The sequence below is a fragment of the Glycomyces paridis genome, assembly GCF_004912155.1.
GTDB classification, from domain to species: Bacteria; Actinomycetota; Actinomycetes; order Mycobacteriales; family Micromonosporaceae; genus Glycomyces; species Glycomyces paridis.
This window is the reverse complement of record NZ_STGX01000016.1, coordinates 56,384-145,198: the sequence shown is the minus strand read 5'-3', so window position 1 is coordinate 145,198 and position 88,815 is coordinate 56,384. Positions and strand designations below refer to the sequence as shown.

116 protein-coding genes and 2 pseudogenes (1 of these 118 running past the window's edge) are annotated in these 88,815 nt (G+C 70.8%); 31 read left to right on the top strand and 87 right to left on the bottom strand.

Going from position 1 to position 88,815, the window contains the following annotated elements:
- From E9998_RS20205 to E9998_RS20195, 3 genes are all read right to left on the bottom strand, one after another.
- Nucleotides 1-324 (bottom strand): glycosyl hydrolase 53 family protein (locus E9998_RS20205; protein WP_192907127.1); only part of this gene is annotated, 324 nt, incomplete at its 3' end.
- A 75-nt stretch (nucleotides 325-399) separates the two neighbouring features.
- Nucleotides 400-1,515 carry a glycoside hydrolase family 53 protein gene (locus E9998_RS20200; protein ID WP_136531499.1) on the bottom strand — a complete coding sequence of 372 codons (1,116 nt, stop codon included), beginning with the start codon at nucleotides 1,513-1,515 and terminating at the stop codon, nucleotides 400-402.
- An 18-nt stretch (nucleotides 1,516-1,533) separates the two neighbouring features.
- Nucleotides 1,534-3,537 carry a beta-galactosidase gene (locus E9998_RS20195; protein ID WP_204745560.1) on the bottom strand — a complete coding sequence of 668 codons (2,004 nt, stop codon included), beginning with the start codon at nucleotides 3,535-3,537 and terminating at the stop codon, nucleotides 1,534-1,536.
- Nucleotides 3,538-3,811: 274 nt separating this feature from the next.
- On the opposite strand from E9998_RS20195, the gene E9998_RS20190 reads away from it, so the two are divergent.
- The 5 genes from E9998_RS20190 (at nucleotide 3,812) to E9998_RS20170 (ending at nucleotide 9,751) form a co-directional block, all read left to right on the top strand.
- The gene (locus E9998_RS20190; RefSeq protein ID WP_136531498.1) at nucleotides 3,812-5,167 is read left to right on the top strand and encodes an extracellular solute-binding protein; all 1,356 of its coding nucleotides are present in this window, start codon (nucleotides 3,812-3,814) and stop codon (nucleotides 5,165-5,167) included.
- 14 nt (nucleotides 5,168-5,181) lie between these two features.
- Complete coding sequence (locus E9998_RS20185) at nucleotides 5,182-6,549, top strand: carbohydrate ABC transporter permease (RefSeq protein WP_136531497.1); 1,368 nt, start codon at nucleotides 5,182-5,184, stop codon at nucleotides 6,547-6,549.
- A gap of 4 nt (nucleotides 6,550-6,553) precedes the next feature.
- On the top strand, nucleotides 6,554-7,453 hold the full coding sequence (locus E9998_RS20180) for a sugar ABC transporter permease (RefSeq protein WP_204745559.1): 900 nt from the start codon (nucleotides 6,554-6,556) through the stop codon (nucleotides 7,451-7,453).
- Between the two features lie 7 nt (nucleotides 7,454-7,460).
- Nucleotides 7,461-8,621, top strand: coding sequence for a glycoside hydrolase family 53 protein (locus E9998_RS20175; protein WP_136531496.1), 1,161 nt, complete (start codon nucleotides 7,461-7,463; stop codon nucleotides 8,619-8,621).
- A gap of 128 nt (nucleotides 8,622-8,749) precedes the next feature.
- Complete coding sequence (locus tag E9998_RS20170; protein ID WP_240037690.1) at nucleotides 8,750-9,751, top strand: LacI family DNA-binding transcriptional regulator; 1,002 nt, start codon at nucleotides 8,750-8,752, stop codon at nucleotides 9,749-9,751.
- A gap of 4 nt (nucleotides 9,752-9,755) precedes the next feature.
- Here E9998_RS20170 and E9998_RS20165 read toward each other — a convergent pair whose 3' ends face one another.
- Both E9998_RS20165 and E9998_RS20160 read right to left on the bottom strand, forming a co-directional pair.
- Nucleotides 9,756-10,697 (bottom strand): SDR family NAD(P)-dependent oxidoreductase, encoded by a 942-nt coding sequence (locus E9998_RS20165; protein WP_136531495.1) that lies wholly within the window; start codon nucleotides 10,695-10,697, stop codon nucleotides 9,756-9,758.
- A gap of 57 nt (nucleotides 10,698-10,754) precedes the next feature.
- A complete protein-coding gene (locus tag E9998_RS20160; protein ID WP_204745558.1) occupies nucleotides 10,755-11,129 on the bottom strand; it encodes an MTH938/NDUFAF3 family protein in 375 nt (124 codons plus the stop codon).
- A 73-nt stretch (nucleotides 11,130-11,202) separates the two neighbouring features.
- On the opposite strand from E9998_RS20160, the gene E9998_RS20155 reads away from it, so the two are divergent.
- A complete protein-coding gene (locus E9998_RS20155) occupies nucleotides 11,203-12,153 on the top strand; it encodes an NAD(P)-dependent alcohol dehydrogenase (RefSeq protein ID WP_158299899.1) in 951 nt (316 codons plus the stop codon).
- 61 nt (nucleotides 12,154-12,214) lie between these two features.
- On the opposite strand, the gene E9998_RS20150 is transcribed toward E9998_RS20155, so the two are convergent.
- The 4 genes from E9998_RS20150 to E9998_RS20140 are packed head-to-tail and all read right to left on the bottom strand — an operon-like array spanning nucleotide 12,215 to nucleotide 16,056.
- Nucleotides 12,215-12,673: a hypothetical protein gene (locus E9998_RS20150; protein WP_136531492.1), complete on the bottom strand. Its 459-nt coding sequence runs from the start codon at nucleotides 12,671-12,673 to the stop codon at nucleotides 12,215-12,217.
- A 59-nt stretch (nucleotides 12,674-12,732) separates the two neighbouring features.
- Nucleotides 12,733-13,383, bottom strand: a complete 651-nt coding sequence (locus E9998_RS20145) for an exonuclease domain-containing protein (protein WP_158299898.1) — start codon at nucleotides 13,381-13,383, stop codon at nucleotides 12,733-12,735.
- 44 nt (nucleotides 13,384-13,427) lie between these two features.
- The gene (locus E9998_RS25515) at nucleotides 13,428-14,234 is read right to left on the bottom strand and encodes a DUF6999 family protein (RefSeq protein ID WP_158299897.1); all 807 of its coding nucleotides are present in this window, start codon (nucleotides 14,232-14,234) and stop codon (nucleotides 13,428-13,430) included.
- A complete protein-coding gene (locus tag E9998_RS20140) occupies nucleotides 14,227-16,056 on the bottom strand; it encodes a 3-oxoacyl-[acyl-carrier-protein] synthase III C-terminal domain-containing protein (RefSeq protein WP_136531490.1) in 1,830 nt (609 codons plus the stop codon). Before E9998_RS20140 ends, E9998_RS25515 begins: the two co-directional genes overlap by 8 nt.
- Before the next feature lie 110 nt (nucleotides 16,057-16,166).
- Between E9998_RS20140 and E9998_RS20135 the strand changes: the two genes are divergently transcribed.
- Together E9998_RS20135 and E9998_RS20130 are read left to right on the top strand one after the other, a co-directional pair.
- Nucleotides 16,167-18,722: an Hsp70 family protein gene (locus E9998_RS20135; protein ID WP_136531489.1), complete on the top strand. Its 2,556-nt coding sequence runs from the start codon at nucleotides 16,167-16,169 to the stop codon at nucleotides 18,720-18,722.
- A gap of 90 nt (nucleotides 18,723-18,812) precedes the next feature.
- Complete coding sequence (locus E9998_RS20130) at nucleotides 18,813-19,802, top strand: DMT family transporter (RefSeq protein WP_204745557.1); 990 nt, start codon at nucleotides 18,813-18,815, stop codon at nucleotides 19,800-19,802.
- Here the strand turns inward: E9998_RS20130 and E9998_RS20125 are convergent.
- Together E9998_RS20125 and E9998_RS20120 are read right to left on the bottom strand one after the other, a co-directional pair.
- Entirely contained in the window at nucleotides 19,781-20,128 is a 348-nt protein-coding gene (locus E9998_RS20125; protein ID WP_136531488.1) for an MmcQ/YjbR family DNA-binding protein, read from the bottom strand. The genes E9998_RS20130 and E9998_RS20125 overlap by 22 nt on opposite strands.
- A gap of 101 nt (nucleotides 20,129-20,229) precedes the next feature.
- Nucleotides 20,230-21,219 carry a DUF4349 domain-containing protein gene (locus E9998_RS20120; RefSeq protein ID WP_136531487.1) on the bottom strand — a complete coding sequence of 330 codons (990 nt, stop codon included), beginning with the start codon at nucleotides 21,217-21,219 and terminating at the stop codon, nucleotides 20,230-20,232.
- Between the two features lie 202 nt (nucleotides 21,220-21,421).
- On the opposite strand from E9998_RS20120, the gene def reads away from it, so the two are divergent.
- The 3 genes from def (at nucleotide 21,422) to E9998_RS20105 (ending at nucleotide 23,889) form a co-directional block, all read left to right on the top strand.
- Nucleotides 21,422-21,955 carry a peptide deformylase gene (def, locus tag E9998_RS20115; RefSeq protein WP_136531486.1) on the top strand — a complete coding sequence of 178 codons (534 nt, stop codon included), beginning with the start codon at nucleotides 21,422-21,424 and terminating at the stop codon, nucleotides 21,953-21,955.
- Nucleotides 21,956-21,981: 26 nt separating this feature from the next.
- Nucleotides 21,982-22,599: a class I SAM-dependent methyltransferase gene (locus tag E9998_RS20110; protein ID WP_192907126.1), complete on the top strand. Its 618-nt coding sequence runs from the start codon at nucleotides 21,982-21,984 to the stop codon at nucleotides 22,597-22,599.
- A gap of 90 nt (nucleotides 22,600-22,689) precedes the next feature.
- Complete coding sequence (locus E9998_RS20105; protein ID WP_136531484.1) at nucleotides 22,690-23,889, top strand: NUDIX hydrolase; 1,200 nt, start codon at nucleotides 22,690-22,692, stop codon at nucleotides 23,887-23,889.
- 25 nt (nucleotides 23,890-23,914) lie between these two features.
- Here the strand turns inward: E9998_RS20105 and E9998_RS20100 are convergent, their stop codons facing one another.
- The 3 genes from E9998_RS20100 to E9998_RS20090 form a co-directional block, all read right to left on the bottom strand.
- The gene (locus tag E9998_RS20100) at nucleotides 23,915-24,445 is read right to left on the bottom strand and encodes a hypothetical protein (protein ID WP_136531483.1); all 531 of its coding nucleotides are present in this window, start codon (nucleotides 24,443-24,445) and stop codon (nucleotides 23,915-23,917) included.
- A 301-nt stretch (nucleotides 24,446-24,746) separates the two neighbouring features.
- Nucleotides 24,747-25,535 carry an SDR family oxidoreductase gene (locus tag E9998_RS20095; protein WP_136531482.1) on the bottom strand — a complete coding sequence of 263 codons (789 nt, stop codon included), beginning with the start codon at nucleotides 25,533-25,535 and terminating at the stop codon, nucleotides 24,747-24,749.
- Nucleotides 25,536-25,627: 92 nt separating this feature from the next.
- Nucleotides 25,628-26,203: a TetR/AcrR family transcriptional regulator gene (locus tag E9998_RS20090; RefSeq protein WP_136531481.1), complete on the bottom strand. Its 576-nt coding sequence runs from the start codon at nucleotides 26,201-26,203 to the stop codon at nucleotides 25,628-25,630.
- 160 nt (nucleotides 26,204-26,363) lie between these two features.
- Here E9998_RS20090 and E9998_RS20085 point away from each other — a divergent pair, with 160 nt between their 5' ends.
- From E9998_RS20085 to E9998_RS20075, 4 genes are all read left to right on the top strand, one after another.
- Nucleotides 26,364-27,218 (top strand): HAD family hydrolase, encoded by an 855-nt coding sequence (locus E9998_RS20085; RefSeq protein WP_136531480.1) that lies wholly within the window; start codon nucleotides 26,364-26,366, stop codon nucleotides 27,216-27,218.
- A gap of 199 nt (nucleotides 27,219-27,417) precedes the next feature.
- The gene (locus tag E9998_RS20080; protein WP_136531479.1) at nucleotides 27,418-28,770 is read left to right on the top strand and encodes a M14 family zinc carboxypeptidase; all 1,353 of its coding nucleotides are present in this window, start codon (nucleotides 27,418-27,420) and stop codon (nucleotides 28,768-28,770) included.
- Between the two features lie 125 nt (nucleotides 28,771-28,895).
- Nucleotides 28,896-29,132: a lipopolysaccharide assembly protein LapA domain-containing protein gene (locus tag E9998_RS25510; protein WP_158299896.1), complete on the top strand. Its 237-nt coding sequence runs from the start codon at nucleotides 28,896-28,898 to the stop codon at nucleotides 29,130-29,132.
- A 47-nt stretch (nucleotides 29,133-29,179) separates the two neighbouring features.
- Nucleotides 29,180-29,989 (top strand): HAD family hydrolase, encoded by an 810-nt coding sequence (locus tag E9998_RS20075; protein WP_158299895.1) that lies wholly within the window; start codon nucleotides 29,180-29,182, stop codon nucleotides 29,987-29,989.
- On the opposite strand, the gene E9998_RS20070 is transcribed toward E9998_RS20075, so the two are convergent.
- The gene (locus E9998_RS20070) at nucleotides 29,986-30,534 is read right to left on the bottom strand and encodes an AAA family ATPase (RefSeq protein ID WP_136531477.1); all 549 of its coding nucleotides are present in this window, start codon (nucleotides 30,532-30,534) and stop codon (nucleotides 29,986-29,988) included. The two genes, E9998_RS20075 and E9998_RS20070, sit on opposite strands and share 4 nt — an antisense overlap.
- The gene (locus E9998_RS20065) at nucleotides 30,531-31,313 is read right to left on the bottom strand and encodes a class I SAM-dependent methyltransferase (protein ID WP_158299894.1); all 783 of its coding nucleotides are present in this window, start codon (nucleotides 31,311-31,313) and stop codon (nucleotides 30,531-30,533) included. The genes E9998_RS20070 and E9998_RS20065 overlap by 4 nt, the downstream gene beginning before the upstream one ends.
- Nucleotides 31,314-31,568: 255 nt before the next feature.
- On the opposite strand from E9998_RS20065, the gene E9998_RS20060 reads away from it, so the two are divergent.
- A complete protein-coding gene (locus E9998_RS20060; RefSeq protein ID WP_136531475.1) occupies nucleotides 31,569-32,240 on the top strand; it encodes an SDR family oxidoreductase in 672 nt (223 codons plus the stop codon).
- 68 nt (nucleotides 32,241-32,308) lie between these two features.
- Nucleotides 32,309-33,235, top strand: coding sequence for an aminoglycoside phosphotransferase family protein (locus E9998_RS20055; RefSeq protein ID WP_136531474.1), 927 nt, complete (start codon nucleotides 32,309-32,311; stop codon nucleotides 33,233-33,235).
- Here E9998_RS20055 and E9998_RS20050 read toward each other — a convergent pair.
- The 4 genes and pseudogenes from E9998_RS20050 to E9998_RS20035 form a co-directional block, all read right to left on the bottom strand.
- Complete coding sequence (locus tag E9998_RS20050; protein WP_136531473.1) at nucleotides 33,232-34,032, bottom strand: nucleotidyltransferase domain-containing protein; 801 nt, start codon at nucleotides 34,030-34,032, stop codon at nucleotides 33,232-33,234. The two genes, E9998_RS20055 and E9998_RS20050, sit on opposite strands and share 4 nt — an antisense overlap.
- Nucleotides 34,033-34,180: 148 nt before the next feature.
- A pseudogene (locus E9998_RS20045) lies at nucleotides 34,181-34,363 on the bottom strand (SCO4848 family membrane protein); the annotation flags it as partial.
- Nucleotides 34,364-34,784: 421 nt separating this feature from the next.
- The gene (locus tag E9998_RS20040; RefSeq protein WP_136531472.1) at nucleotides 34,785-35,027 is read right to left on the bottom strand and encodes a hypothetical protein; all 243 of its coding nucleotides are present in this window, start codon (nucleotides 35,025-35,027) and stop codon (nucleotides 34,785-34,787) included.
- The gene (locus E9998_RS20035; RefSeq protein ID WP_136531471.1) at nucleotides 35,024-35,308 is read right to left on the bottom strand and encodes a hypothetical protein; all 285 of its coding nucleotides are present in this window, start codon (nucleotides 35,306-35,308) and stop codon (nucleotides 35,024-35,026) included. Before E9998_RS20035 ends, E9998_RS20040 begins: the two co-directional genes overlap by 4 nt.
- A gap of 85 nt (nucleotides 35,309-35,393) precedes the next feature.
- On the opposite strand from E9998_RS20035, the gene E9998_RS20030 reads away from it, so the two are divergent.
- The 4 genes from E9998_RS20030 to E9998_RS25505 all read left to right on the top strand — a co-directional run bounded on the left by E9998_RS20030 (nucleotide 35,394) and on the right by E9998_RS25505 (nucleotide 36,901).
- Nucleotides 35,394-35,576, top strand: coding sequence for a hypothetical protein (locus tag E9998_RS20030; protein ID WP_136531470.1), 183 nt, complete (start codon nucleotides 35,394-35,396; stop codon nucleotides 35,574-35,576).
- 89 nt (nucleotides 35,577-35,665) lie between these two features.
- Nucleotides 35,666-36,397, top strand: coding sequence for a helix-turn-helix domain-containing protein (locus E9998_RS20025; protein ID WP_136531469.1), 732 nt, complete (start codon nucleotides 35,666-35,668; stop codon nucleotides 36,395-36,397).
- Nucleotides 36,381-36,743: a PCC domain-containing protein gene (locus tag E9998_RS20020; RefSeq protein WP_204745555.1), complete on the top strand. Its 363-nt coding sequence runs from the start codon at nucleotides 36,381-36,383 to the stop codon at nucleotides 36,741-36,743. The genes E9998_RS20025 and E9998_RS20020 overlap by 17 nt, the downstream gene beginning before the upstream one ends.
- Nucleotides 36,743-36,901: a hypothetical protein gene (locus E9998_RS25505; protein WP_158299892.1), complete on the top strand. Its 159-nt coding sequence runs from the start codon at nucleotides 36,743-36,745 to the stop codon at nucleotides 36,899-36,901. The genes E9998_RS20020 and E9998_RS25505 overlap by 1 nt, the downstream gene beginning before the upstream one ends.
- Here the strand turns inward: E9998_RS25505 and E9998_RS20015 are convergent.
- The gene (locus tag E9998_RS20015; RefSeq protein ID WP_136531468.1) at nucleotides 36,898-37,125 is read right to left on the bottom strand and encodes a helix-turn-helix domain-containing protein; all 228 of its coding nucleotides are present in this window, start codon (nucleotides 37,123-37,125) and stop codon (nucleotides 36,898-36,900) included. The two genes, E9998_RS25505 and E9998_RS20015, sit on opposite strands and share 4 nt — an antisense overlap.
- A 52-nt stretch (nucleotides 37,126-37,177) precedes the next feature.
- On the opposite strand from E9998_RS20015, the gene E9998_RS20010 reads away from it, so the two are divergent.
- The gene (locus E9998_RS20010; protein ID WP_136531467.1) at nucleotides 37,178-37,699 is read left to right on the top strand and encodes a hypothetical protein; all 522 of its coding nucleotides are present in this window, start codon (nucleotides 37,178-37,180) and stop codon (nucleotides 37,697-37,699) included.
- A 49-nt stretch (nucleotides 37,700-37,748) separates the two neighbouring features.
- Complete coding sequence (locus E9998_RS20005) at nucleotides 37,749-37,979, top strand: hypothetical protein (RefSeq protein WP_136531466.1); 231 nt, start codon at nucleotides 37,749-37,751, stop codon at nucleotides 37,977-37,979.
- 145 nt (nucleotides 37,980-38,124) lie between these two features.
- On the opposite strand, the gene E9998_RS25500 is transcribed toward E9998_RS20005, so the two are convergent.
- A complete protein-coding gene (locus E9998_RS25500) occupies nucleotides 38,125-38,262 on the bottom strand; it encodes a hypothetical protein (RefSeq protein WP_158299891.1) in 138 nt (45 codons plus the stop codon).
- Between the two features lie 72 nt (nucleotides 38,263-38,334).
- On the opposite strand from E9998_RS25500, the gene E9998_RS25495 reads away from it, so the two are divergent.
- Nucleotides 38,335-38,490 carry a hypothetical protein gene (locus tag E9998_RS25495; protein WP_158299890.1) on the top strand — a complete coding sequence of 52 codons (156 nt, stop codon included), beginning with the start codon at nucleotides 38,335-38,337 and terminating at the stop codon, nucleotides 38,488-38,490.
- A gap of 46 nt (nucleotides 38,491-38,536) precedes the next feature.
- On the opposite strand, the gene E9998_RS20000 is transcribed toward E9998_RS25495, so the two are convergent.
- The 56 genes from E9998_RS20000 to E9998_RS19725 all read right to left on the bottom strand — a co-directional run bounded on the left by E9998_RS20000 (nucleotide 38,537) and on the right by E9998_RS19725 (nucleotide 73,765).
- Entirely contained in the window at nucleotides 38,537-38,776 is a 240-nt protein-coding gene (locus E9998_RS20000) for a hypothetical protein (protein ID WP_136531465.1), read from the bottom strand.
- 10 nt (nucleotides 38,777-38,786) lie between these two features.
- The gene (locus E9998_RS19995) at nucleotides 38,787-39,035 is read right to left on the bottom strand and encodes a hypothetical protein (protein ID WP_136531464.1); all 249 of its coding nucleotides are present in this window, start codon (nucleotides 39,033-39,035) and stop codon (nucleotides 38,787-38,789) included.
- Nucleotides 39,035-39,871: a peptidoglycan-binding domain-containing protein gene (locus tag E9998_RS25960; protein WP_204745554.1), complete on the bottom strand. Its 837-nt coding sequence runs from the start codon at nucleotides 39,869-39,871 to the stop codon at nucleotides 39,035-39,037. Before E9998_RS25960 ends, E9998_RS19995 begins: the two co-directional genes overlap by 1 nt.
- 52 nt (nucleotides 39,872-39,923) lie before the next feature.
- Entirely contained in the window at nucleotides 39,924-40,496 is a 573-nt protein-coding gene (locus E9998_RS19985) for a hypothetical protein (RefSeq protein ID WP_136531463.1), read from the bottom strand.
- A 12-nt stretch (nucleotides 40,497-40,508) separates the two neighbouring features.
- Nucleotides 40,509-41,333, bottom strand: coding sequence for a hypothetical protein (locus tag E9998_RS19980; RefSeq protein ID WP_136531462.1), 825 nt, complete (start codon nucleotides 41,331-41,333; stop codon nucleotides 40,509-40,511).
- Nucleotides 41,333-43,726: a DUF5047 domain-containing protein gene (locus tag E9998_RS19975; protein ID WP_136531461.1), complete on the bottom strand. Its 2,394-nt coding sequence runs from the start codon at nucleotides 43,724-43,726 to the stop codon at nucleotides 41,333-41,335. Before E9998_RS19975 ends, E9998_RS19980 begins: the two co-directional genes overlap by 1 nt.
- The gene (locus E9998_RS26855) at nucleotides 43,727-45,169 is read right to left on the bottom strand and encodes a hypothetical protein (RefSeq protein WP_136531460.1); all 1,443 of its coding nucleotides are present in this window, start codon (nucleotides 45,167-45,169) and stop codon (nucleotides 43,727-43,729) included.
- Entirely contained in the window at nucleotides 45,166-47,382 is a 2,217-nt protein-coding gene (locus E9998_RS19965) for a phage tail protein (RefSeq protein ID WP_136531459.1), read from the bottom strand. The genes E9998_RS26855 and E9998_RS19965 overlap by 4 nt, the downstream gene beginning before the upstream one ends.
- Before the next feature lie 235 nt (nucleotides 47,383-47,617).
- Entirely contained in the window at nucleotides 47,618-48,133 is a 516-nt protein-coding gene (locus E9998_RS25490; RefSeq protein WP_158299889.1) for a DUF7426 family protein, read from the bottom strand.
- Between the two features lie 12 nt (nucleotides 48,134-48,145).
- On the bottom strand, nucleotides 48,146-48,883 hold the full coding sequence (locus tag E9998_RS19955) for a phage tail tube protein (RefSeq protein WP_136531458.1): 738 nt from the start codon (nucleotides 48,881-48,883) through the stop codon (nucleotides 48,146-48,148).
- Nucleotides 48,884-48,893: 10 nt separating this feature from the next.
- A complete protein-coding gene (locus tag E9998_RS19950) occupies nucleotides 48,894-49,346 on the bottom strand; it encodes a minor capsid protein (RefSeq protein ID WP_136531457.1) in 453 nt (150 codons plus the stop codon).
- Nucleotides 49,347-49,404: 58 nt separating this feature from the next.
- Nucleotides 49,405-50,097 (bottom strand): HNH endonuclease, encoded by a 693-nt coding sequence (locus E9998_RS25955; protein WP_204745553.1) that lies wholly within the window; start codon nucleotides 50,095-50,097, stop codon nucleotides 49,405-49,407.
- Between the two features lie 498 nt (nucleotides 50,098-50,595).
- Nucleotides 50,596-50,913, bottom strand: a complete 318-nt coding sequence (locus E9998_RS19935; RefSeq protein ID WP_136531456.1) for a hypothetical protein — start codon at nucleotides 50,911-50,913, stop codon at nucleotides 50,596-50,598.
- Entirely contained in the window at nucleotides 50,910-51,317 is a 408-nt protein-coding gene (locus tag E9998_RS19930) for a hypothetical protein (protein ID WP_136531455.1), read from the bottom strand. The genes E9998_RS19935 and E9998_RS19930 overlap by 4 nt, the downstream gene beginning before the upstream one ends.
- Nucleotides 51,318-51,320: 3 nt before the next feature.
- On the bottom strand, nucleotides 51,321-51,524 hold the full coding sequence (locus E9998_RS19925; protein WP_136531454.1) for a hypothetical protein: 204 nt from the start codon (nucleotides 51,522-51,524) through the stop codon (nucleotides 51,321-51,323).
- A gap of 3 nt (nucleotides 51,525-51,527) precedes the next feature.
- Entirely contained in the window at nucleotides 51,528-52,757 is a 1,230-nt protein-coding gene (locus E9998_RS19920; protein WP_136531453.1) for an SU10 major capsid protein, read from the bottom strand.
- 39 nt (nucleotides 52,758-52,796) lie between these two features.
- A complete protein-coding gene (locus tag E9998_RS19915; protein WP_136531452.1) occupies nucleotides 52,797-53,360 on the bottom strand; it encodes a hypothetical protein in 564 nt (187 codons plus the stop codon).
- Between the two features lie 115 nt (nucleotides 53,361-53,475).
- A complete protein-coding gene (locus E9998_RS19910; RefSeq protein WP_136531451.1) occupies nucleotides 53,476-54,675 on the bottom strand; it encodes a phage minor capsid protein in 1,200 nt (399 codons plus the stop codon).
- Nucleotides 54,675-56,270: a phage portal protein gene (locus E9998_RS19905; RefSeq protein ID WP_158299888.1), complete on the bottom strand. Its 1,596-nt coding sequence runs from the start codon at nucleotides 56,268-56,270 to the stop codon at nucleotides 54,675-54,677. The genes E9998_RS19910 and E9998_RS19905 overlap by 1 nt, the downstream gene beginning before the upstream one ends.
- A gap of 8 nt (nucleotides 56,271-56,278) precedes the next feature.
- On the bottom strand, nucleotides 56,279-57,553 hold the full coding sequence (locus E9998_RS19900; protein WP_136531449.1) for a PBSX family phage terminase large subunit: 1,275 nt from the start codon (nucleotides 57,551-57,553) through the stop codon (nucleotides 56,279-56,281).
- On the bottom strand, nucleotides 57,519-58,040 hold the full coding sequence (locus E9998_RS19895; protein WP_136531448.1) for a helix-turn-helix domain-containing protein: 522 nt from the start codon (nucleotides 58,038-58,040) through the stop codon (nucleotides 57,519-57,521). Before E9998_RS19895 ends, E9998_RS19900 begins: the two co-directional genes overlap by 35 nt.
- Nucleotides 58,041-58,212: 172 nt before the next feature.
- On the bottom strand, nucleotides 58,213-58,599 hold the full coding sequence (locus tag E9998_RS19890) for a hypothetical protein (protein WP_136531447.1): 387 nt from the start codon (nucleotides 58,597-58,599) through the stop codon (nucleotides 58,213-58,215).
- Entirely contained in the window at nucleotides 58,596-58,988 is a 393-nt protein-coding gene (locus tag E9998_RS19885; RefSeq protein ID WP_136531446.1) for a DUF6221 family protein, read from the bottom strand. Before E9998_RS19885 ends, E9998_RS19890 begins: the two co-directional genes overlap by 4 nt.
- Complete coding sequence (locus E9998_RS25485) at nucleotides 58,985-59,152, bottom strand: hypothetical protein (protein WP_158299887.1); 168 nt, start codon at nucleotides 59,150-59,152, stop codon at nucleotides 58,985-58,987. The genes E9998_RS19885 and E9998_RS25485 overlap by 4 nt, the downstream gene beginning before the upstream one ends.
- Nucleotides 59,153-59,188: 36 nt before the next feature.
- The gene (locus tag E9998_RS19880) at nucleotides 59,189-60,139 is read right to left on the bottom strand and encodes a hypothetical protein (RefSeq protein WP_136531445.1); all 951 of its coding nucleotides are present in this window, start codon (nucleotides 60,137-60,139) and stop codon (nucleotides 59,189-59,191) included.
- A gap of 120 nt (nucleotides 60,140-60,259) precedes the next feature.
- The gene (locus tag E9998_RS19875) at nucleotides 60,260-60,607 is read right to left on the bottom strand and encodes a hypothetical protein (protein WP_136531444.1); all 348 of its coding nucleotides are present in this window, start codon (nucleotides 60,605-60,607) and stop codon (nucleotides 60,260-60,262) included.
- Nucleotides 60,604-60,798, bottom strand: coding sequence for a hypothetical protein (locus tag E9998_RS19870; RefSeq protein ID WP_136531443.1), 195 nt, complete (start codon nucleotides 60,796-60,798; stop codon nucleotides 60,604-60,606). The genes E9998_RS19875 and E9998_RS19870 overlap by 4 nt, the downstream gene beginning before the upstream one ends.
- A complete protein-coding gene (locus E9998_RS19865) occupies nucleotides 60,795-61,094 on the bottom strand; it encodes a nicotinamide mononucleotide transporter (RefSeq protein ID WP_136531442.1) in 300 nt (99 codons plus the stop codon). The genes E9998_RS19870 and E9998_RS19865 overlap by 4 nt, the downstream gene beginning before the upstream one ends.
- Nucleotides 61,087-61,581: a hypothetical protein gene (locus E9998_RS19860; RefSeq protein WP_136531441.1), complete on the bottom strand. Its 495-nt coding sequence runs from the start codon at nucleotides 61,579-61,581 to the stop codon at nucleotides 61,087-61,089. Before E9998_RS19860 ends, E9998_RS19865 begins: the two co-directional genes overlap by 8 nt.
- A 16-nt stretch (nucleotides 61,582-61,597) precedes the next feature.
- Nucleotides 61,598-61,900 carry a hypothetical protein gene (locus E9998_RS19855; protein WP_136531440.1) on the bottom strand — a complete coding sequence of 101 codons (303 nt, stop codon included), beginning with the start codon at nucleotides 61,898-61,900 and terminating at the stop codon, nucleotides 61,598-61,600.
- A complete protein-coding gene (locus E9998_RS19850) occupies nucleotides 61,890-62,237 on the bottom strand; it encodes a hypothetical protein (protein ID WP_136531439.1) in 348 nt (115 codons plus the stop codon). Before E9998_RS19850 ends, E9998_RS19855 begins: the two co-directional genes overlap by 11 nt.
- Nucleotides 62,230-63,036, bottom strand: a complete 807-nt coding sequence (locus E9998_RS19845; RefSeq protein ID WP_136531438.1) for a DNA-methyltransferase — start codon at nucleotides 63,034-63,036, stop codon at nucleotides 62,230-62,232. Before E9998_RS19845 ends, E9998_RS19850 begins: the two co-directional genes overlap by 8 nt.
- A complete protein-coding gene (locus E9998_RS19840; RefSeq protein ID WP_136531437.1) occupies nucleotides 63,033-63,719 on the bottom strand; it encodes a hypothetical protein in 687 nt (228 codons plus the stop codon). Before E9998_RS19840 ends, E9998_RS19845 begins: the two co-directional genes overlap by 4 nt.
- Nucleotides 63,712-63,951 (bottom strand): hypothetical protein, encoded by a 240-nt coding sequence (locus E9998_RS19835; RefSeq protein ID WP_136531436.1) that lies wholly within the window; start codon nucleotides 63,949-63,951, stop codon nucleotides 63,712-63,714. The genes E9998_RS19840 and E9998_RS19835 overlap by 8 nt, the downstream gene beginning before the upstream one ends.
- A complete protein-coding gene (locus E9998_RS19830; protein WP_136531435.1) occupies nucleotides 63,948-64,190 on the bottom strand; it encodes a hypothetical protein in 243 nt (80 codons plus the stop codon). Before E9998_RS19830 ends, E9998_RS19835 begins: the two co-directional genes overlap by 4 nt.
- Nucleotides 64,191-64,212: 22 nt before the next feature.
- Nucleotides 64,213-64,701: a hypothetical protein gene (locus E9998_RS19825; protein ID WP_136531434.1), complete on the bottom strand. Its 489-nt coding sequence runs from the start codon at nucleotides 64,699-64,701 to the stop codon at nucleotides 64,213-64,215.
- Nucleotides 64,698-64,991, bottom strand: a complete 294-nt coding sequence (locus E9998_RS19820) for a hypothetical protein (RefSeq protein ID WP_136531433.1) — start codon at nucleotides 64,989-64,991, stop codon at nucleotides 64,698-64,700. Before E9998_RS19820 ends, E9998_RS19825 begins: the two co-directional genes overlap by 4 nt.
- Before the next feature lies 1 nt (nucleotide 64,992).
- A complete protein-coding gene (locus E9998_RS19815; protein ID WP_136531432.1) occupies nucleotides 64,993-65,406 on the bottom strand; it encodes a hypothetical protein in 414 nt (137 codons plus the stop codon).
- A complete protein-coding gene (locus tag E9998_RS19810; RefSeq protein WP_136531431.1) occupies nucleotides 65,406-65,912 on the bottom strand; it encodes a hypothetical protein in 507 nt (168 codons plus the stop codon). The genes E9998_RS19815 and E9998_RS19810 overlap by 1 nt, the downstream gene beginning before the upstream one ends.
- Entirely contained in the window at nucleotides 65,909-66,421 is a 513-nt protein-coding gene (locus E9998_RS19805) for a hypothetical protein (protein ID WP_136531430.1), read from the bottom strand. The genes E9998_RS19810 and E9998_RS19805 overlap by 4 nt, the downstream gene beginning before the upstream one ends.
- Complete coding sequence (locus tag E9998_RS19800) at nucleotides 66,418-67,605, bottom strand: hypothetical protein (protein ID WP_136531429.1); 1,188 nt, start codon at nucleotides 67,603-67,605, stop codon at nucleotides 66,418-66,420. The genes E9998_RS19805 and E9998_RS19800 overlap by 4 nt, the downstream gene beginning before the upstream one ends.
- 29 nt (nucleotides 67,606-67,634) lie before the next feature.
- Nucleotides 67,635-68,132, bottom strand: a complete 498-nt coding sequence (locus E9998_RS19795) for a hypothetical protein (RefSeq protein ID WP_136531428.1) — start codon at nucleotides 68,130-68,132, stop codon at nucleotides 67,635-67,637.
- Entirely contained in the window at nucleotides 68,120-68,455 is a 336-nt protein-coding gene (locus tag E9998_RS19790) for an HNH endonuclease (protein ID WP_136531427.1), read from the bottom strand. Before E9998_RS19790 ends, E9998_RS19795 begins: the two co-directional genes overlap by 13 nt.
- Nucleotides 68,452-68,634: a hypothetical protein gene (locus E9998_RS19785; protein WP_136531426.1), complete on the bottom strand. Its 183-nt coding sequence runs from the start codon at nucleotides 68,632-68,634 to the stop codon at nucleotides 68,452-68,454. The genes E9998_RS19790 and E9998_RS19785 overlap by 4 nt, the downstream gene beginning before the upstream one ends.
- The gene (locus E9998_RS19780; RefSeq protein WP_136531425.1) at nucleotides 68,627-69,094 is read right to left on the bottom strand and encodes a hypothetical protein; all 468 of its coding nucleotides are present in this window, start codon (nucleotides 69,092-69,094) and stop codon (nucleotides 68,627-68,629) included. Before E9998_RS19780 ends, E9998_RS19785 begins: the two co-directional genes overlap by 8 nt.
- Nucleotides 69,091-69,627 (bottom strand): Rad52/Rad22 family DNA repair protein, encoded by a 537-nt coding sequence (locus E9998_RS19775; protein ID WP_136531424.1) that lies wholly within the window; start codon nucleotides 69,625-69,627, stop codon nucleotides 69,091-69,093. Before E9998_RS19775 ends, E9998_RS19780 begins: the two co-directional genes overlap by 4 nt.
- Nucleotides 69,627-70,013: a hypothetical protein gene (locus tag E9998_RS19770; RefSeq protein WP_136531423.1), complete on the bottom strand. Its 387-nt coding sequence runs from the start codon at nucleotides 70,011-70,013 to the stop codon at nucleotides 69,627-69,629. Before E9998_RS19770 ends, E9998_RS19775 begins: the two co-directional genes overlap by 1 nt.
- 2 nt (nucleotides 70,014-70,015) lie before the next feature.
- A complete protein-coding gene (locus E9998_RS19765) occupies nucleotides 70,016-70,369 on the bottom strand; it encodes a hypothetical protein (RefSeq protein ID WP_136531422.1) in 354 nt (117 codons plus the stop codon).
- Nucleotides 70,366-71,187 carry a phage antirepressor KilAC domain-containing protein gene (locus tag E9998_RS19760; RefSeq protein WP_136531421.1) on the bottom strand — a complete coding sequence of 274 codons (822 nt, stop codon included), beginning with the start codon at nucleotides 71,185-71,187 and terminating at the stop codon, nucleotides 70,366-70,368. The genes E9998_RS19765 and E9998_RS19760 overlap by 4 nt, the downstream gene beginning before the upstream one ends.
- A complete protein-coding gene (locus E9998_RS19755; protein WP_136531420.1) occupies nucleotides 71,188-71,541 on the bottom strand; it encodes a hypothetical protein in 354 nt (117 codons plus the stop codon).
- A gap of 180 nt (nucleotides 71,542-71,721) precedes the next feature.
- Nucleotides 71,722-72,015: a hypothetical protein gene (locus tag E9998_RS19750; protein ID WP_136531419.1), complete on the bottom strand. Its 294-nt coding sequence runs from the start codon at nucleotides 72,013-72,015 to the stop codon at nucleotides 71,722-71,724.
- Nucleotides 72,012-72,245: a hypothetical protein gene (locus tag E9998_RS19745; RefSeq protein WP_136531418.1), complete on the bottom strand. Its 234-nt coding sequence runs from the start codon at nucleotides 72,243-72,245 to the stop codon at nucleotides 72,012-72,014. The genes E9998_RS19750 and E9998_RS19745 overlap by 4 nt, the downstream gene beginning before the upstream one ends.
- A complete protein-coding gene (locus E9998_RS19740; RefSeq protein WP_136531417.1) occupies nucleotides 72,242-72,442 on the bottom strand; it encodes a hypothetical protein in 201 nt (66 codons plus the stop codon). The genes E9998_RS19745 and E9998_RS19740 overlap by 4 nt, the downstream gene beginning before the upstream one ends.
- Complete coding sequence (locus tag E9998_RS19735) at nucleotides 72,439-73,056, bottom strand: hypothetical protein (protein WP_136531416.1); 618 nt, start codon at nucleotides 73,054-73,056, stop codon at nucleotides 72,439-72,441. Before E9998_RS19735 ends, E9998_RS19740 begins: the two co-directional genes overlap by 4 nt.
- 291 nt (nucleotides 73,057-73,347) lie before the next feature.
- On the bottom strand, nucleotides 73,348-73,545 hold the full coding sequence (locus E9998_RS19730) for a hypothetical protein (protein ID WP_136531415.1): 198 nt from the start codon (nucleotides 73,543-73,545) through the stop codon (nucleotides 73,348-73,350).
- Nucleotides 73,535-73,765 (bottom strand): hypothetical protein, encoded by a 231-nt coding sequence (locus E9998_RS19725; RefSeq protein ID WP_136531414.1) that lies wholly within the window; start codon nucleotides 73,763-73,765, stop codon nucleotides 73,535-73,537. The genes E9998_RS19730 and E9998_RS19725 overlap by 11 nt, the downstream gene beginning before the upstream one ends.
- Before the next feature lie 117 nt (nucleotides 73,766-73,882).
- Here E9998_RS19725 and E9998_RS19720 point away from each other — a divergent pair, with 117 nt between their 5' ends.
- Both E9998_RS19720 and E9998_RS19715 read left to right on the top strand, forming a co-directional pair.
- Complete coding sequence (locus E9998_RS19720; protein WP_136531413.1) at nucleotides 73,883-74,470, top strand: helix-turn-helix domain-containing protein; 588 nt, start codon at nucleotides 73,883-73,885, stop codon at nucleotides 74,468-74,470.
- A 161-nt stretch (nucleotides 74,471-74,631) separates the two neighbouring features.
- Nucleotides 74,632-75,039, top strand: a complete 408-nt coding sequence (locus E9998_RS19715; RefSeq protein WP_136531412.1) for a hypothetical protein — start codon at nucleotides 74,632-74,634, stop codon at nucleotides 75,037-75,039.
- Between the two features lie 43 nt (nucleotides 75,040-75,082).
- Here E9998_RS19715 and E9998_RS19710 read toward each other — a convergent pair whose 3' ends face one another.
- Both E9998_RS19710 and E9998_RS27240 read right to left on the bottom strand, forming a co-directional pair.
- The gene (locus E9998_RS19710) at nucleotides 75,083-76,615 is read right to left on the bottom strand and encodes a recombinase family protein (RefSeq protein WP_136531411.1); all 1,533 of its coding nucleotides are present in this window, start codon (nucleotides 76,613-76,615) and stop codon (nucleotides 75,083-75,085) included.
- Nucleotides 76,616-76,644: 29 nt separating this feature from the next.
- A pseudogene (locus E9998_RS27240) lies at nucleotides 76,645-76,719 on the bottom strand (SCO4848 family membrane protein); the annotation flags it as partial.
- A 242-nt stretch (nucleotides 76,720-76,961) separates the two neighbouring features.
- Between E9998_RS27240 and E9998_RS19705 the strand changes: the two are divergent.
- Nucleotides 76,962-77,264, top strand: a complete 303-nt coding sequence (locus E9998_RS19705) for a hypothetical protein (protein WP_136531410.1) — start codon at nucleotides 76,962-76,964, stop codon at nucleotides 77,262-77,264.
- Nucleotides 77,265-77,268: 4 nt separating this feature from the next.
- Here E9998_RS19705 and E9998_RS19700 read toward each other — a convergent pair whose 3' ends face one another.
- Together E9998_RS19700 and E9998_RS19695 are read right to left on the bottom strand one after the other, a co-directional pair.
- Nucleotides 77,269-77,757 (bottom strand): AAA family ATPase, encoded by a 489-nt coding sequence (locus E9998_RS19700; RefSeq protein WP_136531409.1) that lies wholly within the window; start codon nucleotides 77,755-77,757, stop codon nucleotides 77,269-77,271.
- 25 nt (nucleotides 77,758-77,782) lie between these two features.
- Nucleotides 77,783-78,232 carry a MarR family winged helix-turn-helix transcriptional regulator gene (locus E9998_RS19695; RefSeq protein WP_136531408.1) on the bottom strand — a complete coding sequence of 150 codons (450 nt, stop codon included), beginning with the start codon at nucleotides 78,230-78,232 and terminating at the stop codon, nucleotides 77,783-77,785.
- A 276-nt stretch (nucleotides 78,233-78,508) separates the two neighbouring features.
- On the opposite strand from E9998_RS19695, the gene E9998_RS19690 reads away from it, so the two are divergent.
- Nucleotides 78,509-79,519, top strand: coding sequence for an NADH:flavin oxidoreductase/NADH oxidase (locus E9998_RS19690; RefSeq protein WP_420842458.1), 1,011 nt, complete (start codon nucleotides 78,509-78,511; stop codon nucleotides 79,517-79,519).
- A gap of 252 nt (nucleotides 79,520-79,771) precedes the next feature.
- Here E9998_RS19690 and E9998_RS19685 read toward each other — a convergent pair whose 3' ends face one another.
- Both E9998_RS19685 and E9998_RS19680 read right to left on the bottom strand, forming a co-directional pair.
- On the bottom strand, nucleotides 79,772-80,542 hold the full coding sequence (locus tag E9998_RS19685; RefSeq protein WP_136531406.1) for an NAD(P)-binding domain-containing protein: 771 nt from the start codon (nucleotides 80,540-80,542) through the stop codon (nucleotides 79,772-79,774).
- 138 nt (nucleotides 80,543-80,680) lie between these two features.
- Complete coding sequence (locus E9998_RS19680) at nucleotides 80,681-82,735, bottom strand: MDR family MFS transporter (protein WP_136531405.1); 2,055 nt, start codon at nucleotides 82,733-82,735, stop codon at nucleotides 80,681-80,683.
- 121 nt (nucleotides 82,736-82,856) lie between these two features.
- Here E9998_RS19680 and E9998_RS19675 point away from each other — a divergent pair, with 121 nt between their 5' ends.
- Nucleotides 82,857-84,443 carry a cation:proton antiporter gene (locus tag E9998_RS19675; protein WP_136531404.1) on the top strand — a complete coding sequence of 529 codons (1,587 nt, stop codon included), beginning with the start codon at nucleotides 82,857-82,859 and terminating at the stop codon, nucleotides 84,441-84,443.
- A gap of 97 nt (nucleotides 84,444-84,540) precedes the next feature.
- The gene (locus E9998_RS19670; protein WP_136531403.1) at nucleotides 84,541-85,266 is read left to right on the top strand and encodes a hypothetical protein; all 726 of its coding nucleotides are present in this window, start codon (nucleotides 84,541-84,543) and stop codon (nucleotides 85,264-85,266) included.
- Between the two features lie 57 nt (nucleotides 85,267-85,323).
- Here E9998_RS19670 and E9998_RS19665 read toward each other — a convergent pair whose 3' ends face one another.
- From E9998_RS19665 to E9998_RS19655, 3 genes are all read right to left on the bottom strand, one after another.
- Nucleotides 85,324-86,277, bottom strand: coding sequence for a DUF4232 domain-containing protein (locus tag E9998_RS19665; protein WP_136531402.1), 954 nt, complete (start codon nucleotides 86,275-86,277; stop codon nucleotides 85,324-85,326).
- A gap of 88 nt (nucleotides 86,278-86,365) precedes the next feature.
- The gene (locus E9998_RS19660) at nucleotides 86,366-87,526 is read right to left on the bottom strand and encodes a PP2C family protein-serine/threonine phosphatase (protein WP_136531401.1); all 1,161 of its coding nucleotides are present in this window, start codon (nucleotides 87,524-87,526) and stop codon (nucleotides 86,366-86,368) included.
- An 88-nt stretch (nucleotides 87,527-87,614) separates the two neighbouring features.
- Entirely contained in the window at nucleotides 87,615-88,115 is a 501-nt protein-coding gene (locus E9998_RS19655) for a DUF1269 domain-containing protein (RefSeq protein WP_136531400.1), read from the bottom strand.
- Nucleotides 88,116-88,327: 212 nt separating this feature from the next.
- Here E9998_RS19655 and E9998_RS19650 point away from each other — a divergent pair, with 212 nt between their 5' ends.
- On the top strand, nucleotides 88,328-88,815 hold the 5' portion of the coding sequence (locus E9998_RS19650; protein WP_136531399.1) for a sulfite exporter TauE/SafE family protein. The gene runs 475 nt beyond the window's last position; 488 of the gene's 963 nt are visible here — the first part of the coding sequence; its start codon is at nucleotides 88,328-88,330; its stop codon lies off the right edge, out of view.

Genomic DNA, 88,815 nt, shown 5'->3' with positions numbered 1-88,815 from the left:
GCGCTTGCCGAGTTCGACGACCTGCGCCTTGGCATTGTAGCCGTCGACGGGGTCGACCCAGACCTTGACGCGTATGCAGTCGACGCCGGCGGCGGCGAGGATCTTGATCGCGTCGCCCTTGCGGCCCTTGGCGTCGCGGTAGACCGCGCCGTAGTCCTCGTTCTTGATCAGGCCCGAGACGTCGGCGCCGCCGATGAAGCGGTCCTTGCCGGGCTTGTGCTTCTCGTCGCCGAGGGCCCCGGCGAGGGCCGGGGTGGCGGCGGCCGCGGCGGCGAGGCCGAGGGCTCCGGCTCCGGCGGCGGTGAGTGCGGTTCTGCGTTTCATGTCGCTCCAGTTGTGAGAGGGGATTCAGGGGCCGGCCCCTGCGATGGGTGAGGCCGGCCCCGACCGGGGGAGGTCCTAAAGCGTCCCGAGGGTCTTCAAAGCAGGGGTGACCTTCCAGGCGAAGTCGAACAGCGCCTGGTTCTCCCAGGCGTTGCCGCTGTTCGGGTCGGTGGGGTCCCAGCCGTTGCCGTCGACTGCGGTCCAGGTGGCCTCCCACCAGAACACGCCGCCGCCGCGGCCGTTCGGCACGTTCTTGACGACGTTGGCGATGGCGGTGAGCATGTTGGACTGCCCCGTGTAGCTGGAGGGGTAGCCCGACACGGGCGTCGAGGCGCTGACGAGGTTCGCGTAGCCGTCCCGGTCGCCGGGGTTGAAGGGGTAGGCGGTCTCGACGACGTACACGGGTTTGCCGTAGCGCGAGGCCATGTCGTTGAGGTTCGACTGGAGCCCGGAGAGCGAGCCGTGCCAGTACGGGTAGTACGAGGCGCCGATCGCGTCGAAGGGCACGCCGCGGCCCTTCATGGCGTCGAAGAACCAGCGGAACAGCGAGTTGTTGCCGCCTTCGGCGAGGTGCAGCATGACCTTGGTCGAGGAGGCGTTGTCGTAGACGGCGTCGGCGCCGGAGATGAGCAGCTGCGCGAGCTGGTCGAGCCGGTCGTAGCGGCCGTCGGGCCACAGCATCCCGCCGTTGAGCTCGTTGCCGACCTGCACCATCGCGGGGGTGACCCCGGCGGCCTTGAGGCCGCCGAGCACGTCGGCGGTGTGGTCGTAGACGGCGTCGCGGAGGGCGCTGAAGCCCAGGCCGGTCCAGGCGGCGGGCTTGGCCTGCTTGCCGGGGTCGGTCCAGAAGTCGGAGTAGTGGAAGTCGACCAGGACGTTCATCCCGGCCGCCTTGGCGCGGGCGGCGAGTTCGACCACCTGGGTCTTGGTGTTGTAGCCGTCGGCGGGGTCGACCCAGACCTTGAGCCGGACCCAGTTGACGCCGCTCTTGGAGAGGATCCAGATCGCGTCCTCGCGCCAGCCGTCGGTCCACATGTAGACCCCGCCGTAGTCCTCGGACTTGGCGAGGCTGGAGATGTCGGCGCCGCGCGCGAACGCGGTCTGCGCCTGGGCCGGGGTGGCCGCGGCGCCGGTGACCGCGGCGGCGGCGCCGATGGCGCCGGCCGCGGTGAGGGCGGTTCGTCTCTTCATTGAAACTGTCACTCCCTGTCAGTCTTGCAGGATGACGACCTCTCCGGCGCGTACCGGGACGCTGCCGTCGTGAACGGCGCCGGTGAGGACGTCGGTGCCCCGGAGGTCGGGGACGGTGACGTCCTGGTCGGTGTGGTTGATCAGGAAAATCATGGGTCCGCGGCGGACCAGCTCGACGTGCTCGGGGACGCCCGCGGGCCGCTCGACCCCGGCGGCGTCGAGCGCCGCGCGCAGCAGCACGTCGAGGCCGCCGCCCTCGTCGAGGGCGGTCGCGGCGTACCAGGCGGTGCCGCGGCCGAGGTCGTGGCGGGTGACGGCGGGGCGGCCGGCGTCGGGTCCGGCGGCGAACCGGGCGACGGCGCGGGCGCCGTCGAGCCGCAGGTGCTCCGACCAGATCCGGCCGCCCGCGCCGCCCTCCAGGCAGGGCCTGCCGCCGGCGTCGACCCCGGCGCCGGGGTCGGCCTCCAGGGCGAGGCGCTCGTCCTCGTGGAGGGGGTGGAACTCCTCTATCCACAGGCCGAGCGTGTCGCGCAGCGCGCCGGGGTGGGCCCCGGGGTGCACGGTGTCGTGCTCGTCGACGATCCCCGAGAAGTAGGAGACGACGAGGTGGCCGCCGTTCTCGACGTAGCCGCGCAGGTTCTTCGAGGCCGCGTCGCTGAGCGCGTAGGAGGAGGGCGCGACGACGAGCCGGTAGCCGGAGAGGTCGGCCTCGGGGTGGGCGAAGTCGACGGTGACGTGCTGCTTCCACAGGCTCGCGTAGTAGGCCTCGACGCGTTCGCGGAAGCGCAGGTCGACCGAGGGGCGCCATTCGAGTTCGAGCGCCCACCACGACTCCCAGTCCCACAGGACCGCCACGTCGGCGGCGACGTCGGCGCCGGTCACGCCCGAGAGGGCCTTGAGGTCGGCGCCGAGGGCGGCGACGTCGCGCCACACCTCGGTGTCGGTGCCGCCGTGGGGGAGCATCGCGGAGTGGAACTTCTCGGCGCCGGCCCGGGAGGCGCGCCACTGGAAGAACATGAGGCCGTCGGCGCCGCGCGCGAGGTGGGCGAGGGAGTTGCGGCGCAGCTCGCCGGGGGTCTTGGCGATGTTGCGCGGCTGCCAGTTCACCGCGGAGGTGGAGTGCTCCATGATCATCCACGGCCCGCCCGCGACCGAGCGGGTCAGGTCGGCGCTCATGGACAGTTCGATGTGGTGGTCCTCGCGCTCGGCGATGAGGTAGTGGTTGTTGGAGACGACGTCCACTTCGCCGGCCCAGCGCCAGTAGTCCATGCCCTCGCAGTTGGGGATCATGAAGTTCGTGGTCGCCGGAGCCTGGGAGTGGCGGGCGAGCAGGTCGCGCTGCATCGCGTAGTTGGCGATGTGGGCGTCGTTGGAGAACCGCTTCCAGTCGAGCTGGAGCGCGGGGTTGACGCCCGGCGGCGCGGCGGCGGGGGCCTCGACCTGGTCGAAGGACCGGTAGACCAGGCCCCAGAAGGCGGTGCCCCAGGCCTCGTTGAGGCGGTCGACGTCCTCGTACTGCTCGGCGAGCCAGCCCTGGAAGGCCCGAGTGGAGGCCGCGCAGTAGCACTCGACGTTGGCCCAGCCGTACTCGTTGTGCACGTGCCACATCTCGACGGCCGGGTGGTTCCCGTAGCGCACGGCGAGTTGCTCCACAATGGATGCACAGGCCTCGCGGTAGGCGGGGGCGGAGGGGCACACGCCGTGGCGCGAGCCGCCCGCGAGGGTGCGGCCGTCGGCGTCGACGAGCCGGATCTCGGGGTGCTCCTTGCGCAGCCACGCCGGGGGCGAGGAGGTGGGGGTGCCCATGTTGACGCCGATGCCGTGCTCGTGGAGCAGCGCGACGATCCCGTCGAGGCCGCTCCAGTCGTACTCGCCGCGGGCGGGCTCGATGATGCCCCAGTTGAAGACGCCGAGGCTGACGAGGTTGACGCCGGCCTCGTTCATGAGGCGCACGTCCTCCAGCCAGGTCTCCTCGGGCCACTGTTCGGGGTTGTAGTCGCCTCCGTAGCGAATGGTCTGCACCGCGTCTCCTGTGAGGTTCCTTGCACAAATGCCTGTGAACGTGCACAGTACTCCATGACCATCGCTCACGCAACCTGCACTGCACTCGGGAGCCGTTTCAAAATTGTGACCGTTCCCTTGAGAATTTTTGCCGCGTAAACGACCATTAGGTGCAAAACTTGGTTGCTAACCGAGGCGTGAGTCGCTAGATTCGTGTAAACGTTCACAGTCTGGAAGTGCGCTCCATTACAGCCAGCGCGACGCCGGACTCCCTCACCTGAGACAAGGACTTGACATGCGCAGCAATGGTGCTAACGCGGGACCCTCGATGAACCGGCGGAACCTCCTGGCGCTCGGCGGCGGCGTCGCCGCGGCCGGGACGCTCGCGGCCTGCGGCGGTCCCGAGGAGGAGGCCACCGAGGGCGGCGGCCTGGAATGGGACGCCGACGCCCGCCAGTACGTGATCGAGGAGGAGATCGCCTCCGGCGAGGTGCCCCTCAAGCTCTGGTTCGAGAACGAGGACCTCGCCAAGGCGCAGATCGAGGCGTTCAAGACCGCGTTCAAGGACGTCTACCCCGACATCCAGTTCGAGTACGAGCTCGTCGCCCAGAACGACGCCGTCGGCGAGATGTCCCTCGCGGGCGAGGCCGGCAACGGCGGCGACGTCTTCATGAGCTTCTACGACCAGGTCGCCCGCGCGATCGAAGAGGGCACCGCCGCGCCCCTCGGCGAGTACGAGACCGTCCTGAAGGAGCGCCTGGCCGAGAACTTCGTCAGCGCCGTCTCCGGCGAGGACGGCCAGATGTACGCCGTGCCCGTGACCACCGAGTCCATCGCGCTCATGTACAACAAGACCCTCCTCAAGACCATCACCGGCTCCGAGGAGCCCGCCGCGACCTGGGAGGACGTCAAGGCCGTCGCCGCCGAGTACAACGACCCGGCCGCGAACACCTGGACCATCCGCTGGGTGCCCGGCGAGATCTACTACTCCTACTCCGTCCTGTCCTCCATGGGCTGGCAGGCCTACCCGGGCGGTGACGTCGCGGCGCCCGGCTTCGACGACCCCGCCCTGGTCGAGGCCCTCGACTACTACAAGGGCCTGCGCGAGGTCTGGGACGTGCCCAGCGCCGACGCGACCGCCGAGACCGTCGAGGCCGAGTTCGCCTCGGGCGTCACCCCGTACATCATCACCGGCCCGTGGGCCTTCTCCGCCTTCAACACCGGCGCGGCCGACAACGGCTTCGAGTACGGCGTCACCACCATCCCCGCGGCCGCCTCGGGCGACCCGGCCTCCTCGTTCGCGGGCATGCACGTCATCGCCGTCTCCGCGTACACCAAGTACCCCGCCGCCGCCCGCGTCTTCGCGAACTTCCTCGCCTCCGACGCCGGCGCCGCCGCGCTCTACGCCACCACCGGCCAGATCCCCGCCCTCAACGCCGACCTCCTCGGGAGCATCTCCGGGCTCTCCGAGGACCCGCACGTCGCCGGGATCGTCGCCCAGTCCACGCAGGCCGACCTCTTCCCGCAGCTGCCGGAGTACTTCTGGTCCACGGCCAACGAGATGACCGTCGCCGTCTGGGACGACCTGTCCTCCTCCGCCGACGCGGCCTCGGCCGCCGTCGCCGGGTACGACGAGCTCGCCGGACTGTAGGGACGACACCGCTGATGAGCACCGCTCAGCGCAGCCTCCCCGCACCGGTGCCGGGCATCGCCTCGGCACTGGTGTGGGGGGCCGGCCAACTGATCAACCGCCAGGCGGGCAAGGCCGCCTTCTTCTTCGTCTTCTTCGCCGCACTCATCGGCTGGGAGATGGGGACCGGCAACTACTACGCCGGGATGGACTACACGCCGCGAAGCAACGGCGGGTTCTTCGTCAAGGGACTGTGGGGCCTGGTCACGCTCGGCACGCAGCCGCGCCAGATGACCGTCACCGGCCTCACCGACGGCGACAACTCGATCGTCCTCATGGCGAACGGGCTCATCAGCCTCCTCACGCTCGGGCTCCTGGCGATCGTGTGGGTCTGGAGCGTCCGCGACGCCGCCCGCTACCGCGCCGCGCTCAACGGCGGCGCCCCCCGCGAGACCTCCCGCGCCTACTTCCGGCGCCTGTGGGAGGGCTCGTTCGCCTACATCGTGCTCTCCCCGGGCCTGCTCCTCATCGTCTTCATGTCGGTCCTGCCGGTGCTCTTCGGCATCCTGGTGGCCTTCACCGACTACAACCGGGACAACCTCCCGCCCAAGAACCTCGTCAACTGGGTCGGCTTCGAGAACTTCGCGACGATCTTCGCCGTCCCCTCCTGGACTGCGACCTTCGTCGGCGTCCTCGGCTGGACCTTCGTGTGGGCCATCATCGCCACGTTCACCACCTACGCGGCCGGGTTCCTCCAGGCCGTGCTCCTGGCGAACAAGAAGGTCAAGTTCCCCCGCGTCTGGCGCTCGGTCTTCCTGCTCCCGTGGGCCGTCCCCGGCATCGTCTCGGCCCTGGTCTTCCGCTCCATGTTCAACGGCCAGTTCGGACCCATCAGCCAGTGGTTCATGGACGTCGGCCTCACCGACGAGCGCATCTACTGGTTCACCGACCCCTCGCATCCCAACCTCGCCCGCGCCGTCGCCCTCCTGGTCAACCTGTGGCTCGGCTTCCCGTTCTTCATGGCCCTCGTCGGCGGCGTCCTCACCAACATCCCCGACAGCTACTACGAGGCCGCCCGCATGGACGGCGCCGGCCCGCTCCAGCAGCTGCGCCACATCACCCTCCCGGTCGTGCACCGGACCGTCGCGCCCCTGCTCATCCTCGCGTTCGTCTCCAACTTCAACAACTTCGGCGTCATCTACTTCCTCACCCAGGGCGGCCCCGACAACGCCGACTACCGCTTCGCCGGGAGCACCGACCTGCTCATCACCTGGCTGTTCAACCTCACCCTCGACAACCGCCTCTACAACATCGGCGCCGTCATGAGCATGCTCATCTTCGTCATCGTCGGCACCATCTCGGTGTGGAACCTCAACCGCTCCAAAGCGATCAGGGAGCTGTGATCCAATGACCGCGCAACAGCCGCTCATCGCCCCCTCCCCGGACCCCGCGCCGCGGACCCGCAGGCGCCGCACCATGCCCAAGGCCGACCGCGTCGCCAGCGCCTTCCTCCACCTCGAACTGCTCGTCGTCGCCGTCATCGTGATCTTCCCGCTCATGTGGATCGTCGGCGCCTCATTCAGCCCCGGCACCGGCCTCGCCAACGCCAGCCCCATCCCCGAGGACGCCACCCTCGACCACTACGTCAGCCTCTTCACCGAGACCGACTACGGCCGCTGGTACCTCAACTCGCTGTACGTCGCCACCCTCAACATGATCGGCTCGGTCGTCCTGTCGGCCCTGTGCGGCTACGTGTTCTCCCGCATCAGGTTCAAGGGCCGCAAGGCCGGGCTCCTGGGCATCCTCATCCTCCAGATGTTCCCGACCTTCCTCACCGCCATCGCCGTCTACATGCTGTTCCTCAACTTCGGGCTGCTCGACTCCCTCACCGGCCTCGCCCTCGTGAGCATCGCCGCCGCCCTGCCCTACAACACCTGGCTCATGAAGGGCTACACCGACAACCTGCCCTCCAGCCTCGACGAGGCCGCCGCCATCGACGGCGCCAGCCGCTGGACCATCTTCATGAAGATCGTCCTGCCGCTCATGCGCCCCATGCTCACCTTCGTGGCGATCACGCAGTTCACCATGCCGTGGATGGACTTCATCCTCCCGCGGCTGCTGCTCCAGAGCCCCGAGAAGCAGACCGTGGCACTCGGCCTGTTCGCCATGATCGAGGACGTCTACCAGAACGCCTTCACGACCTTCGCCGCCGGCGCGGTCCTCCTGGCCGTCCCGATCACCATCCTCTACATCGTCCTCCAGCGCTACCTGGTGACCGGCGCGAGCGCCGGCGCCGAGAAGGGATAACGGAGCCATGACGACCACAGGAACGAGCGCGCACGGGCGCCTGCCCGTCCGCGGCGCCGACGTCTCCATGACCGCCGAGATCGAAGAGCGCGGCGCGGTCTTCAGATCCGACGGCACCGAGCGGGACCTCTTCGAACTCCTCGCCGAGAGCGGCGTCAACTGGACCCGCCTGCGGCTGTGGGTCGACCCCCGCGACGAGGCCGGCGAACCCTACATGGGCGGCACCAACGACCTCGAACGCACCATCGCGCTCGCCAGGCGCGCCAAGGCCGCCGGGCAGGCGCTCCTGCTCGACCTCCACTACTCCGACTTCTGGACCGACCCGAAAAAGCAGTCCACCCCGAAGGCCTGGCGTGGCCTCACCGGCGCCGGCCTCCAGGAGCGCGTCCACGACTGGACCGCCGAGGTCCTCGCGGCGCTGGCCGCCGCGGGCGCGGCCCCCGACATGGTCCAGGTCGGCAACGAGATCACCAACGGGATGCTGTGGCCCGAGGGCCGCACGCCGAAGTTCGACGACCGCGAGCGGCGCTTCGAGACGGCGGGGGAGGAGGCCGACGCGGCCGCCTACGACCGCCTGACCGGGCTGCTGCGGGCGGGCGCGCGGGCCGTGCGCGAGGCCGGGGACGCGAAGGTGATGATCCACCTCGACTTCGGCGGCGCGAACGAGCTGTACCGCGGCTGGTTCGACCGCATGGTCTCCCGCGACCTCGACTTCGACATCATCGGGCTCTCGTACTACCCGTACTGGCACGGGACCCTCAAGGAGCTGGCCGCCAACCTCGACGACATCGCCGCGCGCTACGGCAAGGACCTCGTGGTCGTCGAGACCGCGTACGCGTGGACCGGCGCCCAGCCCGAGGGCCACCACCAGGTCTTCCAGAGCGAGATGGCCGAGGTCGGCGGCTACCCGGCCTCCCCTGAGGGCCAGATCGCGTTCCTGCGCGACCTCTACTCGACGGTCGCGGCCGTCCCGGGCGGGCGCGGCCTGGGGATCGTGTACTGGGAGCCGGCCTGGCTGCCGGTGCACGGCACCACCTGGGCCTCGCGCGCGGGCATGGAGTACGGCGACGACGTCGTCGACGAGGCGGGCAACTCATGGGCGAACCAGGGGCTGTTCGACTTCGACGGGAACGCGCTGCCGTCGCTGCGGGCGCTCGGAGGCGCCTGACCGGGCAGTACCGGCGAGGAGGTCGCCGTCCCCTTGGGCGGCCTCCCCGCGCCGCCGCCCCTCGGCGGGACCGGCCGCTGGGCGGCCGGGGGCGATAATGAGTGCGACACAAGGGAGAGCTGAGCAACTTGGCACGGAAACGACCGACGATCCACGACGTCGCCGAGGCCGCGGGGGTCTCGCGCGGCACGGTCTCGCGGGTCCTCAACGGCAAGTCGAACGTCTCGCTGTCCGCCGAGACGGCGGTGCGGCGGGCGGTCGCGGAGACCGGATACGTCGTCAACCGGGCCGCGCGGAGCCTCGTGACGAGCCGGACCGGCTCGATCGTCATGGTGCTCTCCGAGCCCCAGGAGCGCCTGTTCGAGGACCCGAACTTCTCGGTCCTCATGCGGGTCGCCACGAACCAGCTCGCCGACCTCGACATGTCCCTGGTGCTCATGATCGCCGGGGACGACGGCGGGCGCGAGCGCGTCGCCCGCTACCTGCGCGGCGGCCACGCCGACGGGGCGCTCCTGGTCTCCACGCACGCGGGCGACCCGCTGCTGGAGGAGATCGAGCGCGCGGGCGTCCCGGCCGTGGCCTGCGGCGCGGTGCTCGGCCGCGAGTCGGTCATCCCCTACGCCGCTGCCGACGACCGCGGCGGGGCCCGCGCCATGACCGAGTACCTGGTCCAGCAGGGCCGCAAGAAGATCGGCATGATCACCGGCCCGCTCGACACGCCAGGCGGGTCGCTGCGCCTGGAGGGCTTCACGAGCGTGCTCGGCCGCAAGGCCGGCAAGCAGATGATCGTCCACGGCGACTACACGCAGGCCGGCGGCGAGGCCGCGATGGAGCGGCTGCTCGCCACCGTGCCCGACCTCGACGCGGTGTTCGTGGCCTCGGACCTCATGGCCGCCGGGGCGCTCCAGGCGCTGCACGCCGCCGGGCGCCGCGTGCCCGAGGACGTGGCGGTCGGCGGCTTCGACGACTCCGCGATCGCCTCGGCGACCCGCCCCGCCCTCACCACCGTGCGCCAGCCGCTCGCCCAGGTCGCCGAGGAGACGGTCCGCCTCCTCATCGCCCTGCTGGACGAGCGGGAGGCGGACCCGGTGGTGCTCCCGACCGACCTGGTCGTGCGCGGGAGCGCTTGAGCGCCTAAGCGAACGCGTCGACGCCGGTGGCTTCGGCCGAGTACTTCCACAGCCGCTCGGCGCTGTCGGGGTCGATCGCGTACGCGCGCACACCCTCCCCTTCGGTGACGATGTCGGCGACGTCGCAGTCCTGGAGGTAGACCCCGCCTTCGCCGTCGAGGAGCGGCGAGGTCACGGCCCAGGTCTGGGTCGCGGCGCCCTGCTCGGTGGTCTTGAAGTAGTCGGCGGGGTTGCCCTCCTCGTCCATCCATCCGGCCGCCAGCATCTCCTCGCGCGGCAGGTGCCGCTGGAGCGGCGTGAGGATCGCCCCGGGGTGCAGCGCGAACGCGCGCACGCCGCGGTCCGCGGCGAGGCGGTCGAGGTGGACGGCGAAGAGCACGTTGGCGGTCTTGGACTGCGAGTAAGCCGTCCACCGCTCGTACCCGCCCTCGAAGTGCATGTCGTCCCAGCGGATGTCGGAGCCGCCGTGGCCGCCCGAGGAGACCGAGGCGAGGCGCGCGCCCTCGGCCAGGAGCGGGAAGATCCGGTTCACGAGCGCGAAGTGCCCGAGGTGGTTGACCGCGAACTGGAGTTCCCAGCCGGGGCCCACGCGGGTCTCGGGGCAGGCCATGACGCCCGCGCTGTCGATCATGTAGTGGTAGCGCTCCCCGATGGCGAGTCGCCGTTCGGCGAAGGACTTGACGCTCGCGAGGTCGGCGAGGTCGAGTTCGTCCACGGTGACCCCTTCGATCCCCGCCAGCGCCTTCGCGGCGACCTCGGGCCGCCGCGCGGGCACCAGGACCCGCGCCCCGGCGGCCGCCAGTGCGCGTGTCGTCTCCAGGCCGATCCCGGAGTACCCGCCGGTGACGAGCGCGGACTTCCCAGAGAGGTCCAGGCCCGCAAGGACATCGGTGGCAGTAGAGGAGGCGTCGAATCCTGAGTGGATAGATTGCTGCTTCGTTGTCATGGGCAGAACTGTAGGACCTGGAGTGCACTCCAAGGCAAATCCCGAGTTCAGCGGCGGTCAGCAGGTCGAGTGGAAGAGCCCGCCCACCGGTTCCTCTGCGATGAGCGCGTTGTAGATCCGCACGGCCTCGCGCGTCTCGGCGACGCGGAAGGGGACCGCGAGCTCTTCGAGGAGCGCGAAGGTCTCGTCGGCGACGCCCAGTTGCAGGTCCATGCCCTGCGAGAGCACCACGGTCCGCGCCCCGCGGTCGAGGAGGTATCGCACGTCCGCCGGGAGGATGCCGGGCCGGTGGTGCGTGCCCGACTCGGTCCAGTCCCACTCCCGCCCGCCGCCGGGGTGGAGCATGAAGTCCCTTCCGGAGCCGAGTCCCGCGACTTCCATGGCGCCCCATGCGATCGCGAGGATCCTCGGTGAGAGTTCGGGGTTCGTCACGACCGCATCCTACCGCCGCCGCGCGCGACCTGGGAGGATCGAGGTCCGGTACCCGTCCCCTTGGAGCCGCCCCGTGAGCACCCCTTTGATGCGCGCCGTCCGCTACGACCGCTATGGTCCGCCCGAGGTCATGGGAGTTCGCGAGATTCCCAGGCCCGTGCCGGGCGTCGGGGAGGGGCTGGTGCGCGTCCATGCGACCGGCGTCAACGCGGTGGAGGCGCGCGTGCGGGCCGGGGGACTGCGGGTGCTCACCGGGCGCGGGTTCCCGCGGCCGGTCGGCGCGGACTTCGCCGGGCGGATCGCCGAGATCGGCCCCGGCGGGGACCCCGGCCTGGTCGGGCGGGCCGTCTGGGGCGCCCTCGACCCGCTCAAGAGCGGCGCCACCCAGGAGTACCTGGCCGTGGGCGCCGACTCGTACGCCGAAGCGCCCTCGGGCCTCGACCTCGTGGAGGCCGCCGCGCTCCCCACGGCGGGCATCACCGCCGAACTCATGCTCGACACCGTGAACCTCCGCGAAGGCGAACGGGCGCTCGTGGTCGGCGCGAGCGGCGGCGTCGGCAACGCCGCCCTCCAGCTCGCCGCCGCGCGCGGCGCGCACGTGGCCGCCGTCTGCGGCTGCGTGAACCTCGACTTCTGCCGCGAGTGGGGCGCCGCCGAGGCCTACGCGCACGAGGACGGCCTCGATGCCGACCCGTTCGACGCGATCCTCGACGTCCACGGAACCGGCCTCCGGTCCCTCCGGCGGCGACTTCGCCCCGGCGGGCGCATCGTCACCGTGGCCGCCAAGGGGATCGGCGCCGTCGTCGCCTCGGCGCTCACTCCCGGGCCGCGGATCGCGATGGTCCAGACCCGGACCACGCGTGCCCGCCTCGAACGCCTCACCGAGCTGGTCGAACGGGGCGAACTGCGCCCCGCCGTCGACCGCGTCTACGACATGGAGGGCCTCCCCGAGGCCCACGCCGCCATCGCCACCGGCCACAGCCGCGGCAAACGCGTCATCCGCGTCGCGTCCGAGGAGTCCTGAGGGCGGGCGAACGCGTCCGCCCGCCGTGCGGGGCGGCGGTCGTGGACACCGCCGCCCGTTCCTAGACCGGCCGGACCGCCGCCGGGCGCGGTTCGGGCACGTTCGCCGCGAGCGCCAAGACGCAACCGGCCGCCAAGGCGATGAGGCCCACGGTCGCCACGATCTCGCCGAGCCCGAAGGCGTCGGCGGGCAGTTCCGCGCTGATGCGCAGGTCGCCGCCGTACAGGAGCATGGCCCCGGCGAAGCCGCCGAAGGCCCACACCATCCGGGCCTCGTGGCTGCGCCACGCGAAGTACAGGGCGCACCATACGACCAGGAGCGGCACGAGCGTCAGCGACAGCCCGTAGGCGCCCCGGTCGGCGTCGACGGCGTCGACCGCGCCGAGGTGCAGGTAGTCGACCGCGGCGCCCGCGTCGGGGTCGAGCCACGGCATGAACATCGAGACGGCCACGAGCACCGAGCCGCCGAGGGCGACGAGACCGCCGGCGCGGGAACACCGGGTCGAGGGCGTGCGCTCCATCTTCCACCTCCAGGTGAGTACCGCTGATCTCTCAAGGGCACCACCGCGGGAGGCCCGCGTCAACGACCTTGACGGGTTCTTGACACCGATGTGGTGACGCCCGCGCCCGGGGCGCGCGGCGCCCTGCGGCACCCGTCGAAGCCGTCGTCGTGCAGGCGGCCCCAGGAGACCCCGGCCGCCGTCAGGAGCGCGTCGAGCGATGCGGCCCCGTGCTCGCGGTGCTCGGCCACGAGCACTTGCGCGGCGGCCCGCGCGTCCGCCTCGGCCCGGTGGTGGTCGCCGAAGGCGATCCCGGCCGCCCGCGCCACGCGCGGCAGCGTGTACGAGTCGAGGGTCCACGTCTGGCGGGCGATGACGAGCGTGCACGCGTACCGCAGCCGCGGCGGGGCGATGCCGACCGCGCTGTTCGCCCCGCGGATCACGGAGGTGTCGAACGCGGCGTTGTGCGCCACGACCGGCGACTCGCCGATGAACTCCCGCAGCTGCGACCACACGACCGGCCACCTGGGCGCGCGCGTGACGTCGGTGCGCCGGATGCCGTGGATCGCGGTGTTGCGCGCCTCGAACCGGTCGTGCCCGTCGGGCGGGCGGATGAGGGTCGCGAACGAGCCGCGCTCCTCGCCGCCGCTGACGCGCACCGCCGCGACCGAGCACGCGCTCGCGCGGCTGCCGTTCGCCGTCTCGAAGTCGATCGCCACCCAGGAGTCCACAGGCCCGCCCTTCACCGTCCGCCGCCGCGACGGTAGCAGAGCGCTCAGGCCCGTTCGGCCGCGAGCGCGACGAGGCGCGCGTGCGCGTACTCGCAGACGACGGCGTGCCGGTAGACCGCGCGCGGCACGTCGGTGTTCGAGTCGGCGCGCACCGACAGGTCCCCGTTGAGCCAGCGCAGGAACGTCGGGTCGCCGGTGAGGTCGGCCAGGAGGCACAGGATCGAGTCGTCGAACCGCATGGAGTGCACGGCCCTGCGGTACTCGTCGGGCGTCAGGCACGCGGCGAACGGCAGGTTCATGAGGCACAGCGCGGTCTGGATGTCGAGCCGCATGAGGCGCCGCCGCCCCCGCTCGGGATCCAGCGGCGGGATGTCGAGGCCGGAGAAGTCGAGCGGGCCGGTCCGGGCCATGTCCAGGGCGGCGAGGACGTCGTAGACGTTGACGTCGTGCTCGATCACGGCGTTGTCGCCCAGGCCCGCGAGCGTGGTGGGGCGCAGCGTGACCGGGTCGATCGGCGTGGCGGTGTTGCGGACGATGAAGTTGAGCAGGTTCGTCTCGACCACGAAGTGGCGGATGAGCAGTTCGACGGCGAGCGGGTCGACGAAGCGGCGCAGGAACCAGATGCAGAGCCGGTCCATGAGCCGGTGGGCGGTCCAGCGCACCGGCGTCAGGCGCTTGAGGGCGACGATCACGAGCGCGAGGACCCGCGAGACTGGCCGGGCGACCGGGTAGAGCCAGGTGCGGGTCCAGCGGCGCTGGTCGTCGGCGATCATCCGGGCGGTCTCGCGGTCGAGCGGGATCGCCGGGTCGGCGACGACGGCCTCCCACATCGAAGGGTCGGGTTCAGACATTGTCGAGCTCTTCGAGCTGGAGTGCGTACAGGCGGGCGACGACCTTGGCGGTCTTGACGATCGCGTCGGCGGCGGCCGCGTCGATCCACGGCTGGGCGAGGATCGCCTGGAGGTTCGCGAAGTGGTCGTCGTCGGCCTCGCCGTGGTAGGCGAGGAAGCTGACCTGGTCGTCGGCCAGGCCCAGGACCTCCCTGAACCGGGCCGCCCACCCGGCGGCCTTGCCGGTGCCGAGGCCTTCGATGATGAACATGGCGCCGAGGAGCCCGACCGGGTCGGGCTGGCTCGCGGTGTGGAACATGTACGCCGACAGCGCCTCCGAGCCGATGTTCTTCTCTCCCGCGCGGATGTCCTCCATGGACCCGCCACAGGCGGCGTAGTTGCGTTCCAGAAGCATGAAGTCGCGGTGCTCCTCGGCGGCGTGGCCGATCGCGGCGCTGCGCAGGTCGAACAGGTCCACCGAGAAGTTCGAGGCGGCCCGCGAGATCCAGCGGGCGCCGTCGGCGACCTGCTGGCGCAGGTTGAACAGCAGCCGCCGGTAGTCCTCGATCGTCACGGTCCCCTCCGCGAGGCGCCGCATGACCGGGACCTCGTCGAGCCGCTCCTCGAAGTCGCCCCACACCGCCTCCAGGCGGGCGTTCACGTCCCCGGAGTCGGTAGCCACGGCCCGCCGCGGCGCGGGCGTGTACCGCACCGGCGCCTCGGCCTCCTCGGCGTCCACGCACGTCAGGTGCGCGAACCCGAACGTGAACCGCCCCGATTCGGGGACGGCCAGCAGCACCGTCTGCCCCGGCTCGAACCGCCCGGTGCGCCAGCACTCCTCCAACGCGATGAAGATCGAGGCGGCCCCGGTGTTGCCCTTCGTCTCCAGGTTGGAGAACCACCGGTCGGTGTCCAGCGCCCCGCCCGAGGCCTCGCCGAGCCGCTCGAACACGATGTCGCGGAACGCGTTCGTCGAGTAGTGGCACAGCACGTGGTCGAGCCGCTTGAGGTCCACCAGGCCCTCGCGGGTGAGCGACTGGAACTCGCGCAGTCCCGCCTCGGCGAGGTCTCCGAGCGCGCTCGTGTCCTGGCGCAGCAGCATCATCCCGGCCTGTTCGGCGGCCGCGGCGCCGCCGAGGTCCTGCCAGGTCCGCCCGGCCTGCGGCGCGGCCCCGTCGTCCATGCCCGCCCTCATGCACACCGCGTGCTCGTGGGCGAGCGACACCGTCCGCACCCAGTCCACGCGCAGCGACGGCCGGTCCGCGCGCGGCCGGTCCTCGACCAGGACCGCCCCGGCCCCGTCGGAGAGCATCCACCGCAGGAAGTGCGCGTCGCCGTCCCCGCCCGAGCCGTTGAACCGCGAGCCGCGCAGCCACCGGCTCGACAGCTCGCTGCCGACCACCGCGGCGCGGCGCCGGTCGCCCAGGCGCACCTTCGCCACGGCAGCGTCCAGCGCCGCCAGGCTCGACGCGCACACGCCCGCGGCCGAGAGCAGCTGCATCGGCCCGCCGCCGACGCGGCCGTGGACCATCGAGGCGAACCCCGGCACCAGCAGGTCGCCCTGCGTCGTCGCGGTCGCGAGCATGTCCAGGTCGGCGGCGCTCGCGCCCCGGTCCGCGAGGGCCGCGCCGACCGCGGCCGCCGCCAGCTCCTCGTTCAGCTCCGTGGTCCGGCCCTTCGCGTCGATCGCGTAATGGCGCCCGACGATGCCGTTGGCGGCCAGGACGCGGCGGCGCAGCCGGTCGCCGCGCGGGTCGACCCCGCCGAGACGGGCGGCGATCTCGTCGTTGCCGACCGGATCGCCGGGGAGGTACGCGCCGGCGGCGGTGATGTAGGCGTTCATGCCTCCATTCGATCACCAGTCCGAGCCTCCCGCAACGCCTCGGCACGACCCGTCCACACCCGACCCGGCCGGTGCCCGCTCCTCTGGAACGCGGAAACTACAGTGGCCCCATGTCCTTCAGCAACCCCCGGCCCGCCTCGATCAGCATCGACTTCGGCACCTCGCACACCGTCGCAACCATCCGCCGCGCCGACGGGCGGGTCCACCAGCAGCTGTTCGACGGCTCGCCGCAACTGCCCTCCGCGGTCTTCATGAACGACGACGGCGGCCCCGTCGTCGGCGCCGACGCCGTCCACTCCGGACGCCGCAAGCCCGAACGGTACGAGCCCAACCCCAAACGGCGCATCGACGACGCCGCGATCCTCCTCGGCGAGACCGAGATCCCCGTGACCAGCGTCTTCGCCGCCGTCCTCAGCCGCGTCGCCCGCGAGTGCACCCAGACCCTCGGCTCGCTCGGACCCGTCACCGTCACCGTCCCCGCCGCCTGGGGCCCCACCCGCCGCCACGTCATCGCCGACGCCGCCTCGGCCGCCGGCCTCGGCCGCGTCGACCTCGTCGCCGAACCCGTCGCCGCCGCCAGCTACTTCGTCCAGACCCTCGGCACCAACGTCCCGCCCGGAGGCGGCGTCGTCGTCTACGACCTCGGCGGCGGCACCTTCGACGCCACCGTCCTGCGCCAGGGCCCGAACGGCTTCGACGTCATCGCCGTCGACGGCGCCGACGACCTCGGCGGCCTCGACTTCGACCAGGCCCTCGCCGAGCACCTCGCCTCCAGCGTCCAGCCCGACGACGAGCGCTGGCAGCGGCTCACCGCCCCGACCGACACCGCCGACCTGCGCCACCGCGCCGCCTTCATGGACGAGGTCCGCCAGGCCAAGGAGCGCCTCTCTCGCAGCGCCTCGACCGAGCTGACCATCCCGCTCCTCGACGTCGACGCCCACCTCACCCGCGACGAGGTCGAGCAGGTCTGCGCGCCCCTGGTCATGCGCACCGTCCGCGTCACCCAAGGCGTCATCCGCGAGTCCGGCCTCGCCAAAGAGCAGGTCGCCGCGGTCTTCCTCGTCGGCGCCGCCAGCCGGATGCCGCTCGTGGCGACCCTCCTGCACCGCGAGCTCGGCCTCGCCCCGGCCGCGATCGAGCAGCCCGAACTCGCCGTCTCCGAAGGCGGCCTCGTCGCCAGGCACACCGTCAGCTCGCCCGCCCCGGTCCCCAGCCCGGCCCTCCCGCCGCAGACCGCCGCGACCCCGCAGCCCGCCCCGGTCCTCCCGCCCGCCCCGGCCCCGACCAGCCAGACCATGCAGCTGCCGAGCCCGTCCCAGCCACGGGCCCAGACCCAGTCCCAGCCGACCCCGCAGGCGGTCTCCGCCCCGCCGCCCGGCCCGATGACCCAGCCCCACCCGACCTCGCCGGTCCAGCAGAGCCACATGACCGGCCCCATGCAGCCGCCCCACCAGACCGGCCCGATCCCGGGCGGTCCCCAGCCGCCCGCCGAGAACGGCCCCTGGATCAAGTCCAAGGCGGGCGTCATCACCCTCGCTACGGTCGCGATCGTCATCGTCATCGCGTTCGCCGCAATCGCCATCCCCGTGGCCCTCAGCGGACGCGACGACGGCGACGGCAACGGCGCCAACGAACAGGACATCACCGAAACCGCCGCCGACGACGGCGCCGAGACCGCCGGCGAAGAAGGCGAGGACAGCGCCGGACCCGCGGGCGCCGGCGACGACAGCGCCTTCGTGCCCCTCGCCGAAGCCGTGCAGGGCGACCTCGTCGCCGCCGTCAACAGCGCCCACGTCGGCGGAGTCAACCAGGTCCGCACCGGCTTCATCGACGGCGTCCCCGTGGCAGTCAGCGGCGGCGAAGACGGGCTCGTCCGCGTCTGGGACCTCGCCACCGGCAAGGACATCGCGACCTTCCGAGGCCACGACGAGGCCATCGACCACCTCTCCGTCTTCGAGTTCGAAGGCCGCTCCGTGGTCTTCTCCCGCGACTACTCCACCGAGGCCGTCTGGTACCTCGACGACCCCGAGAACCCCATCGTCACCCGCGAGACCAGCTGGAACGACGTCTACTGGGCCGGCGTCCAGGGCGACATCCCCGTATACATCTCCGGCAGCGACACGATCCAGCTGTTCAACGGCGAACCCATCGCCGACATCAGCCTCGCCTACAGCGACTCCAGCGTCCTGACCGAACTCGACGGCACCCTCCGACAGACCGGCGTCTACGAGAGCCGCGTCTTCGTGGCCGACCTCGAAACCGGCGAGACCGTCGGCAGCACCTTCGACCAACTCGGCAGCGACGTCTACGCCTACACCGCGGGCACCGCCGCAGGGAAGGCCCTCGGCGTCACCGTCACCTCCGAAGGCTCCGTGCAGGCCTGGGACCTCGCCACCGCCGAGCCCTACGGCACCGCCGGCATCGAGCTCTACCAGGCCGCGACCAGCGTGATCCTGACCGAACTCGACGGCAAGGCCGTCGCGCTCGTCCGCGGCGACAAGGGCCTGAGCCTGTTCGACCTCGAAACCGGCGAGCAGATCGGCGAGGCCTTCGCCCCGCACTCCGGCGACGAGGCCCTCACGACCGCCGCCGTCGCCGAGATCGACGGCCACCCCGTCGTCGTCACCGGCACCGCCACCGGCCTCGTTGAGGTCTGGAGCCTGTGAGACCCGATCGCCGCGCCGGCCCCGCCGGCGCGGCGATCACACCGGCCCCTCGCACACCACCCGCCGGACCGCCTGGGCCACAATGAGAACGTGAACGACACCCGGATCGAAGCCGCCCCGCCCGCCGATCCGCCCCGACCCGGCCGCCGCGCCCTCTGGTCCGCCGTCGCCGCACTCCTCGGCGCCACCCTCTTCTGGGCCGGCAACTACGTCATCGGCGCGATCGCCGTCGCGACCATCGACCCGCTCTCGCTCACCCTCCTGCGCTGGAGCCTCGCCCTCGTGCCGCTCGTGGTGATCGCCCTCGCCACCGAGCGCCCCGACCCGCGCGCGGTCCTGCGCGCCTGGCCCTGGCTCCTCGCCCTCAGCGTCCTGGGGATGCTCGCCTACAACCTCTTCCTCTACGCCGCGCTCGAACACACCGACGCCTTCAGCGCCTCCCTCGTCAACGCCTTCAACCCCGCCATGATCACCCTCGCCGCCGCAGTGTTCCTCCGTGAACGACTCACGCCCCTCGCCGTCGGCGGCGTCGCCCTCGCACTACTCGGCGTCCTCATAGTCCTCGGCGACGGCGACCCGCGCACCCTCCTCGACTCCGGCTTCGGCACCGGCTTCGGCACCGGCGAACTCCTCATGATCGGCGCCATCGCCGCCTGGACCGCCTACACCGTCATCGGACGCCGCGCCCCGCGCCTGCCCCCGGTCACCGCCACCGCCGCGCAGGCCGCCCTCGCCGTCGTCCTCCTCGCCCCGATCAGCCTCGCCACCGGCGGCCCCGCCCTGCCCGGCACGGGCACCGCGCTGGCCTCGCTGCTGTTCATCGCGGTGTTCCCGTCGGTGCTCTCGTACCTGCTGTGGAACCGGGCCCTGACCGTGATCCCGCCGGGCCGCGCGGGCGTGTTCCTCAACCTCATCACCGTGTTCACCGCGGCGTTCACGATCCTGGCCGGGCAGGCGTACACCGCGGCCCAGGTGGCGGGCGGGCTGACGGTGATCGTCGGCGTCGTCCTCGCCAACGCCCGCGCCCTGCGCCGCACCCGGGCCGCCCGGGGAGCGGCTCAGCCCTCCGAGGCTTCGTAGGCCTTTCGCACGCGCACGGGCGCCTTGATGAGCCACGCGTCCTCGACCAGCTCTGCGAGCCGCACCTCGTCGATCCGGTCGAGGTGCACCAGCACCATCGGATAGCCGTCGTAGTGCGCGGTGGTGAAGAACGCCGGGTCCTTCGACGCGAGCAGCGCGGCCTTCTCGCCCGGATCGCACACGATCGCGAGCCCGCCCTCGGCCTCGGTGCGCAGCCGCGCGAAGAACTTGCCCTTCACCTTCAGCGACGGCGTCTGCCAGCTGGTGGTCTCCTCGACCTCCGGAAAGCGCCTGGCGATCGCCACCACGTCGTCCCATGTCGGCATGTGTGCTCCTCTCGACCCCACGATCGTCCCTCGCGGGTCCGACAACCGGGCCGGTTCCGCCGCGGCGGAAGGAGGCGGGCCCGCCCCGCCTCCTCCGAACCTCAGCCGCGCGGCGGCGGCTCCTCCTCGCCCCCGAACGCCGCCGGGCCGGGAGGGCCGACCGGGCCCGCCTGCTGGAGGACCGGAGCGGCCGGGAACGGGAACCTCGCGGGCGCCGGGTCGGCGCGCAGACGCTCCCTGCGGCGACGCGAGAGCCGGATCGGCACGACGATCGCGGCGGCCACGAGCGCGGCGATCGGGAGGAACGGCAGCAGCACGCCGAGGACCACCGACACGGCGACGAGCACGTTCAGCGCGCCCCCGGTCCCGGCCACCAGGCCGTCCCAGAAGTTCTCCGGCCCCTGGTAGCCCGCGGGCTCCGGTTCGGCCTCGGTCGCGGGCGGCGCGGTCACCGTGAACTCGATGGTGGAGAAGGCGACCCGGTCCTGGAGGTCGGCCAGCTGCGACTCCAGCGCGGCTAGGTCGCCCTCGCGGTTCGCCAGCTCCGTCTCCAGGTCCAGGATCGCCTGCACCGAGTCGGCCTCGGCCAGCAGCTCCCGGACTCGTTCGACGCTCGCCCGCTTGGTCTCGATGTGGGAGGCCAGGTCCACGGCCGCCTCGGTGACGTCCTCGGTGGTCACGGTCCGGTCCAGCTCGTCGTCGGCCAGCGCGACCAGCGCGTCCATCGCCTCGGCGAACGAGGCCGAGGGGATGCGCAGGACCATTCGGGCGCTCGAGGAGGCGGTCTCCTCGTCGCCGGTGCGCTCGCGCCGGTCCTCGGTGACGAAGCCGCCGAGGGACTCGGTGAGGTCCCAGGCGTCCTCGGCGACCTTCTCGGGGTCCTCGTCGCGGACGCCGAGGGTCGCCTCGTAGATGACGGCGCGCTCCTCGGCGGGGACCTGGGCGTCGGCGGGGGCGTTCGTCTCGACGGCGCCCTGCTCGTCCGCCGCCTCGGGCGCGGCCTCGCCGCCGCCGTCGCCGGCCGAGGAGGAGCAGCCCGCCAGGAGCAGTGCGGCCGAAACGGCCACAATGGATTTTCTGAACAGCCTCATGCATTGCCTCGCAAGGGGTGGGAAGGGTCGGGGGTGCGCGAGTACTCGTTCTCGTCAATGATGGGCCGCGAGCGTAACGACGGGGATACAGACGACTATCGATCGGATCAGGACCGCGGTCCGCTCCCGCCGCGAGCGGGTATTATTGCCATGAACTTGCAATAGTGGTGCGGCTTCGGCCGATGCGAACGGGGGAGCGGCAGTGGCGGACGAGCGGCAACCGGGGGCGGGCGGCGAGGCGCGCCTGATCGTCCACTACGGCGACCCGGTCCTGCACCGGCCCTGCGCCCCGGTCGAGGAGTTCGGCCCGGACCTCGCGAAGCTCGTCGAGGACATGTTCGCGAGCATGTACGCCGCGAACGGGGTCGGCCTGGCCGCCAACCAGCTCGGGATCGGCTCCCGCGTGTTCGTGCTCGACTGCGAGGACGCCGACGGCGAACGTACCGTCGCCGCCCTCGTCAACCCCGTCCTCGTGCTGCCCGAGCCGCCGCGCGAGCTCATGGTGGGCTCCGAGGGCTGCCTCTCGGTGCCCGGCTCCTTCGAGGAGACCCCCCGCGCGGCCACGGCCGTCGTGGAGGGCTTCGACCCCGCGGGCCGCCCGATCCGCATCGAGGGCACCGGCACCCTCGCCCGCTGCCTCCAGCACGAGACCGACCACCTCGACGGGACCCTCTACGTCGACCGCCTCCCGCGCAAGGCCCGCAACCGGGCGCTCGCGGGCGCCGGCCTGCGCTGAATCGGGCCTCTGGCACCATGTGCCACATGGATTACGAGGCTTTGAAGCAGGATCTGCGCCGCGCCTACGACGCCGACGCGGAGGCCCGCGGGGCGATGGACGACGCCGAGTGGAAGCCGGTGGAGCGGGCGCGCTTCATCGACCGCCTGCGCGAGGCGGGCGCGGTCCGCCTGCTGGAGATCGGCGCGGGCCACGGCGTGAGCGGGCGCCGCTTCGCCGACGAGGGCTTCGAGGTGACCTGCGTCGACCTCTCCCCGGAGCTGGTGGCGCTGTGCTGTGCCAAGGGACTGGACGCCCGGGTCATGGACTTCGCCGACCTCGACTTCCCCGACGGCTCCTTCGACGCGGTCTGGGGCATGAACTGCCTCCTGCACGTCCCGCGCGCCGCCCTGCCGGGCGTGCTCGACGAGGTGCGCCGCGTCCTCGCCCCGGGCGGGCTGTTCTACTGGGGCCAGTACGGCGGCCAGGACCACGAAGGGATCTGGGAGACCGACCGGTACGAGCCCAAGCGGTTCTTCTCCTTCTTCACCGCCGACCGCATCCAGGCGATCGCGGCCGAGCGCTTCGACACCGTCGAGGTGACCCTCACTGCCCTGGACAGCGCGATCGACCAGTACCAGGGACTCATCCTGAAGCGGCGCTGACCGCCCAGGAGGCCGCGACATCGGTTCGGAGTCGTCTGGGCCGCAGCGGGACGGCGTACGATCTGACGTCCCGACGAGCGAAGGAGCGCCATGGAAGCCGACCGGAACGCACCGCAACACGCCGACCTCGCCGACCTGGAGGCGGCCGTGGGCCTCGCCCGGCTCGCGGGGATGCTCCGTGCCGAGGCCGCGAACGGCCTGTACTGGGGCGCCGAGCCGGAGGAGGGAGCGCGCCTGCGGCGCCTGCGCGTGCACGCCGCGGCGCTCATGGCCGAGGTCGACCACCGCTCCAGTGCCGAGATCCTCGCGATCTTCGAAGGCGACACCGTGCTGCGGACACCCTTGCCCGGCACGGAGTTCCGCATCGTCTGCGGTGACGGGACGCGGATCGTGCACCGCAAGCGCCTCGGCGAGCGCACCCTCGGGAGCAGGGTCGCGGCGGTCGCCGCCGCACTGGGCGCCGAGGTCCCGGAGGGGCCGTTCGCGATCGCCGACACCGACCTGTGCAACCTGCCGTGCCCGCACACCTACCTGCTCGTCTACGAGTTCGCGACCGCACTCGACGGCGGGGCCGTCACGGCCCTCCTCGAACCCGGCGACCCCGACCTGGAGGGCTACCTCCTGGAACTGGCCCCCGAGGCCAGTGCGGTCCGATTGGAGCGCAAGCCGCTGCGCGTCTCGGCGGCGGTGCGGGAGATCCTCGCCGAGGTCGCCGCCCTCGCCGCGGAGGCCCTTGAGACGGTCGACAGCCCGTACGGACTCGAACGGCGAGAGCGCATCTCGGCGCTGTGCGAGCACACCGAGGCGGCCGAGGTGGCGTACCCGCGGATCGACTGCGGGGACCTCGCGGCGCCGTGCGTCTCGACCGGCGCTGACGCGGCGGTCTTCGACGACGAGGGACGGCTCCTGGTCATCCGCCGCACCGACACCGGCCAGTGGGCCGTACCCGGCGGCATGGCCGAGGTCGGCGAGCCGGTCGGCATGTCGGCCGTGCGCGAGGCGGCCGAGGAGACCGGCCTGGACGTCGAGCTGACGAGCCTGTCGTGGGCGTTCGACAAGCGCGACACGAACCTGGGCGATTCGCGGGCGCCGATGATCATGAGCTTCACGGCCCGCAGGATCGACGTGGACCAGCCGATCCGGCTGGCCGAGCTCGAAGCCTCGGACCACCGCTGGGTCACGCGCGAAGAGGCCGCGGAACTGGACCTGTTCCGCGGCCACGAGCTGCGGGTGCCCGCCGCCTTCGCCCGTCACGTGCCCCGCGGCTGGCCGAAGCGCCCTCTCGGGTGAGACCGCCTCGCGCCGCCCGCTCAGGTCACCAGAGCCAGTTGGCGCAGGTCTCCAGGAGGGCCTCGTTGGCCTCGGCCTCCTCGTCGGAGTCCTCCTCGGTGGAGTAGAACCAGTTGAGGTCGTCGAGGCACTCCCGCATCGAGTCGGCGTCGGTGGCGGCCACTTCGAGTTCCTCGACCTGCGCTTCGGCCGCTTCGAGGTCGTCTCGGACCTGCTGGAGCTCGGCGTCGCGGTCGTCGGCGAGCTTCGTGGCGTCGTCGAGTTCGCCGCGCACGCTGACCCACAGCGCCAGGGACACCGCGGCGGCCGCGAGGCCGATCACCATGCCCGCGGAGAGGAGCGGGACGAGCGGTGAGCGGCGCGGGCCCGTGGGGCGCAGGACCGGCGGCGGGGCGAAGTTCGTCGGCGGGCCCTGGTACATGGGGGAGGTCTGCTGTGGCACGTAGCCGGCGGGCTGCTGTGGCGGCTGGGGCGAGTACGCGGGCGGCACGCTCTGGGGCGGCTGGTGGTCGCTGGGGTCGCCGAAGCTGTAGTGCGGGGGCGGGTTGTAGGCCATGATGGGCTCCTTCGACGGGAGGTGTCGCCGTCCAAGGTAGGACGGCGGTGCGAACCGGGACGGCACCGCTATTGTGACGACCGCCCGGGCGACTCGGTTGCACGCGTGATGCAACCGTGACACACGGGACCGACACCCGGTTCCCGCCCGCCCGTCCCGTTTCAGAGTCGAGCGTCGGACCCGTTGCGGCGCAACAGCTTTGAGAAGGCTTGGCCCATCGCCGCGCAGCGGCGTCGTCCCCGGAACGCGCCGCGGCGGGCGCGGAGGGATCGCCCCCGCGCCCGCCGGCCGCTCCGTTCCCCTACGCGGCCTTGAGGGTGCCGCCGTCGATCACGTGGTCGGCGCCGTGGATGTTCGCGGCCCGTTCCGAGAGCAGGAACGCCACGAGGTCGGCCACCTCCTCGGGTTCGCCGATGCGGCCCGAGGCGATGGCGAACTGGCCGGGCATGTTCGCCAGGAGGTCGTCGAGCGAGACGCCGAAGGCCTCGGCGACCCTGCCGCCGAAGCGGTCGGAGTCGCGCCACAGCGAGGAGCCGATGACGCCGGGCGACACGGTGTTGACCCGTACGCCCAGCGGCGCGACCTCCTCGCTGATCCGCTTGGTGAACATGGTGAGCGCGGCCTTGGCCTCGCCGTAGGCGACCGGGCTGCCGGTCGGCACGCGGCCGTTCACCGAGGACACGTTGACGATCGCGCCGCGCCGCTCGATGAGCCCCGGCAGCGCGGCCCGGGTCGTCCACACGGCGCTGAACACGTTGAGGTCGAACACGGCCTGCCACTGCTCGACGGGCACGTCGAGGAAGCCGCCGAGGGCCATCCGGTCGGCGTCGCCGCCGCCGACGTTGTTGACGAGCAGGTCGATGCCGCCCACCGCGTCGGCGGCCTCGGCGACGATCCGTTCGGCGCCCTCGCGTGTCGCGAGGTCGGCGCTGAGCGCCGCCTCGGCCACCTCCTTGAGTTCGGGGGTGACGGTGCGGGCCGCGCCGACGACGCGCACGCCTTCGGCGGCGAGGGTGCGGGCGACGGCGAGGCCGATGCCGCGGCTGGCGCCGGTGACGAGCGCGGTCTTGCCGTTGAGTCCGAGTTCCATGGGGGAGTGCCTTTCCAAATATTGTTGAACTAGAGGTCAAAAATTGATGCCGAAAAAGCGCCCTCCTGCGAGGGCGCGCCGACCGCGGCGCCTCAGAGCGCCGCGAGCGCGGTGTCGATGATCCGGTGGAGCATCGGGCCGTCGTAGGACTGGGCCATGACGCGCAGCCCGACGACGGTGTTCATGAGGAAGCGCGCCTGCGCCTCCGGGTCGACCTCCGGCGCCACGTCGCCCTCGCGCCGGCCCCTGTGCAGGCGCTCGGCGAAGAGCTCGATGGTCCGGTCGGTCATGCGCCGGACCGCCTCGGCGGCCTCGGGGTCCTTGCCGCCCAGTTCGAGCGCGGTGTTGGCGGCGAGGCAGCCGCGTCGCACCGGCCCGGACAGGTCGGTGTCGACCAGCAGCACCAGGTAGGCGCGGATGCGCTCCTTGGCGGTGCCGGGTTCGTTCAGGTAGGCCTCGGTGAGTTCGGAGCCGGCCCGCCCGTAGTGGTCGAGCGCCTTTCCGAACAGCTCGCGCTTGGAGCCGAACGCGTGGTACAGGCTGCCCTTGCCGACGCCGGTGGCCTCGGCGAGGTCGGCGGGGGAAGTGCCCGCGTATCCGTTGGTCCAGAACGCCTCCATCGCCCTCGCGACGGCCACGTCCGGTTCGAAGTTCTTCGGCCTGCCCATGCCTGAACCCTAACCCATTCTTGACCTCAGAGTCAACAACGAGGTCGAGACAATCGTTTCCGGTTGCACCCCAACGGATTCAGTTCAGAAGTAGCTGACGGTGACGGGATCGCGACCGTCGAACTTGCCCCGCCTGGCAGTCGGAGGCGATACTTGAACGGTGCTCAAACCCCGTGTGATCGCCTCCGACCTGGACGGCACCCTCCTCGCGCCCGGCGGCGAACTCTCCGCCAGGACCCGCGACGCCCTCGCCGCCGCCCGCGCCAACGGCATGTCGGTCGTGGCCGTCACCGCCCGCACCTCCTACGGCGTCGACATGCTGCCGGACCTCATTCCACTCCTCGACGGCGCGATCTGCGCCAACGGCGCGATCCTCTACCACCCCACCACCGGCCGCATCCGCATCCTGCGCTCGATCCGGACCGGCTCGGTCCGCAAGGTCGCCGCCGCCATCGCCAAGCGCCTCCCCGACGCGCTCTTCGCCGTCGAGACCGGCACCGGCGTCATCGGCGACTCCCGCTACCAGGCCCTCGTGGGCCCCTCGAACTGGGAGTTCGTGGACGGCGTCGAGACCGTCTTCAAGCGCGCCAAGCGGGCCGTCAAGCTCAAGGTCTACTGCGCCGAGCGCACCGGCGAGGAGATGGCCGCCGCCGTCGCGGACGCCGACCTCGGCGGCCTCGCCATGTGCCACTGGGGCGACTTCGGGATGCTCGACTTCAACGCCCGCGGCGCCGACAAGGCCTTCGGCCTCGCCTACTGGTGCAAGGAGCGGCGCCTCGGCCCCGACGCCGTGGTCGCCTTCGGCGACATGCCGAACGACGCCCCCATGCTCTCCTGGGCCGCCCGCTCCTACGCGATGGGCGACGCCCACCCCGAAGCGATCGCCGCCGCCACCGACCGGACCGCCTCCAACGCCGAGGACGGCGTGGCCCAGGTCATCGAGGCCCTGCTCGCCGATGACGACGACCGCGCCGACGAGACCGAAGCCGCCGAAGGCACCGCGGCCGCCGCCTGACCCCGCTCCCGAACGAACCGCCCGCGCCCGCGTCCGCGCCGTTCGGGCCGTCGCCGCGCCCTCGAACGAACCCGAGCATTCGTCCAATGTGTCCGTATATGTTGACAAATCAAGGGATTGATGGGCGAATGGAGGCTTACGCTCACTTCGGCCTCCCCTTCGGCCCGCCCGCCCGGCGGACCGAGAAAGGAACGGACACATGCATCTGAAGCGAAGGCTCGCCACCGCGGGCATCGCCCTGGGGGTGATGGCGGCCGCCACCGCGACCGCCGCCCTCGGCGCCAAAGCCGACCCGGCCACCGCCGACCCCGCCGCCTCCGACTCCACCGCCTCAGACCCCGTCACCTGGGCCGTCGAGGACCTCACCGCCGCCGAACTCGCCGAACTCCAACGCCTCGGCTTCGACATCGCCGACCAGCACGGGGACCAGACCCACATCCTCGGCGACGCCGCCGTCGCCGACGCCCTCCGCGCCCTCGGCCACGAACCGACCTTCTACGACACCGTCTACAAGGAGCACGCCCCGAGCGCCCTCCAAGAGGGCACCTACTACGGCGGCTACCGCACCGTCGAAGCCGTCGAAGCCCACCTCGACGAGGTCGCCGCCGCCCACCCCGACCTCGTCCGCCTCCACGACGTCGGCGACTCCTGGCTCAAGACCCAGGGCGAAGGCGGCCACGACCTCCTCGCCCTCTGCGTCACCAAGATCGCCGACGGCGACTGCGAGACCGACCCCGGCTCCGCCAAACCCCGCTTTTCCCTCATCGCCCAGATCCACGCGCGCGAGATCGCCACCGGCGAGATCGCCCTGCGCTGGATCGACGACCTCGTCACGAGCTACGGCGCCGACCCCGAGGTCACCGCCCTGCTCGACACCACCGAAGTCTGGGTCGTCCCGATCGCCAACCCCGACGGCGCCGACATCGTCGCCTCCGGCGGCGACGACCCCGTCCTCCAACGCAAGAACGCCAACGACAGCGACGGGAACTGCGGCGACGCCTTCGGCATCGACCTCAACCGCAACTCCAGCTTCGCCTGGGGCGACGACGCCACCTACCCCTGCGCCGAGACCTACCAGGGCGTCTCGCCCGCCTCCGAACCCGAGACCGCCGCCGTCGAGGACTGGCTGCGCGCCCTCCACCCCGACCAGCGCGGCGACGACCCCGCCGACCCGGCCCCCGACGACGCCCGCGACGTCTTCCTCACCCTGCACTCCTACGGCGAGTACATCATCGTCCCCTGGGGATACACCGCCGACCCGGCGCCCAACGACGCCGCCCTCAGAGACCTCGGCGCCGCGATGGCCGAATCCAACGGCTACTTCGTCGGCACCAACGATGACACCGTCGGCTACGGCACCAGCGGCACCACCGACGACTTCGCGTACGGCGAACTCGGCGTCGCCGCCTTCACCTTCGAGATCGGACCCGACTTCGGCGACTGCGGCGGCTTCTTCCCCGCCTACACCTGCATCGACGCCTCGCTGTGGCCGGAGAACCGGGGTGCGCTCATGACCGCGGCCCAAGCCGCCGCCGCACCCTACGCCGACTGAACCGCAGTCCGAACGACCAGCCCGGCCGCGTCCGCCGCGGCCGGGCCCGAATCCCGCGTACACCCGCGCCCGGCGGCCCGCCCGTCCATACTGACCGGACCACCCACCGGCGGAAGGAGACGGCCATGACCGCAGAAGGACCCGAAGGCAAGGGCGGCACCGCCCTGCGCCGCCTCATCGTCGCGGGCGTCATCATCGCCCTCGCCGTCTGGTTCGTCCTCGCCAACACCGAGACCGTGGGCGTCAAACTCTGGCTCGTCAAGGTCGAGACGCCCATGTGGATCATGATCACCGTGGTCTTCCTCGCCGGCTGGGCCGTCGGCGCCCTCCTGCGCCGCCGCTCCGCGAAACGCCGGGGCTGACCGCAACCGGGTTGCGGCGCAGGCGCGGCGCCCCCGATACTCGTGGGGTGCCAACCCCCAAGGTGATCGCCACCGACCTCGACGGAACCCTGCTCGGCCCCGGCGGCCTGCTCTCCGAACGCAACCAGAAGGCCCTCCAGACCGCCCGCGAGCACGGCGTCCTCACCGTCGCCGTGACCGCACGCCCGCCCCGCGCGGTCTACCGCGTCCCCGAACTCGCCGGCGTCCTCGACGCCGCGCTCTGCTGCACCGGCGCCATCCGCTACGACCCCGCCACCAGGGCCGCCGACCTGCGCCACCCCATCCCGACCCCCGTCGCCCGCGACCTCTACGAGCGCCTCCGCGCCGCCCTGCCCGGCGCCGTCTTCGCCGTCGAGACCGGCGAACGCCAGATCGCCCAGTCCCCGGCCCTCCAAGAAGGCGTCCACCTGGGCGACCCCTGGACCCTCCTCGACCCCGATGAGGACCTCATCGGCGCGGCCGAGGCCGTCGCCGAACTCATCGTCCGCGTCCCCGGTTCCACCGGCACCGCCATGTCCGAGCGCACCCGCCACATCCGGGCCCCCGGCGTGAGCCTCTGGCACTGGGGGAGCTTCCCCGAGATCGAATGCACCGCCGCCGAAGCGAACAAGGGCGCCGCGCTGGCGGCCTGGTGCGCCGAGCGCGGCATCGGCCCGGCCGACGCGGTCGCCTTCGGCGACATGCCGAACGATGTGAGCATGTTGGCCTGGGCCGGACGCTCCTTCGCGATGGGCCGCGCCCACCCCGAAGCGGTCGCCGCCGCGACCGACCGGGCCGAGGACGCCGCCGAGGACGGCGTGGCCCGGGCGATCGAGACCTTGCTGGGAACGGCCTAGCCGAGCGCGGCGACGAGCGCGCGGTACGTGCCCTCGACGTCCCCGGCAAGACTGTCCACCGTGATCGTTCCCGGGCGGGTCGCGGCGAAGGCGACCACCTTCGCGTGGAAGCCGCGCAGCGCGTCCTCGCCGCCCTCCAGGGTCTCCGCGGCGTCCACATGGACCGGTTCGGCGGCGGCGCGGGTGCGGTCGGCGAAGCGCCGCAAGGACTCCGCCTCCCCGATGCGCAGGTGCACCTCCGCGAACCGGGCCCCGGCCCCCGCCGCCGTCGCGGCCATCCGCTCGACGAACGAGATCCGGGCCGTGAGCTGGGGGACCACCACGTCGTACCCGGCCGCCAAGTGCACGCTCGCGGCCGCGAGTGCGGCCGAGCGGGCGAGGAGGCCCGCGCCGCCCGGGTCGTCCCTCCAGCGACCGAGCGTCCGGCGCAGGTGGTCGAGGTCGAGGACCAGCGCGAACGGGTGGTCCTCGGCGTAGCGGCGCGCGAGCGTCGACTTGCCGGCCGCCGGGGCGCCGTTGAGGTGGACGAGCCGCGGTGCTCTCACTTGCAGCGGTACAGGACCGTGGTCTTGGGGAAGTCGAACGTCGCGTGCTCGGCGAAGTGGCCGTCGAGGTCGCGGGCGGCGTCTTCCAGGATCGCGTCGAACACGTCGTCCCCGGCGCTGACCCAGGTCCGCAGCGAGTCGAAGAACGCCAGGATCGGGGCCGGTTCGGGCACGGCGACGGTTCCCTGGTGGCGGAACACCTCGACCGAGTCGAAGGAGGCCCGCAGGAGCGCGGGGGCGCTGTCGGAGTCGAAGTTCTCGATGGCGCTGCCGAAGCGGTAGCCGTCGGGGCCCAGCGCTTCGCGCGCCACCCGCTCCCACAGCTGCGACATCGCGCCCATGTCGCGCGCGGCGTTGGTGGAGACGAGGCAGGTGCCGCCGGGCTTGAGCACCCTGCGGAGTTCGGCGACGGCCTTGGGGATGTCGGGGACGTGGTAGAGCATGTGCATCGCCAGCACCGCGTCGGCGGCGTCGTCGGGATACGGCAGTGATCGCGCGTCGGCGGTCATCACGGGCGCTTCGACCTCGGTGAGCATTCCCGGCGACCGGTCGACCGCGACGACCGCGGCCTCTGGGTGCAGGGCCCTCAGGCGGTGGGTGTAGCGCCCGGTCCCGGCGCCCACGTCGAGGACCAGCCCGAGCCCCGACCGGGGGAGCAGCTCGACCGCGGCGTCGACCGGGTCGAACGCGGGGGTCCGGTACCGGTAGATGTCGATGCGGGACTGAAGGTTCCCGGTGTGGGCGTAGTTCTCCATCACGCCCTTGCCGTCGATCGCCATACGCTGTCCTCCAAGCGGCGCCGCGGCGCCCTCGCCTGACGCGGCGGCCGAGGCCGCCGCGAACGGAGCGCCTACGCTAGCGCACCCGGTCGCGAACGGCAAGACACCGCTTGCCCTCGGCCGCACCGCGAACGCGGCCCGCATTCCGCCGTTTCCTTTTCCCCGCAACGCCGGCCGACGCGACCGCCCCTCTCGTTTCCGTCCCTGTGCGCGCAAGCGGCCCGCCGCCGCCGGACCCGGGCTAGGGTGGGTCGCATGCATGTCGTCATCGCCGGAGGGCACGGGCAGATCGCGCTGCGCCTGACCGAGATCCTGGCGGCCGAAGGGCATTCGGTCACCGGGCTCATCCGCAATCCCGACCACGCCGAGGACCTGGCCGCGATCGGCGGCCGCCCCATCGTCCTCGACCTGGAGCGGGCCGACGCCGAGCACCTCGGGGGCCTGCTCGCCTCCGAGACCGACGCCGCGGTCGACGCGGTCGTCTTCGCGGCGGGGGCCGGACCCGGCTCCGGCGCCGCCCGCAAGGACACCGTGGACCGGGCGGCCTCGGTCCTCCTGGCCGACGCCGCCGAGCGCGCGGGCGTGCGCCGGTTCCTCCAGATCTCCACGATGGGCGCGGGCACCGAGCCCGACCCCGCCCGGGACGAGGTCTGGGCCGCCTACCTCGCCGCCAAGACCGCCGCCGAGGACGACCTGCGCGCCAGGGACCTCGACTGGGTCATCCTGCGCCCCGGCAGCCTCACCGACGACCCGCCCACCGACGCGGTCGAACTCGCCGAACCGCCCGTGGGCCGCGGCGCCGTCACCAGGGCCGACGTGGCCGCCGTCCTCGCCGAGCTGCTGCGCAACCCGGCGGTGGCCCGCCGCGTCCTCGAACTGCGCGGCGGCGACGCGACCATTGTGGCCGCCGTCGCCGCTCTCGCCTGAGAGCCGCTCCGACCGCTTGCCGCGCATGCGGATGGCATGAGCATTCCGCAGTGCTCGATACTGTACCGATGCGATTCGGTGTGGTTCCCTCCTCGGTAAGGCGCGACGTGGTCGCCTGGTTCGGCCCCGCCGGGCAGGAGTGGCTCGACGACCTCCCCCGGACGGTGTGGAGCCTGGCCCGGCAGTGGTCGCTGCGCCTCGACGGCCCCCCGTACGGCGGCGGCAGCCACTCGTACGTCGTGCCGGTTCGCCGCGCCGACGGCGAGCGGGCCGTCCTCAAGGTCGCCTGCCGCGACGGCGAGAACCGGGCCGAGCCCACCGCGCTGCGCTGCTACGACGGCGACGGCGCGGTGCGCCTGTACGAGTACGACCCCGAGACCGGGGCGATGCTCATGGAGCTGGCACTGCCCGGCAACCGTCTCAAGTCGACCCGCTTCTTCGGACACAAGACCCCCGAGTCGGCCTGGCGCCGCGTCGGCATCGCCTGCGGCCTCTACCGCCGCCTCTGGCGCCCCGCCGCGATCCCCGAGGGCTACCCCGAACTGCCCAGTGCCACAGAGATGCTCGACGGCTGGCGGGCCGACTACACCGACGCGGACGCCGAGACGCGCCGCCGCCTCGGCGCGGCCCGCCTGCGCGAGGCCCTGGACCGCTGCGACGCCCTCGACGACGGCCCCGAACTCGGCATCGGCAACCGCGACACCCACCTGAGCAACATCGTCTCGGCCGAACGCGAACCCTGGCTCGTCATCGACCCCAAGCCCTACCTCGCCGAACGCGCCTTCGACGGCGGCTACTTCCTGTTCGAGCAGCAGCTCAACGGACCGCACAGCGGCACCGCCCTCCTGCGGGCCGTCGCCGAGGAGCTCGGCGCCGACGCCGAACGCGTCAAGGCGTGGGCCCTCCTGCGCTTCGCCGACCACCTCGCCGACACCCCCGAGGACCGCCACCGCGACCACGCCGCCGAGCGGATGCGCCTCCTCGAAGAGGCCTAGAGTCCCCGCAACTCCCAGTGCCGCCGGTGCGCGTCCACCGACCACGCCGAGATCCGGTCGAGGTCGGGCTCCGCCGCCAGACCCGCCGGGTTCGACTGCGCGGCCTCGGCCGTCGCGGCGCGGACCTTCGCGATCTCGGCGAGCACTTCGCCCATGTCGGCGACGCCGCCGGTCTTCACGTTCAGGACTCGCTCGCGGTCGGCCTCGGGCATCGGGAGCGTCAGCGTGCCGCGCTCGGCGATCTCCAATCCCTGGAGCCCGAGTCGCAGCGCGTGCGAGGCGTACTTGACGTCGTATCCGTACGCGGCCACCAGCTCCGGCCGGTTCGGCAGCTTGGGGTCGTCGTTCACCAGCCGCTGCACCTGCCCGTCGAGGTAGCCGAGGAACCGCTCGACCGCGCGCAGAGTCAGGAACGTCCCGGCCATTCCGCGCAGCTCCCCGCCGAGCGCGCTCGACGCCAGCACCGAGGACTCGGGGGCGAACAGCGGGAGCAGCACGGTCGGGTTCCCGGCCGTCGCCAGGCGCAGGTACTTGCGCAGCGAGTACATGACCAGGTCGGTGTCGCCGTGCTGCGAGCGGTGGCCTTCGGGCCGGGTCCGCCACACGTAGTGGTCGAGGGCGCCGGCCATGCCGATCACTCGTTCGGGCGGTTCGACGAACACGCCGAGCTCGTCGTGGTCGGCGGTGCCGGGGAGGGCGAGGCCGTGCACTTCGGACCCGGCCTCGGTGCGCAGGATCTCGCCGTCGCGCGCGTCGGCCGCGTCGCCGTGCTCGGTGTGGGTCAGCGGTGCGGTCATCGCGTCAGCCTGCCACTCCGCGTGCCCGGTTGCCAGCGGATTGCGGCGCCGCATGCCCGTTCCGGGCCTTGCGGACCGGCCCCTGACACCGGGTCGGATTGCCGACTCGGGCGTGAGTCGCACATGAGTCGATCGGTCCTTTCAGGATTCACTCGCCGCGCTTCGCGCGCAACGCGAGCAGCCCCCGGGCACCGATGACGCCGATGGCCGTGCCGAGTCCGAAGGAGACCACGGCGAGCGTCAGGTGGATCCAGAAGTACGTCGTCGGGTCGCCCGAATCCTCGAACGCCAGGCCGCTGACGTCGGCGAACAGGTTCTTCACGAACGTGATCGGGGTCAGCTAGATCCGCATCTAAAGGCGCAGGTAGACGCCAAACCGCCGCCCGTATTGCGCCGGGCGGCGGCCCTGTCCCAGCCCCGAGGGGCCAGACACCGAGTGTGCGCCCCGCCAGGCCTGGCGGGTATCGGCCGTACGGGGGAGGCGGCCCGGCGGATTGACCCCCAGGTCTCCGCCGGGCCGCTGCCCCGCCGGAGCGGGGCGTTCGTGGAGAGGTCTCTCCCTGGTCGTAGCCGGTCAAGATCGTTTTCGGGGCTGATAGTCACCCGATCGTGTTACCTCCCGACCGGCCCGGTCTGCCAGGGACCGGCCGGGAGGGTGCCTGCGCCATCGGGGCGCAGACGCGGCCGCCGAGTTCCAGTACGGCCGTCTGAGGGAGGGCCGCCGCGTCGAGCAGCGGCGGCCCTCGAAGGGGTCAGTCGTGGGGCAGCGCGCGAACATCGGCGATGAAGCGGTCCCGGGCCTCGTCGGACCAGGAGCGGTGCCATTCGCCCAACCACTCCAGGTCGCCGCGGTGCGGGACGCGCACGACGTCGAAGTGCCTCGCGGGGTCGATGACCGACTGGTAGCGGACGAGGGTCTCCTCCCGCCCGATCAGGGCCGTGTACGGGACTGCGGGGCCGCCCTTCTCGCGCAAGTACACCCTGGTGGCGCTCACGGCATCGCTCGTTTGGGCGGGAACTCGACGGCCTGGACGGCGTCGAGGAGGCTCGCGGCCTCGCCGGGCGTGAGCGGCATGTGCTCGGTCGTCGTGATCTGGCCGCGGCAGACGGTCGCGACCGGGTGCCGGTCACCTCGTCCGCGCAGGACCCAGATGAGCCCGGACAGGCCCGAGGCCCTGACGGCCTCCATGTGCTCGCCGCGCCACGCGAAGACGACGCCAGGGGCGAGGAGCCGCGCCTGTGGTTGGGCCAGCACGGGTGGACTGATCGGGTCCATGTCCGGTCCTTTCTGTGAGCGAGTCCTGACGGTATCGCGAATCCTCGGACCTGTACAGGCCAGTACAGGCATGATCGTGTCAGAGGTGAGCGATCCAGTGGGCAAGCAAGTGTCTATTTACATTCGTGCGGCCGACCTCGACCTGTGGCGGCGCGCCGAGGCGTACGCACGCGAGCGGCGGATGCCGGCGAGCGGCCTCGTGATGCTCGCGCTGGAGCAGTACCTCTCCGAGCAGGAGACCAGCGACCCCGCTAAACCGGGGACGTGACCTGCCCGCCCATGTCTGTAGTCTGAGACACACGTCTCGCCGCGTGAAGGCGGCGCGTGTATTCACCTGTATTCACCTGGGGGCGGGCTATGGGCGTCGGGGATCTGCTGCGGCAGAGTAGGGTGGCCGCCGGGATGTCGCTCGGCGACGTCGCCGCGATCGGGCACGTCTCCCGAGGCCACCTCCACAACGTCGAGGTAGGCAGGCGGACCGCCAGCCCGGTCGTGATGGCCGCCTACGAGAAAGCCCTCTCCATGCACCGCCGCCACCTCCTCGCCGCTGCCGCGATCTCTCTCGGCTCCCTCGTCGTCACCACCGGGGAGGCCTCCATGGCGCGCGACATGTATGCAACGATCGCCGCCGGCGACGACGCGCCCCTAGCCACGGTGCAGACGACTCACGCTGTGGACCACGCGATCCAGCGCCTCGCCGTCCGCGAGACGAAGAGCGTCGCGCAGCTCCTCGGCTGGCTCAACGACGGCAGCGACCCGGTCCTGAGGGTGAACGCCGCGGGCATCCTCGCCAAGACGGGATCACCGGAGCTCGCCGACGACGTCGCCCTGGCACTCGGGCGGGACCCCGATGCGCGGGAGCTGTACCTCCAGGCCGTCACCGCCAGGGTCGGCGCCGACCCCACAGCGATGGTGGGCGAGCTGTCTAACGGCGCGGACGCGGGCGCCAGGTGGTGCGCGGCGTGGCTGCTGGCCGACACCGAGCACTCGGGCGCGATCGCGCAGGCGATGCGCACCGAGCAGTCCAGAGAGGTACTCAGGGCCATGGCCCTCGCGATGACAGGAGCACTACGTGACGTTTCGGATTGAGATCACCGGCGGGGAGCTGGTGGAGGAGCTGACCCGGGAGCTGTCCCGCCGCGGCGTCAAGGACGCGGGGATCACCCTGGTCGGCGGGGTTGACCGGTTCACCATCTCGAACATGGCGGCCGACGACGTCCTGAAGGACATCGAGACCACCTACTCCCAGCCCGGTGAACTGACCGGAACGGGCGAGTGGCGGCCGACGATCGAGGTGGCGCCGCTGCACCTGCACGTCACGTGCGGGATCGAGGGGGACGTGGCAGTGGCCGGCCACCTCCACGCAGCCCACATCGAGACCTTCTTCGTGCACGCCTACGTGACCGAGGTCGAGCGGGCGCCGGAGGCCCCGTGATGGACTGGCGCCCACCCCCGCGACCCGGTTCGGAGGACTGCGTGGACTGCGGCGGCCTCGGGGTTGTCGCGGTCACCGACCTCGGGGACGTGTCCTGGCTGGAGGAGTCGACGCCGCCGGAGGACTGGGAGACGTGCTGGGTGTGCCGGGGGGACTAGGTCTTGCGTGCCTCGACGAGGAGGCGGCGGACGGCGGACTCGGAGAGCCCGAGCTCGGCGGCGACCTCGGCGACGCCTGTGCGGCCACGGGCGGCGACCTCTGCGGCGATGCGGGAGGCGCGGGCCTTGCCGAGCGTGGACATGGCGGTGCGGTGTGTTTCGATTGCGGCGCGGTACTGCTGGTCGGCCTCGGCAAGGGGGAGGCGTTCGAAGTTGTCGCTCATTTTTACAGGGTACCCTATTGACACCTACAGGGTACCCTGTAATATTGATGGCATGAGCAGCATCAACCTCCCCGCCGAACTCACCGCCTCCCTCGACACCTACGCCGCCGCCCAGGGCATCGACCGCGACGAGGCCGCCGCCCACCTCATCACCCAGGCCCTCGCCATCGGCAACGCCGGCGCCGTGGCCGAGTCCCTCCAGCGCCGCGCCATCGAGGATGTTTTCCCGGAGGCCGAAACCGCCGAGGACCTGTGGGAGTACGTCGCCGGCGACGGAGACGGCGGCGAAGGCGGCGAGTTCGAGGGGCGCGGCGAGCACTGGACCCACTGCTACAAGCTGATCCGAGGCGTGTGGCTGTACCACCGCGACACCGGCGACATCGACTCCCAGGTCTACCAGGTGTGCGGATCGGAGGAGGAGGCCCGCCAGGTCTACCGGGACGCGATCGTGGCGGCCTGCGAGGGCTGGACCGAGGCCGACGGCCCGGTCTGGATGGAGTGCGGCTGGGAGGGCGACATCGTGGACCAGCTCGGCCAGGCTGGGCTCATCCCCTCCGGCACCTACACCGACTAACCGACAGGGCCCCGGACAACCGGGGCCCACCACCTGAGGAGACGCCCCCATGCAGTACGACCAGCTCATCGAGCGCATCCAGGCTGAGCGCGACCAGATCGCCGCCGACTACGAGGCGCTTGCCGAACGGCACGCCGACGCCCTCGACGCCGCCCGCGCCGCCGCACTCGCCTACCGGTCCGTGCTCTACGGCGCGCAAGACCGCGGCGCCCTGGACTCTGCCGGGACCGCCGAGCTCGAGCTCACCGAAGACCTCCACGCCACCGCCGTCGACCAGTAGCCACCAGGACCCCGGGGAGACCACGGATCGGTTGCGATCCTCGCCGGAGGCGAACCTCCGGCGCCACCGCCGACCGACGCTCACGCGCCTGAGACACAACGAAACGCCCCCACCCGCCGCGAGGCAGGTGGGGGCGTCAGTACGTCTAGAAGTCCTCGTCGATGCAGGGCACGTCCGAGTGCATACAGATCCCGCACACGTGCTCGGGGGTGTCGGGCAGGTCGCAGACGCATTCCTCGTCCTCGCAGAACCCGCAGGTCTCCTCGGTCTGAGCGATATTCACGTGTGGACGATATCGCGAATCCTCGGACCTGTACAGGCCTGTACCGGCATCATCGTGTCAGGGGTGAGTGACGTGGGCAAGCAAGTGTCGATCTACATCAGGGCCGACGACCTGGAGCTGTGGCGGCGCGCCGAGGCGTACGCACGCGAGCGGCGGATGCCGACCTCGGGCCTGGTGATGCTCGCGCTGGAGCGGTACCTCGCCGAGCAGGAGCGGGCGCAGCGATAGGCCCCACCCCGCATCACTGCGGGGCGGGGCGAACTCGTGCTCGGGACTACTTGTCGTCGGGATCGCCCTCGCCGGGGTCGCGGAGGTTCGCCAGCGCGATGACGCCGGCGGCGATGCCCGCGACCCTCGCGGCGTGGGCGATCCAGCCGTCGACCGGGCCGACGTTGTAGGCGTCGAGGACCGCGAACGCGACCAGGGCGAGTACGGACACGGCGAACACGGTGCCGCGCCACTTCTTGGGGATGAGGGTGAGGAGCCTCTGGACGAGGCTGAGGATCTGGGTCATGGCGTTGCTCCTACTGGAAGAACTTGATGAGGTAGGCGGCGCCGGTCAGGAGCAAGACTGCCGTTGACAGGCCCGCGTACAGGTGCTTCGGGGTGACTCTCGGGCGCTGCTCCTCGGTGCGGAGGCGGCTCTCGTGGTCGTCGACGTCCTTGCGGAGGTCGCGGATCTCGGCGCCCTGCCCGGTGATCGCAACGTCCAACTTGCCTTCGAGTCGGGCGAGGTCGAGCCGGATCGTGCCGGTGTCCTCGTCGGAGCCCATCAGGTCACCGGGTTCTCGAACGCGGCCCGCCAGGTGCGCGGGCCCAGCTTGCCGTCCACGAGGAGGCCCTGGTCCTTCTGGAAGGCCTTGACGAGGCCTCGGTACTCGGGGCCGTAGTAGCCGTCGTTCCCGGACGGGAGGTGCTTGCGGAGGTTCCAGCCGCGCTTGCCCATCTGGCTCCCCCAGCGCTGGAGCCAGGTCCGGTCCGTCTCGCCCTTGAAGCGGCGGCCGTAGTAGCCCGACACGCTCGCGTCCGGGCCGCCCTTGGGGCCAAAGTACCGGCCAGACCCCAGCGGGAAGTCGTAGTGCGGCGTCGGGGCCTTCGAAGTGGAAGGCTTGGAGGGCTTCGGCGCGCTCGGCGTGGAGGGCCTCGGCGTCTTCTTGAAGAACCGGCGGAACAGCCCGACCTTGTCGCGGCCAGAGGAGTCGCGGAAGTAGGAGATGTGCGTGTGCGACTTGTGGGACGAGTCGCCCGAGGAGCGCTTGCCGAGGCGGTCCCAGCGCTTCACGGTCTTACCGTCCGGCGAGTAGATGACCTCGCGGATGTCCTCGGTATCTGCGGCGCCGGCCTCGCACTCGGCGACGAGCCACTTCGAGAACTCGCGGAGGTCGGCGAAGTTACCGACGTCGAGCGCGGAGGCGTAGTCGGACAGGCCGCGCTTGTCGCGCGAGGACTCGTCGACGGAGTAGTCGTCCGAGTCCACGCGGTCCTCACCGCAGTGGTAGCCGCCGTCGTGGTCCTCGTCGCCGACGATGCCGAGGGACACCCACGGCAGGCCGGTCGTGTCGTGCAGGTACGTCTGCGCCTTCTTGATGGACGCGGGTGCGCGGGTCATGGGGTCCTCCTGGTGTTGGGCACGGCGAGGCCGGGCCGGTGGGTCGAGTAGCTCAGGGGTGGAGCCGGGCGAGGCTCAAAAACGTGTTGTTCGTCGTCGAGCCGGTCGTGTTGAGGGCGCCGCCGGAAGACTGGTAGGACTCGACGTAGACCGTGTCGCCTGCGACGAGGCGGAAGTTCCGGGAGATACCGACGCGGGTCGCGAGCGACGACGCCGGGAGCATCAGCGGCGCGGCCTTGCGGGCGCCGGAGACCATGAGGTTGAATGCCCTGTGTCCGGAGGCGTTAGTGGCCCAGCAGACCTGCGCGGTGATGTTGTAGGTCCCGGCGGTCGCTCCGGTGATCTCCATCTGGAAGAGGGTCCCGTTCCACATCGACGAGTCGTCGTATTCGGTCGTGTTGAACTGCAACCTGGTCGACGCCGAGGAGGTAGTGGACTGGTCGCCCAGTAGGATCACGCTCGCCTCGGCCGGGACCAGTTGCGCCTCCAGGGCCGCAATCTCGGCGTCCTGGGCGACCATGGCCGCATCGATCGCCTCGGCGCGATCGCGGGACTGCGCGGGGTCGTCCGGGGCCTCCCCCGGGAGGGAGAACGGGATGAGCTTGTTGCGGGTGTAGCCGGGCACGAGAGAGCCTCCTCAGAGTCCGATGACGACGAGAGTCCGGGCGGCGCACTCCATCGGCTCGCCCGCGCCAGCGAGGCGCCTGTACTTGAGTGAGAAGTCGTGCAGGCCCGGGTTGAGGCCGGTCACGCGCTGCACGGACGTGAAGGTGGACAGGATCTCGATGGACTCGTCGGTGGTGATCGTGCCGGTCTTGCGCACAAGGGACCACATGGACGAGGTCGGTTCCGTGGCCGGGACGGAGGTGGCCCCGGATATTTCGAAGCCCACGTAGCCGGCAGAAAATACCGAGCCGTCGGTTTCGTCTGAGGCGGCCTTGAGGTTGCAGCCCATGATGACGATGGCGGTACCGGACACGATCGACACGCCCGTGACCGCCGGGCCCGCACTCCCCACCTCGGGGTCGCCGAATGTGGTGGCGTTGCGGGTCGCCAGGTCAGGGTCGGCGTCTGATTTGATCCGTTCGGCGAACACGGCGGCGGAGATCTCCTGCGCGATCGCCGAGGTCATGAACTCGATCGAGCGGGCGGCCTCGGGGGTGCCGGGGACGACGATGCGGCCGGTGATCCACATCGACCCGGCGCCGCCCGCGGGCGTGGAGGTCATGACGGCGACTTGGTCGCCTGGTTGCGTGACGAGGATGTCCGTGGACCCGATCATGGGCACGTTGGGGAAGTCGTCGCCGCGGTACCTGATCACGTTCTCGCCAGTGTCCGGGTTCCACTCGACGACGGTCGCCTGGTCGTACTCGACGGTCGCGCCGCGCAGGTGCAGGCCCGGGCGCGGGGCGGCGCCGTCGGACCAGTGCGGCATGGACAGGTCCGAGAGGTCGTCGGTCATCAGTAAGCTCCGATCAGGGTGCGGGTCTGCTCGCGTGTCGCCCCAGTGAGCGCGGTTGCGGCGTCGAGGGGGACGGTCACGGACTGCATGATGTGAACCTCCCGGTCCCCGGTGGGGTAGGTGACGCGGGCGGTGTCCCAGGGCCGGATCGCGGGGTTGCAGATGGCCGTGAGGGAGGCGTTGTAGGGCATCCCGAGGGATTGTGAGAGCAGCGCGACTCCGGCGTCATGGCACTGCGCGGCGGTCGTGAGCAGCGGCGATGTGTAGAAGCGCGGCACGCGCCCGAAGGGCCCGTTCACGTAGGTGGGGCTGGTGGGGTCCATGTCGGCGACGATCGCCTGCACGGGTGCGTTCATGTCGGCGCCCGAGGACCGGACGACGATGACGTTGTAGACGCGTTCCCTGGTGAGCTTCCTGGATGCTTTGATGAGGACGCCGTGCTCGCCTGCGGCGATGTCCCACAGCGGCGCCTCCACGCCCGGGAGCGACCGCACTTTCAGCCTGCCGTCGCCGCCGAAGTGCATGACCTTCGCCCCTGCTTTGCAGATGTCGCGCAGCAGCTCCAGGCGGGACTCCTGCCCGATCACGCTGCGCGCCAACGTCGCAAACTCGAACTCGTCATCGAAGTCCACGACCGCGCTGGGCATGGTCTCGGTGACGAGGTCGCGGATCACCGCGCCGACCGTCCGCCCCGCCGCAAGCTGCCGCGGCGCCATGAAGCGGTCGTCGATGATCGCGGCCATGCGGTCGGGGCAGGTGAGCGCGATCGGCACCTGCCCGGAGGCGGTGACGTCGTCCTCGCCCGTGCTGTTGAGCCGGAAATACCCGAGGCTCACCCACACGTCGCCGTCCCCCGTGGCGATGCCGCGACGAAGGAACAGCTCCCTCGCCCCGTACGGTGCGAGGGGATCGGTTGCGCGCCTAGGCCACTCGCCCGCCAGCGACACGGACGCGTTCGCGTAGATGTCGGCCGTCGCGTCGTACTGGACGTCACCGCCGAGGAGGTCGATGGTCTCGCCCTCGGGGTCGTCCCCGGTCTGCCCGGGAGTGACGAGGCGCGCCTCGAACAGGGCCGTATGGCTGCCGGAGGTGAGGGCCTGGAGGGTCGCGGGCGGGACCGGCGGTGCCGGCGGCAGCGCGATCTCGAAGGAGTACTCGCCCCACAGGGTCAAGCCTTCGTAGCCGGCGAGGCGGATGCCGATGGCGTCGCCGAGGTCGGTGACCGTGACCGTGCCGTACAGCTCGCGGCCTGGATAGTCGGGCCCGGTGTCGAACAGGCTGGCCTGCATCGCGAGGGGGGCACTGTCGAGCCCGGAGGCCATGAGCACCGGGAACCCCGAGTGGGTGCCGGTGTCGATCGCGAGCGAGTGGCGGTCGCCCTGGACCATCCACATCCGGTCGATCCAGCCCGTCTCCGCGAGCATCCCCAGCAGCTCGCCTTGCTCGGTCTGGTAGGACGCCCACGAATCGGCCTGCGCGCCGATCCACTGGCTCGGCATGAGCCAGCAGAACGCGTACGCCGTGGAGGACTCCAGGACCGAGCGCATCCACGCCTTCTGGTCGGAGCCGAGCATGGTCTTGGAGGCGTCGTCGGTGGCGCCGTTCGGGGTGCGGAACGTCCTGGTGTCCGAGGAGATGAAGAGGATGCCGCCGTACTCGTGCGCGTAGTACGTGCCGCCGTCCGAGGCCGCGTCGCCGTAAGCGGGGTTCGGGCGTCGAGAGCGGATGGCGGTGTTGAAGTTCCGCAGCCCGACCAGGGTGCCGTCGTGGTCGTTGCTGCCGCCGTCGTGGTCATCTTTCTGGACGAGGAACGGCACGCTCCGCATGAGCTTGGCCCGGTTGGGCTGCAAGAGGACGTCGTCGTGGCCGCGCTTGTAGTTCGCGAGCGAGGTGCCGCCGACGATCCCGTGGGACCCGCTGCCGAGGTCGTAGTAGAACTCGTCGCCGAGGGAGGACCAGAACGCCCAGTTTTCGGCGACCGCGCGGTCAGCGACCGTGCCGTAGATCGGGGCGTTCGAGATTCGGGAGGCGGCGAGGACGGCGCCGACGCCGGGGTAGTCCGGCCCGGACCCGCCGCACGAGGAGATGCCGAACGTGAACGTCGAGAGGGTGCCTTCGGGCGGGGCGGTGGGGAACTGCCCGGTCGCGGCGGTGTCGAGGACCCCGTTGTCTTCGACCTGCCAGTAGTAGCGGGTCTCGGGGTCGAGGCCGGAGATCGCCACGGTGGCGAAGGCGTCGGCGTCGACGGATGCCGAGGCGGTGTAGACCGGGGAGAGCATCGCGGGGGACGTCGAGACCGCGATCCGGACCGGGCCGGTCGCGACCTTCGCCGTGAACTTCGCGCCCGTGGGTGTCGGGTCGCCGACGATCATGTTGGAGCCGACGACCGCCATCTACAGGACCACCAGGTCCTCAGGGGAACCGACCGTGGCGAGGAGGTCAGCCCAGGTCGGGTTCGCGGCCAGGACGGCCTGCCACGACCCGTACGTCGCGAGGACCGTCGCCCAGGTGAGCGTCGCCGGGAGCACCTCGGGTGCGGGGGCGGCGGCGATCCGGCACGGCAGGTCCCACCGGCGTCGCGTCGAAACCGATCCGAAGCGGTTCATGGTGGTGTTGCCGATTGCGACGTACCCGCCAGGGACCTGGCCGTCCGGCGGGACCTGAAGGTAGAACTCGTTCCCGACCGCCAAGGAGAGGTCGAGGTCGCGGGCCTCTGCGAGGGTGCCCGTGCGCAGCGTCAGCGTGAAGGAAGGCGAGGAGCGGAGGTCGGAGACGACCACGGGGACGCTCCTCCCCTTGATTTCGAAGGTCCCGCCCCGTGCGGCACGGGAGTCGCTGCTGACGTCACCGACCGACACGGTCCGGTTGAGCAGCGGATAGCGGATGTTGCACAGCCACACTCGGGTCACGACCGGCGTGATCGTCGCGTCCTCGGCGGTGCCGAACGGCCACGACAGGAGCACCACTTCGCCGTGCGCGCCGAGCCCGGCCACGGGGACTGCGGAGCCGCCGCCACGCCCGCCACCGCCACCGCCCGGGGTGACGCCGTTAAGCCCGGAAGCGCCGGTGTTGCCGCCAGCGCCGCCGTTCCCGCCGCCCGTAGGTGCGACACCGCCAGCGCCGCCGATACCAGAGGCACCGGCCGAGCCTGCGACGCCGTTCCCTGCCGGGGACGCGGAGGAGCCGCCGCCGCCGCCCGCCGTCGTGGAGGACTGGCGGGCGGCGCCAGCGCCGCCGGCGTGCACGTCGTCGCCGATCGCCGGTGCCGTGGCCACACCGCCAGCGCCGGGCGTGTTGGCGATGGTGACGCCGGAGCCGCCAGGGGCGAGCTGGAGGATCGTGGAGTCGCGGATGAGCGCGGAGTAGCGGCCGTGGACGGTGCCTGCGTAGGTGGCTTGGCCGACGATGATGTGGAGGGTCTCGCCGGGGGTGACGTCGTGCTCGGACTCGCACCAGGCGCCACCGCCCGCGCCAGTGCACGCGAGGGTGCCCGAGACGAGGGAGTCGCCGCCCGCGCCGGTGATGCGGCCGGTGAGGGTCCGGATGCCGGCGGGGACGATCCACGGGTCGCCGAAAACCTGGTCTGCGGAGGGTGCCGACAGGGTCTCTTCGACGGCGCCGCGGATGCGGTACGTGGATTCGAGGCCGGGGGCGAATTCGTAGTCGTCGAGCTGGAACGTCCCGCCGGGGCCGATCTCGACCGCGGCGCCCCCGCGCACGGTCTCCCACAGGAGCCCGTTCAAGCTGCGCTCCACGGTGATCGTGCCCTCGGCGAGGGAGGTTCCCTCGATGCGGACCCGCGAGAGGTCGTCCAGGTAGGTCAGTGCGAGGGTCACAGGTTGCCTCCCGTCCCGGCCATGACGGCGCGGCGCTGCTGCCGGGCCTGCCGGTTGACGGTGCCGACGATCCGGGCGTCGAGCACCTGCCCGTCCAGCTCGACCTGCACGGCCTGGTTGAGGTTGATGTCGCCGACGTCGACCACGAACGTCGGGCCGGTCGGGGAGGGTGCGGCGGCGCCGTCGACTTGCAGTCCGATGTCGGAGGTGAGCCCGGACAGGGCCCGCTGCACGGAGGGAATGGCGCGTTCGAGGCCGTCAACGAATCCGCCGATGACCATCTCCCCGGCGGGGCCGAGGATTTTCCGGTCGACCTGCTCGGGGCCTTTCCAGTCGGGCAACTTGGAGGTGAGCTCGCCGAGCATGTCTTGGACCTCGCCGAACTTGTCCTGGATCCCGTCGAGGAGGCCCTGGATGATGTCCTTGCCGGCGTTCTTGAGCAGCGATCCGAGGTCGCCGAGGGCGTCCATCACTTTCCCCGGGACGTCCTTGATCCACTCGATCATCGACTGGAATCGATCGATCGCGTTGTCCTTCGCGTCCTGGATCCAGCCCGCGATTTTCCCGGGGATGCCGCCCATGCCCTGGATGGCGTCGAGAACGCCGTCGACCCAGTCGTTGAACTTCGTCAGGAAATCGGTGATCGCGGCGACGGCCTGATCCCGCATGCCGACGAACGTGTCCACAATCCACTCGATGGCGGTGACGATCATGTCCTTGCCGTTGACGAACTGCGCGATCAGCCAGTCCCAGGCGACCTTCAGGGCCGCGACGACCTCGTCCCAGTACACGACCAGGAGCACGATGATCGCGATCAGGGCGATGACCGCGGCGATGATCCACACGATGGGGTTGGCGTACAGGGCCGCGTTCCACGCCCACTGCGCGATCGTGGCGATGAGGATGACCGCCTGGTAGGCCTTGAGGGCCCCGACGATCGCGAGGACGATGCCCGCGATCGGCAGCAGGACCGGCGAGAGTTCCAGCAGGAACCCCAAGAGCTCAGCGAGCGGGATCAGGATGAGGCTCGCGACCTCCAGGAACTCCCCGAGCGCGGAGGCGACCGTGCCGACGTCGATCCGCGAGAGGGCCTCGCCGATGTTGTCGGCCACGACGGCGAGACTGGGGCCGATGTTCTCGGCGATTTCAGCGATTTTGGGCGCGAGGACGGTCCCGAAGGTCTCCGCGAGGGAGAGCACGATCGGGATGACGGCGTCCGCGACGGCGGCGAGTGCGGCGAAGAACGTCGACAGGCCTTCCTGCCCCTCGGTGGAGGCGAGGAATTCTGCGAGGCGGCCGGTGAGGGTCTCGATGGTGCCCAGGAGGCCGCCGCCGGTCTCGTTCGCCGCCGACAGCACCGATCCGAGGATGGAGCCGACGTTCGCGACGATCGACCCGAGCGTCTGGAACGTGTCGAGCATCGACTCGATGAGGTCTTGGAGCTTGCCGGTTTCGGCGGCTTGAGCGACCCAGTCGCCGAACTTCTCGCCGAGGTTCGCTGCGGCGATGCCAGCGCGTTCGAGGAGCGGCGCGCCCTCACCCATGAGGATGCCGAGGCCCCTTGCCCACCCGGAGACGCCCTCGGCCATAGCCGAGAGGCCGTCGCCGGTGCCTTCCATGACCGCGTCGAGCCCCTTGAGGACCTCAGGGAGGTCGGCGGCATCCAGAGCGGCGGCGGCGACTTCGGAGAGCCCGTCCGCTACATGGACGAGCCCCGATTCGAGGTGCGGCAAGACGTTCCCGGCGACCCGGTCGAAGATGGTCGCGAGGTGTTCGAAGAACGTCGCCTGGACGGCGTCCAGGACGCCCTCCCACGCGGGCTTCAAGTCCTCGACGACACCGACGAACTCCCTGGCGGGGCCGGTGAGCTCCTCCAGGGCGTCCTCGTCGCCCGCGATCGCATCACCCAAGCCCTGGAATGCGAGGGTGAGCGTGCCGATCGCCGCAGCGCCGCCGCCCGCAAAGGCGGGGATGGCGACGCCGAGGCCCGCGGTCGCGGTCGCGAGCGTCGACACGAGACCCAGGAGCGGCCCGATCGCGCTGGCAGCACCTGCGGCGCCGGTCGCCATGGTCGCGAACATGGACATCTTCGCGATGACCTGCATCCGCTTCGACGTGTCGCCGAGCGAGTCGTTGACGCGCCCGATGGTGCGGTGGAAACCCCTGTCGTCGGCGTCGATGATCGCGTGGAGCTCGCCCAGATTGAGAGACATCGGCCCCCCTATCTGCGGCGGCCGCGGCTCGGCATGGACGGTGTCTTGGCGGTCTTCTCAGGGGGTTTCAGCTTGCGTTGGAGCCTGCACTCGCAGGTCAATAGCCCTGCGAGGCGGCGCTGGAGCCACGCCCACGACCGTTGGTCGAGGACGCCGGAGCCGGTGTCAACCCCATAGATTTCGTGCAGGTCGGCCTCGACGAGGTCCCGGTGGTCGCGCCACAGGGACCAGGCGCTCAGGCCCGGGGCTTCGTACGACTCGTAGAGGCCCGAGGCTTCGTCGTACTCGCCGACGCCCCAGCGGCCTTGGTCTTCGAGCCAGACGCGCGGCTCTGCGCTCTCCGCGTCTGGCGGTTCGGTTCCCCCTCGACACCACCGGACTCCCACGTGGACCGGGCGCCCTTGAGCCCGCGGGTGATCCACGCGTACGCGATCTGCCCCATGAGGCGGACGTGCCGCCACCGCGCGCCCGCGGCCTCCAGGTCGTCGAGGGTGGAGCCGAGCGTGCGCGTGTACATGTCCGACTCCTGCTCGTCGGTCAGGTGCAGGTCGGCGTCGATGGACTCCGCGTCCTCGCCGGCCTCCATGCGCGCGTGCGCTTTCCGGGTCTTCTCGGTGAGCGCGTGGACCCACAGGCCCGTCGCCGCGGAGACGTCCTCGATCACGAATTCGGTAGCACCGGAGGGGAGGTCGAGGACGACGACCAGGTCGCCGTCCTCGTTCTCCCACACGGCTTTCTCAGGGGCCAGCATCAGGGGGCGCTCCTAGGCGTAGGTGTAGTCGTCGCCGGCCGTGTCCGCGGACGCGCCGTTGGGGGTGGTGACCTTCACCTGGACGGCCCCGGCGGCGTGCGCGGGCGCGATCGCGGCGATCTTCGTGGCCGAGACGACCTCGAAGTCCGTGGCGTCGTCCGCGCCGAACTCCACGGTGGTCGCGCCAGTGAAGTACGCGCCGGTGATGGTGACGAGGGTGCCGCCAGCGGCAGGGCCGGTGGCCGGTGACAGGGAGGTGACGACCGGGAGCGGGGCCGCGTTGACCGGGTTCGCGATCGTCGTCAGAACCGGGTTGGTCGCGGAGGGGGTGACGGTCACGGAGACTCGTTCGAGGTCGGCCATGCCGCCTCCGTCGGGCGCCCACGTGATCAGCCCATAGCCCTCGTACGCCTCGACGGAGCCGAGCTTGTCGAACCAGCGCATGTGGACGACGCCGTCGGCCGCCTCGATCGCCATGGAGGCCAGGCGCAGGAACGCGTGCACCGTGTTCTCGACGTGCGTGACCGTGTCCTTGCGGTGCGAGAGGTTCGCCTCCAGGCCCCACACGAGCATGGTGCGGGTCGAACCGCCCCACCCGTCGGACTCGTAGTCGTTGTCCTCCTGGTCGGTCGGTTCGATGTTCGGCGTGAACTCCTGGAGACCGAGGACGGTCTCCCAGTTCGGCACCGACACGGACCCGGTGTTGATCTGCCAGCGCCACTTCCGTTGCAGCGCAGTCGCTTCAGCCATAGCTGTGCTCCTATTCGGTGAGGAGCGCGGACGTGCGCCGCGCCTGGATCTCGTAGTTGTCGGACCGTTCGTGCCGCTGGTTCGCGTCGATGCCCATGGGGGTGCCGGAGACGTGGTTGATGCCGGAGACCGTGACCTCGCCGAACTGGACAGCGTCAAGACCCTCCAGGGCCTTGCGGACGGCGTCCTTGATGACGGTCACGGAGAGCGGGTCGTTGCGGGCCCCGCGGCAGCGGACCTGGAGGCGCGGGGTCGTGTCCCCTCCCGAAGTGCCGCCGTTGGGGTCGTAGTCGGTGAGGACGATGACCCGGTCGCCGCTGCCGTCGGCCGGGCCGGGGGGCATGACCGCGATGAAGACGCCGATCTGGCCCGACGCGTAGATCCCCGAGGGGTTCCACGATCCGACTCCCTCGGCGGCGAGGTGCTCGGCGATCCCCACGAGGAGGTCCGAGGTCCAAGACATGTGCACCTCCGGGTACGCGAAAGCCCCGGCGGTTGGGCCGGGGCTGATCGGGGGTGGTCTAGGGCTGGTACCAGTCCAGCTCGGACAGCAGCTTGTTGTGTTTCCGCTGGTTGCAAGTGCCGTGAGTTGGCTTGATGTTGCCCATACTGTGCGCGCCGCCGCGAGACAACGGCACAACGTGGTCGAAGTGAAGGACGTCGAGGTCGGCGATATCGCTACGGCACAGGTAGCAGTGCATTCCGTCGCGCTCGATGATCAGGCCGTAATCGACTTCTTCGACGGTGGCTTCACGCTTGCGCGCCTGGTAGGCCCTGGCGTATTCACGGTTCTTCTCGGGGTTCGCCTTGGACCACTTCCGATGGCCCTCCAGGAGGCGCTCGCGACGTTCAGGGTCGGCGTATGCAGCTTGGCGGCGTAGCGCTTCGCTCTCAGGGGTCCGTATGCTCGCAACCTGCTCGTGAAAACAGGGTTTGCACCACGAGTATCGGCCGTCGAGGCGGCGGGGGTCCTTGTGGAACTGGTCCTTGGGCTTCCGCTCGCCGCATTTCGTGCAGGCCTTCTCTGTGGCGACGATCCGGTCGGCCTTCGCCTGCGCCAGGGCGGCACGCTCGGCTCCCCAGCGCTTCTCGGCGTACGCGGCGAACCGGGCCTTCTCGCGGTCGAGGTTGGCTTCGCGGTACGCCTTGAAGCGGGCGTTCTCGCGTTCCTTGTTCCGCAGGTAGTAGTCCTTGCGGTAATGCGGCTTGCACATTCCGCGAGCCTGGTGCGGGGCGTCGCACCCGTCGATTGAGCATGTACGCTGTGCCATGTCGGCCTGCTTTCATCAGGTCGTCCACGACCCGGGGGCGTTGGCGCGCTCGCCGGGTCCTTTGTGAATATTCTACTAGGTTCGCAGGTGACGGCGGATCTGGGCCGCGATCAATGCCCGGATCGTCTCCGACTCGGTATTCATCGGCGTCTCCAGGTACTTCGCGGTGCCCTTTCGGGGATGATGAAAGTCAAGTCGCTCATGCTGGGGAACAGCCTAAATACACGGTGTCGTAAGACACCGCAGCTTTCCCCTTCCTCTCGTCCACGGACGCGGTCCCGGACTGCTCCAGGGGCCCGTCTCGCAGCGGCACCAGCGGCAGGGACGCGCCGAGGAGGTGCTCCGCGGCGAGGTGCAGGCCCTTGTTGCGGCCCTCGCGCTGCCTACGCTTGACCTCGTCGCCGTTCCACTCGAACCGGACCTGACCCATGCCTGCCCCCTCTACTCGAAGTGGATGACGAGGTGCTCGGGAAGCGGAAGCGTCCCGGCGTCCATCGGCGCCGACAGGATCACCAGGGAGGTGCGCCCGTCCGGGAATGTTCCCCGTGACCGCGGGGGCGCGGAGGTGCCGAGCTCGCAGTAGAACTGCGCGGTCGAGACCGTCTCCGAGCCGTTCTCGTCCCGGATGTTCTTGACCTTCTGCTCGAGCCAGCCCTGGACCTCGACGGCCGGGCCGAACATGTCCTGGCCGTAGCCGTTCGTGCCCAAGTGCGGCTCGATCGTGACCGTGTGCTGCTTCCACAGCGACAGGAGGCTCATCGCGCGTACGCCTCGGTGGACATGAGGTCGCGCAGGATCATCAGCACCCTGGGGGCGTAGGTGATCCCGGCGATCACGGTCTCCGGCGTCGCCTTCGACTTCGTGATCGATGCGGACCCGATCGACGCCGAGGAGACCCCCGGCGGCAGCTGGCCCTCACCGAGACCCGCGCCCGGATCGATCCCGTAGGAGGCCTGCGCGATCGTCGCGTCCCGCAGGGCCTCGGCGAGATCCTCCTCGACGGGGATGCCGGCCTCGTTCTTGTCGTAGACCGCGGTCATGGCCAGCCAGTCGATGTCGCGGGAGGCGATGGCGAGCCGGTCGCCGAGATCATCGGGGGCCGCGGCGGCCCCATACGGGGAGTTGCCGTACTCCTCGACAGTCGCGTACACCGGCTTCGCCATCGTCTACTCCTTGCCTCGAGCGGCCTTCTTCGCGGCCTTCTTGACGGGCTTGTCCTCGGCGACACCGAACGACGCGGGCACCTCGAGGAGGGCCTTCGCCAGGTCGGGGTCGTCGACGTCGGCGACGCCGCCACGGAACATGACGACGCCCGCGCGCGTGCGGATCGGGACCTCCCCGTCGGGGAAGCGCGTGCACGTGAACCGCATGGCCTAGGCCCCGGCGGGAGCGCCGACGCGCAGCAGCTTGCCGTGCGCCTTCTCGTTGCCGTACTTCAGGCCGATCTCGCCGTACATCTGGCGCTTCTCCGACGCGCCGGACTTGGCGAGCTCCTCGACGAACAGGAAGCCCTTGCCGGGGATGGGGAGCATCACCGGGGAGCATTCCTCGAGGGAGACGACCGCCAGAGTGCTGGTCGGCATGTGCCGGTTCAGCATCAGGTTGAGCCGGCCGAAGTCGGTCTCGATGGTCATGACGTGCACGCCGCCGACGGTCCGGGAGGTCTCCTGGAAGCCGCGGTCCTTGATGAAGATCTTCGTCAGGGCCCGCTTCAGGGACGCCCCGCACATGAGCGTGGCCGTCTCCGATTCCTGGATGCCGCCGTTCTCCCACACCTGCTGGAGCAGGTCGAAGACGAGCGCCTCGGTGAGGGCGGTGGCCTCGTAGACCACGGCGCCGCCGTCGGTGGCGAACGCGACCGCGGACCCGCCGGGGCGGGTGGCGACGGTGAACGTGTTCGCGTCCGGGGCGGTGCGCACGTAGTACAGCTGGTTCTCGGACAGGACCCCGACGGCGCCGCCGGTGGCGGTGGTGATGGTGATCTGGTCGCCGACGGCGAGGCCGTGGGCGGTGATCGTCCACACCTCGGTGTCTGATTCGATGGTCGCGGTGCCGACCGCGGTGCCGCCCTGGGTGGAGACGTTCGAGGTGATGGCCTCGAGGATGCCGCGGGTGCGGCGGGCGGTCGCGTTGGTCGACGGGTTGTTGAACGTCCCGGTGATGAAGCTCTTCTCGACGTCGCGGGCGATCTGCTTCAGGTGCTGGGCGATCTGCCAGTCGAGCTCGCGCATGACCGGGTTGGTGCCCTGGAGGCCGACCGCGCCGGCGTGCGAAGAGCCGGTCGAGTTGAACTGGCCGGTGGCGGCCATCTTCGTGTACGAGATCTCCAGGGCTTCCTGGTGGACCTCGACGACGTTGTTCACGTTGAACCGGACGCGGGCCTCGGCGGTGGGCGCGTCGGCGCCCTCGAGTCGCTGCCGGGTGGCGTCGGCGTCGCGCAGGTCGTAGCCCTGCCACTGGAACAGGGTCGCGTCTGCGGCCTCGCCGCCGGTGAGCCCGCCGATGGCGGACAGGAACGGCGTGTCCTCGGGGGTGACGGCGAACAGTTCGCCGACGTAGTTCGGCAGGTCGAAGGTGTCGCCCTGCCCGGTGATTCCGGCCATGCCGGGTCCTCCTCAATGGATGGGCAGACCGGAGTCCGCCTAGTGGTTGAGCATTTTCTGGGTCTTGAGCTGGCGCGCCAGGTCCCAGTCGCCCTTGGATTCCGCGGCGCGGATCTGGGCGTCGAGGCTGGCGGGCTGCTGCTGGGGGGCGCCGCCGAAGTCCCCGCCGGAAGGGCCGGGCTTGGGGGCGAGCTTCGCGAGCTTGCCCACGGCGGCCTTGACGGCCTTGTCGTCGACGTCGCCGTTCTCGTCGAGGAGTTTGGAGACGTCGATGAGGTCGCCGAGTTCGGCGAGGTTCACGCCCTTGACGGCGGCCTCGGCCTTGAGTTCGGCGGCGGCCAGTCTCGCGTTCGCGGCCTTCGTCGCTTCGCTCGCGCCTTCGGCCTTGGCCTTGGCGACGGCCTTCTCCTGCTCGGTCATGGACTTCTGGCGGAGTTCGTCGCGCTCCTTGGCGGCGTTCGAGTTCTCCTTGGCGAGCTTCTCCCACTTGCGGGCCATGGCCTTCCAGTCGGTCTCCTCGGCCTTGGGGGCTTCGGGTTCCGGCTGCGGCTCGGGCGCGGCGGGTTCGGCGGGCGTCGGGTTCTCGGTGACGTTGTCGGACATGTGGTGCGCTCCCGTGCGGGATCGTGCCGTCGTCGTGCGACTCGGGCGGGATGGATCTGGTCTGCCCCCGTGCGGGGGAAGTCGTGGAACTTTGCGTGGATGCGCAAAGTTGCTGCTAGCGCGCGGACCCCACTTGCTCGCGCTGCGGTTGGCGCTGGGCGCCGGAGACGCGCACGTGCTCGCGGATCTGCGCCTGCTTCGTGCGGATCTTCCGGTCGAGCGCCGCGGCCGCCGTAGGGTCGACGAGGGCTTCGCGCTTGAGCTTCAGGGCGCGGAGTTCGCGTTCGAGCTCCCTGAGGCGCTGGCGGTCCTTGTCGCCCTTGGGGTCCTGCGTGTGCGTCTCGGATTTCGTGACGCCCGGCAGGTACATGGCGAGTCGGTGCCGGCAGTTCGGGTGTATCAGCCCTGCGGCGACGGCTTCGGCCACGGTGGCTTTCACGTCGATGGGGACCATGACGCCGTCCTCGATCGCGTGCTCTATGACCCGCGGCCCGGCCGGGCCGTTGATCGCGAGCACACGCGACTCGTATGGCCTGCACAAACGGCACTCTTCGGGGGCGTTGGAGACGATCACGAGCTCGGCGCCGGCCTGCGTGAGACGGCCCAGGTGCCCCTCGATGGACGAGTGGGCGACCGCGGTGCGGGTCGCCATCTCCACGTATGAGGCGAGTTCGCGGCGGTGCCCGCGCTTGTCGGTGAAGCCGCTGACGCCCTTGGAGAGCAGGTGCTCCCAGGCGACCTGCGCCGCGCGGAGGCGGGTCTTCGTGCCCAGGAGGACGTCCACGACCGGCCCGGCCATGACGTCCCGGTAGGCGTCCTGGTGCCAGCGGAGCACGTGCAGATGCGTGGAGGACATGCGCTGGGTGAGCTCTTGGGCGATGACCATCACCGAGTCGATGCCCGGCAGGTCGGCCCGGACCGCGGCGACCGCCTCGGCCAGGCGCGCGTCCCGCCGCTTCGAGTAGCCGGTCAGCCAGGCGATCGCCCGGACGATCCGGGACCGCCGCGCGAGCCAGTCCACCCACCGGTCACCCGACAGGCGGGCCATCTCGTCCACTGCGGCGGCGGCGCCGCGCGCGTACGCCTCCATGAGCGCCCGCTCGGCCAGTCGCGCGGAGCGGCCGGAGAGCGCGGCCAGGACGTCCTCGGCCTGGCGGCGGAGCGCCGACATGGCGGTGAGGCGGTCCTGGTGGCCGGAGGTGATGTCGGCCCGGATGCGGCGCGCGAGGTTCTGCGCCAAGCGCGTCTCGGCGCCGCGGTAGAGCTCGGCGACGTTCTCGGCGAGGCCCTCGGCGATGGAGCGGTCGATGGGCATTACGCCCCCTCAGGCTCCTCAGTTGCGGGCCTCTCGCCCACAACTGCGGGGGAGTCGCGGTTGTCCTCGTCGCCGAAGCCGCCGCGGAAGCTCCCGGGGTCCTCGGCTTGACCGATCGCCTGCTCCTTGTGGATGCGCTTGACCTCTTCGTCGACGGCCGTCTGCTCCCACTCGGGATGCCGGAACTTGACCTTCTCCTCGGTCGACGCCGCGCGCGCGGCCTCCCAGTTCGCGAGGATCCGCGACTTGGTCTCGTCGTCGATGTCGGCGCCGCCGCCCCACTCGATCGTGAGCGGCGCCTCGGGGTCGACGTCCCACTGGAACTTGGCCTTCCCGACGTCTAGGAGCGCGCGCAGGAGCTCCTCGAGGACGGGCCGCCAGTACCCGATCTTGCGGGCCTTGGTGATCTCGTCCTTCGAGTCGAGCGCGTTCACTTCGGTGGCGGTGGCCTGCGTGACGCCCTGGTCGAGGCCGAACGTCCGCGGCGAGTAGCCGGCAGAGTTCACGATGTCGCCCTTGATGCGGTCCACGGTCCGGTCGAGCTCGTCGACGGGGATCTTGAACTGGACCTGCGCGAGGTTCACAGTCCCGTCGAGGGAATCGACGGGCTGGAACGTCTCCTGGTCCATGTCGAACACGGCGCCTTCGCCGGGGCCCTGGTCGTTCAGGTACTGGCGGGGGACGATCAGCTTGCCCTGTGCCTGGTCGACGCTTCTCGCCCACGACGAATAGGTGAGGTCGAGCATGTCGAGCATGGTCTCGAGGCCGGAGTAGTCGGAGACGCCGAGGCTCGAGGCCTGCGGCAGGTGGCGCCAGATCCGGTTCGGCAGCAGGTTGGGGACGTATCCGGCGGTGAGCCGGTCCGTGCCGGTGGTGATCTGGTTGCCGTCGCGTTCGATCTGGATGTGCGCGGTCTCAGGGTAGTCGGTCAGCGGCACGACATGGCCGAGCTGGGTGACGGTGCCGACGTACACGCTGTGCTCGATCACCCCGTGGCCCTGCTCGTCGCGTTCGTGGCGTTCGAGGTGGCGCACGACGGTCTGGCCTTCGTGCCGGATGACCCGCCACAGGGTGACTGCGCGCAGTCGGCCTTGGCGGAACTCGGGGACCGCCGCGTCGGGGTGGGTGACGGTGATGCGGGGCCCGTCCTCGTCCCACAGGATCCGCGGGTACACGCCGCCGAGGGCGGCGCAGATCTCGGCGCCTTCGGAGAGGGCCCGCCAGATGTCGGGGAGGATCTCCTCGAGCTTCTCGGCGGTCGCCTTGTGTTCGCATTCGACGGTGGGGGGTTCGGCGAACAGGAGGCCCGCGGAGGCTTGGGCGATGTCGCCGGCGAGGGGGACGTGCACCCTCTGGCGGGGCCTGCGGGTGTTGGAGGCTTGCCTCCAGAACCAGCGGCGCAGCAGCGAGTAGATCTTGCGGATGGGCCGCCACTTCTCGTGCTCGGCGGGGGTGGTGTCGGTGACGTCGGAGTAGACGGTGGTGAGCTGGTCGATGTCGCCGGAGTGCCAGGCGGCCCAGATGCCGATCTGGGCGTTGACGAGGTCGTATTCCTCGGGTGGCCAGACGGTTCCGGGGGCGTAGTCGAGGGGCACTGGACCTCCTATGCGGCGAGGACGTAGGGGCGCCAGAGCGCGCGCGTGGTGAAGATGCCGTAGCGGAGTGCGTCGAGCGCGTGGTCGGCGACCTTGACGGGGGCGTCTTCGCCCTTGAGGGCTTTGTCGTCGTCCCACGAGTAGCCGGGGAACTCGGTGATGAGGTGCTTGCAGCTCGAGTGGATCTTGAGCCGTCCCGTCGACAGGAGTGAGGCGACGGTGCGGATGCCGTCGACCACGGCGTTCTCGCCTTGGGTGACGGAGATGCCGTCGTTGTACAGCTGCTCCTTGAACGAGGCGGCCGCGGGGTCGAGGACGAAGTACTCGGGCCGGGCGGGGATGCCGGGGACCATGAGCGTGTCGAGCCAGCCCCTGAGGCGCTCGGACAGCTCCACGTCCGCGAGGGACCGGCGCTTCTCCTTGGAGTCCCAGCGCCATTCGGCTATCGCGTACAGGCGGCGGTCGATGCCGAGGCCGATGAGGACCGCATCGGTGGGGTTCGTGGTGCCGTAGTCGACGCCGAGGGCGACGACGCGGGTCATTTGCGGGAGCTCGTCGACGATGTGGCGTTCCTCGTCCCACATGTCGTAGACGGCGCCCTCGGCGGCGACCCACTCGCCCAAGATGAAGCGGCGGTACCAGAGGCCGGTGAACTCGGCTTTGATGTCGGCGACGTACTCGGCCGGCAGGGACGGGTTGTCGTCGAGGGTGAAGTGCCAGTGTCTGAGGTTCAGTTCCCCTTGCCGGAGGATGAACCGCTGGCGGAGCCAGTGGGCGGGGTTGTCGGGGTTCGAGGTGCCGAACACCTTCGCGCCGGGGACGGACATGCGCCCCAGGAGCTGGTCCCAGTAGCCCTCGGGGAGGAGGGAGACCTCGTCGGCGTACGCGCCCGCGCATGTGAGGCCGCGGAGCCTGCCCTCGGCCTTGGCGTCGTTCGCGGTGATGACCTCGACCTTGCGGCCCAGGATCGTTGCAGTGCCGGCGCCGCGCGTGTATGTGACGTGCTGCGCGTGAGAGCCGGTGATGAGCGGGTCCTGGAGGGGCCCGAACACGTTGCGGGAGACGGTGTCGAACGTCTTCCCGGTGACCAGGAGCGCCCCACCGCGGGGGGCGGTGGCGACGTACATGAGCCAGCGCAGCAGCGACGAGATCGTCTTCCCCGACCGGATCGACCCGGTCCAGAGGTTGATGCGGGCTTCGGCGTGGGCGATGGAGCGCTCTTGGAGGTCGGAGAGCGCTTGGAGTCGCTCAGTCGGCGGCGCGGGGGTGAGCGTCTCCGCCATCGCCGTGCTTCTCCTTGAGGCCGGTCATGATCCGGTCGAGCAGGCCCACGGTCTCGTCCAGGCCGGCGCCGGAGTCGTGGCGGTCGATCACGATGTGCTTGTCGATCGCGGTCGCGGCCGACACGATCAGGTTCCTGATGTCGCCGGTCGGCGGCCTCGGGAGTGTCCGCTGCTCGAACGTGTTGTCCTTGCCGCCGAAGTTGAACACGATGTGTGGATCGTCGACCTGGTCGAGGAGTTCGCCGGCCTTGACGAGGAGGCGGCGGGAGAGCTCGGCGCGCATCGACCGGTTGTCGGCCTGCTTCGCCTTAGTCGCGTTTTCGGTGGCTGACCGGTCAAAGGCGTCGGTCAAACCGAACTCGGCGGCGATGTTGGAGATGGTGCCGGCGGAGCGCTTGTACTCGCGGGCGATCTCGTTGCGGGGCCGTCCTGAGCGGATGGCTTCGGCGATGGCTTCGCGTTCCTCAGGGGGGATGCGGGAGGGCATGGTGCACCTCCCGCGAGCGTTTCAGTGTGGGAGGTGGGGGCGGCGGGCGGGCCCGTGAGGTCCCGCCCGCTTGTACCGCCCCGATACGACCATAGGGCCGTGAGCATGAAGCTCGCGACCCTACTTCTCGAAAGTACTCGTAATCTCTTGTCGGTGTCAAGATGCCTCGGGACTAAGTTTCGTGGGTCACGTCCTTGGCCTTGAGTGCCTTGACCTGATCGCGGAGGTCGAGGATTTCGTCGGTCATCCTGTCCCGGTGGACGATCCACGCCGCGCGGTCCTCGTCGTACTGGTCGAAGGTGCGCTTGCTCTCCACGGCGGCGACATCCGCCCACTTGAGGCGGCCGCGTGCCTCTTCGAGCTCAGTGCGGAGGCGCTTGTTCTCGTTGCGGATCTTCTCGTATTCGCCGTCGAGCATCGGGGCGAGGACGTCGGCGAGGCGGTCCACGCCAGCGGTCCAGTGCTGGTCCTGGAATCCCGAGAAGTACTGGGGCGTGTCCCCGCCCGCGAAGGCGCGCCAGAGCTCGAAGCGCTGCTCGTCCGTGAAGCGCTCGCTCATGTCGTGCCCCATTCGGGGTTGTAGTCGGGGTGGTCAGCCCAGATGGCGGCGAGCTGGGTGAGGGTCTCGCACTCCCGCCAGCCGTGCACCTCGCAGTAGGACCGGTCCCGCTTGTGGATGCCGTCCGGCAGGAAGCCGCCACATTCGGTGCAGAAGCCGTCCACGACGGTATGCGGCGTGGAGTGCTCGGCGATGATGGCCCGCTTGGCCTCGACCTCGCGGAGGACACGGGCGGGGTCGTGGCTTCGGGCGTGAGCGAAGTGGGTTTCGGGGAGGTCTTCCCATTCGAGGCGCTCGTCTTCTGAGTCCCAGTCCGGCGCGGCGGCTTCGGCGCGGTGTCGGTCCTCGTCGAGGCGCGCGGCGATGAAGTCGATGATGGGGGAGGTCACGGGCGCGCTCCGACTGACGAGAGGTGACGTTCCCAAGTGGTGTTCACGACGCTCGCGCGCTGTTGGGCGGCGGGCCTCTTGGAGTTCACGAAGAACTCGCAGCAGGAGCAGGAGAGCCATGTGATCCTGCCGTCGTCACGGATGTTCTTGCGGTGCTCGCTCATGCTTCAATCCTACTCTCTGTCTTGTGTTTTCGCTGTTCAGGCGGCTTGTGTGAGTCGTTTCGCGGCCTTGTCGAGGTCCTTGGCGATGGCCTCGTCGTGGAGGCGGCGGGCGTCGCCGAGGCGGTAGGTGGGGCGGCCGGAGTCGTCCTTGCCGACGGGGCGGAGCTGCTTCCATTGGACCCTGTTGGCGACCCATTTGAGTTCGCGGACGATGGGCCTGCCGTCGGGGTCCCGGTCTCCCAGTGCGGTGAGGATGCGGGCGATGGAGGCGGCGGTGCGGGGGAGGTGGTCGGCGCGGCCGAGGAGGCGGTCCTTGCGCTTCGCGACGTCGTAGCTCGTCCGGCAGGCTGGGCACTTGACGAAGCTCGCCTCCTGGTGCGCCCTGAGCTCCCCGGTGCAGTCCTCGGCCTCGCAGGTGCCGAGCGAGATCATGGGGGGCGGGGAGTCGACGGCCCGCCCGAGGTCGACCGCTACCCGGGAGAGGTCGTCGAACGCGTCGGGTCCCCATTCGCGGTGGGCGATCCATCCGAGGCGGGTGCGGAGCCACGCGGCCATCTCCTGGACGGTGACCTCCCGAGGCGCGGTGAGATGGATGGTCCGGCAGGAGGAGTGGGTGCACCAGTGCCCCATGCCGGTCGAGCAGGTGGGGCCGAAGAGGGTGGGGAAGGCGTCGGGGAAGGCGTCCTCGATGCTCACGCCCCGCTCCTCGGCGACGAGCCGCACCCACGTGGTGAGCGTGTTGCGAAGTCTCGCACCGACATCGCTCGCGTGGAGGTTGAGGGGGAGCGGGGCCTCGGAGGAGGCCCGGCCGCCGGAGCCCGCACTCACGCGGTCCTGCCTTGTGAGGGTGGTCTCCAAGTCGTCGGCGATCGCCTCGATGAAGGAGAGGTTGGCCGCGGTCTGGTCGACGCAGGCTCCGCAGCAGAGCGCTTGGTCGGCGACGGGGCGCCCGCAGCGGGTGCAGGTGGTGGTGTTCTCGGTCGTCATGGCTCCCCCTTGGTGCGGCGAATTACGGGTTTTATGTGTGCGAAGAGTTACTGAAGGACTACTTGGTTTCATGTAGGGGCTGGTGGCGGCGCGGGTGCCGTACCCGCGCCGCCGGGATGGTCAGCGGTCGGTGTCCTTGGCGAACGCGCCGCCGGAGGCGGCGTGCATGTTGGGGCCCTGCGGGTCGAGGTTGTTGGCGGCCCGGTCGAGATCTTCGGCGATGTTGAGGACCTCCCACTGGTGGTTGAGGTCGCGCCCGGAGATCTGGGCGTAGCAGCGCAGTGCGGCGGCCTGTCGCCGAAGGGCATCGATGCTCTTCGCAGCGGCGGATTCGGCGCGCCGAGCGGCAAGCTCTGCGGACAGGGCCGCCCGGTCTGAGCGCCGGGCCCAGTAGCGGGAGCGGAGGTAGGCGGAGATGCTGACCGCGAGGACGGTCAGGGCGATGATGATCGCAATGGTGTCGTTCATGTCGTTGCCTTTCGTGTCGGGAGCCGGTCGCCGCCGCCGGGGACCGGGTAGACGATGTCGCAGTGGATGCACCCGGTGACCCCGCACTCGCGGAGCGGCTCGTTGGGATAGACGGGCGCGCTGGGGGCCGGGGTGTCGGTGCAGGTGCAGCCCGGTTCGCAGGCGCCCTGCTCTCTGGGAGGCCAGGTCATGAGGTGCCACCGTCCCGACAGGTCTCGCACGGCACCAGCTCGGCCACGTAGCCCACGGTCTCCTCGCGGCGCTCCCGCCTCCAGCGGATGAGGTTGCGGGCGTAGACGATGGTGAGGCCGATCGCGAGGGGCAGCAGCCCCCACACCTGCCAGGTAAAGATGAAGACGAACCAGAGGGCCTGGCCGATGCAGCCGAGCACCCAACCGGAGGTCTTGCGGTTCCCCACGAGCCAGGTGAGCGTGAGGGTGTTCGCGGACAGCAGCAGCGGAATCGCTTGGCGTAGGACCTCACCCATTGGCCTGCCCCTCCCCGGACTGGTCGAGGCCAAGCGCGCGAGCAGTCCCGCACGGATACGGGGCGGCGTACTCTCCCGGGGTGCCGCACACCTGGCAGCACGGGTCAATCGATCCGTACGCACCGTCGCCGTCCGGGTAGGGCTTGTCGCGGAAGCCGATGCCGCCCCCATCGGGATACGGCTGGTGAAGGCGCTTGACCTCGGTGAGGGCGGCGGCTTGGGCGGTGTTCTCGGCCCGGAGCCGGGACAGCTCCGTGTTCGCGTCGCCGAGGTCGTCCATGTGCTCCCCGAGGCGGCGGAACAGGTCCTTGCGGCGGGCCTCGGACTCGCCCAGGTCGGCCCGGAGCCGGTCCACCTCGGCCAGGAGTTGGCCCATTTCGTAGGCGGTGAGGGCGAGTCGCCCACGTCTGGTGAGGTCGTGCTGGTGCCCGCGAATCTGGGCTAGCTGGTCGTCGGTGAGCGGCTGGGTGGGTTCGGGGGCGGTCATCGGCATGCCTTTCGGATCAGTAGCCACGGCGGCCACGCTGGAGACCGGCAGAGAAGCCGATCGCGTAGTTGTCGACGCTGGAGCCGCTCGAGGCGGACTGGACGTTCATGACGATGCCGCCGCGCTGTTCAGGGACTACCGGCTTCGCGCCGGTGGCTGCGGCGACCAGCTCGCGGGCGAGCGTGGCGTGATCCCGAAGGGCTGCTTCGTGGCCGCCGTCCTCGGGGTCGTAGTCCTCGCCGTCGAGCTCGCGCCAGAGGATTTCGGCAACGGCGCGTTCGGCGGCCGTCAGTTCGGTGGGTTCGGGGTTACTCGGCATGGCCGGACTCCTCGATGGTGGGGGCGTCGACCCAACCGGCGGCGCGGAGCTTCCCGGCCGCGACTTCGCGCAGCAGGTCCGGAACGGTCACGCCGCTGCCGTCGTTGCGGCGGAACATGATCCAGTCGGATGGGAAGCGGTTCGCGTCGGCGAACTCGTGGAGCGCTTCAGCCTCGATGATGGGCCTGATTGCGTCGACCAGCGCACGGGCCTGTTCCTCGGTGGTGCGTCCTTCCTTGAGTCGGATCGAAGGGTTGCCGTCGGAGGCTTCGAACACCTCCCACGCGGTCAGCTCTCGGACGGCGGCCATTTCGGCGGGGCTCAGCGGGTTACTCATCGGTGTCCTCCTGGGTTGTGGTTCGGGTATCGGTGGGACGGGCGGGGTCGAGAGCTGCGATCAGGAGCGGCTGCGACAGGCGTCGGGCGGCTCTCTCGATGTAGGCCTCGTTCGCCTCGATGCCGATCGCGCGGCGGTCCGTAGATCGGGCGGCGTCGAGGGTTGACCCCGATCCTGCGAACGGGTCGAGGACGAGGCCGCCAGGTGGGCAGGCGTAGCGGATCAGCGGGTCCAGGACCCTGAGTGGTTTCTGGGTCGGGTGAAGGCCGTCTCGCGGTGATCGGGCGTCGAGCACCGACAGCATGAGGCGCGTGCCATCGTCCCGATACCGCATGTCCGTTTCGGCCGCGCCCTGATGGCGCTGTTTCTCCGACCGCTTGCAGTTGCGGCCGTTGTTCTCCCCATGCCAGGCCTCACGAGGCGTGTCGTGGCGTACGCCCTTCCAGGGACCCCGGTACCAGTGGAGGGCGTGTTCGTGGACGCGGCGGAACCTGTCGGCCGCAAGCGAAGTGCCGTACGGTTTGCGCCACACGACGTCCTGGGACATGCGCCAGCCTGCGAACTCTCCGGAGCGGTCGAGGAACATGCGCATGCTCCCGAAACACCACATGCTGTCGGTGATGGCGGCGGCGACGTCCGGCCAGCCGTCGGGCCACCGGTCCCACACCAAGGCCGTTTCCGCATACGGCGGGTCGGCCACGATGCAGTCCGCGCGGACGTCAAGGGCGGGCAGGATCTCGCGCATGTCCCCGAGGTAGAGGGTGACGGTCCCGTCGGTGAAGTAGGGCTCGGTGCTCATGTCCCGGTCCTCTCGGTCAGGGAGTCGGACTCGTCGTCTTTGGCGACGGACTCCAGGCGCTCGGCGGCCCAGATGATGCCGTCGCGGTAGCCGCAGGCGTGCCGGTCGTCGGGGTCGATCGATGGCTGTGCGGCGACGTAGGCGCGGAGGCTGGCGGCGGCCTCGCGGTTGTGGACGGGCCGGAGCCGGTTGCTCCAGTACTCCTCGGCGCAGGTCTCGCAGTGCTCCCGGAGGTGCGGCGTCCCGTTCGCGTGCCGGTGTTTCGCTTCGGCGCGGTCCATCATCGAGACGGCGATCCGGCGGCCGTTCTCGTACTCCTGAGCGCCTGTGAGCGTTTCTGCGACGCCCGTACCCCTACCCGAGTCGGCGTCGGCCGTCCTGGTGTCTCCAGCGCGCTCCTGGGCGGCCAGGATCTCGGTGTGAGCGCCGTGCTCCGGGCATTCCGGGTTCGGTTCCCACATCGAGCCGGGCTCGACCGCGCTGCCGTAGCGGGTCCATGTGGACTCGTCGGTCGGGTGGCACGTGCAGCCCGGGGTGGGTGTGTGAGGCATCCCAGAAACAGGCTCGGGGGCAACGTGGAAGTGCCAGACCGTGGTGCCTTCGCGTTCGATGCGGTCGATCGGGGTGCCGCAGAGGTCGCACTTGCCCAACAGCCACACCTTGGCCTTGATCAGGTCAGCCACGGCGGGTCTCCTCGCAGCAGATCCCGGCGTCCCGGAACTCCTTTCGCAGCTCCTCGCAGACGATGCAGACCCGCGCGGCCTCGGTGCCGATGATGTAGGCGGCGTTCGCCAGGTCGCGGCCGCACAGGGCGGTGTCGCGGTCGTGGTCGAAGCAGAACTGGTGGTCGAGTCCCGACCCTGTTGTGTGCTCGCCAGCGATCTGGATTTCGGGCAGCGTCTGCGTGGTGCTCACTGTCCGTCTCCCTCGCCCAGACCGAGAGCCCGCGCGCGGCCGTGAGGGCAGGCGGGTTCAGTGTCGAACCAGCCGTGCTCCTGGCAGTGGCCGTTGTGGTCGAACCAGCACTTGCCGGAGTCGAACATGTCGGCAACGATGCCTTCGACAGTGCTGAGCTGCTTCTGGAGCTGATCGGCGCGGCGCTTCCACTGCGCGATCCGGTCATCGGTGTGGTTGCACTGGCAAGTGCAGTCCACGAGCTCACGGTGTGCGGGGCAGCTACACATCGTCGGTCCCCTTCACGCACTCGTGCTCCCGGACCTCGTCGAGGACGCCACGCAGACTGCGCTCACCGATGCCGATGGCGGCTTCGTCGACGGCGCAGTCGTGGTAGAGGCCGTACTCGCCGCCGGTGTCGTGGTGCGGCGCCAGCAGCCAACCGTCCAGCTGCCCCTCGGCGGTGTCGAGGCGTCCCTGGAGGCTGTCAACCAGGTGCTGCTTGGCCGCCAGCCGAGCCTCGCAGTCCTCAGCAACGTCGAGCAGGTAGGTCAGATCGGCCGGGGCGTTCGCGAGCAGGTCCCGGTCGCCGTCGTCGATGTAGACGCAGCCGTAGCCGGAGTCGTCGCCGATGGTGATGCGTTCGCCGGACGCGGTCTCGATGCCGGAAACGTCTCCAGCGTCTTGCCACGGCCCGGGGGTCGCGGCGTCGAGACGCGCGCGGATCTCGGCGAGTCGGTCGGTGTCGGACGGGACAGGGTTGGTGGTCATCGGGTGGCCTCGCAGGTGTGATCGGCGATGATCCCCAGGACGGCGCCGACAGGCTGGCCGTCCATCCAGGACACCGGCTCGGACTCGCAGGTGTGGTAGAGACCGGCGTCAACCGATCCATCATTCGAGGGGCCCACGGTCCAGCCCGCGAGCGACCTAGCGATCGCCTTGGCGGCCTTGACGCAGGCGCCTTCGTACTCGATGCACTCAGGCGGCGAGTCCTCGCAGGTCGAGCCGTGGATGACGCCAGCGAGGACGTAGGTCGGATCGATCGTGTGTTCGGTGGTCATGTCAGTGCTCCTCAGAGGTGGGACGGGACAGGGCGAGTGGCGAGCCCGGCAGCGGCGTCGCGCGGACCTCGGCGGCACGCGAGTACAACCGGGCCCGGAGTCGGCCGTCGGTCGGTGTGGCGGCGTTGAACTCCCGGGCGGCGGCGTCCTCGATCGCCTCGGCGCGGACGAGGTTGAGCACGAACACGGCGTTCGCCTCGCCGAGCAGGCGCGTTAGGACGGCCTCGATGCCGTCATCGAGGAGGTCCCGGCCGAGCTGCTGCTCGATCGGCTCCTGGACGGCGGCCACGACAGCGCGGGCCTCGTCGTTGCAGTTGATGCAGGGGAAACCGTCGACCCCGTTCAGGCCGTGGCGGTGGGAGTAGAGGGCCTTGGATGCGGCCTGCTCGGCGGGGGTGAGCGGCGGGGTGGACATCACGCCACCCCACCCTCTGCGCCGAGCGCTGATCGGACCGCAGCGACAAGGGAGCGGACCGTGCGGTCAAAGCTCTCGGTGTCGGCGGTGGTGATGACGCCTTCGGCAGCGATCTCGTCGCGCAGCACCCGTGCAGCCGCCGCCTCGACTCCCGACAGAGTCGGCGCCTGGTCGGCCTTGATGGCGTCCTGGATTATGCGGATGGCCCTGAGGCACGTCTCGCGGGCGATTGTCTCGTCGCCACGGTTGTGCTCAATGTGCTCGTAGATCGTCTCCGCTGAGGAGTCGAAGGGCAGGTTGGTGTTCCAGTCCTCCTCGACGGCGAAACCGATGCCGATCGTGCCGAACTTCGGGAAGGCGACGATGGCCTGGCCGTCGGCGACGCGGACGCGGTAAGCCCAGTAGTCCTCAGAGATCGGCGGGGTCATCATCACCGGCCCGGCGGTCGGCGTCAGGTTCTCCTGGTCGCGACGTTCGATCTGGAGTCGCGGTTCGGTGGTGGTCATGTCGTGGCCTTTCGGTTGCGGTTGATCTGGGACAGGACTTCGTTTCCGGCGGCGCCGAGCTTCAGGGAGCGGTCGCGGCGGGCCTGGCCGGCGCGGTACCCCACGGCAACCTCCCGGGCCTTGCGGAGGTTCTCGGGGATCTCAGGTGCGTCCTCGCGAGTGAGGCGGTACGGGTTCGCGGCAGCGATCGCCGCCTCGCATCGGGCCTTGCCGCGCGCGGCGGCCTCCAGGCGGGCCTCTCGCGGCGCCGGCGGGGCGGAGAGGATCTCGGCCCGCGGCGGCGGGTTGACCGCGGCGAGGATCGTCTGGAGCTCCTCGCGGATCGCGGACGGGTAAATCCAGCGCTCAGTCCGCGCGACACGGGCGATGGCCTCCCGGCACTGCTCGAAGGTCGCCTCCATGTCGCCGAGCACGTCGTGCCAGGCGACCGGTGTGTACTCGTCGAACCGCTGCGCCGGGTTGAGCTGGGTCGTGTACGCGATGAGGTCCACGATGGTCGTCTTTTTCACCGGGACACCTCCTTCGCGTCCTCGGCCTCAGCCCAGGCCCGTTGCCGGGCGAGCATCGCGTGCTTCTCGTCGAAGCCGCCGCTGCGGATTGCTACGACGTTGGAGGGTCGCTCGTTCAACATCCAGTTCCGCCAGGCCGCGGGCCAGTCACGCTGGCGGCGGTCGTTGGCCGCGGCGTGATTGCGGAACTTCAGGGTTGCCCGCTCGATGTCGACGCCCGGCGTGTTCTCTGCGGCCCAGGCGCGCATGTCGCCGGTGACGGTGAAGTCGTCGGGGAGCGGCACCTCCGGCTTCTTGCGGGACGCCTTCTTCTTCGGGGGAGCGGGCTCGTCGAAGAGAGCGCCGGACGCGTCAGCGTCCTCTCTCTCCCTCTTCCCTGTTCCCTCCTCCCTTCTCCCTTCTCCAGCACCTTCCTGCGTGCGGCTTGCACTTTCTTGCATGCAGACGGTTGAATCGAGCGATTCGATGACCTGACCTGCGGAAACTGGCGGGTACTGGGGAGTTCCCCGCCGGAACGCCGCGGACTGGTGCGGTTCCCAGTTGACGACCTGGAAGTAGGTCTCATCGCCGACTCGGGAGAGGATGATGTGGTCGGTTGCGGCCAGCATGTTGATGTGTGCAGAAACGTGCAAGTGCGTGATGTTGTCGTCGAGGGCCCAGATCGCGCCCTTGATGAGACGCGGGTCGGCGACCCCGCGGCCGTGGTCATCGGCCTCGGTCCACATGCCCGCGAAGGTCAGCCGCGCGAGCGGGTCGTTCTTGGCGAGCGACCGGGACCGGAAGAAGCCGGGCTTCAGCGTGCGAATGCGTGCCACTAACGCCTCCTCGGTGATGATCAGTTCGAGCACGCCCCGCGGATGCTCCCGACGGGAGACGGGCGCCCCGGGGCGGATGGTCAGCGCCAGGAGGAACTGGTCCTTGTCGTCGGGGAGGACGCCGGCGTCCACGAGTCCGTCGACGGCGGCCTTGATGGTCGGGTAGCGGTTCTGCGCGTCGGTGTCGGTGCGACGGTCTGCGCGGCGCACGACCGCGGTGATCGACGCCCGCTGCAACCCAGGGACCTTCGCGGCCCGGGCGGTCCAGGCGGCGGCCTCGCGCCACTCCCGGGTGGGCCCCGAGCGCTGCGCCCAGTGCCCATGCCGGTCGTTGGCGTTCAGCCACCGGGCCGGGGCCGTCACGGTCACGGTGTAGACCTGTCCCGCAGCAGAGCCCCTCATGAGGCGGCCCTCCGGTCCCGCTGCGCCTGCATGTGCGCCTCGTGGCATCCCTCAGGCCCCCGGCAGCGGCAGCCGAAACCGTTGTAGCCCGTGTTCGTGCCGTGCGGGGCCCGCGGGTGGAACCAGTGCCCATCGACGAGGACGCGTTCGGCCAGGCGCTTCGCCCTCGCCTTCGCGTTGGCGGCCTTGGTGCGCTCGCGGAGCTTCGCCTGGGATCGTGCGATCCAGATCGCGTGCCCGATGACCGCCCGCTCGACCACTTGGTGTGTGTGGCGGGCCTGCTTGTACTTGCGGACTGCCTCGGTGGTGTCGGTGCCCGACATGTGGACGAGGGCGGCGATCTGCTCGACGCCGAGGCCCATGTCCGTCAGGGCCGCGATCGCCGCGGGCTTCTCCCAGGAGGGCACTCGCATACCGGTGTCGCCCTGGAGGGTCCGCAGCAGCGGCGCCAGGTCGACGGAGCCGTACATGGTGCGGGGGGTCATGTCGCGCATGGAGCCACCGCCGTCCGGCCGCCGTCGGCGTCGAGGAGGACCCAGCCCAGGGCGGTCTGGACGGGCACCTCGGCCGGGTCGTCCCACGAGTGCACGGACCAGCCGCGCTCATAGGACTCAGCGGGGTTGGCGTGGATGTAGCCGTGGCACCCGGTGGTGCCGGACCCGCAGACGTCCAAGCCGTTCGCGGCCGACCAGCCGCCGGCCTGCGACCGGTTCTTCCTGTGCTGGAAGTTCGTGGCGCGGGCGGCCCCGCAGACCTCGCAGATGCCGCCGGAGCGCTCACGGACGAGGCGGCGAGCCAGCTTCTCCTTCTTCTTCACTGCGCCACCGCCGTCCGGTGCTGGTGGGTGACGTGGAGGGTCCCGATCGAGTGCGCGTCGGGCAGGTTCCGGCAGTGAAACCGGTCCTTCGGGCACTCGGAGCAGGACACGAGCCAATGCCGGTCGTCGCGGCCACAGGCGGTGCACAGCGCCACGGAGGCGCGCACAGTGCTACGCATCGGTGCCCCCGGCCAGCTCCAGCAGCGGCGAGCCCTTGAGGAGGTCGCGCATGAGCGCCCGCGCCTCTGCGGTCGGCCGGGTCGTCACGGACGGGTCGGCTGTCTCGACCTCGATCCCGGGGATGACCTCGCCGGTGGTCGCGTCGACGGCGGCGCCGTGCTCGATCGCGAGCTTCTTGAGGGTCTCGATGTAGGCGGGGGCGACGACCTCCCGGATCTGGTCGGGGCGGTTGGCCTTGACCCACGCCAGGAGCGCGGACTCGTTGACCTTCGCCGTCGTGCGGCCCTTCGCCCGCGAGACGGCGGCGAGCTTCTCGCCGTCGTCGCCCTCCACGTCGAGGGTCCGGACCCCGAGGGCCTTCATCTCCTCCAGCAACTCGGCCTTCGCGGCCCGCTCGATGTTCTTGATCTCGTCGCCGACGAGCTTCGCCGCCACAACGCGCCTCGCGATGTCCTTCACGCTGACTCCTCCACGGGCTCGCGGGTGTAGTCCCCGGCGTCGGGGACGAGGGTGGCGACCACGGTCGGGTGCAGGGACCCGTCGTTGTAGAGCGAGAGGCCGAACTGGTCGCCGAGGTTCACGGCCGTGCGCTTGAGCGCCTGGGACATGGCGGTCTTCAGGGCCATGTCGTGCGCGTCCCCGACGGACGGCTGGTTGGTAGCGTCGCCGGCGGCGCCGTCGTCGAAGTGCGCGATCGGGTAGCCGTATTGGTCCTTGAGGATCAGGCGGCCGGTGACGCGGTAGACGACGGTGTGCGCGAGGTAGGTGCCGTCGCCGTTGCGGCGCTTCTTCTCCTCGGAGTGGTGGTAGACCAGTTCGGTCTCGGCGACCTCGAAGTCCCAGCCGCAGATGCCGAAGATCTTGTTCAGCACCCGGCGGATGTCCCACGCTTCGAGGTGAGCCATCCCCTTGAGTTCCTTCACCCGGTCGGGGTTGATCCGGCCGAGGAGCGCGGCGCGCTGCTTGTCGGTGAGCTGTCCAAGCGGCCCCACTAGAACGGCACCTCCACGCCGCGCGGGGTGAACCCGTCGGCCTCGTACTCGGACCAGTCGGCGACGTGCCCGGCGAGGTCGAGCTCGTCCAGGAGGGTCCCGGCGGCGATGTCGTCGACCAGGACGTCCGCGAGCGCTACGGCGGAGTTCTCCAGGTGCTCGGGGACGTTCGGGAGGACGACGTGCTCCACGAGGAGGGCGCGGAGGGCGGCCTCGGCGCGGTCGGCGCGGCGGCGGGCGCACTCGAACGCGAACTGCGCGGAGTCCTCAGCGGCGGCCGACTTCATGGCGCGCAGCTCGGCGGCGGCCAGGGCCCGGCGCAGGCCGGTGACCTCGTCCTCGGCCGTGGTGTGCCAGGCCGGAGTGTGGTGGTCGATCATGGTCATGGCTACTCCCAAGGGGTCTGGTAGTCGGGCGAGTGAGGGTCGTCTTCGGGGTTGAGGCGCTCGGACTCCGGCTGGGTCGGCTCCTCGGCGTCGAGGTGGACCGCGGGGGCGTCCGCCCAGGCGATCGGCTCGGACTGGCGGACGTCGACCGTGCAGCCCATCGCGGCCAGGCGGCGGGCCCGGTCGACGGCGCTGGAGCGGGAGAGGTAGCGACGCTCCTTCGGCCAGCGCGGCACCCAGTACTCGCCGGGCGAGCCGTCGAACGCGGGCGTGCCGCTCTCCTCCCACTCGCCGTCGTCCATGCGGGCACCCTCGGGGTAGGTGACGGCCAGCTCGTAGATGCGGATGGTCCTCATGCGGTCACCGCCTTCCGCGACAGCGAGCCGGTGGACTCGATGCGCTTGACCGCGCGGTCCCAGGCGTAGCCCTCGCCGGCGGGGGTCAGCCGCGGCGAGACCTCTTTCGAGGTCCGCCCGGAGGCGTGCGTGACCGTGGTGGTCTTCCGGCGCGCTAGGTCGCGGTCGACGGCGTCGGCGGTCGGGTGGTTGTGGCGGATCGTGTCGCCGCGGATGATGAGGCCGAGCTCGCCGAGGAAGTCCCAGACCTCCTGGTGCAGGACCTTCACGCCGTGGTGCTGCTTCGCCCAGGCCTTGAGCTCGTTCGCGAAGTCGGGGACGGACAGAAGGCCGTCTGCGGCGCGGTGGTGCTTGGCCTGCTCGACCATCGGCGCGGCGGCCTCCAGCGCACGGGCCTGGCGGGCGGCCAACTCCAGGGCGTCCGCGAAGGACGTTGGGAGCTGGTGGGCCTGGGAAACCTCGGCCTCGCGGGTCTTGACCGCGAAGTAGGTCTGCGCTGCGGCAATCTGCGGCTTGCGCGGGTCGCCGTTCATGGCGACGAGGTAGGCCGCGAAGCGCGTCAGGCGGTAGTCGCGTTTCCGCTGGTCACCAAGGTTACCGGCGCCGCTAAGCTGGCTGACCTGCACAAACGCTTTGTCCGTGTTGTGCCCGGCGGCGTCGGACGATGCCTTCGCGCGCTCGATGACGTCCTCGAACCGCTGCCAGCTGTCGTAACCCATCACGGGCATCAGCTCGCGGCCAGTCCAGTGCTCGCCGGCGTCGTCGGTGCGGGCGATCTGGTCGAAGGGGCTCAAGCCCCCGATCATCTCGGGCAGCATCTAGGCCTCCTCGTTGTACGGGGCTTGGAGCATGTCGGCGATCAGTTCGGCCAGGCGGCCCGCTTCGCGGCTGTGCTCGGCGAAGGCGCGGAATTCCGCGATCGTCTGGAGCTCGTACTCCAGGTCTTCGGGCTCGACGGGGCGATCCTCGGGGCGCTCGACGACATCGGCCGCCGCGGCGTCGACGAGGACCCGGAGGTACTCGACGGGGGTGTAGTCGTCGCACAGGCCCTCGGTGTCGATGACGGGCGCGGCCATCACGGCCTGGGCCATGCGGGAGGCGGCGGTCAGCTGGCGCCCCCAGTGGAGGCACTTGAGCAGGTCCAAGGCGCGGAGATCGTTGCGGTCGGTCATGGCTACTCGTTCTCCTCGTCCTCGTCGTGGGCGGTGGTGACGTCCAGGTAGGAGTCGTCGGCCTCGGCGAGCGGGCGGTCCCACTGCGCGTCCTCGGCGGTGTAGGTGGTGTCGGTCATGTCGTTGTGCTCCTTGAGGTGTGCCGGGCGCGGCCTGGGGACCGCGCCCGGAGAGTGGTGGCTAGTGGGTGTCGCCGCGGTGAAACAGGCGGATGAAGTCGGGGTCCTCGGAGGCGAGGCCGCGCTCGATATCGCGGATGACGCCCTCCTCGGTGTCCCCGAGCGGGATGCCGGGGAAGTCGGCGATGAACATCGGCAAGAGGTCCTTGATGGCCTCGTCGAAGTACTCGTCGATGACGTCGTAGGCGGCGGTCGGCGTCTCGACCGGGCGGCGCCGGACGAGCAGCGCGAGCGCCATGACAACCGCGCCGAAGACGGCACCGCCACCGACCCACAGGATCAAGTCGGGGTTCATCGACGGCCTCCGATCCGGGCGCGGGCAGCCTCGTCGCCGTCGCCAGCCTGGAAACTGGTGCGGACAAGACCACGGCGGTCGTGCGGGAGGTCGGGGCCGTGGAGGATCGCCGCCTGGCGCAGCGCGAGCGTGATCCACGGGCGCAGGAGCCGCCATTCGGCGATAGCGCCGAGGACGAAGCCAACGACGACCGCACCCGCGAGGACAGCGAGGACGTGCACGGGGTTCATCGCGCACCCCCGACCGTGATCGGCGTGGTGTCGGCGTAGTCGGAGTGCACCCAGTACTGGGCGCCCGGCGACCGGCGGGAGCGGCGCGGCCACACCACGATCCAGTCCAGGAGCGCGACGGCGGCGATCCCGATGGCGATCCCGGCCATGAGGACCACGGCAGCGAAGGCGAGGGCGACAGCGAGCGAGGCGGTCACAGGGTCACCCCCGTCATGGCGCCGGTGTAGACGGCGACCCGCAGGCCGTTGAGTCGGCCGGTTGTCTCGTACCGGAAGATCCGCTCGGGCCGGTCGTGGACCTCCACCTCGGTCAGGGGCTCGGCGATCCGGTCGGCCTCGTCCGACGTCGCGACGTAGAACGCCACGGCGTCTTTCGCGGCGCGCGGCAGCGGCATCTCGGGGTCGGCGTCGAGCAGGTCCAGGAGGGCCCGCATCCCCGCGATCCACTCGGACCGGTTGGCGGCGCGCTCGGCCTCCTCGGTGCGGGCGGCGGCACCCGGCTCGGCCGGGGCGTCGTTCTCCAGGTCCGACTCGAACCAGTCGGCGGCTGCGGTCACGTACTCCTCCGGGGAGGCGTACTCGCCGACGAGGTGCAGGGTCGACCCGAGGTCGCCCCAGAGGATCGTGAGCACCGAGCCGTCGCCGTCGGCGAGGATCGAGAGGACCGCGTCCTCGTCGGAGGTGAGCTCGTAGCCGCGGCGGGCGAACGCCTGGGCGACGCGGCGGCGGGTCTCGGGGTCGTGCTGCGGCTCATAGAAGATGGGTGTCGTGGTGTCGGCGACGTTCCCGGTAGAGTCGTTCGAAGTGATCATCAGGACTTCCTTTCAAGGGTCTTGGTCCTGGAGATCCGCCCCGGCGGCCGGTGCTACGGCCAAAGGGGCATTTCTCGTTCTGCGCGTCGCGCCGGGTATTGCTCCCGGCTCCAGACCCCCGCCTGCGCCATGTACGGCCGACTAGGTCCGGGCTCATCGATGAGCGCGACCAGCGGATGATCAGTCCGCCTTCACCTCCCGGTGCCCCAGGTGGTCTGAGGTGGGCCGCCCCCTGTGCCCGTTGGGGGCGGCCCTGCCAGCGGGGGAATCAATCTGCTGGCGGTGTGTGGTCTATGCGGCCTTCACGTGCTCGGCGGCCGTCTGCCGTGCCCGGCGGCGAGCCAGCGCCCGCTCGAACGCGGGCCGGAAGATCTCGACGGCCCGGAGCTGGTCGGCCGCGGGGAGATCGGCGAACCGCCGCGGGGGCGAGTCGGTGGGCTTCGGCCCAGGCGGGGGAGCTCCGCCGGGGCGGTCGCCGTCAGTGGCCATGGGCCTGCTCCTTTTTCTCCGAAACTTCCAGGTCGAGAACTTCGCCGACCGGATAGCAGGCCCTGCCGAGGTAGGAGCGCTGCGTGATCTTGCCGGCCTTCGCCCAGCGCCAGAGGGTCGTTCGATCACGTCCCAGACGGCGCATTGCCTCGGCGCGGAGCCAGTGGGCCTCGCCGCCCACAAACACCGGCTGCCTACCGTCGATCTCTGCCTGCTGCATTGGGCAATCGTAGCCTAGTGCAACGTGCAATGTGCAGTTCTGGGGTCAACTTTTCGGGCAGTGTCAGATAGCCGTCAGGGCTACGTCTGCAACCTGCATGTGGCATAGCATGGGGGAATGCGTATTCTCGACATCCCCCGTGCCGAACGCCGACGGCGGGTAGACCTGCACATCAGGCGCGACAAGATGCCCAGCTACCTACGCCGCCGCGCCGTACGTGCCTACGCTGAAGGAATGCAACGTGCACGTGGCAGCGCCGAAGGCCCTTCCCAGCAACAGCTCGACTTCGCCGACTGGGTCAAGGACGTCGTCGACGCGTTCGGCGACCCCCCAAAGGAATGGTCGGTCACCCGAATCGCCAGGGAAGCCGGCGTCCACCGGAACGCGATCTACGACTGGATGGGCGCCCGCGCGAAACCGCAGCGCGAAACCGTGGCGAAGTTCTGCAAGGGGCTCGGCCTCGACTACGACGAGCCCGCACGACTCCTCGGCTGGAACGAAGCACCGTCGGTCCCGAAAGACCTGGAAGGGTTCATTCGTCGGGCCCGGGCGCTCGCCGATCATCCCGGCACGTCGGCGGAGCGCAGGCGCGTCCTGGAGGCCCGCATCGAGGCCGCGGAGTCCACATTCCGTGCCGCGCAGGAGATGGAGAAGACCGCCGAGGCGCTGCTCCGTGAGGCACTGGGAGAGGACGCCGACACCTAGCTGTCGTATCCCCGACAGAGGGCTGCACTGGGGTTGCATCCATATCGGTAAATGTGCTATCCGATCAGGTGAGGCGCACGTCACGATCTGTGGCTAAGATGGAACATCCGGCACTGACTGACCCCCACTGTCCCAGTCACCACTGCCACGGGGAACCCACCATGACCACGCCCGACCGAGTCACCATCACCATCCCAGTACCCGCCGCCGTCCACCTCGCCATCGGCGTCACCATGACGCTCATCGGCGCCGCCGCCTGGTGGGTGCATTTCGCGCTCCCCATCGGCCACGCCTACAAGAACACCGCCTCCGACATCGGCCTGCTCGCCGGATTCGTCACCCTCGCCTACTGGATCGTCTGCGTCATCCGGGGCGGGCGCACCGAGAACCGGACCGCCATCGCCGAAGCCGTCGCCCGGGAGGAACGGCTCGTCGGCGCCCTCCGCGACATCTCAGGAGAAGTCGCAGAGAACCGGACCGCCATCAAGGACCTCAACGACACCGTCGCCGACCTCAACGGGGCAGTGGAGGCACTCCAGGACACCTACCTCAACGAGGGCAAGCCCTAACACCAGAACGGCCCCGCTCCCGGTGGGGGAGCGGGGCCGTCGTCTACCCGATGATGATCCGGTCAGGGTCCAGCCCCTTCCCGCCACGGCGCTTCGCACGGCCAATGCGGACATCGGGAACGAATAGTTTCACCAGCGCGCGCTGGCCTCCGAGCGGCATGTCCTCGACCGCTTCCAGAAGGAGCTCGTCCAACTCGTCGCCCTCCACGCCGGCCTCCTCGGCCATCCGCAGCAGCTCCAGTGCCAGTGCCGACCCCGCATCAAGGCCCTGAGTGGACTTCTTGAGCAGCGCCTCGATGTCGGGTTCCCAGGCGGCGGCGATCTCCCCATACTGCGCCGCGGTGATCGGACCCCGGCGGGCCTTGACGTCCTCGAACATGGCATCGAGTTCGGCGCGCAGCCGCGCCGCCTCAGCGCGCGCCTCGCGGGCGCCCTCGGTGTCCCTCGCCGCCAGTGCCTTGATGAAGTCGCGGTCGCGTAGCCGCTTCACCAGCGCACGCTTCACGGCCTTGTCGACCCAGTCCATGCGGATCGACAAGTGTTTTGCGGTGGACTGGATAGCCCGGTCGTCGCCACGGCCCGAGCAGACCAGCATCGGGACACCCCGCTTTCCCCCCGACGCCATGTAGCACTTGCACCAGTCGCAGCGGGCGATGAACGTCATCAGGTACTTTGCCCCCGCCGGGCGAGACCCCACAGGCTTCTGTCCGGCGCGGATGATGTTGTTGACCCGCCACCACACGTCTTCGGAGATGAACCCCTCCCAGTTCCCGGACATCATCTCGCCGGTCTTGGGATCCACGAACTTGCCCATGTGGACCGGGGAGAGAAGCATCGACCGGTACACCTCGTACGTCCAGCGCTTCCCGCCCCGGGTCAGGGGGACGTAGCGGGAGTCGTCCCCGGAGAGGGCGTTCCGTTCTGCCCAGTCCCGCGCGCCCTCGACCATCGACCCGCCGCCCAGGACGAACGCGAACGCCTCCTCTACATAGGGACGTTCGCCCGGGTGGGGGACCTGCGAGACCATCTTCCCCGACTTCTCGTCATAGATGCGCTGCCAGCCGAACCGCGGCGTGCCGTGCGGGCGGCCCTTCTTGCGCGCCTTCGCGTGCCCCCTGCGGACCCTGGCGGAGATCATGTTCGACTCCGTATGGGACTTGACCCCTTCGAGCTGGAGGATCTCCATGTCCTTGTGGTTGCGCGGGTTGTAGGTTCGCTCGTGGGTAATGCAGTGCACCGGCACGTCGTACTCTTCGATGAGGTCGAGGAAGGTTCCCCATTCGGAGTACTTCCGGGACCCGCGGGACAGCTCCCAGACGATGAGGACCTTGATCCGGCCCGACTTGATGTCCGCGAGGAGTCGCCCCCAGTCCTTGCGCTCCTTCGTCGCGAACTTCGACCCGGGGAGGTTGTTGTCGTCGTAGATCTCGACGAGGTTGACGCCGAGCTCATCGGCGGCCTCGGTGATGTCGTCTGCTTGGCCCTCTACGGACATGCCCTCAAGGTCGGTGCCGACCGCGATGTCCTTGGACGCGCGGGTGTAGCCGCCGGCGTCCAATCCGTGAAGTTCGATCATCTCCAGATGATACGGACCCTAGCTGCACCGAACGTGATCCACACGAACCACGACCACACGCCGAACGCGAGCAGGAACACCGATACGGGGCGGCTGAGCTTCATCGGCCCAGTATCCCGGCCCTCCGGGGCGCCCGCTGCGCGGGCGGGCGGCGGCGGTCGCCGGTCACGGCAAGCCCATTCCGGACGCGCTGTCCGGTGACCGGCTCGCCGGTTCCGCCTACTATCCTGGTCATTGCAGACGCGGTGTCACTCGGTGCGGCAGTTGCGTGCATACCGTGTTCTGCGATGATGGAGACCGGAATGTCATCTATGCATGGCACGGCAGGACCGGAGACGAGGCGGCGATGAGCGGTTCGGACACACCCCCGTTGCCCGGCGGCTATCCCGACCCCGCCGTCGTCGGCTGGATTCGCAGCGACGACATCGAATTCGCCGGTTTCCACATCAGATTGACGATCACCCCCGGCAGCCGCATCGTCGAGCTGTGGATCACCGAGGACGGCCACCCGGTCGTGTGGCTCGGCAACGCCCACCGCGTCGACTCCGAGCCCCCCGGCCTGCACGTCAACCACTCCTATTCGAAGCAGTTCAACCGCGCTCAGCGCGACGCGCTCGCCCGCGAGGCCGCCAAGTTCTGGAAGTCCTGACCGCTCAGCCGAACGCGTGGGCGACGATCGCGTCGACCACGTCCGCAAGGGGCGCATCGGTGTCCACGACAGCGGTCGCACCCGCGCGCAGCAGCGGCTCGACCTCCGCCTGATCGGCCAGCGCCCGCTCCAGTTCCCCCGGCCGCTTCCCGTAGTCGTTCCCGGGGCGTTCGGCGAGTCTGCGCCGCACCGTCGCCGGGGGCGCGGTGAGGAGCACGACGCGGTCGAATTCGGGGTAGAAGCGGCCCTGGTTCGGCACGCAGCCGCCGACGAAGAGCGCGTCTCCGGTCTCCTCGTCCAAGAGCGCCCTGATGCGCGCCTCGTACCAGACCCAGCCCGGCTCGGCGGTCGGCTTCGGCGGCGGGGCCGCCGGATCGGGGGAGCAGTAGCCGCCGTAGTCGGTGTCGACGGCGCGCAGGCCGCGGGCGGACAGGGCCGCGAGCACGGTCGACTTGCCGACGCCCGAGACGCCCGTGATGAGGATTCGCCGCATCCGGGCACAGTACCCGGGCCGCGGCTCAGCGGTCGCCGATGCTTTCGAGCGCCTCGACCAGGGGTCGGAACTCGGGGAGTGCGCGGGCCTCGTCGAGGGCCTCGTGGAGGGCCCGGTCGTGGGTGGGGGTGGCCTCGGCGAAGAGCCGGTGGCCGGCCTCGGTCACGTCGGTGTAGATGCCGCGGCGGTCGCTCTTGCAGATGGTGCGGGCCAGCAGGCCGCGGTCTTCGAGGCGCGTGACCAGGCGCGTGGTGGCGCTCTGGCTGAGGACGATCGCGTCGGCCACTTCGCGCATCTGCATGTGGCGGCCGTCCTCCTGGCGCCCCAGGACGGTGAGCAGGGAGTACTCGCGGACGCTGAGGTCGTGCTCGGCCTCGAGGCGGCGTTCGACGCGGTCGGCGATGCGCTCGTGCAGCACCGACAGGGCGCACCAGCGCTGCGCGAGGGCGGTGGCGGTCTCCGGGGCGGTGGTCACGGCGCTCCTTCTCTCGGCGGTCCGGACCACTGTACAGCGATATGCCGAACACGACAATAACCCGCTCTTGCAATCAACCCGCGTCTGCAAGTATTGTCGATCGTGGCGACGGCCCCAGACCCGCCGCAGGACGCCGGTCCGCGACGTAGCCTTGGGGCCGCCCGGCGGCCCCTGACCGCCACCGCCCCGCGACGCGACCACGAAGGAAGCCCTGTGACCAGCAACCTGTTCAACCCGCTCACGCTGCGGGGGACCACCATTCCCAACCGCGTCTGGATGGCCCCGATGTGCCAGTACTCGGCCGAGGTCGCCGGTCCCGGGACCGGGGTGCCCAACGACTGGCACGTCCAGCACTACGGCTCCCGCGCCGTGGGCGGCGCCGGTCTGATCCTCGTGGAGGCCACGGCGATCACCGCCGAGGGCCGTATCAGCCCCGCCGACCTCGGCATCTGGAACGACGCGCAGGTCGAGGGCCACCGGCGCCTCACCGCGTTCATGCGCGCGCACGGCACGGTCCCGGGCATCCAGATCGCCCACGCGGGCCGCAAGGCCCGCGACGACTACGCGCTCGACGGCCCCGCCCCCGACACGGTCGAGCCCTGGACGCCGGTGGCGCCGAGCCCGGTCCCGTTCAGCGGCGACTACAAGGTCCCGCACGAGCTGACCGCCGACGAGGTCCGCGGCGTCGTCGCCGACTTCGCCGCGGCCGCCCGCCGCGCCCTCGCCGCCGGGTACGAGGTCGTCGAGGTCCACGGCGCCCACGGCTACCTCCTCCACGAGTTCCTCTCGCCGGTCTCCAACCGCCGCGAGGACGAGTACGGCGGCTCGTTCGAGGGCCGCACCCGCCTGGCCCTGGAGGTCGTGGACGCCGTCCGCGAGGCCGTCGGCGAGCGCGTCCCGGTCCTGTTCCGCGTCTCGGCCACCGACTGGATCGAGCCGGAGGGCTGGACCGCCGACGAGACCGTCCGCCTCGCCGAGCTCCTGCGCGCCCACGGCGTCGACCTGCTCGACGTCTCGACCGGCGGTTCGGTCACGAACGCCGCCATCCCCACCGGCCCCGGCTACCAGGTGCGGTTCGCCGCCCGCGTGCGCCGCGAGACCGGCCTGCCGACCGCCGCCGTCGGGCTCATCACCGAGGCCCGCCAGGCGGAGAAGATCCTCGCCGACGGCGAGGCCGACGCCGTCGCGATCGGCCGCGAACTGCTGCGCAACCCGTACTGGCCGCACCAGGCGGCCCGCGAACTCGGTGCGACCACGGAAGTCCCGCTCCAGTACGCCCGCGCCTGAACGTCGCCCCCGCCGTTGGGCCCGCGAGGGCCGCGCGGCGCTCCGCAAAGCGGCCCCGCCGGTCCGAGACCGGCGGGGCAGCTTCGCGTCAAGAGTCGGCGCGGATCGGTCGCGATCCCGCGACGTGAGGACCGTTCGCCGTCCCAATGCCGGGGTCGCATCCAAAGGGCCGACGACGAGTTGAGCGGGCGAACGGACCGACCGGCGGCCGTCAGGGGCCGGTGGACAGCCCCTAGGGGACCCCCGCCGACTTCACGGGTTGCGCAGGTCGGTGAGGAGCCCGTTGAGGGCGCCGCGCAGCGCCTCGGCGTTGGCCTTGTCGAACCACGTCGTGCGGATGCGCTCGTTGTTGCCGCCTGGGGTCTCGTGGTCGGCGGCGAGGCGGTCGAGCGTGCGCGACTCGTCGCCGAGGGACCGGCCGACGTCCTGGAACAGGTTGCGCACGACCCGGTCGGCCGCGGCGGCCGGAAGCCCCTGGTCGACGGCCCAGGCCGCGATCGCGGCGAGGAACGCGTAGTGCGTCGTGATGGTGCCCGACAGGGTCGAGCACACGTCGAAGGTCGCCTCGTCGGCCACCGGCTGCGCGCCGCCGAGTCGGTCGAACAGCGCCTCCGCCACCGGGTTCGCCGGGTAGGTCACCGTGACGCAGCGGTGCTCGCGCACCGAAGGCAGCGGGATGGCCCGCACCAGCGCCGCCTCGGTGCCCAGCGCGCGGCGCAGGTCGTCGTTCGACACGCCCGACATCACGTTGACCACCGTCCTGTCCGGTGCGATCCGCAGCCCGGCGAGCGCTTCGCGGTGGTCCTGGCCGCGCACGGCGACCACGACCACCTCCGCGCCGTCGGCCACCTCCTGGTTGTCGGCGCACACGCGCGCGTTCGCGAACCGCTCGGCCAGCGCCGCCGAGGCGGCGGCGCCCCGCGGCGACAGGAGCACCTCCGGCGCCGGGTCGGTCAGCGTGCAGATCCCTTCGGCGAGCGCCCGTCCGATCTCGCCGACGCCGATGATGCCGATGCGTGCCAAGGTGCGTGCCTCCACTGTGTCGATGTCGGATCAACCGAGTCGGTCCGACCGTTCCCTTTCAACCGTGTCCGGTCGTGCGCCGCGGGTCGCGGGCGCGTTCCCTCCGAGAGGTGTACGCCACGACGCCCGCCGCGCCGCTCACGCCTCGGCCCCCGCGCGCGGGCGCTCCCCGTCGAACGAGTCCTGGTCGGCGAGGTCGCGCGCGAGGCGGGTCACCGCGCGGTCGAACACGGCCCGGTCCTCGGGGGTGCTGAAGTCCCAGTCGTCCAGGTGCCGTCCGAGCCAGTGCCGCCACGCGGTGATGAACCGGTCGAACTCGGCGCGCCCGCGCGGCGTCAGGCTCAGGTGCCCCTGGTCGAGCGAGAGGTAGCCCTCCCGTACGACCTGCACGAACACCGGTTGCAGCACCTGCGGCGGAAGCCGGTGGGCCTCGGCGATCAGCGTCATGGTCGCCTCCCGGCCCGAGACCTGGCGCATGTAGACCTGCCGCAGCGCCCACGTGCTCGCCCGGTCGAGCGGGGAGCCGGTCGCGGCGGCGCGGTACACCTCGGCGTAGACGGTGCGGCGCTCGCGGTGCATGAGGTCGGCGACCATGCGCGCCAAGCGGTCCTCCGAAGGCGAGGGGTCGGGCGCGCCGAAGCCCTCGCCCATGTCGGAGGCCCTGCCGCGGGCCGCGTCGTGCAGCGGCCGCTCCTTGAGGAACCAGGCCACGAGGAACCCGAGCACGGCCACGGGCACCGTCCACAGGAACACGAAGTTGATGGCGTCGGTGTACGCCTGCACGATCGGCGCGATCTGCGCGGCCGGCAGCTCGTGCAGCTGCGCCGGGCTCGCCGCGGCCGCCGGGTCCACGCCCGATTCGGCGTACGCGCTCGCCAGCAGCGGCGTCAGCTGGTTGCTGAAGAGCGTCCCGAAGATCGCGGTGCCGAACGTCGAGCCGACGGTGCGGAAGAACGTCACCCCCGAGGTCGCGGCGCCCAGCTGCGCGTACGGGACGGTGTTCTGCACGGCGATCGTGAGCACCTGCATCGCCAGGCCGAGACCGAGGCCCAGGATGAGCATGTACAGCGATTCGAGCCAGAAGCCCGTGTCGGCGCCCATCGTGGACATGAGGAACAGGCCGACCGCCATGACGCCGGTGCCCAGGATCGGGAAGGCCTTGTACCGGCCGGTGCGGCTGACCATCGCGCCCGAGAGGATCGAGGTGAAGAGCATCCCCGCGACCATCGGCAGCGTCCGGTAGCCCGAGACCGTCGCCGAGACCCCGTCCACGTACTGGAGGTACGTCGGCAGGAACGTCATCGCCCCGAGCATCGCGAACCCGACGATGAAGCTGAGGATCGAGCAGACGGTGAACACCGGGTTCCTGAACAGCCACATGGGCAGGATCGGCTCCGCGGCCCGGACCTCCACGAGCACGAACACCACCAGCGCGACCACCGCGCCCGCGAACATGCCCAGGATCGTCGCCGAGTCCCACGCGTACTCGTCGCCGCCCCACTCCAGCGCCAGGATGAGCAGCGAGGTGCCGATGGCGACGAACACCAGTCCCATGTAGTCGATGACCGGCTTCGAGGCCGAGCGCACCCGCGGCACGAACGCCGCGGCCATCGCGATCATGACCACCGCGATCGGCACGTTGACGTAGAAGCACCACCGCCACGACAGGTGGTCGGTGAACAGCCCGCCCAGGGTCGGCCCGAGCACGGTCGTCACGCCGAACACCGCGCCCATCGCGCCCTGGTACTTGCCGCGCTCGCGCAGCGGGATCACGTCGGCGATGAGCGCCATCGCCGTGACCATGAGGCCGCCCGCGCCCAAGCCCTGGACGGCCCGCGCCGCGATGAGGAAGACCATGTCGTCGCTGAAGCCCGCCAGCGCCGAGCCGCCCACGAACACGATCGCGCTGATCTGGAAGATCGCCTTGCGCCCGAACATGTCGCCGAACTTGCCCACCACCGCCGAGGCGATCGCCTCGGCCAGGAGGTACGAGGTCACGACCCAGGCCATGTGCCCGGCCCCGCCGAGGTCGGCCACGATCGTCGGCAGCGCCGTGGAGACGATCGTCTGGTCCAGCGCCGCCATGAGCATGCCCAGCAGGATCGTCACGAACACGAGGTTGCGCCGCGACTTGCTCAGGACCGGGGGCGCGGGCTCGGCCGCGTCCGGGCGCGCGGTGTCGACAGTGGTCATACGCGGAACATTAGCGGCAAAACAGTCGAACAGTGGGCGAGCGCGCATGAAGCGCACCTCCGGCGCATAGGCTGTCCCGGACATCGGGCACGGCACCGCGCCCCGCGGGTTCGGAGGACGCATGGAACTGGTGGCGATCCTGTTCGCCCTCACCGTCGGCGGCCTGCTCCTGACCGCCGCCGCCGAGTGGATGCGCGTCCCCGCGCCCGTCCTCATCTGCCTCTACGGCCTCGCACTCGCCCTGGTCCCGGGGATGCCGACCCTCGACCTCGACCCCGAGCACCTCCTGCCGATCCTCCTGCCGCCCCTGCTGTGGTCGGCCGCCCGCAAGTCCTCCTGGCGCCACTTCGCCGCGAACTGGCGGCCCATCCTCTTCCTCGCCGTGGTCCTCGTCTTCGTCACCGCCGGGGCCGTCGCCGTCCTCGCCGCCCTCATCCACCCGGCCCTGCCGGTCATGGCCGCAGTCGTCCTCGGCGCGATCTGCGCGCCCCCCGACGCCGCCGCCGTCACCGCCGTCGCGAGCCGCCTCGGCCTGCCCCGCCGCCTCGTCACCATCCTCGAAGGCGAAGGCCTGTTCAACGACGTCACCGCCCTGACCCTTTACAACGTCGCCGTCATCGGCGTCGTCTCCGGGTCGGTCTCGGTCCTGTGGTCGGCGGGCCTGTTCGCCTACTCCGCGATCGTCGCCGCCGCCATCGGCTTCGGCGTGGGCCTCGTCCTGGTCAAACTCGGCAGGCTCGTGAGCGACTCCCGCATCACCACCGGCCTGGCCCTCACCGCCCCCTACATCGCCTACCTCCTCGCCGAGGTCCTCAAGGCCTCCGGCGTCCTCGCCGTCATCGTCGCCGCGTTCGTCCTCGTCGCCCGCTCCACCGACCCCGACGACTTCGAGGGCCGCCTCGTCCAGGGCTCGGTCTGGGAAGTGGTCGAGACCGGCCTCAACGCCCTCACCTTCGGCCTGGTCGGCATGGAGCTCATCGACATCATCGAGGCCGTCGACACCGGCGTCGGCGACCTGCTGTGGAAGGCCCTCGCCGTCGCCGGCGCCGTGATCGCCGTCCGCGCCGTCTGGCTCGGCCTCGCGATCCTCCTGGGCCGCATGGGCATCGGCTGGAAGGAACTGGGCAACCACCCGCGCCTGGCCGTCGTCACCGCCTGGGCGGGGATGCGCGGCGTGGTCACCGTCGTCACCGCGCTGGCCCTGCCGCAGTTCACCGCCGACGGCTCCCCGTTCCCCGGCCGTGAGCAGATCCAGTTCCTCTCCGTCGTCGTCGTGCTCGCCACCCTCGTCGCACAGGGCCTGACCCTGCCGGGCCTCATCGCCCTCCTCGGGGTGCGCGCCGACACCGAGAAGGAGAACGAGGCCGTGCGCTCGATCATGGTCGAGGCCGGGGACGCCGCCGTCGAGCGACTGCGGGAGCTGCGCCGTGAAGGCGAAGTGGACGACGAGGTCGCCGAGGGCATGGAGCGCTGGTTCGACAAGCGCGCCGAGCAGGTCACCGCCCTCGTGGAGGACCGCGAGGACCCCGAGAACGCCCGCATGGCCGAGCGCTTCGACGCCCGCCAGCGCATCGAGAACGAGATGCTCACCGCCGCCACCGCCCGCGTCCTCGCCATGCGCTCCTCGCCGGGCCGCGACCCGTCCCTCATCGACCGGGTCCTGGCAGCCCTCGACCACCGCGCGGTCGGCCGCCACCGGCCCGGCTGAGTCCGTTCCGTCCGCTGCGCCGGTATGTCGCGCCCGGGGCCGGGGCCCGCGCGCACCTAAGGTGGCGCTTGTGGAGAGACGAGACGCGAACGCGGCAGTGAGCCGCACAGCCGCCCGCAGTGCCGCCCGAACTGCCGCCCGCAGGGCCCGGTGGGCCGCCGCCCTGGCGGTGGCAGGGCTCGCCCTGGCCGGCTGCGGCGCGGGGCACGACGCGCAGACGAGCGAGATGGCCCCGGCGATCTCCGGCGTCGGCGCGAACGCCGGTTCGATCGCGCTGCGGGACATGGAGGTCGACTTCGGCCGGTCGGGTTCCTACCGGGCCGGCGGTGCGGCGCCCCTGCGGGTGTGGATCGCCAACAAGGGCGAGACGGCGCTGGTCCTGGAGTCGGTGACGAGCCCACAGGCCGAGACTGTCACGTTGGCGACGGAGCTGACGATCGAGGAGATCGTGGAGGGGGCCGTCGCGCTGGCAGAAGAGCCGGCGGACGGCGAGTCCGAGTCGCCCTCCGAGGACCCGTCGGCGTTCGGCGAGTCCCCATCGGAGGACGCCTCGCCCACCGAGGAGGTCGAGGTGACCGAGGAGGTCGGGGTGCTGCTGGGCGAGCGGGACTTCACGCTCGACCTCGCGCCGGTCTCCTACCAGCGGCTGACGCGCGAGACCGGGACGTTCCTGCTCTTGGAGGGCCTGACGGAGGACCTGGACATGCGCTCGCGCGTAGAGGTCGTCTTCGCGTTCTCCAACGGCGAGTCGGTGTCGGTGATGCTGCCGATGGGGATGCCCGAGGCGGTCGAGTCGAGGTCGTTCTTCGGCGAGGAGCACTAGACCTGGAAGCGCGGACGGCGGCGGTGCCCAGGCACCGCCGCCGTCCGCGTCCGTATCTCACCGCCAGGCGGTGACCTCGATGTCGCGGGTGGTGCCGAGGTCGATGGTCCACGGCGGGGTCGCGGTCTGGAGCGGGGACTCGGGGGAGTAGCCGATGTCGACCGAGGTCGCGTCGACGCTCTCGCCGCCCTCGACGAGGTTGCGCCACGACATGCCCGCGCTGACCTCCTCGCCCGGCTCGACGGTGATGGGGGTGGCGCCGGGGTCCTGGAGGGTGTCGGAGCCTTCGCGGACTTCGAGTTCGACGCCGGGGATCTCGACCACGGGGTAGCCGTTCACCTCGATGGGCTCCTCGCCGCAGTTGAGCATGGTGATGCCGACGGCGCGGATGCCCATGGCGGCGTTGACGTCCTCGGAGAAGCCGATGCGGAAGCCCTCCGGAGGGCAGGCCTCCTCGTCCGGCTCCTCGGTCTCGCTCGGCGTCTCCTCGGGCGCGGGCTCGGCGCCGGGGGCGGCCACCTGCCAGGAGCCGAGGTCTAGGACGTGGTCGTAGTCGAGCGTGACGGGCTCGGGGAGGTCGAGCTCGTACCCGGCGACGACCGGCAGGGCGTTCACCAGGATCCGGTCGACCTCGACCGTGTCGCCCTCGCGGGTGGCCTGGGTCCACGAGAGCGTGGTGAACGCGCCCTGCCCGGGAGCGAGGGTGACCGACTCGGGGACGTTGGCGTCGCGGGGCGCCACGACGTTCCCGCCGAAGACGCCGACCTGGGGCATGCTGTCGAGCACCAGCGGCGCCTGGCCGCAGTTGACGAGGCCCAGCGCCAGGTAGGTGCGGTCGCCGACCTCGCCCGCGGGGGTGAGGGACATCTGCACGCCGAACTCGTCGCAGTCGGTCATGGCGGGCGGCGGGGCCGCGGTGCCGGGCGAGCCGGCGTCCTGCCCGCACGCCGCCAGCGCGAGGGCGAGGGCCGCGGCGAGCGAGAGGACCAGGGGGCGGACGCGGTTGCGCAAGACGGCTCCTTCACGGGGTGCGAGCGGGGCGGGGTCGCGTGGGGGAGCGGGCCCGTACGTTGACGCGCCGTCCGGTGCGGACGGTTGCCTATGGAATCTGTATCACCATGGCCGTGAGGTCGTCGGTGCGGGCGTACCCGCCTGAGACGAAGTCGGAGCGGATGCGTTTGCGCAGTTCGGCCGGATCGCGCAGGCCCGCCGCGACGTGGGCGTTGAGCAGTGCGAAGAGCGGGAAGGTCTGCCCGGCGGGGTTGCGGGCCTCGACCAGGCCGTCGGTGTAGGCGACGACGAGGTCGCCGGGCGCGAGCTCGACGTCGCGGACCTGCACGGAGGAGTCGATCCCGAAGTCGGCCAGGCCGAGCGGCGGCAGCGGCTTGCCGCCGACGGGGTAGGTGCACGAGCGGACCAGGAGCGGCGCGGGGTGCCCGCACAGGAGGGTGCGCAGCCGGTCGCGGCCGGGGCTGATCTCGATGATCGCGGCGGTCGCGAAGGTCTGGCCCCATTCGTCCCGGTCGCGGTTGTGCAGGCGCACGCGCCGCTCCATGTGGGCGGCGAGCGTCGCCAGGTCGGGGTCGTCCAGGGCCCGTTCGCGGAAGGTGCCCAGGAGCGCCTCGGTGAGGCGGACGGTGCTCAGGTCGTGGCCTTGGACGTCGCCGACGACGGCCCGGAGCCCGAAGTCGGTGTCCTGGACGTCGTAGAAGTCGCCGCCGATGAGGCCGGGGCTGCCGCGCGCGGTGCGGTAGACCGAGCTGATCTTCAGGCCGCCGATGCGCCCGGGCAGGTCGGGCATGATGGCCTGCTGCGCGGTCTCGGCGACCTCGGTCATGTCGAGCAGGCGGATGATGACCCGGTTCCTCGCCCAGGCGAGGACGGTGCACAGGACGCCGACGACGGCGATGGGCGGCAGGTCGGCCCAGATGCTGTTCGGGAAGGGCAGCAGCCCGAGCGCCTCGGTGCCGGCGCTGACGAGCGCGACGGTGCCGATCGTGGCGCATGCCGTGGCGATCGGCCCGTTGACCAGGGCGGTGAACGCGGGCAGCAGGACGAGCGCGTAGTTGGCGTAGGGGACCATGAGCGGGGTGACGAACGCGAGCGGGACGGTGACGGCGAGGAGGACGAACGGCAGCAGGCGCAACGCCAGGACCGATCCGGCGTGGCCCGAAGCGATCCGGTCCCAGGCGGTGTCGGGCAGCACGTAGGACCGCAGCTGCTCCTGCTCCTGCGCCTCCCCGACCGCCTTCCTGCTCACGCAGCGAGCGTAGGCGCGCGCGGGCGGTCCGGGCCCGGAAACGCCGAAAGCGGACGGGGGCCGCTCCCGTCCGCTTTCGGTCCGCGCCTCAGGACTTGTTCGTGGCCGCGTCGATCGCCTCGCGCAGGCGCTCCTCCTCCTCGGCGGAGAGGTTCGTCTGGAGGAGTTTGCCCTGGTACTGGCCGCCCAGCTCTTCGAGGACCTTGTCCTCGGTCATGGCGAGGACGAGGAGGACGAGGGCGGCGCTGCCGGGGCTGAGCTCGGCGCCGAGCTCCTTCATGAAGGAGTCGTCCACGCCCACGTCGGTCATGGCGCCGCCCGCGGCCCCCGCGGCCGCGCCGACAGCCATGCCGAGCAGGGGCGCGAAGAACAGCAGGCCGATGAGGCCGCCCCAGAGCGCGCCGCCCGCGGCGCTGACGCCGACCAGGGAGTTGGACTGGTGGAGTTTGACCTTGCCGTCCTCGCGGCGTTCGACCACGGCCGCGTCGCCGAGCTTGATGAGCTCGCGCTTCTGCATGTCGGCGAGCTTGGCGAGGACCGTCTGCGCCGTGGTGACATCCGGGTAGGCCACGGCGATGAGTTGGCTCATGGGCGTCTTCCTCTCTCTGGGGACGCCGTCGGCGGCGTCTCGCCCGATTGTGGTCCCCGCCGGGGCGGCGCGTGGGGGATTCGCGCGTAAACACCGGCGCCGGGCGTCCCGGAAGACGGGACCGGCGGTTGACGCGGCACCCTCCGGCAATCTATATTTCCCATAGAGTTAGTAGAGATACTCGCTCCAGTCCCCGAGCGGAAGGCTTCCTCGTGCGCACCCTCGTCCTCCTGGGCCTGGTCGGTCTGGCCGCCCAACTCGTCGACGGCAGCCTCGGCATGGCGTACGGCGTCACCTCCACGACGCTGCTGCTCGCCATCGGCACCAACCCCGCCGCCGCCTCGGCCACCGTCCACCTCGCCGAGATCGGCACCACGCTCGCCTCCGGCGCCTCCCACTGGCGCTTCGGCAACGTCGACTGGAAGGTCGTCCTCAAGATCGGCATCCCCGGCGCCGTCGGCGCCTTCGCGGGCGCCACCTTCCTCTCCTGGCTCTCCACCGAGCTCGCCGCCCCCTTCATGTCCCTCGTCCTGCTCGCGCTCGGCGTCTACCTCCTCGTGCGCTTCACGCTCAGGGGCCTCGACAGCCGCAACCTCGGCAAGCCCCTGCGCAAGCGGTTCCTGACCCCGCTGGGCCTCGTCGGCGGTTTCCTCGACGCCTCCGGCGGCGGCGGATGGGGCCCGGTCGGCACCCCCGCGCT

What these genes read in the sequence shown, in the direction of transcription:
- E9998_RS20200 (WP_136531499.1), bottom strand. Translation starts at nt 1,515, where the DNA reads ATGAAGAGACGAACCGCCCTCACCGCGGCCGGCGCCATCGGCGCCGCC.
- E9998_RS20190 (WP_136531498.1), top strand. Translation starts at nt 3,812, where the DNA reads ATGCGCAGCAATGGTGCTAACGCGGGACCCTCGATGAACCGGCGGAAC.
- E9998_RS20185 (WP_136531497.1), top strand. Translation starts at nt 5,182, where the DNA reads ATGAGCACCGCTCAGCGCAGCCTCCCCGCACCGGTGCCGGGCATCGCC.
- E9998_RS20180 (WP_204745559.1), top strand. Translation starts at nt 6,554, where the DNA reads ATGACCGCGCAACAGCCGCTCATCGCCCCCTCCCCGGACCCCGCGCCG.
- E9998_RS20175 (WP_136531496.1), top strand. Translation starts at nt 7,461, where the DNA reads ATGACGACCACAGGAACGAGCGCGCACGGGCGCCTGCCCGTCCGCGGC.
- E9998_RS20165 (WP_136531495.1), bottom strand. Translation starts at nt 10,697, where the DNA reads ATGACAACGAAGCAGCAATCTATCCACTCAGGATTCGACGCCTCCTCT.
- E9998_RS20150 (WP_136531492.1), bottom strand. Translation starts at nt 12,673, where the DNA reads ATGGAGCGCACGCCCTCGACCCGGTGTTCCCGCGCCGGCGGTCTCGTC.
- E9998_RS25515 (WP_158299897.1), bottom strand. Translation starts at nt 14,234, where the DNA reads ATGTCTGAACCCGACCCTTCGATGTGGGAGGCCGTCGTCGCCGACCCG.
- E9998_RS20140 (WP_136531490.1), bottom strand. Translation starts at nt 16,056, where the DNA reads ATGAACGCCTACATCACCGCCGCCGGCGCGTACCTCCCCGGCGATCCG.
- E9998_RS20135 (WP_136531489.1), top strand. Translation starts at nt 16,167, where the DNA reads ATGTCCTTCAGCAACCCCCGGCCCGCCTCGATCAGCATCGACTTCGGC.
- E9998_RS20125 (WP_136531488.1), bottom strand. Translation starts at nt 20,128, where the DNA reads ATGCCGACATGGGACGACGTGGTGGCGATCGCCAGGCGCTTTCCGGAG.
- E9998_RS20120 (WP_136531487.1), bottom strand. Translation starts at nt 21,219, where the DNA reads ATGAGGCTGTTCAGAAAATCCATTGTGGCCGTTTCGGCCGCACTGCTC.
- E9998_RS20110 (WP_192907126.1), top strand. Translation starts at nt 21,982, where the DNA reads ATGGATTACGAGGCTTTGAAGCAGGATCTGCGCCGCGCCTACGACGCC.
- E9998_RS20105 (WP_136531484.1), top strand. Translation starts at nt 22,690, where the DNA reads ATGGAAGCCGACCGGAACGCACCGCAACACGCCGACCTCGCCGACCTG.
- E9998_RS20100 (WP_136531483.1), bottom strand. Translation starts at nt 24,445, where the DNA reads ATGGCCTACAACCCGCCCCCGCACTACAGCTTCGGCGACCCCAGCGAC.
- E9998_RS20095 (WP_136531482.1), bottom strand. Translation starts at nt 25,535, where the DNA reads ATGGAACTCGGACTCAACGGCAAGACCGCGCTCGTCACCGGCGCCAGC.
- E9998_RS20090 (WP_136531481.1), bottom strand. Translation starts at nt 26,203, where the DNA reads ATGGGCAGGCCGAAGAACTTCGAACCGGACGTGGCCGTCGCGAGGGCG.
- E9998_RS20080 (WP_136531479.1), top strand. Translation starts at nt 27,418, where the DNA reads ATGCATCTGAAGCGAAGGCTCGCCACCGCGGGCATCGCCCTGGGGGTG.
- E9998_RS25510 (WP_158299896.1), top strand. Translation starts at nt 28,896, where the DNA reads ATGACCGCAGAAGGACCCGAAGGCAAGGGCGGCACCGCCCTGCGCCGC.
- E9998_RS20065 (WP_158299894.1), bottom strand. Translation starts at nt 31,313, where the DNA reads ATGGCGATCGACGGCAAGGGCGTGATGGAGAACTACGCCCACACCGGG.
- E9998_RS20060 (WP_136531475.1), top strand. Translation starts at nt 31,569, where the DNA reads ATGCATGTCGTCATCGCCGGAGGGCACGGGCAGATCGCGCTGCGCCTG.
- E9998_RS20055 (WP_136531474.1), top strand. Translation starts at nt 32,309, where the DNA reads ATGCGATTCGGTGTGGTTCCCTCCTCGGTAAGGCGCGACGTGGTCGCC.
- E9998_RS20050 (WP_136531473.1), bottom strand. Translation starts at nt 34,032, where the DNA reads ATGACCGCACCGCTGACCCACACCGAGCACGGCGACGCGGCCGACGCG.
- E9998_RS20035 (WP_136531471.1), bottom strand. Translation starts at nt 35,308, where the DNA reads ATGGACCCGATCAGTCCACCCGTGCTGGCCCAACCACAGGCGCGGCTC.
- E9998_RS20025 (WP_136531469.1), top strand. Translation starts at nt 35,666, where the DNA reads ATGGGCGTCGGGGATCTGCTGCGGCAGAGTAGGGTGGCCGCCGGGATG.
- E9998_RS25505 (WP_158299892.1), top strand. Translation starts at nt 36,743, where the DNA reads ATGGACTGGCGCCCACCCCCGCGACCCGGTTCGGAGGACTGCGTGGAC.
- E9998_RS20015 (WP_136531468.1), bottom strand. Translation starts at nt 37,125, where the DNA reads ATGAGCGACAACTTCGAACGCCTCCCCCTTGCCGAGGCCGACCAGCAG.
- E9998_RS20010 (WP_136531467.1), top strand. Translation starts at nt 37,178, where the DNA reads ATGAGCAGCATCAACCTCCCCGCCGAACTCACCGCCTCCCTCGACACC.
- E9998_RS20005 (WP_136531466.1), top strand. Translation starts at nt 37,749, where the DNA reads ATGCAGTACGACCAGCTCATCGAGCGCATCCAGGCTGAGCGCGACCAG.
- E9998_RS20000 (WP_136531465.1), bottom strand. Translation starts at nt 38,776, where the DNA reads ATGACCCAGATCCTCAGCCTCGTCCAGAGGCTCCTCACCCTCATCCCC.
- E9998_RS19995 (WP_136531464.1), bottom strand. Translation starts at nt 39,035, where the DNA reads ATGGGCTCCGACGAGGACACCGGCACGATCCGGCTCGACCTCGCCCGA.
- E9998_RS25960 (WP_204745554.1), bottom strand. Translation starts at nt 39,871, where the DNA reads ATGACCCGCGCACCCGCGTCCATCAAGAAGGCGCAGACGTACCTGCAC.
- E9998_RS19980 (WP_136531462.1), bottom strand. Translation starts at nt 41,333, where the DNA reads ATGACCGACGACCTCTCGGACCTGTCCATGCCGCACTGGTCCGACGGC.
- E9998_RS19975 (WP_136531461.1), bottom strand. Translation starts at nt 43,726, where the DNA reads ATGGCGGTCGTCGGCTCCAACATGATCGTCGGCGACCCGACACCCACG.
- E9998_RS19965 (WP_136531459.1), bottom strand. Translation starts at nt 47,382, where the DNA reads ATGTCTCTCAATCTGGGCGAGCTCCACGCGATCATCGACGCCGACGAC.
- E9998_RS25490 (WP_158299889.1), bottom strand. Translation starts at nt 48,133, where the DNA reads ATGCTGGCCCCTGAGAAAGCCGTGTGGGAGAACGAGGACGGCGACCTG.
- E9998_RS19955 (WP_136531458.1), bottom strand. Translation starts at nt 48,883, where the DNA reads ATGGCTGAAGCGACTGCGCTGCAACGGAAGTGGCGCTGGCAGATCAAC.
- E9998_RS19950 (WP_136531457.1), bottom strand. Translation starts at nt 49,346, where the DNA reads ATGTCTTGGACCTCGGACCTCCTCGTGGGGATCGCCGAGCACCTCGCC.
- E9998_RS25955 (WP_204745553.1), bottom strand. Translation starts at nt 50,097, where the DNA reads ATGTGCAAGCCGCATTACCGCAAGGACTACTACCTGCGGAACAAGGAA.
- E9998_RS19935 (WP_136531456.1), bottom strand. Translation starts at nt 50,913, where the DNA reads ATGAGCCTCCTGTCGCTGTGGAAGCAGCACACGGTCACGATCGAGCCG.
- E9998_RS19930 (WP_136531455.1), bottom strand. Translation starts at nt 51,317, where the DNA reads ATGGCGAAGCCGGTGTACGCGACTGTCGAGGAGTACGGCAACTCCCCG.
- E9998_RS19925 (WP_136531454.1), bottom strand. Translation starts at nt 51,524, where the DNA reads ATGCGGTTCACGTGCACGCGCTTCCCCGACGGGGAGGTCCCGATCCGC.
- E9998_RS19920 (WP_136531453.1), bottom strand. Translation starts at nt 52,757, where the DNA reads ATGGCCGGAATCACCGGGCAGGGCGACACCTTCGACCTGCCGAACTAC.
- E9998_RS19915 (WP_136531452.1), bottom strand. Translation starts at nt 53,360, where the DNA reads ATGTCCGACAACGTCACCGAGAACCCGACGCCCGCCGAACCCGCCGCG.
- E9998_RS19910 (WP_136531451.1), bottom strand. Translation starts at nt 54,675, where the DNA reads ATGCCCATCGACCGCTCCATCGCCGAGGGCCTCGCCGAGAACGTCGCC.
- E9998_RS19900 (WP_136531449.1), bottom strand. Translation starts at nt 57,553, where the DNA reads ATGGCGGAGACGCTCACCCCCGCGCCGCCGACTGAGCGACTCCAAGCG.
- E9998_RS19895 (WP_136531448.1), bottom strand. Translation starts at nt 58,040, where the DNA reads ATGCCCTCCCGCATCCCCCCTGAGGAACGCGAAGCCATCGCCGAAGCC.
- E9998_RS19890 (WP_136531447.1), bottom strand. Translation starts at nt 58,599, where the DNA reads ATGAGCGAGCGCTTCACGGACGAGCAGCGCTTCGAGCTCTGGCGCGCC.
- E9998_RS25485 (WP_158299887.1), bottom strand. Translation starts at nt 59,152, where the DNA reads ATGAGCGAGCACCGCAAGAACATCCGTGACGACGGCAGGATCACATGG.
- E9998_RS19880 (WP_136531445.1), bottom strand. Translation starts at nt 60,139, where the DNA reads ATGACGACCGAGAACACCACCACCTGCACCCGCTGCGGGCGCCCCGTC.
- E9998_RS19875 (WP_136531444.1), bottom strand. Translation starts at nt 60,607, where the DNA reads ATGAACGACACCATTGCGATCATCATCGCCCTGACCGTCCTCGCGGTC.
- E9998_RS19870 (WP_136531443.1), bottom strand. Translation starts at nt 60,798, where the DNA reads ATGACCTGGCCTCCCAGAGAGCAGGGCGCCTGCGAACCGGGCTGCACC.
- E9998_RS19865 (WP_136531442.1), bottom strand. Translation starts at nt 61,094, where the DNA reads ATGGGTGAGGTCCTACGCCAAGCGATTCCGCTGCTGCTGTCCGCGAAC.
- E9998_RS19860 (WP_136531441.1), bottom strand. Translation starts at nt 61,581, where the DNA reads ATGACCGCCCCCGAACCCACCCAGCCGCTCACCGACGACCAGCTAGCC.
- E9998_RS19855 (WP_136531440.1), bottom strand. Translation starts at nt 61,900, where the DNA reads ATGCCGAGTAACCCCGAACCCACCGAACTGACGGCCGCCGAACGCGCC.
- E9998_RS19850 (WP_136531439.1), bottom strand. Translation starts at nt 62,237, where the DNA reads ATGAGTAACCCGCTGAGCCCCGCCGAAATGGCCGCCGTCCGAGAGCTG.
- E9998_RS19845 (WP_136531438.1), bottom strand. Translation starts at nt 63,036, where the DNA reads ATGAGCACCGAGCCCTACTTCACCGACGGGACCGTCACCCTCTACCTC.
- E9998_RS19825 (WP_136531434.1), bottom strand. Translation starts at nt 64,701, where the DNA reads ATGACCACCAACCCTGTCCCGTCCGACACCGACCGACTCGCCGAGATC.
- E9998_RS19820 (WP_136531433.1), bottom strand. Translation starts at nt 64,991, where the DNA reads ATGACCACCGAACACACGATCGATCCGACCTACGTCCTCGCTGGCGTC.
- E9998_RS19815 (WP_136531432.1), bottom strand. Translation starts at nt 65,406, where the DNA reads ATGTCCACCCCGCCGCTCACCCCCGCCGAGCAGGCCGCATCCAAGGCC.
- E9998_RS19810 (WP_136531431.1), bottom strand. Translation starts at nt 65,912, where the DNA reads ATGACCACCACCGAACCGCGACTCCAGATCGAACGTCGCGACCAGGAG.
- E9998_RS19795 (WP_136531428.1), bottom strand. Translation starts at nt 68,132, where the DNA reads ATGCGCGACATGACCCCCCGCACCATGTACGGCTCCGTCGACCTGGCG.
- E9998_RS19785 (WP_136531426.1), bottom strand. Translation starts at nt 68,634, where the DNA reads ATGCGTAGCACTGTGCGCGCCTCCGTGGCGCTGTGCACCGCCTGTGGC.
- E9998_RS19770 (WP_136531423.1), bottom strand. Translation starts at nt 70,013, where the DNA reads ATGACCATGATCGACCACCACACTCCGGCCTGGCACACCACGGCCGAG.
- E9998_RS19765 (WP_136531422.1), bottom strand. Translation starts at nt 70,369, where the DNA reads ATGAGGACCATCCGCATCTACGAGCTGGCCGTCACCTACCCCGAGGGT.
- E9998_RS19760 (WP_136531421.1), bottom strand. Translation starts at nt 71,187, where the DNA reads ATGCTGCCCGAGATGATCGGGGGCTTGAGCCCCTTCGACCAGATCGCC.
- E9998_RS19755 (WP_136531420.1), bottom strand. Translation starts at nt 71,541, where the DNA reads ATGACCGACCGCAACGATCTCCGCGCCTTGGACCTGCTCAAGTGCCTC.
- E9998_RS19750 (WP_136531419.1), bottom strand. Translation starts at nt 72,015, where the DNA reads ATGAACCCCGACTTGATCCTGTGGGTCGGTGGCGGTGCCGTCTTCGGC.
- E9998_RS19745 (WP_136531418.1), bottom strand. Translation starts at nt 72,245, where the DNA reads ATGAACCCCGTGCACGTCCTCGCTGTCCTCGCGGGTGCGGTCGTCGTT.
- E9998_RS19735 (WP_136531416.1), bottom strand. Translation starts at nt 73,056, where the DNA reads ATGATCACTTCGAACGACTCTACCGGGAACGTCGCCGACACCACGACA.
- E9998_RS19730 (WP_136531415.1), bottom strand. Translation starts at nt 73,545, where the DNA reads ATGGCCACTGACGGCGACCGCCCCGGCGGAGCTCCCCCGCCTGGGCCG.
- E9998_RS19725 (WP_136531414.1), bottom strand. Translation starts at nt 73,765, where the DNA reads ATGCAGCAGGCAGAGATCGACGGTAGGCAGCCGGTGTTTGTGGGCGGC.
- E9998_RS19720 (WP_136531413.1), top strand. Translation starts at nt 73,883, where the DNA reads ATGCGTATTCTCGACATCCCCCGTGCCGAACGCCGACGGCGGGTAGAC.
- E9998_RS19715 (WP_136531412.1), top strand. Translation starts at nt 74,632, where the DNA reads ATGACCACGCCCGACCGAGTCACCATCACCATCCCAGTACCCGCCGCC.
- E9998_RS19710 (WP_136531411.1), bottom strand. Translation starts at nt 76,615, where the DNA reads ATGATCGAACTTCACGGATTGGACGCCGGCGGCTACACCCGCGCGTCC.
- E9998_RS19705 (WP_136531410.1), top strand. Translation starts at nt 76,962, where the DNA reads ATGAGCGGTTCGGACACACCCCCGTTGCCCGGCGGCTATCCCGACCCC.
- E9998_RS19700 (WP_136531409.1), bottom strand. Translation starts at nt 77,757, where the DNA reads ATGCGGCGAATCCTCATCACGGGCGTCTCGGGCGTCGGCAAGTCGACC.
- E9998_RS19690 (WP_420842458.1), top strand. Translation starts at nt 78,509, where the DNA reads ATGGCCCCGATGTGCCAGTACTCGGCCGAGGTCGCCGGTCCCGGGACC.
- E9998_RS19680 (WP_136531405.1), bottom strand. Translation starts at nt 82,735, where the DNA reads ATGACCACTGTCGACACCGCGCGCCCGGACGCGGCCGAGCCCGCGCCC.
- E9998_RS19675 (WP_136531404.1), top strand. Translation starts at nt 82,857, where the DNA reads ATGGAACTGGTGGCGATCCTGTTCGCCCTCACCGTCGGCGGCCTGCTC.
- E9998_RS19655 (WP_136531400.1), bottom strand. Translation starts at nt 88,115, where the DNA reads ATGAGCCAACTCATCGCCGTGGCCTACCCGGATGTCACCACGGCGCAG.